This window comes from Bradyrhizobium diazoefficiens (assembly GCF_016612535.1).
Classification (GTDB): Bacteria; Pseudomonadota; Alphaproteobacteria; order Rhizobiales; family Xanthobacteraceae; genus Bradyrhizobium; species Bradyrhizobium diazoefficiens_C.
In genome coordinates this window covers 2,657,731-2,773,073 of the sequence record NZ_JAENXS010000002.1, presented here as the reverse complement: position 1 = coordinate 2,773,073, position 115,343 = coordinate 2,657,731, and the positions used below count along the sequence as shown (strand labels likewise).

Sequence of the window (115,343 nt, the reverse complement as noted above, 5' to 3'; positions counted from 1 at the left end):
TCCGTTCGCCAGCTCTATGGATTAGCTGAGACCTATCTCGACTTCTTCGCCGAGCACGCCAATCTGCTGCGCTCGCTGTTCGAGCATCGGATGGAGGATGACCGTCCTTATCCGGACGACATCCTTCAGATGGTGATGGACGCCTTCGCGCTGATGCATCCACCCCTGGTGCGGGTGCTGCCGGATGCGGATGACGTGAAGATCGCGCTGCTGTCGCGCACGCTGTTTTCCGCAGTGCATGGGATCATCTCGCTCGGCCTCGAGGAGCGCATGATCGCCGTGCCGCCGCAGATGCTGCGCCAGCAGGTGACGCAGTTCCTGGATGCGCATCTCGTCGGTCTCGGGATCCTGCCGGCACGATAGGGACGACGATCGCTGTCACGCTCTGGCGGCTCCGCGGGACCTCGCGGTGACGAGAACGACATCCGGCTTCCCGTTGTCGACCTGAACCCGGTTGCGCCCCTTCTCCTTGGCGCGATAGCAGGCCGCATCGGCCCGACGCATCGCCTCTTCGAGCGTGGTGCTGCCGTCGGCGATGCAGGCAACGCCGATGCTGGCGGTCACCGCAAAGCAGCGATCGTCCCAGGCGAAGTTGAATAGTTCGAGCCTCCGGCGCAGCCGTTCGGCGATGTCGACGGCGTCGTATGGCGGACATTGCGGCAGGATCAGGCAGAACTCATCACCGCCAAGCCGGGCCACCAGATCATGCGGCCGCCGGTCCTGCTGTAACAATTGTGCGATCTGGCACAGCAGCAAATCACCAGCGAGATGGCCGCAGCTGTCGTTGACGCTCTTAAACTGGTCGAGGTCGAGCACGATCAGGCTAAGCGCCCCATCACTGCGACCATCCAGCTCGCTCTGCAGGCGCGCCTCGAAGGCCCGCCGGTTGGCGATACCGGTCAGCCAGTCATGCGAGGCCTGAAAGGCGAGGCGCTCCTTCTCGTCGTGCAGTGCATCCTCGAACGCCTGCCGCTGGAGCACCAGTCGCCGCGTGTGCCAGATCAGGAGCAGGATCAGGCTCGCAGCGGTGGCGATGTTCAAGGACGTCAGCGTGAACTTGATGGCGCGGGAACCTTCGCCGAGCACGGTCGAGAACCGCTCGGCATGCGCCGTGAACTGCCTGTTCAACTCGGATAGCCGCGACGACAGCAATTGCACGCGGTCGCTGTCCCGAATGGGGCCGTTTTTCAGCTCACCCTTGATGACTTCACCGAAGACGCTGAGCTCCAGCAGCATCGGATCGGTAGCAGCCCACTCCCGGATCGCTTCGCGCAGGAAGCTGACCTGATTGAAATAGCGGAACAGCCAGATCAGGCCGGGAACATCATCGGGATGATTACCGCCTTGCAGGAAGCCGATGCGGGCGGCTTCGACGTCGACCGGATCGCGCTCGAGCGCCCATCTTGCATATTCGTCGCCGATGGGGACGGCGAGCGAGGTCTGGTATTGCGCGAACTCGCTCGCTTGGCCCGAATGCATATAGAGATTGAGGAAATAGACGGCGTTCTTCTGGGAGCGCGACCACATCGCTTCGCCCGCGACATAGGCGCGAACCGACGACATCACCTCAAGGCTGAATCCCGCGATCGCCGCCTGAAACACGACGACCATGACGAATGGCGAGACGAGCTTGATCACGTGAAGGAAGCTGCGTTCCTTCCCCGGCGCTGCTGTTCTGCGAAACACTCTGCGTTCCCCAAATCACCCAACGATCCCGACGGAGCGTTTCGCTAATAACGCGAACTGGACGGGAACGCTGCTTAACTCGACCGGAAGAAGTCGCGAGACCGTCTCGCAGGGTGAAAGCGCCGTGAAACGGATGCGCGCAGATCGCTGCAAATGCCACCGAGCCGGAACCAGCGCACCGATGTGGCGAATCCGGCCTTAGCAATTTACTCGATCGAGAGAACTTGGCCCGGCGCTAGACCAGCACCGGCTTGCGCACGCGGCCGGCATCGCCGAACACGCGCAGATAACGCTCGATCTCCGAGGGCAGACCGGTCGCTTTTTCCGGATTGTCGGAGAGCTTGACGGCCGGATGTCCGTCGACCGACGACACCTTGCAGACGATCGAGATCGGATCGAGGTTGATCGAAGCGTCCGGCGGGCAGCCGACGAAATCATTGGTGAGGTTGGTGCCCCAGCCGAACGAGAGCCGCACGCGACCCGCGAAATGGTGATAGGTCTCCTCGATCGAGCCGACATCCATCGCGTCGGAAAATACCAGCAGCTTGTCCCTGGGATTGCGACCCTTCTTCTCCCACCAGGCGACGATCTCCTCGCCGGCCTGGATCGGCGGGGCGCTGTCGGGGCGGAAGCCGGTCCAGTCCGCGACCCATTCCGGCGCATCGCGCAGGAAGGCCTTGGTGCCGAAGGCGTCGGGCAACGCGATCAGCAAATTGCCGCCATAGGTCTGGCGCCACTGGTCGAGGACGCGATAGGGCGCCCAACGCAATTCCTCGTCGTCCCTGGCAAGCGCGGCGGCGACCATCGGCAACTCGTGTGCATTGGTGCCGATCGCCTCGAGATCGTTGTCCATCGCGAGCAGCACGTTGGAGGTGCCGATGAACGACGGGCCCAGGCCCTCCTTCACCGCCTCCACGCACCAGCGCTGCCAGAGGAAGCCGTGGCGGCGGCGGGTGCCGAAGTCGGACAACCGCAAATTCTCGAGCTTGCGCAGCCGCTCCACCTTGGTCCACAGCTTGGCCTTGGCGCGGGCGTAGAGCACGTCGAGCTCGAAGCGGCCGCGCCCCTTCATCGCCGCGCGGGAGCGCAATTCGTTGAGGATGGCGAGCGCCGGAATCTCCCACATTGTGGTGTGGGTCCAGGGACCGTGGAAATGTAGTTCGTACTGGCCCTCGACCTTGCGCAGCTCGTATTCGGGAAGCCGGAATTCGGCGAGCCAGCGGATGAAGTCCGCCGAGAACATGTGGGTCTTGCCGTAGAAGGTGTTACCGGCAAGCCAGATCAGCTCCTTCTTGGAGAAGCGGATGGTGCGGGCATGGTCGAGCTGGGCGCGCAGCTCGCCCTCGTCGATGATCTCGGCAAGCCTGACATGGCGCGAGCGGTTGATGACCGAAAAGGTCACCCGCTGATCCGGGTAGGAATCCCGAATCATCTGTAACATCAATAGTTTATAGAAGTCGGTATCAAGCAGGCTGCGGATGGTGGGATCCAGCCGCCAGCTGTGATTGTAGGTTCGGCTCGCAATATCGGTCACTGTCATGGCCGAATTCTAGCGTGGCCGCCCGCGCGCAACCAGTGGGTTTGGCGAGGGGCAGGCCACCGCGGCGGCAGCCAACAAGCGCTATCGTTACCGGCGCTGAAACAACTGCTTGGTCCAGCGCAGCGGCGCGGTCACCCGCCAGGAGGTGGAGCTTTGGACCGCCGCCAATTGCGCCCGCGCCTGATCCCGCTCCGACAGGACCTCGTACCGTTCGGCGAGGGCGGAATCCCGCTCTCCGGTGACCCAGTCGCGGATGACTGCATCCTCGCGCCAAAGGCCGAATTGACGGGCGATCGCCTGACGCAAATCGGCGTTGAGCCGTTCCCGCATCGGCGCCGTCAGGGCGTCCGCCTCGACCATCTTGAGCCGCGTCGATGGATTGCTGATCCCGGCGTAGTGATGAACGATCGGATCTTGCGCGGTGGCGAGGCCGGGAATCGAATTCCAGGCGGTGTCGAGGCGCGCGAGATGGGATCGGTTCGGCTCGTCCGGGCGATCCGGGCCAAGCCCCAGGCAGCCATCGTAGCCGAGAGCGTGAAGGATGGTCGCCTGGTCGAACCAGGCGTGCTGCAATTGGCCGATTTCCCAGACCTGTTCGAAAAACCCGCGCGACCAGTCGGTCACGCGGATCAACATCACGCCTGAATTGAAGTGCGGCGCGAAATCGGCGGTCATGATCTCGGACGTCTCGGGACCGTGCCAGACCATCTGCAGGTCGGCAGCATCCGCTACCGCGGTCCTGACATCGATGTCGTTGCGAAGCACGACGGCGTCGACGTCGATCCAGAGCACGAAGTCGAAATTGTCTTCGAGAGCGGCGCGGATCACCTCGATCTTCAGCCATCCGCGCGGACGTCTCCAATTGTCGCCGTGAACGAAGCGCTGCTGGTAGCCGTGCGCTGAAGCGAAGGCTTTCATGCGGGGAATCGTGAAATCCGCAAGCGGCTTCTGAGCGCAATCACAGGCTGTCAGAAGGCACACGCTGGACTTCATAAGGCTTCTCCGAACGCCCTCGGCTGGCGTTGCCTTCGCATGTCCTTGTGGTGCAGCCAATGAACCGCCGTTCGCAATCGGCGCGCCAAATTCAGCTGCCGGCCATCGCAGCCACGGATTCCAGTTGCGTGCGGATCCAGCGATGCGCCGGGTCCTTCTGATACCGCTGGTGCCAGACCATGAATATCGGCAGCTCGGCCAGCGTCCGCGTGCGTGAAGCGAGCGGAATCCGCGCTTGCGCGAAGCCGCGCATCACGCTCGATGCGAGCAGGCTCGGCATGCTCGCCAGCATCTGCGTCCCGCGCAGGAACGATGGCACGCCGGAGAAGCTCGGTACCGAAATGGCGATGTCGCGGTGGAGGCCGTTGGCGGCGAGCCGACGGTCGAAGTCGAGCCGTTCGTTGTCGGTATAGACCACGGTGATGTGGCGTGCGGCGAGATAGGCGCTGCGGCCGACCGGCGCGGTGCGTGCCTTGGGATCGTAGTAGCAGACGTAGTGATCCCGCAGCAGCAGCTTCTGCACGATGTCGATGCCGGACGGCGGCAGCGGGGTGATCAGGAGGTCGCACCGGTTCTCGCGCAACATTGCGGGCGAGGGCGATTGCGACGGGATGACGCGCAGGTTCAGGCTGTTCACCTGCGCGGCGACATGTCCGAAGAAGCGCGGCAGCAGCAGGTCGCGCTGAAAGTCATTGGCCGCGATCGTCAGCGAAAGCTGTGCGATCGCCGGTTCGAACGTCACGCCGCCGGCGAAGCTGCGCATATCGTCGATCAGCGCACGCGCTTTCGCAGCCAGCGCCTGGGCATGGGCGGTTGCGACAATGCCGCGGCCGGATTTTGCGAACAGCGGATCGCCGGCGATCCGCCGCAGCTTGTTGAGCCCGTGGCTGACGGCGGATTGCGTCAGGCCGAGACGCGTTGCAGCGGCTGTCACCGAACCTTCCTCCAGTACGGCGAGGAACAATTCGAGGGCGTGGCCGTCGAGGGCCAAATGATCGATTTTATTCATGCAATGTATTATAATCGATCTATTTATCTGTGGAATAGAGGGGCCCATGATCTCCCGATAAGCAAGGCCCGGACCCCCGGTTGCCCAAGGGAGAGACAACGCCGATGAATGCCCAGGCGCCAGCCTTGAGGGATCCCCGCCTCAACCGCCCCGAGCCGTTCACGCCGCGCGACGGCGGCTTCTTCCAGCGCGACCGCTCAATCCATCCTCCGGCATATGCGCCCGGCTACAAATCCTCGGTGCTGCGCTCGCCGCGCCAGGCAATGTTGTCGCTGGACAGCTCGGTCTCGGAGATCACGGGGCCGGTATTCGGCCACAACGATCTCGGTCCGCTCGACAACGATTTGATCCGCAACTACGCCAAGGACGGCGATCCCGTCGGCGAGCGCATCGTCGTCCACGGCCAGGTGCTGGACGAGACCGGCCGCGGCGTACCGAACACGCTGGTCGAGTTCTGGCAGGCCAATGCCGGCGGCCGCTACCGGCACAAGAAGGACACGTATCTGGCGCCGATCGATCCCAATTTCGGCGGCTGCGGCCGGGCGCTGACCGACGATACCGGCTACTATTATTTCCGCACGGTGAAGCCCGGGCCCTATCCCTGGCGCAACTTCGTCAACAGCTGGCGTCCCGCCCACATCCACTTCTCGGTGTTCGGCTCGGGCTTCGCGCAGCGGCTGATCACGCAAATGTATTTCGAGGGCGATCCGCTGATCCCGGTCTGCCCGATCCTGACGACGATCCCGGACGAGGACGCGCTCGACCGCCTGGTCGCGCCGCTCGACCTCAACGCCTCGACACCGTTCGACTCGCTCGCCTACCGCTTCGACATCGTGCTGCGCGGCCAGCGCTCCACCCATTTCGAAAATCGTCCCGAAGGGAACTGAGCCCAGGAAATCGAATTATGCCGCAGCCGCTCAACTATCTCAAGGAAACCGCCTCGCAGACCGCCGGGCCCTATGTCCATATCGGCCTGATTCCGGCCATGGCCGGCTTCGACATCTTCGAGAAGAATTTTTCCAACGTGCTGGTGACGCCGAACACGCAAGGCCAGCGCATCACACTGGAAGGCAAGGTGCTCGACGGCAGCGGTTCGCCGCTGCGCGACGTGCTGCTCGAAATCTGGCAAGCCAATGCGGCCGGCCGCTACAACCATCCGGCCGACCGTTCCACCGGAGCGCTGGACGAGGACTTTCGCGGCTGGGGCCGCGCCGGCTCCGACTTCGAAAGCGGGCTGGTGACGTTCGAGACCGTCAAGCCTGGCGCCATCATCGACGGCGCGGGGCGCAAATGCGCGCCGCACGTCAACATCTGGATCGTCGCGCGCGGCATCAACATCGGCCTCAACACGCGGCTCTATTTCTCCGACGAGGAAGCCGCCAACGCGGCCGATCCCGTGCTCAATCTGGTCGAACCTCCGGTGCGCCGCAGGACGCTGATCGCGACTCGCACTGAGCGCGCCGGCAAGGCCGTGTATTCCTTCACGATCAATTTGCAGGGCCCGGACGAGACAGTTTTCTTCGACGTCTGATTGACGCGCTCCGGAATGGATCGGCCCCATCCGAGGACATGGCCGATTCTGTTGTCGTTAGAAACCCGTCGGTCCCACTGCACCGATCCAGTGCTTGACCTTGGTCGGATCATTTTCGTCCATATAGAAGAAATGGACCATCGTCGGTCTCACGGCCGCGATGTTGGGATCGTCGAAGCGCATCGCAACCTTGCCGTGGAAGATCTTGAGCTGGGGAATGTCCCAGAACTCGACGACGTCGTGGAGCGCCGTGAAGCCGCGGTCGATGAACTGCCGCAGATTGTTGCGGATCGTCTCGCAGCCGTGCCAGTCGGCGACGCCGAGATTGCAGATGGCGTCTTCGGCGAAGCAGTCAAAGCCCTTGCCAAAGGTCTTGTCGTCGATTTCCTTCCACATCGCGAGGAGCCAGTCCGGCGGCGCAGTCTTGGTGAAGGTCTTCGAAGTCATGGTCTCTCCTTGGGGCTGGACAGCAGCAACCTAACCGGGCAGGCTCTGGCGCAAATGCCAAAGACCCCTCGTTTTTCGCCAAGTTCCGTTTCGCACACCGCGCGGGGTGGTACCGCGCGCGTCATTGAAGTGCTGGCCTATCCGGCGGTGCAGTTGCTCGACGTCACGGGCCCGCTCCAGGTGTTCGCAACCGCCAACGAGCAGATCGTGGAGGCCGGTGGAACGCCGCCTTATGCGCTTCGCGTGGTGGCGAAAGATCGCGCGCGTGTGACGTCTTCGTCTGGGCTCGAGATCGCAACGGATCCGCTTCCACGCGGCGGCAGTGGGCTGGATACGCTGGTGGTCGCAGGCGGCCCGGGTGTCGATCTCGCGGCCTCCGATCCGGCGCTGCTGGATTGGCTGCGGCGGCGCGTGAAGAAGGCGCGGCGCGTTGCGTCGGTCTGCACTGGCGCATTCCTGCTCGGTGCATCGGGCGCGCTCGACGGACGGCGCGCGGTAACCCATTGGTCGTACTGCGTTGAGCTGGCGCGCCGCTTCCCGGCCGTGCGCGTCGAGGCCGATCCGATCTTCGTGCGTGATGGCACGATCTGGACGTCGGCCGGGGTGACGGCCGGCATCGACCTGGCGCTGGCGCTGGTGGAAGAGGATCTGGGCCGCACCGTGGCGTTGGCGGTCGCGCGCTATCTCGTCGTCTTCCTCAAGCGGCCGGGAGGGCAAGCGCAGTTCAGCGAGGCGCTGTCGCTGCAATCGGCCGAGGACGAATTCGGCGCGCTGCACCAATGGATCAACAAGCACCTTGCCGGCGACCTGTCTTTGTCCAGATTGGCGCGTGAAGCGGGCATGAGCGAACGCAGTTTCAGTCGCCATTATGCGAAGGCCACCGGACTGACGCCGCTTCGGGCGGTCGAGCGGCTGCGCGTGGAGGCTGCGCGGCGGATGCTGTCGGAGACGCGCCTGCCCATGAAGCGGATATCCCAGCGCTGCGGCTTCGGCTCGGAGGAAACCATGCGCCGCAGCTTTTTGCGTGTGCTGGCCACGGCGCCGCAGGATTATCGCCGCCGCTTCGGTTCGTGACTGAGACCAAAGTCTAGGCGGAACACCGCCGCCGGTTTGGAACCAAATCGCTTCCCGATCTTTCTCTCGAGAGGTCCCTGCGGAGAGTGTGTCATGAGCAGGCTGCATGAGCGCGAAACCGTCCCTGATGTCTATAATTTACTTCTCGCCGCCGTCCTCTTCATATCGCCATGGCTGTTCAAGGTAACCAATAGCCAGGGCAAGATTGACCTCTGGGTCACGAGCGCAATCATCGTCGTGCTCTCCCTGGCGGCCATCATCGCTTACCGGGACTGGGAGGAATGGATCAACGTCTTGATGGGCGTCTGGCTCATCACTTCGCCTTGGCTGCTCGGATTTCCGCACACGCGGGCCATGCATCTGAGCATCGGCTTCGGCGTCGTCATCGTGCTCCTGGCGCTGCTCGATCTTTTCCTGCACTACGAGAAGCGGCATCCCGACGAAGCTCCGGCGGAGCCCGCGGAGAGAGCGCACCAATAAGGCACAAATCGCTTCGAGACGTCAGCCTTCATCGCCATGAGGCTGCGCGCGGAAGGCGCGCGGTGACAGCCCGGTGGCTGCGGCGTAGACCCGGCTGAAATAGGCGGGATCCTCGAAGCCGAGCGCGTAGGCGATCGCCGAGACCGGCAGATTGGTATAGACGAGGTTGCGGCGGGCCTCGCGGATCAGCCGGTTGAGGATCAGATGCGAGGCGGTGTCGCCAGTCGCCGCGCGCGTGACACGGTTGAGATGGGTCGGCGTGATGGCCAGTGCCTTCGCATAGTTCGCAACGGTCCAGCGCTCCAGATGATGCTGTTCGAGCAGGGCTTCGAAGCGGCGGAACAGATTTGATTCAGGGCTGTTGCTGGTGCCGCTCTCGCTTGTAAGCGCACGCGCCACGAGGCCGATCATGGCCGCCGACAGCGCGCGCAGCACATGCGCGCGACCGAAATCGCGCGCGGCGTGCTCGGCAAAGATCTGCTTCATCGTCGCGCGTATCTGCGGCGTGCCGCGAAGAACGGCCGATCGTGACAGCGCGCCGCGCAGGCCCTCGGCGGGGAGCAGCACCTCGTCCAGGATTTCCGCGGCGATGGTTAGCACCCAGCCCTGGGTCCCGGGCTCGAAGCGAAAGCCATGGACATCGCCGACCGGCACGTTGACGATCTGCATCGGTTTCAAGGGCACCACGCGCCCGTCCAGCGTCGCTTCGCCGCCGCCGCGCTCGATCAGGAGCACCTGGTGCAGCCGGGCATGCCGGTGCACGGCCAGCGTCCAGTCGTGCAGCACCGAGCGGGACGCAATCGTCTCGCAGTGAACGACGTCCGGCAGGTCGCCGGACTCGCCGAACAAATTGTAGACCCGGATGGCGGGGGCTGCGGTTCTCATGTTCGAATAGTACAAGACAATGGCGAAACCCTCCATCGGTCTGCGGCGTAGAATCTGCAAAAAAGTGCAGACGGGAGGACGGAAAAATGAAGGTTCAGGTCTGCATCATCGGCGGTGGACCGTCGGGGCTGCTGCTGTCGCAGCTCCTGCATCTGAAGGGCATCGACGCGGTCGTGCTGGAGAAATACAGCCGCGAGCACGTGCTGGCTCGCATTCGCGCCGGCGTGCTCGAGCATGGCTTTGCGAGATTGATGCGCGAAGCGCAATGCGGCGAGCGGATGGACCGCGAGGGCGAGATCCACAAAGGATTCGAGATTGCTCATGATGGGGTGCTCTCGCATATCGATCTGCACAAGCATTCCGGCGGCAATTCGGTGCTGGTCTACGGCCAGACCGAACTGACACGCGACCTCTATGAGGCGCGCGACCGCCTCGGCGGCAATATGGTGCACAATGCCGAGGACGTGACGCCGCATGATCTGACGTCGGATCGGCCATACGTGACCTATCGCTCGAACGGCGAGACTATCCGGGTCGATTGCGACTACATCGTCGGTGCCGACGGCTTTCACGGTGTCAGCCGCAAGTCGATCCCGAAGGACGTGCTGCGCGAATATGAGAAGGTCTATCCGTTCGGCTGGTTAGGGGTGCTGTCGCGCACCAAACCGGTATCGCCGGAGCTGATCTATGTGAAGCATGCGCGCGGCTTTGCGCTATGCTCGATGCGCTCGCAGGTGTTGAGCCGCTACTACGTTCAGGTGCCGCTGACCGACAAGGTCGAGGACTGGTCGGACGAGGCGTTCTGGGCCGAATTGAAGCGGCGCTTGCCAGAAGAAGTAGCGGACCGCCTGATTACCGGCCCTTCGATCGAGAAGAGCATCGCACCTTTGCGCAGTTTCGTCGCCGAGCCGATGAGCTATGGCCGCCTGTTCCTTGCAGGCGATGCGGCCCACATCGTGCCGCCGACTGGCGCGCGCGGGCTGAACAGCGCGGGCTCCGACATCTATTATCTCTACCACGCCATACTGACGCATTATCAGCACGGCGACGATTCCGGCCTCGATGGCTATTCCGCCAGGGCGCTCGCGCGAATCTGGAAGGCGCAGCGCTTCTCGTGGTGGATGACCATGATGCTGCACCGTTTCCCCGACCGTTCCGAATATGAGGATAGGCTTCAGCAGACGGAGATGGAGTACCTGTTCTCGTCCGAGACGGCCCAGCGGTTGCTCGCGGAGAATTATGTAGGGCTGCCGTTCTAGACTCTCCTCCAAGGAAGAGTGAGTTCGACCGCTACTTCCCTTCCAGCGTATTCACCGGTGTCCAGTCGGCCGGCGGCGGATTGTCCGCCAATGCGCGGGCGCGTCTGCCAAAGTATCTGGACGGCGGATCGTCGCCGGCGGCACCTTCGAACAGGTCGGCGGCTTGCGCGAAATCGCGTGCCCGCCAGCATGCCAGTCCTCGGGCGTAGGTCGCCGCGCGGATGCCTTGCTCCTGCGTCTCCTGGTTCTTGTCGGCGAGCGGCTCGTACACCCTGATCGGCTCGTCGCGTCCCTGCACCCTGACCATGTCCAGCTCGCGCCAGGTGTAGGCGCCACGGCTCTCGGCGACTGTCATTTCCGTGGCCATGACGGTTGTGCCAAAATATTTGTTGGCGCCTTCGAGCCGCGAGGCGAGGTTTACGGTGTCGCTCATCACGGTGTAGTTGAAGCGCCGGTGCGAGCCGATATTGCCGACCACGGCCTCGCCGCTGTTCAGCCCGATGCGATGGGCGAGGCCGCGGCCCTGGAACGCAGGATGGCGGTGGTTCAGCTCCTCCAGCCGATCGCGGCATTGCAGCGCGGCGGCGACCGCATTGCGTGCATGATCAGGATCGTCCGCCGGCGCACCGAACATCGCGACGATGGAATCGCCGATAAATTTGTCGACATAGCCGCCATGGCCTTCAATGATGTCGGTCATGGCGGACAGATAGTCGTTCATCAAAGCGACCAGCTCGCTTGGCCTCATCTTCTCGGCGATCGAGGAGAAGCCGGCCAGGTCCGAGAAGAACATGGTGATGTTGCGTATCTCGCCGCCGAGCACGGGCATCTTACCGGAGGCGACCATGCCTTCGATCACTTCGGGCGCGAGATAGAGCGCAAAGCTCTTGCGCAGGAAGCGCTCCTCACGGTCGGCCACGACGAAGCGATAGCCGATCATCAGCGCGAGTGCTGCGAGACCCGCGAGCACGGGCCCGGTCAGGGGCAGTGCGAGTGCGTGGACGAACACCGCGATGGCGACGGTCGCATAGACGGCCGTCAGGGCGAGATAGGCGAGCATCGCGCCGGTCGGCGCCAGCAGGCAGGCCGCGCATCCGACCGCAGCGGCGAACAGGATCGCGAGCAGGGTCCGCGCCGGAAAGCCGAGTTCGGTGACGCCATCCCGTTCCATCAGATTTCGAACGGTCGTTGCATGCACGAAGACGCCGGCGATTTCGCTGCGCGCCGACCGCACGGCTTGTGGCGGGGCAGGCAGCGCGCACCGCACGGCCGGCGTCCCGTCATAGCTGCCCGATATCCGCATCGACGTCAGCTTGCGGTCGTCTTTATCGAGGATGGTGCCGAGCAGCACGACTTTGCCTTCGAACGCGCGGCGGAAAAAATCGCGATCGCCCTTCTCGGAGCAGGCGTGCAGGTCGGCGAAGGAATACGTCGGGATGTCGCGGCCAAGCCCGCGAAAATTCAGCGTCATCGTGTTGAGCACTGCGCCTGGGATGAGATAGCCGGACAGCACCGTCGCACCGGAGGGCGCGGTCTCAAGCTGTGCGCCGAGTGCGCGCGCGGCGAGTTCGACTGCCATCGCGGGAACCGGTTTGGCATCGATAGCAAAGCTCAACGGCATCCGCCGGATCACCTCGTCGGAATCGGTATAGACGTTGAGGGCGCGAACGTTGTTTTTCACCGCCAGCCGCTGCGCGGGGTAGGGCACGTCCGGATGGTCGTTGCTCAGGCTCTCGCCGAGCACCAGCTTGCCGCTGTCGGAGATCTGCCGCAGCGCGATCAGATAATCGCGATCAAAGCCTTTTATTCTTGCGCCGAACGACGCGTCGCCAAAGGGAATTTGCGACTGCTCGATCGAGCTCGGAAAGATCACGTCGAAGCCGATCACCTTGGCGCCGCCCTCGGTGATGCTGCCGAGCACGCGAGCGATCTCGCGCGTCCAGGTCTGCGTCGGCGATCCCTTGAAGGGCGGGGTGTCGTAGGTCTCGCCATCGATCGCCACCACGACGACCGGCGACGTCGCGGGATTGCGGCGGTCGCCGATCAGCTTCCAGCGCAAAGCCGTGAGAATATCGAGCGAGAGGCCTTGCAGTCTCTGGAGCGGCGGAGATGTGAAAGCCGCGCCCGCAACGAGCGCGATGAGGATCGCCGCAACGAGGTCCCGCCTGCCGATCCGCCGCATCGCTGCCGTCGCGGACCGTCTATTCGAGCCGCAGCAGACGGCCGACAATCGGCGTCGGCGACGAAGTGGCGCTGGCGTCGACCTGGAAGGCGTAGCGCTTGGTGCCGAGCTTCGCGAGATAGGTGCCGCCCGGGGTCAGCGACTTTCCGGCTCTCGCAAAGTCATAGAACTTTCCGGCAATCATGGTGTCGCCCTTGAGCGGCACGCTGATCGTGGGCTCCTTATGGTCGGTACGTTCGATCACCAGCGTGCTGCCGCTCTTGGCCTGGACCAGCGGCGTTGTGCCGTAGATCGTCGGCAGCTTTGCCGGTGCGCCGCTCTTGACGTCGTTGCGCATGGTGCGGAAGGTGGTCGCCGCGCTCTGGTTCGCCTCGCGCTCGGAGAGCTGCGCCGCGTTGGCGTCGCAGGGCACCTTGACGCGCTGGACGTTGCCGAGCTGTACCGTGCTCTGCTCCGCGCCGACCAGCACGACGCCTTCGGTGATGGTCTCGCGCAGGCAGGATTTGAGATAGCTGAGTGTGATGCCGGCCTTGGGGCCGAGCTTGATGATCTTGCCGGGCGCCACATAGTCCATGAATTCGACACCGTCGACCTTGCCCTGCACGTCCTCGACGATTGCGGCTGGCATCTCCGCAACAGCGGGGGCCGCGAGGCAAAACGCGCCGACAATGGCGCCGATCAGGCTTCTCATGGGTTTTCTCATCCAGTTCGAACGATGCGCGACTGATCCATGTCCCAGTCCCAAGCTTAGCAGCGGATACTCCAGGCAAGTGTGATCAGAATCACTCTTGTTGTGGGTGCACCCTGGCGGGAACAGGTTCAAACCCGTGATGGCAGAAAACGGCGTTACCGCAAACCTTTATCCGGATGCGCGGTGTTGGACGGCCGCGGCGGCTTCGGGCGCGCGATCCTGGTCCGGATGGCTCCCGGTCATTCCCAATATAGAGGCTGCGAGGGCAGCCTTGGATTTCTGCAGGGGCATTGCGCGCTGCCCGGCGATTTCCACCACCTCGTCCCAGCGCGACAGAAAGGCCTCGACGCAGGCGGGGTCGAACTGCCGTCCCTGGTTTTCGATGAGATAGGCGCGCGCCAGGTCCAGCGGCATCGGCTCTTTATATGGCCGTCGCGTCGTCAGGGCGTCGAAGACGTCGGCGACCGCGACCACGCGCGCGGCGATCGGGATCTCGTCCGCCCTGAGGCCGTTCGGATAGCCGGCGCCGTCCCAGCGCTCGTGATGGCCCGCCGCAATTTGCGCACCGAGCTGGATCAGCTCGCAACTGGAGTCGGTCAGGATCTTCTCGCCGATCGTTGCATGGGTGCGGATCACTGCCATCTCGTCGTCGGTCAGCCGGCCGGGCTTGAGCAGGATATTGTCGGGAATGGCGACCTTGCCGACGTCGTGCAGCGGCGCGGCGAGATAGATGTCCCGGCAGAATCGGGCGGAGAGGCCGAGCTGCTCGGCGATGATGCGGCTGTAGCGGGCGACCCGCAGCGTGTGCTCGCCGGTATCGTTGTCGCGGTATTCGACCGCGAGCGCGAGCCGCAGGATGATCTCCTCCTCGCGCTCGCCGAGCTTGCGCGTTGCGGCGGCGACTTCGCTGGCCAGATGCGCGGCGCGGTCGTTGAGCTTGCGCACGGCTGCACCAAGCTGAATTAAATTCCGCAGCCGTACCGACATCTCGACGCTTTGCGGCGCTTTCGGCAGGAAATCGGTTGCACCCGCCTGCAGCGCTTCCATCTTGATGTCGTCGGTTTGCCGCGACGTGATCATCGCGATCGGGATATCGGCGCAGCCGGGCAGGGCGCGGAAAGTGCGGATGAAGCTGATGCCGTCCATGTGCGGCATCTCGTAGTCGACCAGCACGAGGTCGAAGACGCGCGCGCGTGCGCAAGCCAGCGCCTCGACGGGATCGAGGAAGGTGGTGGCCTCGACGAGGCCTTCCGCTTCGATATGACGTTTCAGGAAGTTGAGGACAGAGCGGCTGTCGTCAACCAGAAGCGCTTGGGTCAGCATCGGCGGCCGGACTCGTTCGGATGGCGAGGCACGACCTCAACGAATAGCCCGCGCGATTTAACGCGGAGCAAACGTCCCTGCAGCGGCAAACTGCCTCAAGGTTGCGCCCAACGCATGAGATTTGGGCGGGCTATGCGTGGATGCATGCATACGCGAAGTTTTTCGGTTTGTGACCCGTAGTTGTACGGGGAGTCCCATTAGGAGTTTGCATACTCTCCCACGCGAATAGTCGTCGCGCGGGATTCGCGCACTACGTGCAGCGAATCACGGGAAATTTGGGGGACGAATGTCGTCTGATGTAACTGAGCCGAAGTGGTCCCTACGGCTGCCCGCTGATTGCAGCATCGCTGCGATCCGCAGCGTCTATGATCTGATCCGCGAGGCCTTCGGCCGGCAGGATCGGCTCGAGATCGACTGCTCCAGCGTCGACAAGGCCGACGTGACCTCGATCCAGCTGCTGCTGTCGGCTGCCAAGACCGGTGATGCCCAAGGCCGCCCGGTGGTCCTGACCTCTTTTTCGCAATCTCTGCGCAACACCTTTCGCCGCGCCGGCTTCGCCAGCGACGCGATGATCGATCAGCACTTTCCGCAAAAGAAAGATGGCATCTAATGGCCACGATTCTCACGGTCGACGATTCCCCCAGCATCCGGCAGATGATCAAGGTCGTGCTCGAGCCGGCCGGTCACAGCGTGATCGAGGCCGGTGACGGCGCGCAAGGCCTCGCCAAGGCGCAGGCCGGCAAGCTCGACCTCGTCATCACCGACCTCAATATGCCCGTCATGAACGGGCTGGAGCTGATCAGGGCGCTGCGCAAGCTGCCGAGCGCGGTCGGCATGCCGATCGTATTCCTGACCACCGAATCCAATGACACGGTGAAGCAGGAGGCGAAGAGCGCCGGCGCCACGGGGTGGATCACCAAGCCGTTCAAGCCCGAGCAGTTGCTTGCCGTCGTCGCAAAACTGGTGCGCGCATGAACGTGATGGACCCGACCGAGGTCTTTCGCCAGGAGGCCAGCGAGCTGTTCGAGGTCCTGGAAGGGGCCCTGCTCGACCTCGGCCAGCGTCCCGACGACCGCGATCTGGTTGATTCCGCCTTCCGCGCCCTGCATACGATCAAGGGCTCGGGCGCGATGTTCGGCTTCGACAAGGTCGCCTCCTTCACCCACGAATTCGAGACCGCCTTCGACCGCGTTCGCAAGGGCGAGATCAAGCCGACCCAGGAACTGATCTCGGTCGCGCTTGCCGCCAAGGATTATATCCGGGCGCTGATCGAGGATCCCCAGTCGACCGACGATATTATCGGCGAAGCCATCCTCGACGACCTCAAGCGCTTCGTGTCGTCGGATCAGCCTGCCGCTCCGGTCGCCGAGACCATTGAAGCGCCGCCGCTCGCGCCCGTCGAGAGCAAGCAGGCCGGCTGGCATCTTTACCTGGAATTCGAATCCCACATCCTGCGCAACGGCTCGAACCCGCTCGATCTGCTCGAAGATCTCTGCAAGCTCGGTCCCTGCTTCGTCGTGCCTGTGACCGACGGTATCCCGTTCCTCGACGAGATGGACCCGGAAGACTGCTATCTGAAATGGGACGTCAAGCTGCACGCGGCCTGCGACAAGGACGCGATCGACGATGTCTTCATGTTCGTCTCGGACGAGATGAAGCTGACGCTCTCGCCGCTGGCGCATGTCGAAGCACCCGCGCCGGCGCCGCTGTTCCAGCTCCTCGACGAGGAGCCGGCTCCCGCCGCCGAAATGCCCGCGGTGGTCGCTGAGGCCGTTGCCGCGTCCGTCGCTGAGCAGTCCGTCGCAAAGGCGGAGCCGAAAGCCGAAGCGAAGCCGGAAGCCAAGCGCGACGATCGCGGCATCGCCACGGTCCGCGTCCAGGCCGAGCGCCTCGACGAACTGATGGACCGGGTCGGTGAGCTCGTCATTGCGCAGGCGCGGCTGACCCAGCTTGCCGCCACCGGCTCCGACCTCTCGATCAAGCTGATCGCAGAAGAAATCGAGCGCCTCGCTTCCAGTCTGCGTGACACCACGATGGGCGCCCGCATGGTGCCGATCGGATCGTTGTTCGGCCGCTTCCGCCGCCTCATTCATGATCTGTCGCGTGACCTGTCGAAGCCGGTCGAGTTCGTCACCACGGGCGAGGACACCGAGCTCGACAAGACCATGATCGAGTGCCTGGCCGATCCGCTGGTGCACCTGATCCGCAACGCCATCGACCACGGCATCGAGGACACTGCGACCCGTTCCGCCAACGGCAAGACCGAGCAGGGCCGGATCGAACTCGCGGCCGTGCATTCCGGCGCGCAGGTGCTCGTCACCGTGAAAGACAATGGTGGCGGCCTCAACACTGCCCGCATCCGCGCTAAAGCCGAAGAGCAGGGCCTGATCGCCGCCGGCGCCGTGCTCTCCGATCACGAGATCCACCAGTTCCTGTTCCATCCGGGCTTCTCGACCGCGCAGACCATCTCGGCACTGTCGGGCCGTGGCGTCGGCATGGACGTCGTCAAGCGCACCATCGAGAACATGCGTGGTTCGATCGATCTGTCGACGCGGCCGGGCCAGGGCACGACCGTGACGCTGCGCCTGCCGCTGACGCTTGCGATCATCGAAGGCCTCCTCATTCGTGTTGGCGAGGGCCGCTACATCATCCCGCTGTCGGCGGTGGAGGAATGCATCGAGCTGACCGCCGAGGACGAGCGCTCGCGCGGCCGCAATTTCCTCAACGTGCGCGGCAATCTCGTGCCGTTCCTTCGCCTGCGCGACATCATGACCGCATCGGGCGCGCCCGACCGCCACCAGAAAACGATCATCATCTCGACCGGCGAGACCCACGTCGGTCTCGTCGCCGACCAGATCATTGGCAACCATCAGACCGTGATCAAGTCGCTCTCCAAGCTGCATTCGGACGTGACGATCTTCTCCGGCGCGACCATCCTGGGTGACGGCACGGCGGCGCTGATCCTCGACGTCGCCCAACTCGTCACGATGGCGCAGTCGAAGGTCGAGAAACAGCACATCAGCGAGGCGGCGTGATGGACGAAGGTTTGGCGGGCGACCATCGTGCCGGCGCGATGCAGGTCGTCATGATCGGCCTCGGCGAGGAGAAATTTGCGCTCGATGCCGGCCTCGTGCGCGAGATCATCGATCCCGTGCCGGTCACCAAAGTCGCGGGCGCGCGCTCGTTCGTTCCGAGCGTGATCAACGTTCGCGGCAACGTGATCCCGCTTGCCGACCTGCGCATCCGTTTCGGCATGCCGCAGCCGGAAGAGTCCGCCGATACGCGCATCGTCGTGATCGAGATCGAGCTCGACAACGAGCCGGTGCTGGTCGGCGTCACTGCCGACAAGGTCTATGAGGTCACGGAAATCTCGCAGACCGACGTGCAGCAGACGCCGCGCGTCGGCATGCATTGGAAGCCGGAGTTCATTCGCTTCATCGCGAAATGGCGTGAGGAATTCGTCATCGTTCCCAATATGGAACGCGTTCTGAATTGAAACGGGGTCTCGGGCGAGACCGGGATAGGGGCTGGATATGAGATTTACGGTCAAGGCAAAGCTTGCCAGTGCATTCGGCCTGGTCATCGTCCTGTCAATGGTTGCCGGCGGCGTCGCCTACATGAAGCTCGGCGATATGATGGCGACCGCCGACAACATGGTCCTGCGCGCTAAGCGCATGGAGAAGGCGACCGAAGTCGAAAAGGACATTCTCCTCCAGCTTCGTGCGGAAAAGAACGCCATCATCGGCAACGAGAGCGAGGTCGAGCAGGCTGCGGCCAACGCTGCCAAGCGGCGCGAGTCCGCCCTCAAGACCAAGGACGAAGTTTACGCGTTGGCGAGCGAGGCCGGCAGGAAGCTGCTCGACGGTTTTGCCGTGGCCTACACCAAGATGAATGCCTACCAGGAAGAGACGATCCGTCTTGCGAAGACCGACAAGGCCAAGGCGACCGAGCGTTCGACCAACGAGGGTCGCAAGGTCGTGAACGAAGCGCTCGAGTCCATGGGCACTTATGTCGAGAACACCAAGAAGCAGATGGCCGAGCAGGCCGTCGAGTCGAAAGAAGAGGGACACCAGGCGCAGTTCCTGCTGATGACGCTGCTCGGGGTCTCGCTCGTGGTCGCGGTCGTCGCGGCCCTGTGGATTTCGATTTCGATCAGCCGTTCGCTCAGCCGCGCAGTCAATCTCGCTGGCGCGGTGGCCGCTGGCGATCTCAGCCAGACGATCAATATCTCCAGCAATGACGAGATCGGCGATCTCGTCAAATCGCTGAACTTGATGGTCCAGAAGCTCCAGCAGATCGTTCAGGAGGCATTGACCGCGGCGCAGAACGTCTCCGCCGGCAGTCAGGAGCTCTCGGCGAGCGCCGAGCAGCTCTCACAGGGCGCGACCGAGCAGGCCTCCTCGGCGGAAGAAGCATCTTCCTCGATGGAGGAGATGGCCTCGAACGTGAAGCAGAACGCCGATAACGCCAACCAGACCGAGAAGATCGCTGCGCAGTCTGCCAAGGACGCCGAAGCCAGCGGCGTTGCCGTCGGCCGCGCCGTCCAGGCGATGCAGACCATCGCGGAGAAGATCACCATCGTGCAGGAGATCGCGCGTCAGACCGATCTTCTCGCCCTGAACGCGGCGGTCGAAGCCGCGCGCGCCGGCGAGCACGGCAGGGGCTTTGCAGTGGTGGCCTCCGAAGTGCGCAAGCTTGCAGAGCGCAGCCAGGCTGCTGCGGCCGACATTGGCACACTATCGAGCGAGACCGTGAAGGTCGCGCAGGAAGCCGGCGACATGCTGTCGAAGCTCGTGCCCGACATTAAGAAGACCGCCGAACTGGTCCAGGAAATCACCGCGGCTTGCCGTGAGCAGGACGTCGGCTCGGCCCAGATCAACCAGGCAATCCAGCAGCTCGACAAGGTCGGCCAGCAGAATGCCAGTGCCTCCGAGCAAGTGTCCTCGACCTCGGAAGAGCTGGCCTCGCAAGCCGATCAGCTCCAGTCGACCATCTCGTTCTTCCGGATCGAGAATGCCGGTCGCGGCGAGCGGGCCGCACCGGTACAGATCGATCATGCCGTCGGTCAGCTCCGCGCCAAGGCCGCGCATATGGCGGCGGCCGACCGCGGTGCGAAGAAGCCCGCACCGGCACGCAAACCGGCGCGTGCGGTGAAGGCGGCCGGCGGCGGCGGCTTCGCCTTCGACATGAACGACGGCGAAGACGATCGCGACGCCGAATTCCAGCGCTGAACGCTGATTGAAATCATCTGACTCCTGGACTGCATCATGGCCGCAACCTCGCAATATCTGACGCTCGGGCTCGCCGGCGAGACGTTCGGCATTTCGATCCGCAATGTGCGGGAAATTCTCGACATGCGGCCGATCTCGCGCCTGCCGCATGCGCCGAACTTCTTGCTCGGCATGATCGACGTGCGCGGCGCGGGCTACCCGATCGTGGATCTCCGGACCAAGCTTGGCCTGCCGGCCGCGGCGGCGACCGAAGCGACGCGTATCATCATCCTCGACGTGCCGATGAAGGGCCGGTTGGCCGGCGTCGGCTTCGTCGCCGATTGCGTGTTCGAGGTCACCGACATCGACGAGAGTGCGATCGAGCCCATCCCCGAGGTCGGAGGCAAATGGCAGTCCGACTATGCCGCCGGCATCGGCCGCAAGGGCGAGAAATTCGTCGTTATCTTCGATCTCGCCAAGCTGATGGCGAATGACGAGCTACCGGGCGAAGCGCCTCGCGCCGCCTGATCTTAGTTTTTGTGCAGCAAGCGTAAGCAACATCAATCCAGAACTTTGAGAATACATCATGCGATTTACCGTCAAAGCCAAGCTTGCCAGCGCCTTCGGCGTCGTCATCCTGCTGTCCATGATCGCCGGTGCGGTCGGTTACCTGAAGCTCACCGATATGGTCGGAACGGCCGAACATCTGGTCGCGCGCGCGGGCCGTATGGAGAAGGCCGCTGAGCTCGAGAAGAGTATTCTGGCGCAGGTTCGGGCCGAAAAGAACGCGATCCTGGCGTCCGACGCCGAGTATGACCAATTTGCCGCTGACCTGGCGAAGGTCCGCGAGGCTCTCCTGAAATCCAAGGACGAGATTTATGCGGCCGCGAGCGACAGCGGCAAGAAGATGATGGATGGCTTTGCCACGGCCTATGCCAAGATGAATGCCTATGAGGACGAAACCGTCAGGCTGGCAAGGACGGACAAGGCCAAGGCGACGGACCGCTCGGTCCACGAGGGCCGCAAGGTGGTCGCCGATGCGATGGAGGCCGCCAATGCCTACGTCGTCTACGTCAAGAAGGCGATGGCGGACGAAGCCGAGCAGGCACGGCAGGATGGCAGTCGTGCGGAACTGATGCTGATCAGCCTGGTACTCGCGTCGCTGGTGATCGCGGCCGTTGCCGCCACGTGGATCGCGATCAACATCAGCCGCTCTCTTGCGAGCGCCGTCGGCCTTGCCGATGCGGTCGCGATTGGCGATCTCAGCCACAAGATCCATGCCTCCAGCAATGACGAGATCGGAGATCTCATCAAGTCGCTGAACGCGATGACGGTGAACCTGAATACCACCGCGGCGGTCGCCAACCAGATCGCGCAGGGCGACCTCACGGCGGAAGCCAAGCCGCTGTCGGACAAGGACACGCTCGGGCTCGCGCTCGAGCGCATGGTGGAGAAGCTCCGGCAGATCGTGTCGGAAGCCCTGACTGCTGCACAGAACGTCTCCGCCGGCAGCCAGGAGCTCTCGGCGAGCGCCGAGCAGCTCTCACAGGGCGCGACCGAGCAGGCCTCCTCGGCGGAAGAAGCATCTTCCTCGATGGAGGAGATGGCCTCGAACGTGAAGCAGAACGCCGACAACGCCAACCAGACCGAGAAGATCGCTGCGCAGTCTGCCAAGGACGCCGAGGCCAGCGGTGCGGCGGTCGGGCGTGCCGTCAATGCGATGCAGACCATCGCGGAGAAGATCACGATCGTGCAGGAGATCGCGCGCCAGACCGATCTTCTCGCCCTGAACGCGGCGGTCGAAGCCGCGCGCGCCGGCGAGCATGGCAAGGGCTTTGCGGTGGTTGCGTCCGAAGTACGTAAGCTCGCCGAGCGCAGCCAGGCGGCGGCCGCCGAGATCGGCACACTCTCGGTGGAGACCGTCAAGGTGGCGCAGGAGGCGGGCTCGATGCTGGCCAAGCTCGTTCCGGACATCAAGAAGACGGCAGAACTCGTCGAAGAGATCACTGCGGCCTGTCGCGAGCAGGACGTCGGCTCGGCTCAGATCAACCAGGCGATCCAGCAGCTCGACAAGGTCGGTCAGCAGAACGCCAGTGCCTCCGAAGAGGTGTCTTCGACCTCGGAGGAGCTCGCTTCGCAGGCCGAGCAGCTCCAGTCTACGATCGCCTATTTCCGCATCGAGCATGGCGCAAAGAGCCATGCGCCGACGCCGATCGACCGGGCCGTCAATCAGCTCCGCACCAAGGCAGCGACCATGGTGGCCGTCGAGCGTCCCGCCAAGAAGCCGCAGGCCAAGCCGGCGCGCGCCATCAGGGCCGCGGGTGGTGGCGGCTTCGCTTTCGACATGAACGACGGTGAGGACGATCGGGACGCCGACTTTCAGCGCTGAGACTTTCCAGGGATAGGTCCACCCGCCCATGAGGCGGACCTATCCTAGTTCTCTTGTCGTATAAACGCGTAGGATCCGAGAGATGGCCCGTTTGGCCCGACATTCATTGCATGCGGGCCTTCAGGGCCGGGGCTGGCGGCCATGATGCCCGCCTTGCAGGATACGGCCGTGCATCTGTCGGACCGTCATTTCCGGACCATTGCCGAATTGATCGAGGGCCAAGTCGGCATCAAGCTGCCGCAGGGCAAGCGGCTGATGCTGGAGGGGCGCTTGCACAAGCGCGTGCGTGCGCTGAAGTTTTCCGACTTGAACGAATATGTCGACAACCTGTTCGGGGCCGAACATTTCGACACCGAGCTCACCCATCTGATCGATGTGGTGACGACCAACAAGACCGACTTCTTTCGGGAGCCGCAGCATTTCACCTTCATGCGGGACGTCGCCGTTCCGGCCTTGCTCAAGTCGCATGGGCGCAGGAACGCGAACCTGAAGGTCTGGAGCTCGGCGAGCTCGACCGGCATGGAAGCCTACACCACCGCGATGGTGCTGGACGACATGACGCGGAGCGGATCACGGTTTCAGTACCGCATCCTTGGAACCGACATCTCGACTGCGGTGCTACGCCTCGCCAAGAGTGCGATCTACACACGTGACGTGCTCGCGCCTGTGCCGGAACATTTCGTCAAGCGATACTTCCTGTCGTCGCGGGACAGGTCGCGCGGTGAGGTACGGGTGGCGCCGGAATTGCGGCGCATGACGCATTTCATGCGGATGAATCTGATGGATTCGTCTTATCCCGTCGACCGCGACGTCGATATGATTTTCTGCCGTAATGTGTTGATTTACTTCGACAAGCCGACCCAGCGTAAAGTCGTCGAGCAACTTTGCAGGCATTTGCGGCCGGGCGGCTATCTGCTGGTCGGACATTCCGAGTCGATGATTCACAGTGCCGTGCCGGGTCTGAAGCAGGTTCAGCCCACCATTTTCCAGGTCTGATTGGAGCGCCGCCGAGATGCCGAAGGAGAAAGTTCGCGTACTGATCGTGGACGATTCGGCGTCGGTTCGCCAAATCCTGCAGACGATCCTCAACGACGATCCCGACATCGAGGTGATGGGAACGGCCTCCGATCCGTTTGCGGCCGCGCGCCGCCTCCAGAATGAAATCCCCGATGTCATGATCCTCGACCTGGAAATGCCGCGCATGGACGGCATGACGTTCCTGCGCAAGATCATGGCGCAGCGCCCCATCCCGGTGATTATCTGTTCCTCGCTGACCGAGGAAGGCTCGAACGTGATGTTCGAGGCGTTCGAGGCCGGCGCCGTCGATATCGTCCCCAAGCCGAAGATCGACACGCGGCAGGCGCTGCTCGAATGCTCCACACGGTTGCGTGAATCCGTGAAGTCGGCGGCACGTGCCCGGGTGCGTCCGCGCACGGAGCGGCGGGTCATCGAGAAGAAATTGACCGCTGACGCCATTATCCCGCCGCCGGTGCAGGGCAAGGTGCGGCCGACGACGGAGCGCATCGTGTGCATCGGTGCATCGACGGGAGGAACGGAAGCGCTCAACGACGTGCTCGAGATGCTGCCGGCGCACTGTCCTCCCATCCTGATCGTCCAGCACATGCCGGCAGGCTTCACCGCCGCCTTCGCCAAGCGTCTCGACAGCATCTGCCAGATCGGGGTGAAGGAGGCCGAGGATGGCGAGCCGGTGCTGCCCGGCTGCGCCTATATCGCGCCAGGCGCGCGGCACATGCTGCTCCAGCGCATCGGCTTGCGCTATCAGGTCGCGATCAAGGACGGCCCGCCGGTGTCGCGGCATCGGCCGTCCGTCGACGTGCTGTTTCGCTCGGCCGCCCAGCATGCCGGCGCCAACGCGCTCGGTGTCATCATGACCGGCATGGGCGATGACGGCGCGCGCGGCATGCTGGAGATGCGCAAACTCGGCGCCTCGACCCGCGCGCAGGACGAAGAGAGCTGCGTGGTGTTCGGCATGCCCAAGGAAGCCATCGCCCATGGTGGGGTCGAGAAGGTGGTCTCGTTGAACCACATCCCGCGCGAGATCATGCTCTGGTATCAGGCTGGACACGCAGCGGCGGTGGGCTGATTGCAATGTCGATTCTTCCGGCCAGCAATTTGACGGACGCGATCGCTGCGGTCGAGGACGTCTCGTCGCGCATCGAGGACGTGTTCGCGCGCGTTGGTCATGAGCTCGGTCGCGGCCACACCATCTTCAAGGAACTGAATCAGGGCCTCGCGACGCTATCCGGCGAACTCTCCGGTACGGAGATCGAGGGCGCCGCGACCGCGCTGCAGGAGATCGCCGCGCGGCTGAGCGATCTGGCGCGAGCGCTGCCGGCCGAGAGCGCCCTGCTGGCGACGATCGGCAACAGCACGACAGCGGCGTCCTCGCTGCTGAAGCCGCTGTTCAAGCACATCGGGATGATCACCATCATCGCGCGTAGCGCGCGGATCGAGGCAGCCTCGCTCGACGGCGATCGCGAGGGTTTTCTCGCCTTCACGCAGGAGGCTTACGACCTCGGCAAAGCCGTGCAGGGCTCGATCGAGGGGTGCGCGCGGGACCAGCAGCGCCTATCGGACGCGGTCGCCACCGCATCCGGCCGGCAGAAGGAGTTCGAGAGCCGCTATGGCGATCAGCTGCTCGCCGAGAGCGCCGAACTGGGAGGGGCCTATTCCGGCCTGCGCGACCAGCGCAGCAAGAGCAGCCATCTCGCCGATCTCGCCAGCGGCAGTACGCGGAAGATCGCCGAGGCGGTTGGCGTCGCGATCATTTCCTTGCAGGCCGGCGACAGCACGCGACAACGCCTCGAACATGTCTGTTGCGGCTTGCGCCTTTCATCCGGCCCGACGCCGAGTCTCGTCCCGGAGCAGGTCGTAAGCGAAGACGGCGCACATGCGATCCGCCAGTTGCAGGCGGCCCAGCTCAGGGACGCGCAGCGCGAGTTCGGCGGTGACATCGGCCAGATCATCCGGGCGCTGTCGGCGATCCTCAGTGATGCGGGTGGCATCGTCGGTCACGGCCGCGCGCTGTTCGGCGCCGAGAACGGCTCGTCGTCGTTCCTGACTCGCATCAAGCAGACACTGGCACAGGCCTCGACCCTGATCGCCACCTGCGAGAGCGCCGGTCGCTCGGTCGACGAGGCGCTGGCGGTCGTCGAGGATACGCTGGTGAAATTCCGTCAGGCCATCGCGGGCTTGGCCGAAGCGACGGTCGATATCACGCTGATCGGCATGAACGCGGGCCTCAAGGCGAGCCATCTCGGCAGTCGCGGCAGCGCCTTCGTCGTCATTGCCAACGAGCTCAAGGCGACCGCCGACCAGGTCTCGGCGGGCGCCGGGCGCCTCAGGCCGGTGCTCGACGGCATCGAGCGATCCGCCAACGAATTGAAGGAGCTCCGCGTCCAGGGCGATCCCAGGCAACTCGCCAAGCTCGAGCCGCAGATCCTCCAGGCGTTACGCGAGGTCGAAGCCGGCAATGAACGACTGGGCAAGCTGATGAGCCGGCTCGTCGATGAAGGCGCCGAGTTCGAAGGCCTGATGAATTCGGCGCAAGGCCTGATGAACTCGCTTGGCGAATCTTCTGCGGCACTGCCCACCGTCGCTGCGCGCCTGGAGACGGCCAACGCCGGCACGCATCGGCCACAGCCACAGGACGAGGTGCTGCTCGACGATATTTTCGCGCGCTATACGATGGAGCGCGAGCGCGACGTCCACCGGGAATTTTTGCGGACCCTCGGGCTTTCGTCGACCGCCGCCGCCCGCCGGGTCGAGGCGATCGAGCCTGCGGATGACGGCATAGAATTGTTTTGAGTTTGCTGCCGACGCCGCGTCTGCGGGGTTGGTAATTTGACCAATTGGCTTTGCAGGGCGTTAACCGTGGCGGAATACGCGCCGCATCGGCCATTGTCGCGCCCCAGAATTGGCCGCAAATACCAGTGAATTTTACGACGGATGTTTTTCATGCTGAGAGACGGCAAATACGCTGCCTGGTTTCGGACCCCGCGTGGCCAAGGCACTGGCCTCGTGGATTTGATCGAGGGACGGATCGCGGGTCGCGACAGCTTTTTCACCTATGGCGGCTCTTACCAGGTCGACCAGCAACGCTTCACGGCCGTGCTGACCGTGAAACGGCATGCCGAGGGCGGTGCGAGCGTGTTCGGTCCAGACGAGGTCGAGGTCAATCTCTCGGGCGTGTGCAGCGGCGCGGTGGCGACCTGCTCCGGAACGGCCAGGGAGGCGCCCGAGGTCAAGTTCGAGTGCACGCTGATCTACAGCCAGGAAGATGCGCCGGCAGTAGACCCCAAATGCGCGGTCGTGAAGCTCAATGCCGACAAATTGCCCAAGGGGCTCGACAACCGGTCGCGGCCGCGTCATCCGTTCGCGCCCTCCAGGCCTCCCGCGCCTTAGTCTGGCGTTGACGCTATTGCAGCGAAGGCGGGCCGCGCGAGCGGCGCACAACAAAGCTTTTAGAGATGAAAACCTAGTCTGCGGCCGGACAGCAATGGTGGGAAGAACATGCCTCAGATCTGGATGACCTATGACGAGCTCGGCGCGCTCTGTGACTGCAGCAGCAGCGAGGCGAGGTTGCGAGCCATTCACCTGTCACTTGACCGTCGCAAAAGCCGCGATGGTGCAACGCGGGTCAAGCTGGACCTGGCGTTGACGGCCAAATTCTTTGCCTCTGTCCGCGAGTCGGATTTTGATCTCGATAGCGCCATCGAGGCGCTTCAGGCCACGCATCGGCAGATGGCCGAACTCCTGACGCCGAACGAGGTCCATGGCAGGCGCGGGGTAGCCTGAGCCTACCGGCCGCGGCGCCCGATCAGGGGCGATCAAGAGGGCTGCGTGACAGGACGCGGAGATTCCCGCGATGGCTGTCCCGAATCAGGCATAAATCTGCATCCGGAATTTCCGGCTGGGGTCGGTGTTCCAACCGCGACGGGCCAAAGAGCCCGCAGGAGGGTGCGATGAGGAAAGCCAACTATCGGGTCTGCGTGACTCTGCTGGGGATGGCGATGCTGGGCGGGCTGGTCGTCCTGACCGCCGCAAAGGCAAACGCAGAGGTCGTGAAGCTGCAGGCCGACCTCAAAGGCAGTAGCGAGGTGCCGCCTAACAACTCGACCGGGTCGGGTAAGGCAGAAGCAACCTACGATTCCGAGACCAAAACCCTGACCTACACGGTCACCTATGCCGGCCTGACGGGCCCCGCGCTGGGGGCCCATTTCCACGGCCCCGTGGAGCCAGGCAAGAACGCCGGCATCGTGCTGCCGTTCAAGACCGTCCAAAGCCCGATCCAGGGCAGCGCGACCCTGACCGACAATCAGGCGACGGATCTGCTGGCCGGAAAGTGGTACGCGAACATTCACACGGCCATGAACCCGGGCGGCGAGCTGCGCGGACAGATGATGAAGTAGGCGCTGATATCCCCGGCTCGTTGACGTTCCCGGTCAGCCTGCAGCCGTCTCCGTTACGACGGTGGCCTGGGCAAGAAGGCCAGGATCGTCTGGGCAAGGATGACGCCTACGGTGCCTCCTGACGCCTTTTGCAGGACGTCCAGGACACCTGGGTCGCGATCGGGCGTCAGCGCCTGGAGCAATTCGAGCCCCATTGCGACGGCCAGCACAAGTGAGCACGCCAAAACGAGCCGTCCTGGGAGCAAGAACGACAGAAGAAAGCCTAACAGCCCATAGGCACTGAAGCGCTCGATGACAACGACCCAGTATGCCTCGGCATGGCCCATGAGCGCGGGCCTCCCCGCCAGCCTCGCCAAAGTGGCATAGGCGATGAGGGCGAGGCAAATTCCCACGGCTGCGATCAGATGATTTCGGCGCATGGCCCAACATAGCCGTTTGAGGGGCGTCCTGCTTCGAAAGGCGAGAACATCGTTAAAGCAACCTCGTTACTTCCACGGGCGGCGCGCCACTGCGTAAACCGTAGCCGATTGTGTGACTCGGACGCTCGGGAGGGGCGCTCGCTAAGCGGGTGGCTGGAGCCCGACGAGAAAGTCAGGCCACCAATGCGTCGGCCGGCGCTGCGGGTGCGGTGCGGCGGCGGGTGTCGACCAGCTCACTGAATTTTGGAAACGGCAGAGGCGCGGCGACGAGATAGCCCTGGCCCTCTTCAACGCCGGAGGCAACCAAGGCGCGGCGCTGTTCTTCTGTTTCGATTCCTTCAGCAACGACCGTCATTTGGAGGTCTTTGGCGAGCGCGACCAACATCTCGACAATCGTCGTGGTCGATGCATCCACGGTGATTGTGTCGACGAAGAATTTATCGATCTTGATCGTGTTGGCACCCAGGCCCTTTAGTCGCGATAGTCCGCTGTGGCCGACGCCGACGTCATCGATGGCAACGCGGAAACCATGGTCGCGCAGCTCGGTCACGACAGCAGCGGCGCGTGCGAGATCGTCGAGCTCGTCGCGTTCGGTCACTTCGATCACGATTTGCCGCGCCGCAATCTTTGCCGTCAGGACGGTGCGCCGAAGCGTTTCAACGAAGCCCGGGCTGAGGAGGTGCTTGGGCACGACATTGAAAGAGAGCTTGAAATCCTTGTCCGCCTTCAACAACGGCCGAAGGTCGGACAGTGCCGATTTCAGGATCTGCCAGGTCATGACCTCAATGCGGCCGCTGGACTCGGCAAGCGGAATGAAATTCATCGGCGGGATGACGGAGCCGTCGTCGCGCAGCCAGCGAGCCAAGACCTCACAGCCTTTGATCTGTCCCGTCCTGAGATTGAAGATGGGCTGATAATAAGGCTTGAATTCGCCCGCGGTCAGAGCTCGATCGAGATCGGCGACCGGTCCTTCCGTGCGGCGACTCCGTGCCAGCAAGATGCCGAAGAGAGCGCCAAGGATAACAGCTACCGCGAGCGCCGGCCAATATGCTTCGTTATTTCGTATCGAGAGAACGGCGCCTTCGACTTCGATCGTCGCCTTGAGCGGATAGCGGGCGGAAGTTCTGTCGAAACGTCTCGTGTTCTGCAACGCCCTGTCGGTATCAGGCAAGAACTCGCCAAGCTTCTCTCCATTGCTCAGGGCGAGGACCACCTCGCTGTGCCCGCGCAACTCGGATGGCATGATGTCGAACAGGCTGGCGTTGATGCCGAGGATAGCGACCAGCGCGGCGTTGCTGCTGATATCCTTGAGGACGCCAAGTGCATCGCCGCCGAACTGCTGAACGCGAAACAATGAGAGATCCTTGTCGCGTGACGGAAGCATATCCCGGCGGTCGATCCACCCCTTATCGAACTCCAGCGTCTCGGAATAGGCCGAGCAGATCACCGAGCCGTCGGGATTTACGAGGCGGACATCCTTGATCGCAGAGCGTTGGTAGACATGGAGACGAATGGTCTGCAGCGTCGCAGGCTCGCAGTTCACAACATCGCGCTTTCCGAGCTCGGTCAGACTAGCGGCCGCGAAATCGACCGCAAATTCGGAGCGACGCAGCACGACCTCGGTCAACTCCTCGAGCTGGCGGGCCTGCTGGTGGCGAATGACGCGTTCCGCCGCAAAATGCCCCGCCAGGCCGAACGTGACCATGCTCAAGAGCACGAGCGCGGCAAACTTGAAGGTCGGTCGCTGTAATCCCATCGTGCCCGGGCGCAGATTGAGGACGTTTCCTGCTGATCCTAGTCAGGAGGCGCTAAGATAGAGTTTAATGCGCAAATGAGGCGTGGAGCGAAGGCTGGATCCAGTCTGCCCATTTGGTGGGCGGTGTGCTCTGGACCGAACAGCTGTCCGCCGGAGCGGTCCGCATGACGTGATCATGCGCCGAATGACCGAATGAGAGGACTGATTGATGATCTGGCCAATTGGCACGAACCGGGCTTTTGGGGTGGTTTTGGTGGCCATGATGGCTGGAAACACTGGAGCTTCAGCGCAGGGAACCAAGGATCGGGTCTCCGGCACACAGACAAGTTCCACGATCCGGAGCGGGGTCAGCACGGGTTCTAGCCGAGATAGCATGGGGGGCGCCTTCAAAGGCACGGGAATGCCGACCTACGGAACCAGTCCGGGAATGGGATCCGCCAAGAAAGCGCGGCCTTAGGGCCTGAGATTGCAGGCTTCAGGACAGGGAATCCACGACCACACTTATAGGCGGGACGCTCCGAAACGCCTTTCCCAGCAAATCCTATCGCCACATGCGACGATGAAGCGAAATGGCCTCGGGCTGATAAGGAGGGATGGGCCTGCTCAAGCTGGTGCCCCCATTTGAGGATCGCCTGATCCGCAATCGCAAAACCACAAAGGCGATGTTGATAGCCAACCAAATCAGTAGAGCGGAAACGGCAAGATGCGCCACGGCCTGATCTCGCTAAGAAGTCTGGGGCAAACGCCAAAGCTCTGTTTATGTTCCCCTTCGGCTGCGGTCGGAGCAAGCTACCCGTTCAAGGCTGCCGGCTCTTCCTCTCAACGTCGCCGGCCTAAGCCTGAACCGTCATATTCTCTGCTAGAGGCGCCCAGCAAAGGAGACTTGTCCGGATGGTCCGGGAACTGCCGAAAATCCTGAAGGTCGAGCGCACGACGATCTCGCCCTGGCTCGAGGTCATCGCTCGGGATGTGAGCTTCTCGAGCGAGTCTGCCGTGGAGACCTATTACTCAATCGCGCAGCCCGACTATGTGGCGGTCCTGGCCGTTACGCCCGACTCGCGTATTCTCCTGGTGCGCCAATATCGTCCGGCGATCGAGCGCTTCTCACTGGAATTGCCTGCGGGGATGGTTGACCCGAACGAAGATGCGCTCGATACGGCCAAGCGCGAGCTGCTGGAAGAGACCGGCTACCCCACGATGAGCATCGAGCCCATCGGTCAATGCGCGACGTGCTCGAGCCGGATCAGCAATGCGACTCATTCGTTCTTCGTCAGGACAGGCGATCGCGTGGCGGGCTTCATCGAGGAGCCGCGTGTCCAAGTTAGCTCGGTCTTGCCGAGTGAGCTTCGTCGGCTCGTTCTCTCGGGGGAGTTTGGCGAGCAGACCCATTTGGGCGTGCTGGCCCAGGCGTCAGCGAAAGGGCTTGTGGCTCTTTAGCCTGCATGTCGAGTCCGGGTGATGATCTGTTCGGTCTCATCACGGGTTTCGCCGCAGATTGATGCGGCGCGGAATCTCGCGTTGCGGCCGAGAAGTCGAGAAAGCGGAACGACGCCGTCCCGACGCTCTGCGTCCAAGGCTAACTCTTCTTGCCCGTCTTCTGCTTCAACGACAGGCCCAGGCGCAAGGCCATGCGTTTGATCGCATCGGACGAGCGCCCGAGCTGCTTTGCTGCCTCTTCCAAAGAAATCGAAGACTTGGCCAATTCCATGAGCCGGCGGTCTTCCTTGAATGACCAGGGCTTGCGCGCCATAACCGAAAAGATCCTCTTCGCATCAACACAACCACAAAGCCGCCAAGCGGACCCATGTTCGCTCAGCGGCTTTGCTTGGGTGGGGCCGGGCTTGGGGAGCCCGGTGCGGAGATGGATATGCGATCGGGAGATGCGTGCAACAAACAACCCGAATTAAGCTAACTGCTCAACCTTACCGGGATAAAATCAGAGCATATCGCTCCGTATAACCACGGGGTTTCGTCAATCGAGACCGATCCGCGTGTGCCGGTAACCGCGATCGAGAATGTTTTGCCACCATGTCCGGTTGTCGCAGAACCAGCGGACGGTCTTTGCAAGCCCGCTCTCGAAATTCTCGCGCGGCCGCCAGCCGAGCTCGCGCTCGATCTTGCCGGGGTCCATGGCGTAGCGGAAGTCGTGGCCGGGACGATCGGCCACGAAGCTGATGAGGTCGCGGCGTGACGCTGCGGCGCTGGGCGCGAACTCGTCGAGCAGATCGCAGACATGCTTCACCACGTCGAGATTGGTCCGCTCGCAGCGCGCCCCGATGTTGTAGGTCTCGCCGATCGTACCGCGCTCAAGCACGAGTGTCAGTGCCTCCGCGTGGTCGGCCACATAGAGCCAGTCGCGTACGTTGCTGCCGTCGCCATAGACCGGCAACGGTTCGTTCGCCAATCCGCGAATGATCATGTGCGGGATCAGCTTCTCGGGAAAATGATAAGCCCCGTAATTGTTCGAGCAGTTCGTCACCATGGTGGGAAGGCCGTAGGTCTCCCGCCAGGCGCGAACGAGATGATCGGACGAGGCCTTGCTCGCCGCATAGGGCGAACTCGGCGCGTAAGCCGTATCCTCGCTGAACGTGCCGTTGCTGCCGAGTGATCCGAACACCTCGTCGGTCGAGACATGGAGAAAGCGGAAGCGCGCTTGCGTCTCCGGTGTCAGCCCCCGCCAGTGGCGCAATGCCTCCTGAAGCAATGTGAAGGTGCCGACCACGTTGGTCTGGATGAACTCCGCCGGGCCGTCGATTGAACGATCGACGTGGCTCTCCGCCGCGAGATTCATCACGGCATCGGGTTGGTACTTCTCGAACAGCGCCCGCAGGCCGAGGCTCTCGCCGATGCATTGCTGCGCGAAGACGTAGCGCGGATGGCCGGCCGCTCCCGGCAGTGAGTCGAGATTGGCCGCGTAAGTCAGCTTGTCGATGTTGACGACGTGCGCGCCGGTATCCGCGAGCAGATGCCGGATCGCGGCGGAGCCGATGAAGCCCGCGCCGCCGGTCACGAAGATGGTGATGCCTTCAAAGCGCATTCGGTCTCCGCCTCAGGAGCCGTCGCCTTGCGCCCGAACGAGCGGTAGACCGACAGCAGATATTCGCCGTAGCTGCTCTTGGCGTTTTTTTGCGCCAGCTTCTCGAAGGCTTCAAGGGAGATGTAACCCTGTCGCAGCGCAATTTCCTCGGGGCAGCCGATGCGCAGCCCCTGCCGCTGCTCGAGGATCTGGACGAAATGGCTGGCCTCAACCAGCGAGGAATGCGTGCCAGTGTCGAGCCATGCCATGCCACGGCCCATCAGCCGCACGAACAGCTTTCCGCGCTCCAGATAGACCCGGTTGACGTCGGTGATTTCGAGCTCGCCGCGCGCGGATGGCGAAATGCCGGCGGCGATGTCGAGAACGTCATTGTCGTAGAAATAGAGCCCGGTCACCGCGATGTTGGAGCGCGGCTGGGCTGGCTTCTCCTCGATCGACAGTGCCCGTCCGCCGGCGTCGAGCTCGACTACGCCATATTGCTCCGGCGTGTTGACGGGGTAATCCGAAGATCGTGGCCCCATGCCCTTGCGCAGCGGCTTGGTTCAGCATCTCGGGCAGGCGGTTGCCATAGAAGATGTTGTCGCCGAGCACGAGGGCTACGGGGTCGTTGCCGACGATGAAAGCGTCCGCCAGTCCGCGCGGGCTGTCCTGATGGGCGTAGGAGAAGTGCAGACCGATCTCGGAGCCGTCGCCCAGCAGTCGCTGGAACAGCGGCTGGTCCTGCGGCGTCGTGATGATGAGGATGTCCCGGATACCTGTGAACATCAGGGTCGACAGCGGATAATGGATCATGGGCTTGTCGAAGACAGGAAGGAGCTGCTTCGACACGACCGCGGTCACCGGATAAAGCCGGGAACCCGTTCCCCCTGCCAGGATAATACCCTTCATGAACCGCTCATCCCCTAGGCCTCTGATACTCCATGGGACGGGAGGCGCAAAGCGGTTCTGGCAGGCGCGCTTGAGCCGGACCCGGCAATTCGGAGGGAACGCCTACCCAAGGCGGGCAGAAAATTCGCAAAAAGAGAATCTTTCTGTCTCTGAAGCTTCATGATTGTCTCTGGATCCTGTCACCCGGTGCGGGCGATCAATCTTCAAGCAGCGTGTCGCACAAACTTCATCGTCCTCTGACAAAATTTTCAGCGGTGTCGATCTTGAAGTCGTCACAACTGCACGATGAAATGCGATGGGAGGAGCGTTCCGAGAACGTAGGAACATTCCAATGATACCAATTCTGGTTTTGTTATCGATCTTTGCCGCCGGCTTTTGCTGTGGTTACGGCATCCGGGCGTGGCGCTCGCGCAGGCGATCGGCGCGGTATCGTCTCTATGCGCCTTATACTCCCGCCTCTATTGGAGCTGGCCGAAGCCAGCCCCGCCCGTGATCGATGGGCTGCGCACCCATTGGCTACGCGCTCGAGGTCCCGCTGTGACGGATCTCATTTGGCATCGATCGCGGCACCGAGACAAAATAACCATGCGCGGTTAGGTTAATTTGCGGCCGCTCTTGAGAGCCAGGGAGGCAGGGCTTAGAAACTCACTGGTCTACTGCGAGTGTTCAGACCGCCCGGAATTGCGGGGCGCGAGCGTGAGGAAACGTAGATGGCGTATCAGGTTGCGTTGTTGGGCGTGACTGTTGGCTTGGTCGCTTTGATTGCTTTTGTGTGTATTTATGGTCGACGGCTTGAAGGTCTCTCTGGCCCCTGGATCCTCAGTGAGGGCCATCGCAATGATTGAGCAAGAACGCCATGCGCCCCGGAGATATTTCGTCGATGCGCAGGGGCATCGTGTGCTGATCGGCTTGTCGCTGGACGAGACCACGGAATTCGAGGCCCTGGATCTGTCGTCGATCGAAGCATCGGCGTGCGGTGGCCTCGGCGGAGGCGCCGTCGGAGAGGCCGAGGTTCGATGGCTCGAACTTTACGCCAAGCATGAGGGAGCTTGGCGGACCTGGATCACGCAAAGTCGAGCCGAGCAGGCGCAAGCTTCAAACTTTATTAACTATATCTGACCGATGGTGTCGGCCTCGAATTCGAACGTGGGATGGCCCAAATGTTTCAGCTGTTCCTGAGGGCGCGCGCACACAATCTTCTAAATCCCCGGCGCGAGGACAAGGGCTTCAAAGCCCGTTCAGTCGAGCGCGACGCCGAAACCGACCGGGTACGGATCGATGCGATCATGACGGCGCTTGAGACCGCCCTGCTGGAGGCGGAGAGAGAGCAGGCCGGCCTCAATCGGCGTGTTGATGACGCGATTGCGCGGGCGTCCGTCACCTTCGGTAACGGCACCGACGAATATCTGGAGCGGGAGCCGCTCGACAATCATCACCAAGACCTCTTTGCAGCCGATATTTCGAACGGCCAGCGGCGGCTCAAGGAGCTGACGAGCACGATTGCGCACCTGAAATTCGTCAAAGCAGCAATGCTTACGCGCTTCCCGGATTTCAAGCCGCCGCAGCTCAACAGCTAGTCCCAGGAGCATTCGCGAGGCATTCAGCGGCCCCCTTCCGGATACGGCCGGATTTCCCGACCGCAGATCTGCGACGTCCCGGGAAGCTGGATCATTTGTCGTTGGGCGGTTCGATCCCTTTTGATATGGTCTCGCGCAAGCATTCATGGGATCGAAGGAGCAAAACAGGTGCCCGTCAGAAATATGTCAAAATTGCTCGGACTCGCGTGTCTGTTGACGTTGGCTGCCCCCGTGACAGCTTCTGCCATTACCGCCGAAGTGGCGCGTACATGCGACGCGGCGGCTTCCAAGGCCTTTCCGCCAAAGCAAGTTGGTAACCCGGCCGCCGGCAGCGCCAAGGGATCGGCCAAGGAGCGGCGTGACTATTTCAGCAAATGCGTCGCCAATAACGGCAAGGTTGACGATGCGCCTGGCGATGCGCCGAAAGACACCAAAGCCGACAAATAAGCGAGACACGCCGCAAATAGGCTGACGTGCGCCGGGGCTAACGAGGCGGTGGGCAAGGCGAGTAGAATGCACCGTTGGTCGCGTTGATGCGCTCCACGCATTGATTGGGGTCGGTGACAGTCCCGGCCACCGTGAAATCGTAGCCCATGCCCTTGACCACCACGATGTAGTCGAGCGTGAAGAACCCTAACTTCAAGCTGGATTGGCGATCGGCTCGGTGAAGAGCGCGGCCAGGATTTGGCACAGCAAAAGGCTGAGCCATCGGATGAGGCGGCGGAAGTTGTAGCCAGCGGCGGCGAGGACGGCGTTGTTGGCGTCGCCGTGCTTGAACCAGAGATAATTGCGGCCCATGCGGTGCTCGGCCTTGAGATACCCGATGACGGGTTCGACGGCGGACCTGCGGCGCAGTTGACGCTTGATCTTCGGCGTCACTCCTCGCTTCTGGCCGGATAGGAAGATCCTGAACTTGTAGTCGGGTGGCGCATTGTGGCCGCGGTATCCCTTGTCGAGGAAGGCGCGCTCGATGGTATTGCCGACCAGTGCCTCCATCTCCGGAATGACCGTCGCCAGCGTATGGCCGTCATAGGGATTGCCGGGCAGCGCCTTGACATGGGTGACGAACTGACCGCCCGCGGTGTGCTTGAGCGTGGTGGCGACGGATAAGGGGCTCGACAGCCGCTCCCGGTCGCGTCATCCCCTTCGCGCCGCCCAAACCGCCGGCGCCTTAGTCTAGCGTTGACGCTATTGCAGCGAAGGCGCGCCGTGTGGGTGGCGCACAACAAAGCTTTTAGACATGAAAACTATGCTGAGGCTGAACAACCGTGGTGGAAGAACATGCCTCAGATCTGGATGACATATGACGAACTCGCCGCGCTCTATGGTTGTACGGGCCCCGAAGCCCGGCTGCAGGCGTTGAACCTGTCGCTCGATCGCCGCAAGAGCCGCGATGGAAACACCCGTGTAAAGCTGAATATGGCACTGATGGCTCGGTTCTTCGAGACGATCCGCAAAACCGAATTCGATCTCGATGACGCGATCGCGGCGTTGCGCGATGCGTATCGTTGCATGTCCGGAGATCTCGCGATTGAGCGGGCGAGCCTCAAGCGCGAAGGGGCGTAGGTCTGCCGCTCGAAGAGCAGTGCACTAGGGAAGCAGGCATCGGCCAGGACCGCATCTCGAGCCTCGAGGCAAATCTGCCGAGACTGTCTAACCCTTCTTGCCGCTCTTCGACTTGAGCGACAAACCAAGCCGCAAAGCCATGCGCTTGATCGCGTCGGGCGACCGTCCCAGCTGCTTGGCGGCGTCTTCCAACGAAGAAGACTTCGCCAGCTCCATGAGCCTGCGGTCCTCCTTGAAAGACCAGGGCTTGCGCGCCATAACCGAAATGATCCTCTCGCCGACGGAACGACAAAGCCGCCAAGCGGACCGATTTTCGCTCGACGGCTTTGCTTGGTGGGGCCGGCCTTGGGGAAGGCCGGTGACGAGAGGAATAAGCGATCCTGGAAACTGCGCAACAAAGACTGCGGATTAAGCTAACTACTCAACCTTACTTACAACTCCGCACCATCACTCCGTAGTAATACGGTTTGCGAGAGTTGCGCCCCATCATCGTTGGTCGACTGCACAATTCGTTTTTCGAACAGCGACACCGCTTGCGTTCGCGCCAGGCGCGGCAGCGAGGTCTTCTCCAGCCCGGAAGCTCAGGACGATGAGTGCGCTCGCTTTCGCGATTCCGGCTCGCCGATCCGCGAGGAGCGCGGGGTAACCACGTATGGTTACGTTGAATTGAGCTGATTGTTGTTCGGGTGCCCTATCGCAGCTACGCGGCGAGCGATTGTAGCTGAAGTGGTTGCGTTCGGTGTCGCCGCGAGTGGAAGTCCCATTTCGTTGTCTGCTTGATTGCATTCGTGCCGCCGGTGAGCGCAGTTTCTTGATCGGGCCACACTCCGCAGCGAACGAACTACCGAAGGCAGGAGAGGAGCGCCGCTTGAAAAGCAACGCACCGCGCCGATATGTCGTCGATGAAATGGGGCGCCATGTCCTGATCGGCCTGACTTATGAGGAGATGCTCGAGTTGCAGCGCGTGGACAGTCGGCAGACGGGGCAGCCCCGGGGCCGGCCAGATGCAGCTAATCGGAACGATCCCGGGATGGCTCACGACGAGCTGAGTTGGCAGGAACTCTATTCCAAGCACGATAGAAGTTGGAAACTTTGGGTGGCGGCGAGCCGGATTGAGCGGTGTAACAGGTTCGATCTTCTCGACTACGACGAAATGTCTGAATCGAATCGCAGAGCCTGTTCAGTTCCTTTTGCGAACTCGTGCCACGACGTGAAAGATTCCCCCTAGGAGTGAAGCGCTTTGAGTTCCGCCGGCCGCGGCGGCATACCAACCAAGTGCTCGCGGATACGTGCCATCCGGCCTCTCTTGAATGTCCCCAGCTTCTAATACACTTGAGTACTGGCGATGGCGTGGCGGATCGAAGCTGTACTCGCAGCGGTGACGTCGACGTAAAGGCCGGGAGTTCCGCGGGCGCCGCGCTGCTTGAGGCTATCGCGACGGAAGCAATAGCTTAAGATAAATTGCTGGGATTTTTCACCGTAAAGCCCCATTTTATTTTTTTGCGAAATATACAGCAAATTCAATATGTTGCGGCGACATCCATTTTTATTTCTATTTTCTAACTTCTTTTTGCCGCTTGACTTGGATTTAAGACCGCTGGCAGAAATTAAAAGGGGTGGGCGAATCGCGCCGTAAAATGCGGTCGGTTCATTAGCGATAGGTTGCGATGTACAAGAAGATCAACCTGGAGGCGATGCCGCTCGATGAGATGTGGGCGCTTCACGAGGAGATTGGGCAGATACTGTCGGTGCGCCTGACCTCCGAAAAGCGCGAGCTTGAAAAGCGCCTGGCCCAGCTTCGCGGCGAGAAGGAGACCGCCCTGGGAGAGCCCGGGGAAGGTGCTTCAAGGGAGCGCCGCAAATATCCTCGTGTCTACCCGAAATATCGTAATCCCAGCGAACCGTCTCAAACCTGGTCCGGTCGAGGAAAGCAGCCGCGGTGGCTGGCTGCCGCACTGAGAACTGGCCGCTCGATCGACGAGTTCGTCATTGCGAATCAAGAGACGGGAGAAGGTACGTCTCGACGACGCCGGGCCTAAACCAGATCCAAGTTGGCGCTTGCTGGCCTGACCAAGACCTTGCAGCCTGTTTGGCTGAGGTCAGTCGGGCTCTCTTGGGGTAAAGACCCGAAGACCAACGGATTGGACGATCCGTATGCGTTCAATTCGTGGGCCCTATCGCCGGTAGCACCGGATTGGCGCCGAATCGCATGGTGCATGCTTGTCATGCAGCGTGGTGGAGCGGGAGATCGGCGGTCGAGGCTGCGGCAACCCGACTTTCACGGTGAAGACAAGCGAGTTGCGATCCTCAAGCGCCAAAGCGCGATTGAGTCAGGCTTGATCGCTGAAACAATAGAAGTGCGCTCCCTCTCCCGCTTGCAAGCAGGAGGGGTGAACGAGCCTCGGTCATTGATTCCTGAAGCCATTCCGCTTTAGCTCGCGCGATTACGGATTTCCGTAAAGCTTGCATTCGGCGAGTTCGGCCGGTTGCCTCCGAACGCGCAGTCGATGGGTGGCGCCTCGCAAGCATGGACAGCGAAGCCCAGATGAGGCGGCCGCAATTTGCGGCGACCGCAAATTTACGTTTGCTTAACCATAATGTTTTACCGATTGTTTACGCGCGAATTAGCGCCCATTGATGTTGGAGCTTGTTCTTTGCCGGCTAGACGCAGCCTAACTTTGAGTATGGCCGCCTGCGCAATGGCGGCCATAGCTGTTTCTGGCTGTACCTCGCCGGGTGCTGTGGGTCTCACAGTCGACGCGCAGCCGAAATTATCGTCTCAGCCGGTGTCGCTGGAATCTTACGCCCAAGCAACTGATCCCTCAACGACAGGTGCGGTCCCGCTGCCATCACGATCATCGCGGGCGGTTGCAACGTCCGAGGGCGGCAACGGGCAGATGATTGGTGCCTCGTCGGAGAAGCCGACAGCGGGGGCGGCCAATGGTACCGTTGTGCTCGATCTCGCAGGCGTGCCTTTGCAGCAGGCGGCAAAAACTGTCCTCGGAGATCTAATCGGCGTGAACTACGTCCTGGATCCGCGCGTCGACGGCGTGATCTCGGTCGAAACGACGAAGCCGGTCACGAAGGCGGAAGCCCTGGAATTGTTTCAAGCGGCGCTAGCACCCGCGGGAGCAACACTAGTCCAAAGCCGGGGCGTCTACCGAATTGTTCCGAGCGACCAAGCCGCTACTGGAATCGTGGCCACCGTCCGTGCAGGAGGCGAAGGAGCAAGTTCGGGCAGTGGAATTCGAGTCGTTCAGCTGAAATATGTGGCCGCTACGGAGGTCGCTCGTGTGCTTGAGCCGATGGTGCCCAAGGGAGCAATAGTTCAGGCCGACGACGCACGCAACATTTTGGCCCTCAAGGGGACACCTTCCGAAATCGACAACATGCTCGACTCCATCGCGGTCTTCGATGTCGACGTGATGAAGGGAATGTCCTTTGCCGTTGTCCCGGTAAAGGCCTCACAGCCCGAAAAAATGGTGGACGAACTTAAGGCGGTCTTCTCCTCGGACAAGGAGGGGCCGCTGAAAGGGCGCGTGAAGTTTGTCGCGAACAATCGCCTTGGCGCAATTCTGGTCATAACGTCTCATCCAAGTTATCTTCCTCGCGCGCAGTCGTGGATCCGTCGGCTGGATTCCCGTGCAAGCGGAACTGAACCCCAATTGCACATTTACCAAGTGCAGAATCGAACAGCCGCAGAGCTTGCGGCGGTTCTGCAATCCATGTTCTCCAGCGAGATGAAGATCGTGCGCCCGCCGAGCAGAAGTGTATCTCCACGTTCAAAGCAGGCCACTCTGCTAGGCGACATGAAAAGGCCGAGCGGTGTCGCAAGTGCGGCGGATTCGGCCGGTCCTGGGGCATTTGGACGAGCGGGTGATCAGCAGTCCAACTCTCGCCAAGTGGATGTTGATCCCGACAGCGTTGCCGCCGAGCCATCCGAAGACAACGGCGGAGCGGATTCGAAGGCCGAGCCCGTCCTCAAGATCGTGGCTGACGAAGCGAAGAATTCGTTGCTGATCATGGCCAACGACCGGGACTATCAACGCGTTCTGCGCGTCGTTCAGGGCCTTGATGTCGTTGCGAGCCAGGTGCTCATCGAAGCGGTGATCGCCGAAGTGACCTTGAACGACAATCTGCAATTCGGATTGCAATGGCAGCTCGCGAAGCAGGGGACGCCAACGGCCACATTCTCCAGCGCCCTTGCGGGAGGAGTCGCGGCGGCGTTCCCGGGATTCAATTACGCCGTGAACACCGCGGGTATTGCGGCCACCCTTAGTGCGCTGAACGCTCTGACCCATGTCAACGTGATCTCAACGCCTTCGCTGATGGTGCTCGACAACAAGACTGCTCGACTGCAAATTGGCGATCAGGTACCGATCACCACCCAGACGGCGACGAGTACGGTCACTGCCAACACGGCGATCGTGAATTCGATCACGATGCAGGATACCGGCGTGATTCTGGCGGTGACACCCAGAATTAATGAAAGCGGTCGAGTTCAGTTGGACATCGAACAGGAAGTCAGTAGCGTCGTGAAGACGACCACTTCCAACATTGATTCGCCGACGATCCAGCAACGGCGCGTGAAGACGACCGTCGTTGTGAACGACGGTGAGGTCCTCGCGCTTGGCGGCATGATCCAAGATCAATCCAACAAGACGAGCACACAGATCCCTATTGTTGGCGACATTCCTGGCCTGGGAGCTCTCTTTTCAAACAGAGGTAACTCGGTCCAGAAGACCGAGCTTGTTATCCTCATCACACCGAAGGTCGTACGGGATCCGACGGAAAGCCGGCTCGTTACGGAAGAATACCGGAGGAAGATGCATGTCTATATGCCGCATACGTCGACCCGAGAGCGGACCTTCGCCAATACCGCGCGGCGGCTGGTGGTCCCGTGAGCTCCACGTCGCGCCTGGTCCTCTCCACCGTCTTGGCGTGCGCCCTGGGCGGCTGCGCGACGGGTTACTACACCCTCGCCCCGCCTTCTCCGTATATGGTGCTGCCGGTCGACGAATCGATGTCATGCAGTGCGGTTTCCGCATCGTTCCGGTATTCAGTGAGGCGCGCAGCACGTCTCGAATATTGGCTCGCTGCCGGTCAGCTCGCGGGCTATGATTCGGAACGCTTTCCCCTCGATGCGCCTAAGCAACTGGTCGATGAACGAAGACGCTTAGATGCGTTGACTGACCTTCAGCGCAATAAGGGTTGCACGGTTGTTGAACCCGGTCCTGCTGTTGCGGCAGAGCGCGAACGCCTAGAGGATTCGGCACGTGCGGCTCGCCCACCGATCGTACTGAACTCGAAGGGCTAAACCTTGTGTTAGATTCTCACACAGGGCGGCAGCCGTCGCTGTTGCGGCGGCGGTAAGATTGAAGTGCCAAGGCGCCATTCCCGTATCACATAGGGTTGCCCGGTTCCGCCGTCGAAATCGATCAACGCTTCGCGGACTAGTCTGGATCCATCACCTGACGTGACATCCACGCGTACGGTGACGTTGCCTGACGCCAAGATCCGGCGAGGTTGGGCGGGCGGAGAGTTCAGCCCAAGCACCTCAACGAGGGCGGGAGAGGCCGCTTCGCCCGCAGGTGCGGTACGGCCGGATGAGATGGTAATGAAAGGCACTGCCTTCCGAAACAGCCTGAGCGACATTCCGGCCATCTGATCCAGTTCCATAATGCTGGTGAAGCCGAGCCGAGGACCCTGCTTGCCGCTCGTGACGGACGCTGATGGGCTACCCGCCTCTCCGGCAGACCTTGGAGTGGTGCTCCTAGCTCTTAGGATTTCTCCGGCTATTCTCTCGCCGACGGCCTTGTCATTGGCGAGCGCAGCGAATAACCGTTCCAGAATGGGTTTGGACGCAGTGTTCAGATCGACCTTGCCGATCTCCTCCTCCACTGTGACGAAGGCCCGCTCGCCGCCGGGCATCCGGCATTGCAATGGAAACTTTGTCTTTCCCTCCGGGATCAATGTTGCCGCAATCGCCAAATTGATTGCGCTCTCGGCCGCCGCTGAGGCTCTGGCGATCGAAGTATCCGCGCTCGCGATCCTGCTGCGATATTTCGCGCCGACGACCAGCGTTCCCCCCAGCAGGAGAATCAATCCCAGGCCCCAAATGACGGTCACCAGGGCAAAGCCGCGCTGGTGGCCACTCAGCGCCGATCCAAGGCGGGGCTTGCGGGGGATGTCGTTCATTTCCAGCGGTTTGCCATGCTTTGCAGATCGGGTCCTGCCAAATTAGACGCAAATGGCAAACGATCCGTCAAACAGCATGTGTTAACCAAACGGTTCTAGGATTTCCCAGTATATCTCACACGTCAGGTCCACGAGCACGAGATGCCATCCAGTGTTCAGGAATTGCTTCGGCATCTGCCCGAGGAACGCGGGGCGGGGCCGCCCCCGCAGGACCCGAACTTCGCGGAGGCGTTTACCGGTCACCTCGTCGCCGAAGGAATTCTCGACAGGGGCGCGGTGGCGCGAGCAAGGCGAGCGGCGGAGGCGGCTTCCGAACGTATCGACGCCGTTCTGGTGAAACTCGGCTTGGTGTCCGAGGTCGACCTATGCAGCGCTTATGCATCCTATTGCGCGCTGCCCGTAGTTGGGCCCGGTGACATTCCGGCGCGGCCGATCCTGGCCGAACAACTAGGGTTGACGTTTCTCAAGACGAGCCGCTCCCTTCCCTTGGCGCTCGGCAGAGGGTCCTTGTTGCTGGCTGTGGTGGATCCATTCGACGACGAGGCGCGTCGTTCCATTTCCTACATGTTGGGCATTCGCGTTGACCTCGCGGTGATTGCTCCTGCCGACATCGAACGCGCCTTCCGAAACGTCTACCAGGACCAGGAGTCTGCATCTCAGGCTGACGACGAACAGGTAACTGCAATCGGCGGTAATGAAGGAAATGAGCCGGACGTTGAACGGCTGCGCGATATCGCGAATGAAGCGCCAATTATACGATTAGTGAACCAAATCATATCGCGCGCTGTCGAGCGGGGAGCTTCGGACGTTCACGTCGAGCCTGGGCGCGACGAAGTTGCAGTTCGCATCCGTCTAGATGGCTTCCTGCGGCCCGAGCGATCCGTGCCGGCAACACTTCGAGCTGCTTTGACGACGCGTATCAAGATCATGGCTAAGCTCGATATTGCGGAGCGTCGATTGCCGCAGGATGGCCGGATAAAAACGGCGGTTCGAGGAAGCGAGGTCGATATTCGTGTATCGACGATACCGACCGCGTTCGGAGAGAGCCTCGTATTGCGAATTCTCGACCGCACTCGCGTCGAACTCGAGTTCGAGAAGCTCGGCTTGGATAAGACGACGGAAGAGAATCTTCATCGTCTGATGGCGCTTCCAAATGGCCTTCTCCTGGTGACGGGGCCGACCGGCAGCGGCAAAACAACGACCCTGTACACGGCACTGAAACACCTCAATCGTCCGGAGCTAAAGGTCTTCACAGTTGAAGATCCTATCGAGTACCAGCTTGCCGGCATCAATCAAATTCACGTTCAGCCACAGATCGGACTGGATTTTCCTTCTGCCCTACGCGCAATCCTTCGCCAGGACCCCGACGTTATCATGGTTGGCGAGATCCGGGATATCGAGACCGCGCGTATCGCCGTTCAGGCGGCCCTGACTGGTCACCTCGTGTTTTCCACCCTACATACCAACGGAGCCCTCGCAGCGATTACGCGCCTCATAGACATTGGACTGGAGCGTTATCTGCTCGCTTCTACAGTGTCGGGAGTGATGGCACAGCGCTTGGTGCGCCGCTTGTGTCGACATTGCTCGCGCCGGTACGTCGATTTCGGCGGTATCCCGGCCAGGCTGACCCTCGCTGCCTCTGATGGCATGGTGGTGGATTGGTCCGATAGCCGCGAGGCGGTCGGATGCGAAGCCTGTGGCGGCATCGGCTACAGTGGCCGGACGACCGTCTCTGAGTTGCTTGTCGTCAACGACGATGTACGGCAGGCGATCGGTCGAAGAAGCGGCGATCAGCTTACGCTCGAAAACCTGGCGAGGACCGCGGGATTCGTGAGCCTCTACGAGAACGGACTGATGAAGGTCGCCGCCGGAGAAACAACCTTGGATGAAGTGCTTCGCGTTACCCGGACGACATGAAGGAGTACTGCGATGGCGACGTATCGATATCGAGCTTATACGGCCCAAGGAGTCGTTACGGCTGGGACAATTGCGGCTGAGGGAATCAATGCGGCCATCGACGCCCTTTATGCTTCCGGGCTGACTCCATTCGAGACTTTGCTGTCTGAGGCTGGTGATGGGGCGCGACCGTCGGTATCCCAGCAAGGCCGGCCGGTCTGGCGCCGGAAATTCGGGCGATCGAACAAGTTCGGCCTGAGCGAGTTGACGGCCTTCACCGTTGAAATGGCGGCGCTGGTCAATTCGGGATTGCCGCTCGATGTATCGTTTCGGGTGTTGGCCGGGCCAGGTACATCGCCAAAGCGCGCCCTCTTGGCCAGGGATTTGCTGCGGGAGATCCTGGGCGGTGCTCAGCTGTCTGAGGCCATGCGGCACCGTCCGACGATCTTCCCGCAGGATTACTTGGCGATCGTGGCCGCAGGGGAGGCCAGCGGACAGACCGGCGAAGTACTGGGGCAGATTGGCGACATGCTCACGAAACGCTTGGAGATTCGCAACAAGATCAGATCTTCGTTGATCTATCCCGTTATCCTCCTTTTCATGTCACTCGCCTCAGTCGCGGTGATCGTCTTTGTGCTCATCCCCAACCTGTCGCCGATCTTTGCAGATGCCGGTTTGCCGCTGCCGGGAATTCTCGGTGTCCTCGCCAGCATTCCGGACTACTGGCTGCCATTGACGGTGTACCTCTTGGGAGGAGCGGCAGTCTGCACAATGCTCTGGTACAGGATCACAAAAAGCCCGAGTTTGGCTTTGAAACTTGATCGCATAAAGTCCAGCGTTCCCGTTCTCGGTCGACTGCTTCGGATGCGGGAGGCCGGCCTCTTTGCCCGCTCGCTTGGGACGTTACTTGATGCGCGAGTGCCGCTCATGTCTGCGCTGCAGACGGCGAGGTCGCTGATCGTCAATCGCTACATGAACGCAGGTTATGCCGATGCGATCAGTCGGGTGCCAGAAGGCGCGTCACTAAACCAAGCGTTCGCCGGCACAGATCTTCTGCCACCGGCAGCGCTGCAGCTCATTGCGGTGGGAGAGCAGTCCGGGCAACTCGCGCGCATGCTGATCCGGATTGCGGCCACTCTCGACGGTGAACTGCAGCGTCATCTTGAGCAAATGGTCAATCTACTGACTCCAGTTCTTACCCTTGTCATTGGCGGCGCCGTGGGCGCGCTCATCATGCAGGTGATGAGTGCCGTCCTGTCAATCAATAATCTGGCGATCCAATGAAGCTTCGGTCAAGCTCGTCGGCAGGGTTCACGTTGATTGAGCTCCTCGTGGTTCTTGGAATCATGGGGCTCATCCTCGCGTCGGCGGTATTGGCGCGACCGAAGAATGCCGTGGCTCGCGTCGAAAGGACGGCTCGCTCCATGGCTGCCACTTTCCAGCTCGCTCGGTCTCGAGCGATGGCCGCCAATACGGACGTCGTCGTTGCGATAGATCCGGTGAATGGGGAGTTCGGCTACAGGAATGCGATGCATAAATTGCCGAAAGGGATGAGCATGGCAGTGACGATTGCGGAAACCGAACGCCTCGGCGACACGGGCGCGCTTCGCTTCTTTCCGGACGGTCAGTCCAGCGGTGCAGACATTCTGCTTAGCTATCAGGGTCATACCAGGCGGATTGCTGTGAACTGGTTTACTGGCGAGCCGGTCCTAGGTCGATGATGGGCCGATCTGTTGACGCTCGGATCGGTCCGGTGAGGAGCAGCGGCCGCGACGGATTTGCGTTGATCGAGATCGTCATTGCCTTTGCAATTCTCGCGCTGGGGATAGGAACAATATTGGTCGGGATCGCTGTCGCCTTGCGTTCCGACACGCAGGCCGGCAATAGCCGAGTGATGAATCGTATTGCGCAGTCGCGTCTGGAAGCGGCCGGGATCGTGTCCAAGCTCGTGATAGGCCACAAACAGGGCCGCGTCGGCCCGTTCATCTGGCGAGAGACTGTGACGCCCGCGACATTCGAAGGCGCACAAAAGAAAGGCAAGGCGGCTAGGGAAGCTGATAGTACCATTATTCCCGTTTGGGTCGAAATCAGGGTCAGTTCACCTGACGGACACGAGGAGAGGCTATCTGCTCTGAAGCTTGCACCTCGGATCGCGCCATGATCGGACTCGTCGGGAAGGACAGACCGCGGCGCCCAATGCGCTTTCGCGCGGCCGAGCAAGGACTGACCTTGGTCGAGCTCCTCGTATCGATGGCGATTCTTGCTCTTCTTGCCGGCTGTATCGTCGGGGGACTGTCGATGGGGCGCCGTGCATTCGATGCCGATCAAGCCAATGGCAATGACGCAAGGGCGGACGCGGCAATCCAGAGCCTGCTGAATCTGGTGGCTTCGGCGCTCCCTTATCCTATCGACGACAAGAATTCCGCTGTATTCGAAGGTAGTGAAGAGAAGATCCGCTTTGTCGTGCTGAGCGAAGGGCGAGCGCTTCGCGGCGGTGCTTACGGCGTGGATCTACGGCACGTTGGAGGTGAGCTTGTGCTTACGATTGCCCGCCGCCCGCAAGGACCGAAACAGAGCAAGCCGCCGATTTCGACGGTGGTGGTTCTTCGCGGCGTTCGCGCCGTTCACTTCGAGTATTTCGGTGCGTCGGGGCAGGCGGTCTGGCAGACTGAGTGGCATTCGCAAGCCTTGCCGAATTTGGTCTCCATCCTGGTCGACTTTGAAGATGGGCGAAGAAGTGGCCCCCGAGCCGTGATCGCACTTCGGCAAGGCTGAACACCCGGCAAGTCGGAACCGTTCGTTACTCTTCGTAAAGATTTAGTAAATATGCTTGTTGCGCTGATCTGGGCTCCTACGAGGAACATTACGCACGATGGTCGGTGTTTCGGAAATCCGTCCTTTTGATCGGGAGACGCTCTCGCTCGGATGGCGTCAGTTTACGCATTGGTGGATGGCCGAATTACGGGAGGCAGTCCCGCCCAGCTGGCGGCCTTTGCTCGACCGTAGGGCTCGGCCGACATGCTTTGTCTCGGGTACTAACGATGCCGTCACCTGCGAATTGGTCCAGGACGGACGGACGGTCCAGCAGCAGTTCCCCGCGGCTGCTTTTGGCGGCCCCGCGCTGCTCGAATGGCTCGACCAGGTCGGCCTCCGACGAGATCAAGTTCTGTTCGGTGTTGTTCTCGCTGAAGATCTGTTCTTGCGGCGAGATCTGAACATTCCCAGCGAGGCTCTCGCTTCGCTACCACAAATACTTGATCAGGAAGTTGTCCGCCGAACGCCCTTTCGGCTCACGGACGTCTGGCACGCAGCCCGCCCGGTCGCCAATGCGTCTCGCGACGGGGCTGTCCCGCACTGCCACTGGATCATCGCGCGAGAGCGGGCGACAGCGGCGGTCGCTCCCATGGCCATTGCGATGGACGAGATCGATTTCCTGGCTGTCAGGACTGGTGCTGACCACCTCGTTTCTGTGGTTCAGATCCGACCTGATGCGGCTGCGGGCATGCCGGAGGCTTCTCGGGCCATCAAGTCTCTTTGGCTGACCCTGCTCGCGGCCGCGGCTTTGGGCCTTATGATCTTCGAGTGGTACCAAGCGGGTGTGGCAGCTGAGCTAGAAGCCGAACTCCTGGAAGCCAAAGCCAGCGTGCACGAAGGAAAGAGCCAGTCCAGCCAACGGATCCGGCTTTACGCGCTGAAGGCCGATAGTGGCTTCTTGGCCGTCTGGGATGAACTATCCCGCATTCTGCCAGACGATACGTTCCTGATCGAGCTCAGAACCAACCAGGGCCAGATTACCATATCCGGCTACTCGTCGCACGCCGCGCATCTTGTCAGAATTCTTGATCAGTCGCCGATGTTTGCGGGCGCGACCCTGATCGCTGCCATCGTTCCTGATGCAAATGAGGGTAAGGATCGATTTAGCCTCAAGTTTCGCTTGCGCAACAGCCTACTGGCACGGCCGGTCGATCCCGTATGGAAAGCAGACCAATGATGGAGTGGTTTGGCAAGCAGCTGCGTAGCAGGGGGTTCTTGGCCTTAAACGCGGTCGGTCTAGTGCTCTTTGTTCTCCTGTTCGTCGGGCCGGTGCTCTCGCATTTCTTGAATAGAAGCGATGAAATCGAGCAGAACGCGGCGCAGTTGGCGTATCTCCGGCGCATCGTCCGCGAAGCACAGGAGATGGAGCAGCATGGCCTGAAGAGCATTCAACCCTTTATGGCAGGTGATGAGGAGCGCGTCATCAGTGCCGATCTGCAAGCGGGCCTGCAAACGATGGCGACCGCCAAGGGCGCACATGTGCTCGGGCTTCGCGGATTGCAGGGCGGTCGTGTTGCACAATCGAGAACGGTTGCAGTTGGATTGCAATTGGAGGGACCGCTCGGGATCGTGCGGGACGTAATAGCCGAGATAGAAGATCAGTCTCCATTTCTATTCATCACTGACGCTTCTCTAAGACCAGCGACCGACGGCGATGGAAGTATGCTTCGGGCGGAGTTCAAAGTCGAAGGGATAATGCAGGATCTTCGTGGCAGGTCGCCCGGGGCGAAGGAGGATCAACGCGCTGCCGACTTCGCCGGAACGAGGACGAGATGATGATCAGGGGAATCTCGCGAAGCAGTCGCTCCCAGCTAGCGATGATCTGGTCGCGGAGCTTTCCGCGAGCCCGGAGCCTTGCCGCGTTCATCGAGGCGATCCTGCCATCGCGAGAAGCGTTTGCGGAACTCCCACCTGCGTCGCGCTATCTCATGACCGGATTGCGAATGTCGATCGCCCTGACCGGGATCGCAACCGTTGCCGCGATGCTAGCGGTGAAAGTGTCGGTGATGGCACCGTCAGCCTCGTTGGGGGCCGGCGCCTCCACCATTCCGACTGGCGAAGCACATCAGAAGAAGCTCTACGATCATGTCACCGCGCGTCCTGTCTTCGCGCGGATGCGGCAGACACCGATTGGGGTTGCAGACACGTCGGCGGATGCTGCGCCTCTCACCGGTAGCCCGCCCGTTGCAGCACTCGATTCGAACATCGTTCTCAGAGGAGTGCTGATCAGCGGATCGCTGCAGAAAGCATTCATCACTTCAGCGCAAAATCCGGTTGGCCGTTGGATTCAGGTCAATGGTGAAATCGATGGCTGGCGACTTACTGAAGTCAAGCCCGAACAGGTCACACTCGAAGGACAAGGCCAGACGCTTGCGCTGAAGCGGAGCGTGGCAGGAAAGTGAACCGCGCCTTACCCAAGATCGCCAGGCGCATTGGCCGTTTCCTTGCGGATGGGCTGACATTCCGTCGAGCACGGCGGCAGGACGCTCTCGTCGCATGGTCTCTGGTGGGCGGTTCGATTTGGCTCGGTGCGAGTCTAGCTTCGGGGGCGGTTGAACCGGAAGCACTGTGTTCCGGACTTTATTTGCTTGCGATCTTGATGGCGGTCTGTGCGATCGACGCGCGTTTCGGGATCATTCCGGACAGCGTCAACCTGGCTCTCGCCGCCGGCGGAGTGGCGGATTATGCGTTCGTGCATGGCGCCGCAGTGTATATCGGTGTCTTCGAAGCGGCTGCCGTCTTTGTTGCAGTTGCCGCATTTCGAAGCACCTTCCGCCTGTTGCGCGGATACGACGGGTTTGGGTTTGGTGACGTGAAATTCATCAGTGCCGCGAGCCTTTGGATTGGTTTCGCAGCCTTACCTGAAGCAGTTCTGATTGCGGTTGGGTCGGCGCTTGCGGCCATCCTGCTCTTCAATGCCGAACGATACGAGGTGGGCGGACGGCCGGCCATTCCGTTTGGCCCACATCTCGCGGCCGGCATCTGGCTGACCTGGAATTTCGACAAGCTTTGGAGCTTCGGAAGCGTCTAGCCGCGCTCATTCTTCCAATTTACGTTTGGATGACCAGTTACAATTAACCAGCGGCACCAACTCTGCTGTATGGCGGCAAGCCGGCGAGGTAGAACGAGCGATCTCCCTTGGCCCAAGCGCTGTCTATTGGACAGGATTTTCACCATGCGATTGGCTTCCTCGCTAGCGATTGTCGCGGCTGGCCTGTTCTGCTCCTTCCCCGCAAGGGCGCAGCTGCCGCTCTACTATGGCCCGGGCGCTGTTGCAGTCGGTTCGGCGTTCCGCCATCCTTGGCCCGCTGCTGCCGTGCACGATGCATTCACGGCCAATCCTTTGGATGATGGATATGACTACCCGTTCGGATACGGCGAATATGCGATTTACGGCCGATGGGCCATTGGCTGGACGTGCTATGACTTACGAAGGCCGGCGCGGGCCAGCCTTGGTGTACGATGGCGCACAATCCGCCGATGCGATTGAGCTATCAGGCGAACGCTTACTTTGCTGTACGTCGGCCGGCTTCGGTCATTCGGACGAGCTTTGCCTGGGTCCGATCAATCGCTTCCCGCAACCTCAGGACTTCGGCGTAGCGCGCTTCTAAAGACTTTCGCGTGGATTGACGGCAGCAACGAGCAGAATTCTGTCGCCGAAGTTTCACCTCTAGTTCTCCTGAAAATTTGTATTGGTCAACAAGGATCGTGGAAATCGAGAGCTAGCCTAAGTGCTCTCGATGAAGTTTACAATTCAGTTGCGCTCGGGTGAGGGAAAATGCCGATATGGAACTCTTGTTCCCTTATTGAAACCCGCCTTACGCGTTCACTTGCGGTCGCCAAGCGCGGGGGTACGGCGGAGCTTGTCAATTCGTTCGGGAGCTAATCTTCGGCCGGCGGGCGGCTGCTGCCTCTGTGGACATAGCTTTCTGTGTCTTGCGATTGAGAGCTATGAGTTCGGCCTTTGCGACCCTTTCGCGGAGCGAAATCACCTCCGCGATCAGAGCCTGCAGCGAACTGTTATGCTGCGTGAGACCGCTTGGCTTTCTCTTCGGCCGTTTCTTTGCCGCTGCCATTTGAAAACATCCTTTTTACGTGCGGCCGGGTATGGGTCTAATTCCATAAAGAGACGCGTGCGACCACGCTCGTTTCCGCGTTGCTGTTCATGGCAATGTCGGAAGACTCGGGTGGTCGGCGCTGGGCCGCGTATTATCATCGGGGAACTTATTGAAGGGCCCGCCAACTACAACACAAACGTGCGGTTAAGCTTGACATCGACATTGAGGTTAACTGCCGCGCGTTGCATCTATTTGAAGAGGATGTGCGAGGGCGCGACTGTACTCTGGCACAACTGCGACCAAGATATCGCGGATTGAGCAAGGTCGCGAAGGCGACGATCCTGTTTGGCAACACGCAGCACGAGGGTCGCGCCAGCGCCGTCGTGAGGATGATCGAGCGCGTATCAACGTTGAAAGCCACATCCAGAGGACAGCACTCTCGGCTAGAGCTTGAATAGGACTACCGGCCCTAAACAAACGTTTGGAAGCCGAGCCTTGAATGGGATTTTAGCTGATAGAGTTACGCGAAATTGACTCCGATTTTTCGTCTGCTTGAGGACGTCAAGTCTTTGGAGACAACTTCGCATCAGGATCGGTCCGAAATGAACAGCAGACAAATTCCGGAGGTGGGACCGTGTTGGAGATCGTGTGGAGTGGGCAGGCGCTGACTGGAAGGGCGGCGATCAGGCGGGGCCGCGCAGATGCGGGATACACCCTGCTCGAACTCTTGGTGGTTATGGGGGTCATCGCCATCCTCACGGCCGTCGCGACGCCGCAGTTGATGGGCTATTTCGGAAAGGCGAAAGTTCAGTCTGCTCAATTGCAGATCGAGAATATCAACACCGCCCTCGAAATGTACTACATGGAAAATGGCACATATCCGAGCGTTAGCGTCGGCTTGAGGGCATTGGTCGAGGCACCTCCGGAAGCGCCCCGTTGGAATGGTCCGTATTTGAAGAATGCCAAGACCCTGCTGGACCCTTGGGGGCGGCCGTATCAATACGCGGTCACTGACCAAGGCGAGTACAATGTCTATTCGTTGGGGCCGAGTGGGAAAAACGTAAAGAAGGCAAGTTCGGACGCACGCTCCACGCGGGCATCATGGGCCAACGGGTCAGGCTAATATTTGCGGCCCCCGATAGGGAAGACTTCGCATTGACTTCGTGCTCGGCGCCTAGAAAAGAAGCCTCTGCGCGCCGCTGCTTCAGGTCCGGAGTTCTTTCGGTGCGGATTGGCTGATCGCCTCCGGTTTCAATACAGCTTGGGCTTCGACGATCTCCTGCCGCAGCCTCATGACCTGAGCGTAAGCAACATCTAGACTTTCCCGTGTGAAGTCGGGAGAGGGCCCAAGACTCGTCTTGACTGGCTTTGAGCACTGCATGGATCTGTCCTCGCCGTCTATGATAGTTGGTGCCGAGAAAGCTTCCCCAGGTTCGCTCACAGTCGAGTGAATGCAATTGTATAGCTTCCTGCAATGAATGTGCCGGGCTTTTCGTGGCCCTGCCTCTGGCGGGGAGATCGCGTAGTGGCCGCTGATATCTTTCGGAGGTGTGGTTTTACCGCTCTCGATCGGGGCCGCTCAAAACGCCAGGAGGCAGAAAGGCCGCGATTTGCGGTGCAGGAACGAAATATTTCGCAATGTCCCTGCTCTTCCTGCCGGTAAGCCCTTCCCGTTGAACTTCAGAGATCTTACGGCTCATGACCCCGACCAAGCAGTGACGCCGGAGATCGAACACCCCTGCGCCGGAATTCCCGGTTTGAGCGACGTCCGCAATGGCCGTGCTGAAGCGGCGCGCCGAGTTGGGGATCATCCGCGGAGGAAAAATGCGCGAATGTTCGATTTTCCCCGGGACGAGTGTCACGACGTCTTCCCCTGGCGCCGGAACGGCCCCGCACAACCGCATTCTGCGCAGGGACAATCGCATCGGCAGGAAAACTTCATCGACAGAAAGAAGGCTAAGATCCGTCCCCTCGAACGTGCCTTCCTTGACCATCGTAGTTGGGTATTCCCGACCTTCGATCACGACGCGCGGCTTCGTCAACCGTGCTTCGCCCGCAACGTGTGCGGCAGTCAAGAAATAACCTCCGCCAAGATAGATGCCGTAGCCCGGCCAATCCTGCTTCGGCGTGCGGTAGATGTTGATCGCAAACGGAGGAAGCGTATCTTCCGCCATTTGCGCCGTTGCAGAGCCATAGCCCGCTGTAAGGCTTAATAGGACTGCAAAGAGCTCTGTTATCCTGGACGACCGCATGCGCCGGCTAGTTTCGCGACTGGAGCGTCATGGTGGGCCATCCTGGCTAATGATATTCAAAACGATGATCGTGCCGCGTGGTCAAGGGCTCGGAGGAGCGGCCGGCGCGCGGAGCGTCGCCAGCAGCTCAACTCGCCCTGGCCGCTGTCTCCTCCTGGAACGCATGATACGCCAGGCGAATGCCATGCGTCAGCGAAGTTCGAGCACGCCAACCGAGCTTCTCCAAGCGCGTGACGTCCAGAAGTTTGCGCGGAGTGCCATCTGGACGCGTCGCATCGAAGATGATCTGCCCACGATAGCCCACCACCTTCGCGGTCAGCCGGGCAAACTCGTCGATCGTGATATCTTGCCCGGTGCCGATGTTGATCAGATCCGGACCAGAATATATCTTCATGATGTGGATGCATGCATCTGCAAGGTCGTCAACATAGAGGAACTCCCGCCGCGGCCTCCCAGTGCCCCACACCACGACCTCGTCAGCGCCCGAGAGCTTGGCCTCATGAAAACGGCGGATCAGGGCCGCCACGACATGGCTGTATTCGGGATGGTAGTTGTCTCCAGGTCCGTAAAGGTTGGTCGGCATCACGTTGATGAAGTCGGAGCCGTACTGATGGCGATAAGCCTCGACCATCTTGATGCCCGCGATCTTTGCGATCGCATAAGGTTCATTTGTGGGCTCCAGGGGGCCTGTCAGGATCGCGCTTTCCTGGATCGGTTGAGGAGCCAACCTCGGGTAAATGCAGGAGGACCCTAAAAACATCAGCTTCTCAACACCATTCACGTGAGCGGCGTGGACGACGTTGCTCATGATCACCAAATTATCGTACAGAAATTCTGCCCGGAGCGTATTGTTGGCTACGATCCCGCCCACTTTCGCCGCGGCCAAGAAGACGACATGCGGACGATTGGCAGAAAACCATGCGAGTACGTCAGCTTGGTTGCGGAGGTCTAGTTCGCTTCGTGTTGGCGTCAGGAGTTGAATTCCTTCGGGCGCCAAGCGGCGGACGAGTGCAGACCCGACCATACCGCGATGGCCGGCGACAAAAACCGACTTGCCCGTTAGTTCAAACGAGGTTCCGGCCATTGGCGGCCTCCCGCTTCGCCGCGACGAGATCGCTGGCGACCATTTCGGAGACCAATTCGGTAAATTTTCTCCTCGGATTCCATCCAAGGATCTGCCGTGCTTTGGAAGGATCGCCAATGAGGAGCTCTACTTCCGTCGGTCGGAAATAAGTCGGATCGACCTTCACGAGGACCTTGCCCGTTTTCCCGTCGATGCCGACCTCGTCGATTCCCTTTCCTTGCCATTCGATCCGGCGTTCCACTTCCGCAAACGAAGCAGCGACGAATTCTCGTACGGAGTGCATTTCGCCGGTCGCAAGAACAAAGTCGTCAGGTCGGTCTCCTTGCAGAATGAGGTGCATGCCCTCCACGTAATCCTTCGCGTGCCCCCAATCGCGCTGTGCATCGAGGTTTCCGAGATAGAGCGTATCTTCCAAGCCGACCTCGATCCTCGCTACAGCGCGAGTGATCTTGCGCGTGACGAACGTCTCTCCGCGAAGGGGGCTTTCATGATTGAACAGAATGCCATTGCAGGCGAACATACCGTAAGCTTCGCGGTAATTCACCGTGATCCAATAACCGTAAAGTTTGGCGACCCCGTAGGGGGAACGCGGATAGAACGGAGTAGTCTCTCTTTGAGGAATTTCCTGCACGAGTCCAAATAGCTCGGATGTCGACGCTTGATAGAAGCGCGTCGCTTTTTCCATTCCGAGAATGCGGATAGCCTCCAAGATACGGAGCACTCCCACCGCGTCGGAATTGGCCGTGTATTCCGGGCTCTCGAAACTCACGCCGACATGGCTCTGAGCAGCGAGGTTATAGATCTCCGTCGGTCGGATCTGTTGCATAAGGCGGATCAGGTTCGTCGAATCCGTCATATCCCCATAGTGCATCAGGAACGGCACGTCTTTGTCGTGCGGATCCCGATACAGATGGTCGACTCTTGCCGTATTGAACGACGACGAGCGCCGCTTCACTCCATGGACCGTATAACCAAGCCCTAGGAGATACTCAGCCAGATAGGCGCCGTCCTGTCCCGTAACTCCGGTGATCAGCGCAACACGTTTAGAAGCCGTATGCATGTTTAATACACATCCGATAGAGAATTGGTCTTGTATGGTGCATAACGTGAAAGGTCGACCCTCTCACTCATACTTCATCTCAAAGCAATATTGAAATAGATTGGAATGGTCTCCTTGGGAGGAGATCGGAACTCTCGATCGGTTGGGTTAATCTCGCGCCCCTCCCAATATGCCACAGCTGTTCAGAAATTAATATTCGGCTTGGAATTTGATCTCCTCGGCTGGACTAGGTCTGTTACCCCGCAAGCGGATGTTATAGGCCTTTGATTGGTGGTCCTCGTGGAACTGCGATCGAGCGCCTTGTTCGGTCTGCTGCGGTTCGGGCCACGTTTGATCAGGTGCGGTGCTGCAGTGGCTGGTGTTGAACTTACATACGCGATCCCGGATATCCACGGCCGCGCAGATCTGCTCAAACTGGCCGTGGGTCGTATCATCGACCATTCGAGGGGGCGGCAAGCAAAAATTGTCACGCTAGGGGACTACGTCGACCGCGGTCCACAGAGCGCAGAAGTACTTGAGTTCATCATGAACTGGCTGGATCGCCATCCCCGCCTGATTGTCCTGAAGGGCAATCACGAGGTGATGATGCTGGCAGCCTGTCTCGGCCAAGCGAAGCATCAATGGTGGATGCAGAACGGCGGCGCTCAGACGCTCACTTCGTATGGCCTCGACCCGGCAAACCCGACAGACCTGAGACGGTTGCCTCCGGTTCACTTGCAGTTCATTGCGCAACTGCTTCGGATCCACGTGGATCAGTATCGAGTCTTCGTGCACGCCGGAGTGGACCCCGATCAACCGCTGGAAGCGCAGTCAGAGCGCACTCTACTGTGGAAACGCTACCAGCCCCATTTCGAGCAAGGCCATGGCCAGCGTCACGTTGTGCACGGACATGACGCGCAACCCTCAGGACCCGTTCTGACCGCTGGCCGGACCAACCTCGACTGCATGGCCTGGAAAACCGGACGTCTGGCTATTGGCGTTTTCGATGACGCACAGCCCGGCGGCCCCCGCGAGATTCTGGAGATCGAAACCTCCCGGTAAGGCGCACCCTGGTGCGCGCAGATCCTTTTGTAATCATGGTTCAGCCGCTCGCCTGGGAGCTCTGAAGGAAGCAAGCGACCGAACATGCACCGCGAAGACCGCGCTATTGTGACGGCTCCGTGCAATCGGCAAGCCCGGATTTTGCGGATTCTACGAATTGTGCCTCGACGTTGAGAGCAATGGATCGCTCGAGAGCAGATTTGCATTGCGGCCGGTCTTTGAGCTCGTGGTAGCTCTTCCCGAGGAAATAATACGCAGTTGCGTCATCAGGGCGCTTGCTGACGACTTCCTTCAAGAGCTCGACCGCGCGAGGATAGTTTTCGGACCTGAATTGAAGGATGGCAACCGCCCGTGCGACCTCGGGATCACTCGGGAAACTCTGCCTTGCTCTCAAGGCCACTTCCAAGGCCTTCGGATTGTTACCTGTCTTGCGAGCATACAGCAGAGTCAGCTCTCGCGTAGCGGGTGCGAACTCAGGATAAATTGAAAGAAGTTTCTCGTATCCCTGGATGGCGCCGTCAACGTCGGACCGCTTCACAGCAATTTCGCTCAGTCGCTGAAGCGCAACGGGGTCGTCGGGATAATCGTTGAGGAAGTCCTTGACCTTAGATTCATCCGGTCCGGCTCCGCCGCTCCCCTGTGCCAAGAAGTCGACGCGACGCTGACTTTCTGATTTGGAAGGTGTGACGGCGGAGGATTGCGCGACTTTCCCGAGAGCTGATGCGGCTGCGCTCTCGTCGCCGGTGACGTAGGCCGCCATTCCGTAGTGGAACTGGATATCTGCGTCGTTCGGGTTCTTGGACGCGCTGTCCCGCAGGAGCGCAAGCGCCTCCCGATACTGATGCTTCTTGAACAAGATCCAGCCCAGCGTATCAGCGATCCTTGAATCGCTCGGCACGGTCTCTTGAGCCTTCTTCGCTAGTTCAGATGCCTTCTCGATATTACCTTGATCAGAATAGATGACGGCGAGATTGTTCAGCGCCATCGGGTTGTTCGGCGCTAACGCGAGCGCAGCCTCATAGGCGTTTCGTGCGGCTTGAATATTGTTTTGCTGCTCCTGCAGGTTGGCCAGGAGGAGGAGCGGCGCCACTGTCTTTTTTCGGTTGGTGATTTCGGTGAGCTTCTTAATCGCCATCTCCGGCTTCTTTGCCGCGACATAAGCCCGCCCAAGAAGAAGTTGCGCCAATTCCAGATCAGGATTGATTTCGAGAGCCTTGGTGAGATCCTGTTCAGCGCCGTCGTAGTCACGCTTTTCGAGTTTTATTTTCCCGGATAGCCCCCACCACTGCGCCTCAGTTGAGTGCTTCTCGAGTTGCTGCTTTACGCGAGCCAAAGCTGCATCGAAATTGCCGGATTGTGCGTCTAGGTTGACCAGCGCTTCCGTTGCCGGCCCAAAATCTGGCGAGAGAGACAGACTTTTCTCAAAGTTTTGGCGAGCCTCGTCTGGCTTTCCTTTGCTGAGATAGACGGTCCCCATCGCCTGATAGGGAAGAGGGTCTTTCGGAAAGAGCCCGGCCATGCGTTGATAGACCTCCAGCGCGCCATCGGCGTTTTGCTGCGACAAGTACGCTGCGGCCAGCAAATTGTACGCCTCTTCGGTTTCAGGATGCCGAGCGACGACGGGGTTGAGGAGATCGACGGCGGAGGCACCGCTGCCCTTGCGAATTTTCAAATCCGCCAGAAGCAAGGCGGCCTGATCGAAGGTTGGGGCAAGCTGAAGAGCCGAGGTCAGGAAGCCTTCAGCGCTGTCAATGTACTTGCGAGCATTCACCGGATCCAGGGTGCGCGCCACCATCAGGTAAGCACGCGAGAGGCTGTACAAAAGCTGGGGGCTTTGGCCGCTGAGCTTGAGGGCCTGGTCGAAGGAGCGGATCGCGGCGGTCGGATCGTTCTTATCCAGGCTGATATTTCCGCTGATCAACAATGCGTCGAAATTGATGGGATCCTGAGACAGGACGTTTTGGACCCGGCTGACACAGGCCTCGTCCTGCTTGGCCGAGCACGCGATCTTCATAAGCATCACGCGCGGTGGCAGATAGGACGGGAACTTTTCATTGAGCTTTTGCAGGACTTCGCGCGCACGATCCACATTGTCCGTTGCAATCAGGAAGTCAGCATAGCGGATTGTTGCTGCAAGCCGGGGAGGCTCGAGTTCAGCTGCTGTCCGGTAGGCGGTATCGGCGGCCTTGAGGTCCTTCCGCTTCCAGTGAAGCGTTGCCATGGCAGTGAGCGCGCCGGCGGATTTCGGATCAAGGCGGAGCGCTTCCTGGAATTTCTGCTCGGCGGCGGTATCGTTATTTTGGCGAGCCTCAAGCACGCCTTGGGCTATATGGTAGCCCGCCTGATCTCCATTCTTCTTAACCAGCTCGTCCAAGATGCCACGTATCTCGTCAACGGCATTGGTTGTGTCACCGCTATCGGCAAGAAGGATTGCGGCCTCCTCCTGCTGCGGTGCCAGGTCGAGTGCCTTTACAGCTATCTCTCGCGCCAATTTGAAGTCCCGGGTCAGGAGGTCGGCCAAACCCAGCTTGATTTGAATCTCGGCATCGTCCGGCTTCAGTTCGGCGGCTTGCTTCAGGAAGGGGATCGCGACTGGCCACTGGCCCTGTTCACTGTAGAGCAACGCCAAGCCGCGGATGGCCTCCGGCTGAGAGGGGTTCTGGCGGAGCGCCGTCCGGAAGTTCTTTTCAGCAACGTCAAACTGGTTGTGCTGACGCGCTTCTTCGCCTGTGGTAACGAGGTCCTTTGGCGTTTCGGCCTTGGATTCCGGACGTCCACAGCCCGTCGTCATCAGTGGGAGCAAGACGGCAATCAGGAGAGTGGAAGCGCGCCGCATGGGTAGCCCTCGAGATCTCGCCGCCACAGAAACAACATATTTAGAGTTCCTGGCAGCCGAATTAATCGTTTTACATAATAGTGTTTGGCAGGTGCTGCCTATTTCGTGCTAGTGGCAAACCAGAGAAGCCATTGCTCTACATGTCTTTTAAAGCGGATTTATAAAGAGGGCGGGGAGCCTGCGGTGTCAATAGAAGTTGTCCAATCTTCGTTAACCGCAGGGGGGCGAGCCAAAGGTAAGTCTACCTGGTTCAATCTCCAACGGGATGAGTTGTTTTGCACGCTCTATGTCGTGGGTTGTGCGAATGGACTGCTGGGCCGCTTTATCCAGGCGATTCATGCGGATAGCGCACTGGCGTCAGCACTGAGCATCGACATCAACGCTATCGTATTCTTTGCCTGCTTTGCGGGTCTGTCGATGATGTTCTCGAGCCTCGGACAAAGTGCGGGGGGGCAACAGATCCAAAAGATGGACATCGCTGTCGCTGCGATTTTCTTGGTCCTGGTTGCGCTTCCGATCTATCCTTTGAGCTGGGTCGCGGTTACTGGTCTTAGTGTCTACGTCGTGCTGCGGGCTCGTGACAATTCCGACCGGGCCCGCGCCGCAATTATTCTGTTCGCGCTGGCGGTCCCGATGTTCTGGAGTCGCCTGCTTTTTCAGATGTTTGCCAAAACGATCTTGGATATCGATGCATTGTTGGTTGCAACGGTGCTCGATTCATCGCGGGTTGGAAACATGGTCCGGTTCGTCGACGGCTCGGGCTATATGATCGTGTTGGCGCCATGCTCTTCACTTGCCAATATGTCGCTCGCTTTCCTCTGCTGGATTAGCATTTCGCAATGGGTCCGGCATCGGTGGTCGAAGATTGACCTGCTGTGGTCAGGTCTCGCTTGCTTGTCGGTGGTCGCCGTGAACGTCACGCGCATCAGCCTGATGGGGCTAGGACAATCCTACTACAGCGCCATCCATAACCAGTGGGGCGATCTTGTTACCAATACTATCATGTTGATGTTGATGGTTATGTTCAGCGTTGTCGGAGCAAGACGTGAAATCTTCGCGCGGGTTTAAATTTCTGCTGAGCGCGACACTCATATTCACTCTGGGCTGCAAATTGCTGCTCCGGCCGGCTGCTTCCGGCGAGGGAGCGATGTCGCCGCAATCGCAGCTTGCCGAATTTCTGACCAGGCAGCATTTCAGCGTCTCTGTCGTAGAGCACCCTGCGGACGGTCAGCCGTCGGTTGTGGCGTCCACAGGAGTGTGCCGGATCTCGGCTTTCCGCTCACCGGCGATGGGTTCGGATCGTGACTTGGTGCGTCGGCTTGCCTTGCCCACAGATGAGGTATTCGTGGTTTATCGCGGCAAAATCTATAATGAGCAGCCGACTTGGCTTACGGTTTCGGACTTCCTGTGGGCTAGAGCGCTACGCGAACTTGGAATCAGTTCCACCGAACGCGCTGTTTACGCTATCATTTCTCCCAAGAATTGCAGCGTGTCCCGGTTGCCTTGGGAGGAGTTCACGGCCCGAGCGGCCACTGCTCCCGTTTAATTAACCTGGTCTTGAGATTAATGTCGCTTTCCTTGACGCAGCGCGATATTATTAAAGAAATATTAGGTGTTGCAAAAATGCAACAGCTCTCCATTTCACCTTAGCATTGGGAACTCGCTGTGAACGAAATTGTGCCGATGCGTTCGTCGTCAGGCTCGCCCGTCCCCTCGGCTGCCCCGGCGCCAAGCTTTGCGCAGAAGGTCGATAGTGTTGTCGGATTCCTGCGACGGCGATGGTTCATCATCTCTGTTTGTCTTGCTGCGGCTCTTCCCTTCGGTCTTATCAATCACTTCTTCGCCAAGCCTACGTACACCTCCTCGTCGACCATCATGGTCGATCCCCGGGTGACCCAGCTGTTCCCCAACTCCATGGTTCCGGATGCCTCGCGAGATCCGTCCTGGGTGGAGAACCAAATCGGCGTGCTGAAATCGCAGGGCGTCGCCGCCTATGTGGTCAAACAGCTCCGCCTTGCCGACGACCCTGAATTCCTGAGAGAGGATCCCGGCGTCTTCGCCTCGATGTTTGAGCATCTTGGTTTGGCGGCCGGTTTTAAGAAGCTTGGGCTGGGAGGAGCTTTGATTGCGGTTGGCCTCGCAGAACCTGACCGGCAGCGGAGCGAGGCGGAGCGCATTGGCGAGGCGCAGGGCGCCTTCACGCGCCGGATCGAGGTGAAACGGGTCGGCCTGAGCAACATGCTGCGGGTGGAGTTTCGTTCGCGCAATCCGGATCAAGCGGTGAAGATCGCGAACACGATGGTGGACGCGTACATCTACGACCAATTGACTGCAAAGTATCAAGCCAATCGCCGCGCAAGCGATTGGCTTTTGGAGCGATTGCAGGTTCTGCGTGAAGATGCGGCCAATGCCGAGCGCGCGGTGCTTGAGTTCAAATCGAAGAACAACATTGTGGCGGCCGGCGGAAAGTTGGTCAACGACCAGGAAATGATGGATGCAACGAACAAGGTTGCACAAACCAAGGCTGCTGCGTCCGACATCCAGGCCCGCCTGAACCGTATCGATGCGGTTGTCAAATCCGGTCAATCCAGCGCGGATGCCGGTTTCGACGAGACCATTGCGGCAGCCGACGAGACCACAAGCGATGCGATGCAGAACTCCATTATCGGACAGCTGCGAAAGCAGTACCTTGATCTTGTGAACCGCGAAATGACGTGGTCGGCCCAATACGGGAAGAACCATGTCGCGGTTCTTAATCTGCAAAAGCAGATCAGGGACCTTCGCCGCTCGATGATGAGCGAACTGGTCCGCATCCGGGAGTCGCTGAGGAGCGAGTACGACATCGCCAGCCAGCGGCAGGCGACGGCGGAGAAGACGCTTGCGGATGTCGTCGCGCGATCAAAGGGCGTGAACCAGGCGCAAATTACATTGTTCAATCTGGAAGCCACTGCGCAAAGCTATCGCCGCCTGTATGATAACTTCCTGCAACGTCACACGGAGGCGGTTCAGCAACAGACGTTGCCTGTCACGGAAGCACGGGCCATTTCCCCGGCAGCCGTGTATCAAACCGGTCCGAAGCGGGGCATGATCTGGTTGACCACCCTGTTGGCTGGTGCGGGGCTCGGCGTGGGCTTTGGTGCGCTCCGCGAATTGATGGATCGAGGCTTCCGTACCAAGGAGCAGGTGCAGAGTGCACTCTCGCTGCAATGTCTCAGTCTTGTCCCGGTTCTGACCGACCGTGCCATGCTCGGAATCTTGAATGATCCGAGGACGCTCGCTATGCAAGCTCGCACCACCTCGACTGTTGCGGCGGTGCTCCGAAACACGATGGTGCAGCGGATCCACAAGACCTCTCGTCTGATGCGGACGGTTCAGCAGGCTCCGGATTCGATCCTTGCTGAATCAGTCCGGATGATCAAGCTGAACCTGGAACTGGAGGCGCCATCTGAGTCGCGCCGGGTGCTCGGCATAACGTCCGCCTTTCCGGGCGAAGGCAAATCATCCTTAGCAGCTGCCTTGGCGGCCGTGATCGCTCAAGGAGGGCAGCAGGTCATCCTGGTCGATTGCGATCTTCGGAATCCATCCCTCTCGCGAGCTCTGTCACCTGATGCGAAACTGGGAGTAGTTGATGCGATCCACGGACATTCCAATTTCCAGGAGCTGATTTGGACGGACCCGGCGACAAATCTGTCGTTTTTGCCTGGTGCCGCTAGGTCGGCGATCTCTCCGAGCGAGTTTCTGGCATCCTCCGAGGCTTTGACGCTTTTCTCTGCGCTTAGAAAAGTTTTCGACTACGTCATCGTTGATCTTCCGCCGCTTCTGGCCGCGACCGACGTTCGCGCCGCGTCGCAACTTCTGGACTCCTATCTTTTGGTCGTGGAGTGGGGACAAACCAAGATCGATGCGGTCCAATACGCCCTGCGACATGCGCCCGCTGTGTACGACCGGACGGCTGGTATCGTTCTGAATAAAGTCGATGTGGAAGCGATGGGGCGGTACGATACGTATGGCGGGATGTACTATGGCTACTCTTACGGGAGTATGCCGGGCGGTGCGCAGAAGAGCGGACGAGCCGAGCTTTCGGCGTGATCGCTCCGAGCAAGCAAAGCACGTTCGGATGCAAGCTCATGACCTCCTGCTGACGCGGCCGTCAATGGCGCAATGACAGGGGCGTTGTTAACGCTACGCAACAGACTTCGTGTAATAGGTTCCACCACGAACCGCCGTGGCGGCGGCTGAACAACCTTAATTTGCGCTGAACGGGCCCAATGAGTTCATGGCACTGGTAGACAACGTCCCCGACGGGCATCGCCCGATCAACGCCCGGCAGGATAGAAATAGCATAACGATTGAGCCGGGCGGAATCGACCGACGGTACTGGCAGCACCTGTGGAGCTACCGGGAACTGTTCATCGTCCTTGCACGCCGTGACATATCAGTGCGGTACAAACAGACGGTCATCGGAGTGGCCTGGGCAGTGATCCGGCCATTGATTACGATGCTGATCTTCACGATCGTGTTCAGCCGTATTGCTCAACTCCCGGCGGGGGTTGCAGTGCCATATCCGCTGATGGTTTTTGTGGGAATGCTACCATGGACGTTCTTCGCCTCATCGGTGGTCGAGGCATCGAACAGCGTGGTGCAAAATTCCGCACTGGTGAGTAAGGTCTATTTTCCCCGCGTCATCATCCCGTTCGCCAGCGTCGTGACTGCGTTTGCCGACTTCATGATCGGAATCGTCCTGCTTTCGATGTTGATGCTGTTCTATCGCGTGGCTCCAGGCTGGCACATCGTCTTTTTGCCCCTGTTCTTCATGCTCGCTTTTGCGTTGAGCTTGGGTTCGGGTTTGTTTTTTGCGGCACTTAACGTTAAATACAGGGACTTCCGGCATGTGATCCCATTTCTGGTACAGCTCGGCCTGTACATATCGCCGGTTGGGTTCAGCACGGCCGTCGTCCCAAGTGACTGGCGTATGCTGTACGCGCTGAACCCGATGGTTGCCGTCATCGACGGATTTAGATGGTGCTTGATCGAGGGAGCGCCGAAGCCAGAAGCATCCACGCTCGCCATTGGTGTTGCCGCTGCCTTGGGTTTGGTCGTCCTGGGCGTTTGGAAATTCCGCTCTACCGAGCGCGAGTTTGCTGACCAGATTTGAGATTGGTAGATGCGCGACGTTGCCATATCGGTAGAAGGACTGTCGAAGCGCTACTGGCTCGGCCATCGACGGAGCTCGTCCAACTATCTCTTGCGCGATGCGATCGTTGCTCAATTTCGATCAGTAGCGCGAAATACGGCCGACTTGTTCTCCGGACGCCAAATCATACAGGGCGATACTCTTGAGGAGTATTGGGCGCTTCGTGACGTCAAGTTCGACGTCGGGGCAGGCGAAGTGCTCGGCCTCATCGGACGGAATGGCGCGGGAAAATCCACTCTGCTGAAGATACTGAGCCGGATCACCGAGCCGGATGCCGGGAGAGCCAGCATACGAGGCAGGGTGGCGAGTCTGCTTGAGGTCGGTACTGGGTTTCATCCCGAGCTCAGTGGCCGCGAGAATATCTTTCTAAACGGCGCCATCCTTGGCATGAGCCGGGCTGAAATTCGTGCTCGTTTCGACGAAATTGTTGCGTTTGCGGGCGTGGAACGGTTCTTGGATACGCCGGTCAAGCGATATAGCAGCGGCATGTATGTCCGGCTGGCGTTCTCGATCGCGGCACATCTGGAGCCCGAAATCCTGATCGTCGACGAAGTGCTGGCAGTCGGCGATGCCGAATTCCAAAAGAAGTGCCTCGGCAAGATGCAGTCGGTCGCGACGAAAGACCACCGAACGGTGCTTTTCGTCAGCCACAACATGCAGGCTGTGCAGTCCCTTTGCGATCGGGTCTTGCTGCTGGAGGGCGGCCGTGTGGCTCGACAAGGTCCCGCGAGGGATGTGGTAGCAAGCTATCTCTCGGACAGCCAAACCGAAACAGGCATAAGAGAGTGGACCCTCGAACAAGCACCGCAACGAGATGGGGTGGCGCTGGTCGCTGTTCGTCTGTTCAGAGGCGACGGTGTTCCTTCGAGCCTTTTCGAGAGTGATGGGGATATTAACATCGAGCTCGAGTTCACCGTCTCAGACGTTCCTACCGGAACGTTTTGCGTCGGGTTCGATCTTTTCGACTCTGAAGGCGGTACGATTTTTCGCAGCTATCAGACCGACGCGCAACGGCGGGAATGGCTCGAGCCGCACGTAGGGCAAAACGTCTGGCGATGCAGGATTCCGGGGGGGCTGCTGAATGAGGGGACCTTCTACGTCAGCCCTCGGCTTAGCATTCACAACGTGGTTTGGCTGGTCAAAGAAGATGCTGTGATTCAGTTTCAGGTTCGGTTGCGCCATGGAAAATCCCCGCTGTGGGACACCATCGAAGGCAACAGGCCCGGCCAGATTGCTCCTATCTTGGAGTGGTCACGGCGAACCGGTATGATCTCCTGAGAGGAATTGGGCATGCTTCCAAAAATCTCAGTCATTACGCCGTCGTTCAACCAGGGCTCGTTCATTGAACAAACAATCAGCTCGGTGCTCAAGCAGGACTACCCCAACCTTGAGTACATCGTAATCGACGGGGGTAGCACGGACGAAACTGTTTCTGTTATCAAACGCTATAGCAGCCGAATTGCGTACTGGGTGAGCGAGTCCGATCGCGGGCAAACGCATGCCATCAACAAAGGTCTTTCGAGGGCTACCGGCGACATTATCGCCTACATCAACAGCGATGATTATTATTTGCCTGGGGCGCTCGAGAAGGTCGCACGTTACTGGGTCGAGCATCCCGATTGTGATCTCGTCCACGGCCAATGTGAGATCGTTGATCATGTCGGGGCGCTTGTTAGATTGCAGCAAGGCGACATCAGAAGCCTCGAACAATGCCTAGACTTATGGGGGGTCTGGTGGGGCGGACGGAATTTCGTTCAGCCAGAAGTCTTCTGGACGCGTCGCATGACCGAGAAGATCGGCCCTTTCCGCGAGGATCTCCACTGGGTGATGGACTACGATTATTGGGCCCGGATCTTTGCTGTCGGGGGGCGGGCTGGGTTCATAGACGATCGCCTGGCGGCCTTCCGCCTGCATCCCTTACAAAAGTCTACCCAGCCCGAACGTACAGCGAATGAACTGCTCAGCGTCGTGCGGCCCTATCTGTTCTCGAAGAGCACTCCCATAGGAAGAAAAGAGCAGATCCGCCTTCGCGCTGAATGGATGTATCACGCGGAATTCCTTCCGCGCGTGCGTGAATCGATTGCTTGCAACGAGCCCCCGGCGCGCAGAAGGGCAAAGTTGGCTGGCTACGCATTGTCGCATCCGAGTGTTCTGCTCGCAGGGCCGTTCAGAACTCGATTGACAGCCTCGGTCAAGCCATTGTTTTCGAACACAGTCCTTGGAGGCAAGTTGTGAGCATCGGAGCCGTTCTTTTGCGCCTTCGTCAAAAGTACAGTCGCGGATTTCGCGTCGCCTATGCTCGCGATCGCGTACGGCCCCGGATCCTGAATACGGCGCCGATTACCGACACGAACGATTCGCGTTGTGAGATCCATGTCCTGACATCGGCCCAGGATTGGCTTAACCTCATTTGGACTTTGAAGTCGTTCTACCTCATGAGCGGCCGCCACTACGCGCTCTGCGTGCACGAAGATGGCTCGGTTCCGCCCGAAGGCCTCGAGGCGATCAGGAAGCATTTCCCAGCCGCCCGCATCTTGCTTCGCGCTGATGCCGATCGCCAGGCGCGAGACTTCCTCCGCGGGTATCCGAGATGCGAGGCGTTTCGGCAAGCTAATGCATTGGCACTCAAGCTCTTCGATTTCAAGATGAGCCTGCGATCGCCGAGGATGCTACTTTTCGACAGCGATCTCTTGTTCTTTCGCGAGCCCTCGGCCTTTTTGAACCGCGCTGAAGATCCGGCCTATCTCCGCAATACGTTCAATCGGGACGTCGAAACTTCATATTCGTTCGACTGGAGGATCGTGGAGGAGCGCCTCGGTTTCGAGGTCACGGAAGAGGTCAATTCGGGATTTGGTGTCATCCAACCCGACTCGATGCGGGTGGATTGGATTGAGGAGTGTCTTGGACTGGATGGTATTCTGGATGGCCATCCATGGCGGATCGAGCAGACGCTGTTTGCCTTGTTGAGCTCGCGTTACGGTGTGGAGTTGTTGCCGCAAGACTATCAAGTCTATCTTACGCCGGGCCTCGGCGAGCGGCCGTTCCGCCACTACGTGGGCGCCGTGCGACATCTGATGTACAGCGAAGGAATGCTTCGCCTGGTCAAGCAAGGCCTCCTGGATATGAAGCCGGCGCCGTCGACGGACAAGGCGATGGTCAGCATGGCAACGGCATTGTCCCAGAGGAGCAGTGTCTGATGCTCGTTTCGATCCTAATACCCTGCTACAACGCGCGGCAATGGGTCGGTCAGGCAATCGACAGCGCGCTGGCGCAAACCTGGCCGAATGTCGAGGTCATCGTTGTCGATGACGGCTCTACAGACGGCAGCTTCGATGTCATTCAGTCCTATGGTGATCGCATTCGATACGTGGGGGGACCAAATCGAGGCGGGAATCAAACGCGGAATCGGCTGCTCGAGCTCGCTCGAGGTGAGTGGGTCCAGTATCTTGACGCCGACGATTATCTCCTGCCCGACAAGATAGAAAACCAAGCCAAGCTTATCCAGTCTCTGGCGGATGTCGATCTCGTTATCGGGCCGGCGATTTGGGAGTACTATTCGTCTGACGGCGCTCGCCGAGAGGTCATGGAGATACCCGAGCCGTTGGACTATTGGTCTCTTCTGGCCAGTTGGAAGTTGCCGCAGACCGGTGCACCGCTTTGGCGAAAAGCTGCGATCCTGGATGTCGGCGGATGGGATCCGAAGCAGCCGTGTTGTCAGGAGCATGAACTGTATCTGCGCTTGCTCATGGGGGGCAAGCGATTTGGTTTCAGCGCGAAGAACGGCGCAGTGTATCGCCAGTGGAGCGACCAAACGCTCTGCAAGCGCGACATCAGACTGGTCCACACCCGCCGGCTCATGATCGAGCAGCAGCTCGAGGATTTTCTCAGGAGCCGGGGCGAGCTAACTTCCAGCCGCTTGTTCACTATCAATCTGGCGCGCTTTGAGATTGCGCGGAGCGCCTGGGCATATGACAGAGCGCGCTCGATCGGCCTAATTCGCCAGATATTTGCAACCGACTGGTGGTTCTCGCCGCGCGGCCGAGCCGCGCCGCTCGGATATCGATTTGTCTTTCACGCATTTGGATTTCGGGCTGCCGAAGCCGTTGGCCATATGCTCAGGAACGGTATTTGGAGCCGAACCATCTGATGTCGGGGCGAGCAGCACCTGATAGAGATAGGCACAAGAACTATCCGTATTTGCTCCTCGCAACTGACAGCGATGTTCAAGGAGCTTATTCCGGCTATACGCAGCTCGCAAAACATGTGCCGCATGCAGCTTTGCTCAGAAACCGCAGGCGGGAGCCGCGGACTGTCGTCGAGCGCGCGGCTCAGCGGTGGATCAATCAATTCACGGGTTCAAGCTGGTATCGCTTCAGTTCGATGCAGCCGGAGCTTCGTGCGTGGCTTCAATGTCAAACAGGATTTGAGGGACTCGTGCACTTCCTGTGGGGGGAGCGTGACTGGGGGATTATCGACTGCCTGCCCTCCAGGCGTCGGCCGAAGGTGTGCGCCACCTTTCATGCATGTACAGATACGTTGCCTGCCACGCTTCGCGCGAGCCGGCTAAGAAGCCTTGATGGCATCATCTTGATGAGTGAAACGCAACGCGAATTCTTTCTGAACCGTGGCGTCGACGGCGAGAAGATTGAGGTCATTCCGCACGGCATCGACCTGAGCCATTTTCATCGTTCCGAAGCCGCGACCAGCGAGCGCTTCACGGTCCTTTCCGTGGGAAGCTATCGTCGCCGCTTCGATCTGTTGAGAGCCGTCGTAGAGATCATCGGCAGCGTTCGTCCAGAAATTTCGTTCGTCGTGGTTGCCTCTCCTGATAAGACGCGAGAACTTGAGGGGCTCGCGAATGTCAGACTTCTAACCGGTGTGTCCGACTTGGATCTTCGCCGGCTGTACAGCTCGTCATCGTGTCTCCTAATGACTTTGCAGGCGGCAACGGCCAACAACGCGATCCTGGAAGCAATGGCTTGCGAGCTGCCGATCGTCAGCGAAGATGTCGGCGGCATCAGAGAATATGTCGGTGAGGCCGGGGTCCTGGTTCCTCCGGGTTCGGTGGATGCGTTGGTCGAAGCTATCCTGTCGTTGCACGAGGACCGCGACTCGGCGGCGCGCATCGGACGCATCGGCGGGATTCGGGCGAAGAGCTTTGATTGGCCGATCATCGCGGCGCGAACAACAGCCTTTTACAAGCGCGTTTTGGCAGCCTGAGATGCAAGGCGTATCTGGATGGTCCAAGCCGTGAGCATCAGGGAGGAGTTCGCCAATAGGATCATGCGCTATCCTGGTGCGATCGCGATGCGCCTGCGCATTGCTCGGCTCCGGTTGCTGGGGGCACGAATTGGAAATCGCTGCTGGATACGGCGGGTCAGCGTACCTCGAAATCCCTGGGACCTCGACCTTTCCGACGGTGTTGCGCTGGACGATGGCGTGATCCTGCTCAGCAGTGGCGATAGAGGAAGCAGACCCAAAATTCATATTGGCCCGAGGACCTACGTCAATCGTTATACGATGCTTGATGCGTCCGATCGGATCGAAATTGGCAAGGACAGCATGATAGGTCCGTTTTGCTACATTACCGACCATGATCATGCTGCCGGCGTGGAGGGGCGTCGCGCAGATCAACCGTTGCTGAGTGTACCGGTCACGATTGGTGAGAACGTCTGGATTGGCGCTGGTGCGATCATCCTGAAGGGAGTGCTGATCGGCGCAAACGCGATCATTGGAGCGGGCGCTGTCGTAACGCATTCTGTGGACGAGAGTGAGGTGGTCGCCGGTGTTCCTGCCAAGTCCATTCAGCAGCGGGGGCGGTGAGCCGTGGTCGGCGGGCATGAGGGGAGGGCACCCGTATCCGTCATCATCCCGACCTATGGCCGGGGGGCCGCAATTATCAAGGTGCTCGAACGCATCGTACTTTGCCGACCTTTGCCAGCCAAAATCATCGTTCATCTCGATGCCCCTGCCGATAATGCGCTCGCAGATATCAGCAGGCTGTTCCCGGACATTGTCGTGTTGAGTTCGAGCACAAGACTCGGGCCGGGAGGCGGGCGACATCGCGCGCTGATGGTTTGCGACACGCCTATCGCGGTGAGCTTTGATGACGATTCCTATCCGATCGATGAACAGTTCTTCTCCGAAATCGCGCGGCTGTTCGCACAGAACGAGGATGTCGCGCTGCTGGCTGCTCAGATCTGGCATCGAAACGAAGTGATGCCCGAACTGGCGGATTGGATGTTCGAGCGCCCAAATTTTGTGGGTTGTGGGTTCGCAATCCGAGTTGAGGCCTATCGAAAGATCCGGGGGTATCTGCCACGACCGGTAGCATACGGCGTCGAAGAGACTGACGTCAGCTTACAGCTTTTCGCTGCACGACAGCGCATCTGCCAGGTGGGGGCGCTGCGCGTATTTCACGACACCGATTTGAAGCACCACAGCTCTCCGGTGATCACGGCTGCCAGCATCACCAATCTCGGGCTCTACGCGTTCCTGCATTATCCCGTATCGCGCTTTGGTTGGGGCGTCCTGCAAGTTGCGAACAGAGTAAGGTTTCTGGCAAGTCGCCGCCGCTTCCGAGGGATCATCGCCGGTTTCCTGGCTATTCCGCTAGACTGCTATCGGTTTCGGCAATATAGAGACCCGGTTGATCCTGATGTTCTATCTCGCTTTTTCAGATTAATCTCCCGCGATCCAAAGCCCACGGTGCAGGGTTCGGTTAACGGATCATAGCTGGGCCTGTAGGATATTGGATGTGAGCAGCGCGAAATGGGTCTGCTGCCAACTCGGCGGACGCGAGCATTACGCAATTCCACGTCTGCATCACCGAGGGGGGCATCTCGCCCGCCTCATAACCGACCTGTGGATCCCGCCGGGATCCCTTCTGCGCCCGCTTGTTGGTACGGGTGCGGCATCCCGCTTCAATTCCGAGCTAGCCGACGCACCAGTCAGCGCCTCCAACTGGGCGAGCCTGGTATTCGAACTCTCCGCCAAAGCTCGGCGCCGGGGCGGCTGGAACCTGATGATCGCTCGGAACGAGAGATTTCAAGCCTACGCCGTCCGGGTCTTGTCTGGTCTTCGGAACCCGCGCGAGGGCTCTGGAGTGGTCATGGCGTATAGCTATGCCGCGAGAGACATTTTCCGTTGGGCACGCCGTCACGGTTGGCGGACGGTGCTGGCGCAGATCGACCCCGGTCCGCCGGAGCAGCGCATTCTTCAAAAGCTTCATCAAGCGCCTGGCCTCTCTCATGGTTGGCAGCCGCCACCCGAGGCATACTGGCAGCGCTGGCGCGAAGAATGCGAGCTTGCCGAGCACATCGTCGTCAATTCGAAATGGTCCGAGCAGGCGCTACTGGAAGAGGGGATCGAAGCCTCGAAGATCTCCTGCATTCCGCTCGCCTACGAAGCCTCCGCGGCGCCGTCTCCTCGTTCCTATCCGGAGCAGTTCTCGCAAGCGCGTCCCATGCGCGTCCTCTTTCTCGGCCAGGTGAACTTGAGGAAAGGGATTGGGCCCCTTCTGGAGGCGATCAAGAAGCTGAAGGACGAACCAATCGAGTTCACATTCGTCGGTCCAATCCAGCTTGAGGTCCCCCGTGACATTCTCCTCCAACCACGGGTCAAATGGATCGGCCACGTGCCTCACGGCGAAACGGCAGGGCACTACAGATATGCCGACCTGATGATCTTCCCGACCTTTTCGGATGGATTTGGCCTGACCCAACTCGAGGCTCAAGGCTGGCATCTGCCCATCATTGCTTCGAGGTTCTGCGGCGATGTGGTTCAGGATGGGCGGAACGGGCTGCTTCTGCCGGAGGTGTCGGCTGCCGCCATTGCGTCGGCGTTGGCGAAATTGCTCAGGCAGCCGGCAGAATTGAGAAGGATGTCGAACGCCTCCTCGGTCGATGCTCAGTTTTCCTTGGATAGTGTCGGGAAGAGATGGAATGAGCTCATCGATTGAACCCGCAGTGAGCGATTGCCACGAACCGAGCGCGCCGGAGCGTGCGAACGGCGTTCCGCACAAGGTGGCCTTCGTTACGATCGTTCCATCACCGTATCAGCGAGATCTTTTTGCTGCATTGGCAAAGCGGCGCGAAATCGATCTGAACGTGTATTACATGGAGGCCGGTTCTCCCGATTCCCCGTGGCCGGCCGTCGACCTCGAGCGCTACGAGCACATCTTGCCTGGGTCGTGGTATCCGATCGGGCCGGTGCGCGCTCATGTCAACTGGCGGCTCCCTAATCTTGCGAATGCTGACTTCGTCATTCTCAGCAGTTACACCTCTCTGACCGGTCAGTTGCTGATGCACGCGCGACTGAGGCGCTCTCGCTGGATTTTCTGGGGGGAACGCCCTCGTACTCACACGGGGGCGAAGGGGCTGGTCCAGCGCGGCTTGATGAGTCCGATGTCCGCGGCGGCGGCGATCGTCGGAATAGGCGGCGTTGCGAGGCGCATCTATCAGGACCATTTTCCTCGTCAGCAGACTTTCAACATTCCCTACCATTGCGACATCGAGGCATTTCACCGCATCGAGCGGCCCAAGCGGTCGGAAGGCCCGCTGACATTTCTGTTCTGTGGTCAGATGATCGCGCGAAAAGGTCTCGATATCCTTCTCGCAGCTTTCGATCGCCTGGTTCTGGCCGGACATGATGCGACGTTACGTCTTGTCGGCCGGGAAGCCGAGCTTTCCGATATGCTGCGCCAGGTCGATCCGAAGACCAAAGCCCGAATTGATTATCTCGGTTTTCAGCCTCCCGAGCGGCTGCCTGAGTTTTTTGCGGGCAACGACGTATTCGTGTTGCCGAGCCGCCATGATGGCTGGGGCGTCGTCGTCAATCAGGCGCTGGCGGCAGGCATCCCGGTCATTTGTTCGGACAACGTGGGCGCGGCGATGGATCTGGTGAGGCCAGGCTTCAACGGGCTGTTGGTCAAGGCAGGAGACGTCGACAGCCTCGCCGCTGCGCTGCAGCAGTTGGTGGAAGCGCCCGCCGTGCTCGATGAATGGAGCAGGAACGCGCGTGAAACATCTCGTGACCTGACCCCTGAAGCCGGTGCCGAGAAGTGGGTCCGCGTGTTCGACAGCTTGGCGCGAAGCAATCCATCTTAGAAGGCTGCTCTGGCAAACTCATGAAAATACTTTTGGTGAGCAGCGGGTCCGGTTCGCGCGGCGGCGGCGAGATATTTCTCCTCTATCTCGGTCGTGCTTTGGCGGCCCGCGGCCACTCGGTCATGACATGGATGCCGACGCATCGCCGGATGGATGAGCTCGCGTCGCAATGCGCCGAGTTCTCCGAGGTGATCCGGGCGGATTACGTCAATACCTATGACCACCGGTCAAGGTCGCTCGCGACCCTGTTCAATGCGGGGCAGACCAACGCGCTCGCCAGCCAATGGCGCGCGCTCAAGCCGGATGTCGTTCACATCAACAAGCAAAACCTGGAGGATGGGCTCGATCTGCTGCGTGCAGCGCGCATCAGCGGATTGCCTTCCGTGTGTACAGTCCATCTCACCCAGACCGCCCGGTATTTGCGGGCGCGTGGCGCTCTGCTGCGGGACATAGTGGCTGCGTTCGAATTGCGGAAGTTCAAAGGCGCGTTCGCCGCCGTGCAGGAGGTCCGCCGCAAGGAGCTGTCCTCCTTTCTCGGGCCTGATGCCAGGACGGAGACGATCTTCAACGGCGTGCCGCAGGTCGACCTGAGCGGCCAGCAAACGATGAGGCAGGCGGCACGCGTAGAACTCGGCATCGCGGACAACCAGTTTCTCGTCGTCGGCCTCGGCCGCCTGGTCGCGCAGAAAAACCCGTTCACGTTCCTGGAGGTTGCGCGCAGGCTCTGCCGGCAGCACGACCATCTCCGCTTCGTGTGGGTCGGGGACGGCGAGTTGGCTGGGGAATGGAAAGCGGCGGTCGATCGCGAGGGCCTTGGACTGGCGATCCGGTGCGCCGGCTGGAAGTCGGAGGTGCGTCCTTATCTGGCGGCCGCCGACCTCTTCCTCCATACCGCGGAGTATGAGGGGCTGCCATTTGCCTTGATCGAGGCCATGAGCATGGGGCTGCCCTCTGCCGTCTCGGCCACGGTCGCGGCGGAACTGCCGTTTCTGAACGCCGGCAATGCCATATTCTACGACCGTGACGGGCGTCTGGAACATTTGATCGCCCGTTCGCAGGAGCTTGGAGCCATCGGCGAAGCCGGGCGTGTTATGGTTACCCAGCAATTCGCGGATACGGCGATGGCGGCGGGGTATGAAAAGCTCTATGCCGGCGAAGTGGCGAGGTGTTCATGACGTCAGTACCGATCACGGCTGGTGCGGTCCAGGCAGTCCAAAAGAATTCAAATGCGCCGACGTTGATCTTGGTCGCTGGGCTCGCGGTGACCTGGCTCGTGCTGCCGTCGGAGGACGCGGAGTCACTGTTCAAGACGGCGGCAATCGGGGTCGGAATTGCGCTCCTGCTGAGCACGGCCATGGAAGCGGCCCAGGGCGTGCGCGGCCTGATCCGCACCGACAATCTGATGCTCTGGGTGCTGTACGGGCTGACCTTGTTGGAATTTCTTTTCCCGCAACCCGATGTCAATGGAATTGTCAGTGTCGAGGCCGCCACGCGCGGCACCATAGCTGTTCTGCTGGGCTTCTTTGGCCTCGCTGTGGGCCGCCATCTCGTCCCGCAACAGGCGAGCTCCAGCGCGCCAATCGATCTGAATCCAATCTACCTGTTTGGGCTGTTCATCTTTGCTTTTGTCATTGGCTATTTGCATATCTTTCTGGCGGTCAATTTCAACCCAATTGAGATGATCGAGCAGATGTCGCGGCCCAGATTTACCCAGCCGTGGGGACGCGGAAAGTATGGAAACGTTTATAGTCTGCTCTATGAGCTTAGCCTCCTGATCTATCTGCTGCCGCCGATTGCGGGAATGATGTTCGCGCGCGCGGAACGTTTTTCAATCGCGCAGAAGTCGATCGTAATCGCCGTGCTTGCGCTCACGTTCTATTATGCATTTGCTTCGGGCACGAGGAACGTGCTCGGTACCTACGTCATCGCCATGTTTGGCGCGTATGCCCTGAGCAAGCCGGATCTCAAGCTCAAGCAGGTGCTGATGGCGGGGCTGCCCGTGGCCGCACTCCTGCTGTTTGCAAGTACCTTGATGCTCGAGTTTCGATCGGCGGGCGGCGTAACGGCTATTACATCTGAGGAGCGACACTACGATACGCTCTACATCGACCATAACATCGTCAACCTGTCGAACCTGACCAACGTCTTCCCGGACGCCGTTCCCTATCTCGGTCTTGAAATTCCGTATCAAGCCATCATCAAGCCGATACCCCGTGCGCTTTGGCCAGGAAAGCCGGAAGGGCTGAGCACCAGCATCGAGGCGGCGCTCGGCATGAACGATGGCGTTACGACGCTCTCCTGCACGTTTGTGGGAGAGGCCTACATGGCCTTCGGCTTCATCGGCATCCTTATTGCGGGCCTGTCGTTCGGAGCCGCTGCGGGATGGTGGAACCGTACTGGTCAGCAGGTTGGCTCATCATTTTCCCAAATCCTATATGCCTCGGGTTTTCTTGCCGCGGCCATGGCGATGCGCAGCTTGCTGACGATGGTTCCGTTCATGCTGCCGACACTCGCGTTGTGGCTCCTGGGGAAATATTGGCTTCCGAAATCCAGCAGTGTTCAGACCGACTAGTTTATTCCTCCATCAGTTCCGATGCCGTACAACATCCTTCATGTCATTCCCTACATGCATCCAAGCGCCGGCGGGCCGCCGGTCGTGGTCGAGAATTTCGTGCGGGAGGCGAACGAGTTGGGGCATCGCTCGTGCATCCTCTCGACGCCGGGCTACTGCAATGGTGACGGGGGCGAGCTGCTGAAGCGGCTCGAGCAGATCGCTCCGACGACTTTCCTCAATCCGCTCGAGATACTCCCCGTGATCGGCCGCGTGGGATCGGGAACGATCGAGGCGCAGGTCCGCGAGGCCGATATCGTCCATGTGCACACGCTCTGGAGCCCACTGAACGTGTCGGCCCGTCATGCCTGCGCCCGGCTTGGTCGGCCCTACGTCCTCATGCCGCACGGAATGCTCGATCCCTATTCGTTGTCGGTTAGGGCGCTGAAGAAGTCGGCCTATCTGCACATGTTCGAGAAGCACAACATCGCGCGTGCTGCGCGGATGATCTACACCACCCCCGAAGAGGAACGCCTGGCAAAGCTGGCTGGCGTGCCGCTGCCGGAAGGCGCGCTGGTCCCGCTCGGCGCAAATGCAAGCTCAGCGCCCGAGGGCCTGTTGCGAGCACAATTCCTTCAGCGATTTCCCCATGCCGCAGGAAAGCGAGTTCTGCTGTTCCTGGGCAGGCTCCACCCAAAGAAGGGTTTGGATCGCATCCTCCGCTGCATTCATTCGCTCAAGCCGACCGTTCCGAATTTGCTGCTCGTGATCGCCGGTGATGGGGACGTCCGCTACACCGACGAGCTCAGGCGAACCGTTGGGGAACTGTTCCTGCAGGATAACGTGCTGTTTGCAGGTCGCCTGGATGGCGATCTGAAGTGGGCTTCTTTCGCCACCGCAGAACTCTTTCTGCTGCCTTCGCGACAGGAGAATTTCGCAATCACCGTCGCAGAGGCGATGCAGATGGGCGTCCCGGTCATCGTGACGGACAAGGTGAACACGTGGCCATATGTGGAAGAGGCGGGAGCCGGACTCGTTCTGGATGAACGCCGGGTCGATGCGCTACTTCCGAGGGCAGTCGCGGAAATCCTGAGCGACGATGCAGCGCGCGCCAGAATGGGAGAGCAGGGCACCCGCTACGCACGCGAGCGATTGACTTGGCACAGGGCCGGACGCGAACTGCTCGCTTGTTATGATCAGGTTGTATTGAATAATAGATGAGGAGGCGATTGCAATGGGGACGAATCGATTTCAAGACCTGTCACGCTTTGCAGGAACGGCGCGTGGCCGCGAGGCTTGGAGGGCCCAGCTCTGGTGGCTGTTTCAATCGCTTTTTGTGCTTCCGACCCCGCAATATCTGTTCGCCTGGCGGCGTTTCGCGCTGATCCTGTTCGGCGCGAAGATCGGAGAGCGGGTTCTCATTCGTCCAAGTGTCAGGGTGACCTACCCCTGGAATCTGACGATCGGCGATTATGTCTGGATCGGCGACAATGTCACCCTCTATTCGGTTGCCGAAATATCGATCGGATCGCATTCCGTGATCTCGCAAGAAGCCTATCTGTGTGCTGGCACCCATGACCATCGCGACATCACATTTCCGTTCAAGGCCGCGCCGATACGCATCGCAGACGAATGTTGGGTGGCGGCCCGCGCGTTCATCGGCCCGGGCGTGGACCTGGGCGAAGGAGCCGTGGTTGCCGCAGGATCGGTAGTCACCGAGAGCGTTCCGGCGGCCGCCATCATGGCGGGCGTGCCGGCGAAGAAGGTCGGCGATCGCGTTTCCAGGGTATGAGCTTATTAGGTTGTACGCCGAATGGCATAGTTGATTGCATTGCACTAATAGATACGGCGGAGAGTTCTTTTGGGTGTTTTGGAGAAACAGCGCTACTACTCCACGAAGCTGGTGGAAAGGTTCGATGGCGGGGAGGCATACTGGCCCGAGATAGACGGGTTGAGAGCGATCGCCGTCGCGTCGGTTTTTCTGTTTCACCTGGATGCTCGATTGCTTCGGGGGGATTCGTTGGCGTCGATATCTTCTTCGTTATTTCAGGATACTTGATCACGGGTCTCTTACTAAGGGACCTTGAAGGAGGAAGGCTTTCGATTTTTCGATTCTATCAAAGGCGTATCGCACGCATCGCGCCGGCTGCACTATTTGTCGTCGTTGCCACTATCGCAGCTGGCTTCTTTCTCTATTCGGCACAAGACTTCGCTTCGATCGGCGCGACGGCGCTTGCTGCAACACTTTCCTTCATCAATATTAAGTTGCTATTCCAAGGCAGCTATTTCGAGATTTCGCCGGATGCGCAGCCGTTGATCCATTATTGGTCCCTGGCTGTCGAGGAACAGTTCTATCTCGTATTTCCAGTGCTGATCTATTTCTTGATGCGAATGCGGCGCTATGCGCTGGCGGCAATGATCACATGTCTGCTGTTGAGTCTACTTGCGTGCGTCTTCATAACGCCCCTTGCCCCGGCCGCTTCCTTCTATTTGCTACCGACTCGCGCATGGGAACTACTTGCTGGATCAAGTTTGGCTCTCACAAAGCGGCAATATCCGAAGCTCGCCGCTGAATACTCCTCTCTTTACCTGACGATAGGACTCGTCATCATTTCGTTGTCATTCTTCATCGTCCGCAGCGAAGGCTTCCCAGGATGGATCGCCACGATTCCGGTGGCTGGGTCAGTGCTCGTGTTGATCGCGATAGGTTCTGGCAGTAGGGCAGGCCTTCATCGAGCGCTGGCTCATCCCACCATGGTGTTTGTTGGCAAACGATCGTATTCGCTGTATCTATGGCACTGGCCAACTTTCTCTTTCGTTGACTACCATTTTTACAAGAATAGCCCCTTGGTTGGTCTTGGGTTGAAAGTTGTCGTTTCGATTCTTGCGACAATTCTTACTTACCGGCTGGTTGAGCGGCCGATGCGGTCCTGGCTTAATTTGCCTCATCATCGACTCGCTACATTTGGTCTATTCGCAATCGTCGCAACTGTTATCGGCTTTGCGGGTTACACAATCCGATCGAACTACTATCTGTCAGCCGAAGCTCGCAATGTCGCTGCGGGCGGCATCTCGGTTAATCCGAGTGGAAAGCGCTGGCTTGTCGTAATCGGGGATAGCCAAGGGGCAATGTACGGATACGAGCTAGCTTCGCTGGCTCGGGTGCTCGGCTTCCGGTTGAATGTCCTTAGCGCGGCGGCGGGAAACGAACTCCCGGGAGATCGAGATACACTTTGGCCGAGAGTCTCGGAGTTTCTGGGTGATGCTAAGCCCGATGTGATAGTGCTTGCGCAGGCTTGGTCGGAAAAGCTCGGCGCCGACGCCGAGGCCCGTTTCGGCGACGCGATTGCGACGATGAAGGATCGAGCGAAGCAAATTATCGTGGTAACTCAGCCGCCGCTATCGCCGCCAAATGCGACGCGTCATGCCATGCTCGAAGGTGCGCGCCCACCCTTCTTCGAGGATTTAGAAAACAGGAAAGGCCGGCTGCAGGCTAACACTATAATCCGGAAATTTGAGGATGAGCGAGTGCGCGTCATCGATGTTGCCGACATTTTCATCGAGAACGGCGATTCTCTTCGTGTGGTGGCTCCCGATGGGCGTCTGGTCTATCAGGACAGGACTCACCTATCGAGCTCGGGAACAGCACTCGTGCGCCCGAGGCTCGAAGAGACGTTGCAAAGCATGATTAACTCGACCGCAGGTCGGTAATATCCCGTGATCGAGAATAGCTGATCTGTAGCGCACAATCTGCGAAGCCAAACGGTCTGAGATTTACGTAGAAGAGAGAAGATTATTCATCGCCGCCCGAACCTTGTGAGGGGTTCGGTGGTACTGGTAGATGTGATCCATCAATTTTACAGTCTTCGAAAGGTAGCGACCGGGTCGATGGAACTTGTTCTTACCTCCTGCTTGCTTGTCAGGTGATGCTGTACGAATGACGCCTTCCCAGTCGTGGTACCAAATCGGATCCATGAAGAACCGCTTCCTTGCGCGATAGTGATTTAAAGAAATATACTGGATCAATATTGCAGGCTTTTGAATGGATTCCGAGAAGCTTTCATTTGTTGATGCATTGCGCGGAATTGCCATTCTCATGGTGATTTGCATCCACCATGGTCAGAATTTCCGGGATCTTCCTACGCTCCTATTTGTCTCAGGCTTTGGCCGAATGGGAGTTCAGCTCTTCTTCGTCGCTTCGGCATACACGCTTTGCCGCTCGATGGACTCTCGGCCGGGTGAACCTGTCAGGAATTTCTATGTCCGCCGCTACTTCAGAATTGCTCCTCTGTACTATGTAGGGATCGCGCTTTACGTCGGCGTCGCCTACGTGCAAGCTCATTTCGGTGGGACCAATCGGCTTGCTGATTATTCGGCGGTCAATGTCGCCGCCAACATTGCCTTCGTGCACGGGTTTGTTCCTGCCGCAAACGACAGCGTTGTGCATGGCGGTTGGTCGATTGCGACCGAGATGCTCTTTTATGCAGCCTTTCCGCTGCTTTTTATGATGTTCAGACGATTCGAGGATTGGCCGAAGTTTCCTTGGCTCGCCGTAGGCGCCGCCGTCTTGGTCAACTGTCTAATCCAATTGACGATCATCTATGTGCTTAAGCGGAGCGGAATCGCGAACAATAGTTTTCTTTACTACTCAATTCTGAACCAGGCGCCCGTCTTCCTCATTGGTATGCTGCTTTATTTCTCGAAACCGCGCGCAGCGTCGCTGGCTCGCGACGTCATTCTGATGGTGCTGTTCGGCGTCGCATCCTTCGCCTGCATGAATTGGCCGGGCCACATTGGTGCAATGCTGTCGCCGACATTGGCCGGTCTAAGCTTTGCTTTCTTGTTTATGATTGCCAAGCACTTCATCAGAGATAGAGGAGCGTTCGCCAGGATTGGAGAGGTCTCATATTCGATGTACATCTTCCACTTCGTATTTGCCTGGTGGATGACTGGATTCCTTATTGAGTTTTGTTCCCGGCTGTCGGCGCCTCCACTCTTAGTTTATGCTGGCTCGCTTTTTCTTACGGTTGGCCTGACTTATTGGATAGCCAGGTTCACGAAGTGGGCGGTCGAAGACCGGTTTATCGCCATCGGGCGTAACATTATTCGCAGCGTGACTCTGATGAAGCCAGCCCCCGCATCGGTAGCTGTTCCGAAGTAGATTTCTGCTGTTTCCCTTGCTGGTCTCTGTCGTTTGCAGCAGATGTGCGGACTGGAATCATGATCTTGAAGAATGTTGTGAAGCGAAGCCTGAGAAAAGTTGGTTTTGATATGTCGAATGTTGCCTTCTGACGTCGGCTATCAAGGCGAGATAGTCGGCTTCGAACCCATTTCGAAATCGTTCGCCAAACTCTCGGAAGGAAATGGGGCAAGGTCGGGCCTGGCGGGGATTCCATTTTGGCCTGAGTGTCGAAAATAGAACGGTGAGCCTTAGACACCTTCGGAGATCGCGGCGACTTCAACAGCTTGCTCAAGTTGAAACAAGAAGCGCTTAATGCGTATCAGGTCGGGCATTCAACCGTCACCGAGTTTGTTCAGCTAAAGACGCTCGATAGTATCTGGGATCAAAACTGAATGGATTCTGAGGCGGAGCAAGGCAATCCGGCGCGCTAGACTAGACAGGCTCCCCGCGTGGGCCGAGTTCGCGGGAGCGCATGAGCTTGAAAGATCACTTCCGGGATACCGCCGCAGTAAGGACGTCAGTTAACCTGATAGGGTGTCTCTGCCGGCTCCGTTGGTCATTGTCCCAAATAAGGGGCTAAGAGGGAGGGGCAAAGTGTCTCACAAACAGAGCGTCTGCCTGTAACGGGAGACCATCCCTGGGGCTCTTGAGCTGATGCATCTCCCCGCCGTAGGCAAATCCAAGTTGCTTTAATTGGTCGTATATCATGCCGAAAAGCGGCTGCCCCTCATACAGTGGAGTAAAGCTCACCTCAGTAATGATAAATTTGGCTCTTTTAATCGTGTTCTCGCCGCCCCTGATGACGCGATCCTCAAAGCCCTGAACGTCGATCTTTATCAAGATATCGTCTTCGAGCTCGATACCTAGGTCATCGAGCCTGCGTACTGCCACTGACCTCGCTTCCGATTTTGCCGTGAAGGGAAACTCGCTCTTGTGCCGTTCGGCCATTGGCAGAAGGGATGACGACTGTGTGAAATCACTCTCCCGCATTTCGATCTGCTCATTGCAATCCCCGACGGCGATTTGGAAGCCGACAAAGTTCGGGTCCCCGCCCATTGATGAAACGAGCTTGGAGTACGGAGTTGGCAGCGGCTCAAATGCGAATATCCGGGCGTCAGGGAGAATGGAGCGCAAATGCTGCGAGGACTCTCCAGCGTGCGCCCCTATGTCGAGGACGGTTTTGATATTGGCATCGCTCAGCCATTTGAATTCGTCCTCCTTCTCGGGCCGGAACTTCCTGTTCGGAGGCTGAGGAGAAGGGCCGATGAATGATCTAATAAATTGCCTGATACTCATGTGAGGTATTATGCACGACGATACGCTTTGGCACAAATGCCGATCATCGTTCAGGCCCATTGTGAACCACGCCAAAACGATAAAGCCGAGCGCCTGATCCGACGCGTCAGTGGTCCCTAGTCTGTTGGTGTAAAGCAGGTACCAGCAGATTCTCACGGAAAAGGTCGGCAGATACCAGAACAGAAGGCTCGACCCATACACATTCAGATGTCAACCTGAGCCGCTACTTGAAGAATGTTCGAACTAATTTTCGAATGGGAGCAGGAGTCGACCGCCTGAAGGCGTGCGCAGACCGCCGCGCATAACCGGACATTGAATGGTCTACTACACGCTTCTTCTTGTTGTAGTCCTGAAGCGCCCACCATCCGGAAATTGGGTCTAACAAAGGAGCCTCCGTTCTCTCCAAAAAGGCCGCCTTCCCGATCATTGCAATCTCGCGATACATTCGGTCGACCCGGAGGATTTGGTACATATTGTTGATCGTTGGGATGTCAATGTCGTCGATTATCAGCACCGCACCAGGATCTAAGTGCGGATAAATGAAGTAGTATTCCAATTCTGGAAAGGGATAAGCGTGTGGACCGTCAATCAGAGCAAGCTGTAATCGTTTGAACTGATGCTTTGGCAATGTGTCCTGGCTCGGTCCCTCGACCACCGTCACTACCTCTTTGCGGAGGAGCGGGGAGCTAAGAGGCATTGTTAGGCTCTCGCCCTCATTGAGAGCAAACACCGTATGATGTCGCGACAAATGAGAGAACAGAAGAGTAGATTTGCCTGCGCCCGTCTCAACCGATTCGGAAATGTCGCGGTCGGCGCAAATTCGCACGATTGCTTCGGCAGTTCGTTGATCGAATCCACCGAGCGGATGCCAATTGATCGGGAGCCTGACGATTTCACTGATGACATCATTCATGAAAGCTTCCCCAAAAATTCCTATTAAGTCTGCCGGAAACGCTCTCCGACTGCGGACGAAACACTCCTGCGGTGGCGTGAAGCCGGTAACAGCACTCGCCTAACGACTGGCGAAAGCCAATCCCCATTGAAAGCCTTCGTCGCGGATATCTATTTGCTGAAACCCGATCGCGGAAAGGATCTCACGAAGCGTCGCCACAGTTGCGCCCTCTCTTGCCCAGAGGTGATACTCCATTGCAAGACGATGGACGGACTTCCACGTCGTCACATCGTCGAAGATCTCCCATTCAGCTCCTTCGCAGTCTAGCTTGAGAAGATCGACCGTCCCAAGTTTTTCAATCGCGCTGGCGAAAGAGACTTGAGGTATTCCACCTGATGGGTTCGGTACGGTCGTGGAGAAGAGCGTTCCTTCATCGTCAGCACGAAGCGAAACTCGCCCTTCACTCAAGCCAACTGCCGCTGGAAAGAGCTGACATCGGGTCTGGGTACAGTGAGACTGAAGATAGGGAATGACAGCAGGATTTGGTTCATAGCAATGGATGGTGGCCCTTGGAAATCTCCGTCGTGCTGCAATGGCAAACAGACCAATATTTGATCCTATATCGAGGATCGTTTGAGCGTGCCTGACTTCCTTCAGCCGGTAGCAATCGTCGATAAGGATTTTGCTGAATTCGTGTTCTTGCCTCGGCCTTTCGGTATTTGGGAAGTCGAGGGAAAGGCGTTTGCCGCCAAGCTTGATATGCTCAAGCCTGAATGACCTCCCATATATGACGCCAAGTTGCGCCCATTTGGCGCGGTAGCTCAGGGATGAGATTACACGCTGCAACACGGATGCTTCTCGGCAATTATGGCTAGAACCCAGCAGCAGGATAGAGCAAGAATTGAATGGGGCAAGTGGGAAGCGCGCGCCAGAAAGACCGAGGGAGCGGTGGAGCCTCTCGTCAAAAGCAAAATTGGCTCCCCATGAAGCTCTCCTGAAGAGAGATTGATGGGGAGCCGGGAAAGGGAAGGATCGTCGGCCTGCCGAACCTATTGGCTGATGCGCTGATCAGTCATCAGCTCTACCGTGATCTGGGCTGAACTTTGTGTCGCTGCGCTGAAGGTCGGCCCGCTATTTGAGGGCCCCAGCAGCGTGCCCGGATTTGGCGCAACCCCAATCTTGTCCAGGGACTGCATGCCGGTGACGCCGGTCAGGGTCACCGTGCGTTCTCCCGCAACAGCCATGTTAATGCCAGGGCCGAAGTTCGCGATAGTGGTTTGACTGCTCATCATCGGCCAGTTGTTGAACTGCGAGAGCTGAAATTGAAGAGACCCAGTCCCAGAGTAAGGCGTTGTCACGTTGAATTTGGCGGACTTCAATGGACCCCACAAAGGTACCCTCGGCGCCGGGGTTGTCCCTGTCAGGGCCGAATACGTACGTTTGGAGTAGGAGTAGAGCGGGGCGCCGGCGGGCGCATTGCTCAGATCGAGTGCATCAGTGCTACCCGAACAGTTGCTGCACGTAAACTTCGGAGCGGGATGTACGCGGATCGCGAGCTTCGCGCCTGCATAGGCAGGGAAGCTCCCAGGGAAGTCGGTTTTGATATAGGTGAAGTTCTGATCCTGCGTAACATCCAACACCTTGAAAATTGGGCCGGTACCATGCGCGCCAACCCAGAGGAGGTTCGTGCCCGGGACGGCCCAGCGCGGGGCGTAGAGACCGATAACGCCACCTGATCTATAGGCATTCACGAACGAGACCTCTGGAAGGTCGATATGGGTCGAGTCGATCACGAGGATGAGCTTGTTGCCGCCGTTTGCCTCATAGGTGCCACCTATGCTGGAGACGTTTACGCGATCGTTCGAGGCAAATCCCGCTGTCGATACTACTGTCAGCCGTACCTTGCCTACTCCATTGTTCGTTGCCCCTAGGACCGCCGTTCCGTTGGGAAACGTGATGACGCCGTTGGACATGGCATAGCTGATTTGCACCGGGTTGCTTCCGAAGCCCGATTCAAATACTCCCGCAGGGCTAAAGCTCGAAATCACGCAATTCGTGCAGATGACTTCATCGGTTCGTCCATACGCAAAAGCGCCCGGTCGGAAATCCGCAATCTTCGTGTCGGAGATCACCGCTTTCTTCGGAGTTCCCGTCATCTGAGTTTTGATTATGGAGCTGGATATGGTCACGAGGTCGGTTGAGGAACTCTGAAATTTGAGCTGATTGATGGTCACGCCGTTCAGCACCATCGAAGTGATCAGCTTGTCCACTTCCATGTTGCAGGTGGACATGTCCGTGTTGATGGCCTGCCACAAATAGTTCTGGGTCGGCACACCGCAATTGTAGCCGGTGAATTTTACGTCGCGATAGGTAACACTGCGTCCGACGGCATAAGTCTGAAACTTCTCCTGCGAAATGGTCAGGCCACGGTACTCTACCTGAGTGTCCCAGGACGGATCGAGCGCATACAAGGTTGCCGGTCCGCCAGCATCCACCTCGAACTGGCTTCCCGAATTGTAGTTGGGCCAAGTCGACTTGTACGTATTCTTGAGGGGCGCTGCAAAGGTCACGGTGCCAGCACTGGCGTCGACCGACGTCACCTTGACGTATTCGAACCAATGCGGGTTCGAGGGATAACCATAGGGCGCTTGCCAAATGCCCTGCAGATCGAATCCCGTGATCAGCGCATAGCTACCGACAGTAAACGCCGAAGCTTGTTTAGGCGTCAGCAGCTGGACCTTGGAAGATCCTGCCGCGACAGTGGCAAGGCGCGCGCTATGAAGATTATCTGCGATCTGGCCTCTGCCGCCAAGAAAGAAGGCAGGATTGCTAGCTCCGTTATTGGTGATGGTGGCGCCATAGCCGACGACCAAAAGATTTTTGATCCCCTTCGCCCACCACAGGCCGGCATTGGTCGTGAACGCACAAACGCTTCCGCTCGGGATCGTGAGCTGAACGAGCGCCGTCTGGGTCACGGCCCACTTGTTGAAGGCGGCGAAGGCGGGGGCGGCATCGGTCTTGCCGTCGCAGATCGCGTGGAAATCCTTCACGATGTCCTTGCTGACCACGAGCTGGGTGGTCGTGCTCGGCGAGGTCGTGCTGGTCGTGGTGCTGGTCGACGTGCTTGTCGCGGCCGTGGTGGTGGTCGTCGTGGCCAGGGGCGCGGTCGACGGGCTCAGGATCTGGGCCTGTGCCGCAGACACCATGAGCGCGCTCAGCACCATCATTCCGTTGCGGACTTGAACCAAAGTTCTTCGCATGGCTGCCTCTATCGTCCTTTTCCTTGCAGGAAGGATTGCGGTTGCGTGGCTTTCCGGAACGCAACCTAGGAACAGCGCCCTCGTTTCAGGTTAATTCGGCAAACGCAGTTTGAGGCAAAGTTCCTTTGGCAAGAACTAGGTTGATGATCCGCAAATCAGGACCGCTGGCCTGACGAGTTCTCAATCAGTCAGGATGCTCGTCAAGCCTGCCGCTGGCCCGTGCTAGCTCCCCTTTACCTTAACAGAGACTGACAGGGCCTCACGATAGCCTTGCAGCGGATCCAGCCGCGGCTGGATGCGCTTAAGCCGTCTTTTTGAGCAGGTCGTCGAAATAATTGATTGTCTTGCGAATGCCCTCGCGGAGCTGAATGCGCGGCTCCCAGTGCAGGATCTCCTTCGCCTTCGCAATATTCGGCTTGCGCTGCTTCGGGTCGTCCTGCGGAAGCGGGCGCTTGTCGATCCTCGATCGGGAATTGGTCAGCTCGATGACGATTTTCGCGAGCTCGAGAATGCTGAACTCGACGGGGTTGCCGAGATTAATCGGGCCGGTGATGTCGTCTGGGCTGTTCATCAATTTCATCAGGCCGTCGACGAGGTCGTCGACATAGCAGAACGATCTCGTCTGATCGCCTTCGCCGTAAATGGTGATGTCCTGGCCTTGCAGGGCCTGAACGATGAAATTGGAGACCACGCGACCATCGTTCGGATGCATTCCGGGCCCGTAGGTGTTGAAGATACGGGCGACCTTGATCCGCAGATTGTGTTGCCGGCGATAATCGAAGAACAGGGTCTCGGCGCAGCGCTTGCCTTCGTCATAACAGGACCGGATGCCGATCGGGTTGACGTTGCCCCAATATTCCTCGGGCTGAGGATGCACGGTCGGATCACCATAGACTTCGGAGGTCGAGGCCTGAAGGATCTTTGCCTTCACTCGCTTGGCGAGCCCGAGCATGTTGATGGCGCCGTTGACGCTCACCTTGGTCGTCTGCACCGGATCGAACTGATAGTGAATGGGCGAGGCCGGGCAGGCCAGATTGTAAATGTCGTCCACCTCGACGTAGAGCGGGAAGCAGATGTCATGCCGCATCAGCTCGAACCGCGGATTGTCGAGCAAGGGAATGATGTTGTGCTTCGACCCGGTATAGAAATTGTCGACGCACAGCACTTCGTGACCGCGCTCGAGCAGGCGGTTGCAGAGGTGCGAGCCAATGAACCCGGCTCCGCCGGTCACGAGAATACGGGGCTTCATGCAGAAATGCCTTCCAAGCGTAGCAGGGTGGTTGTCATCGGAGCGAGGACTTAGGACGCGATCTTCCGTTGAGCTGCGGTCAGAATGTCGACGCCTTTCTGGCGAACCTGCTCGGTGTCGGCCTTTGCCTCCCGCCCGGCATATTGGTTGGTCATGACGATTTTCAGGGTGAGCAGCGCGATGTAGATGTCAACGCGGAGGCTTGCGTTGCGCACGTACCAGGTGTCGAACGCTTCTTTTTCCTCCTTGCTGACGAGTTTGCCGCCATTGACTTGCGCCCAGCCGGTCAGTCCGGGGCGAACCGAAAGACGATCGGCGAGATTCCCAGGCTGATCCTCCGGCAGCAGAGGCCGCGGACCGACCAAGGACATGTCTCCGAGCAGCACATTCAACAATTGCGGCAGCTCGTCGAGCCGCGTGGCGCGCAGGAAGCGCCCGATAACCGATGGCTCGCGGCTCGTCTCAACGCGCTCCCCATCAGCATCAAAGGGAGCGTGCAATGTCCTGAACTTGTAGATCAGGAACGGGCGGCCCTTCCAGCCAAGTCGCTCCTGCCAGAACAGAATTGGAGAGCCCACGTCTAGGAGGACCAAAATACCCGCCACCAGAGCGACCGGTGATAGAATAACCACGAGTGCGAGCGCGCCCAGCACGTCGATCCATCGCTTCAACCAAAAATAGGCGGAGAGCGGATGTTGCGCGGCCTGCTCGCTGGCGCTTACGAGCTCTGGCTCTTTCCATTGGGTGATGCCGACCAGGCGAGGCAGATACTGCAGCTGAATCTGCCGCTCCAGACAGACGCGCTCGATCTCCTGGCTGGTGGCTTCACCGAGCTGACTTCCCTCGCCAGCCACCACGACCCGGTCGACATGGATGCCATGAATTGCGAACTCCGTAATGATCGCGTCGAGTTCGTGCGGCGCCCCCATGACCTGGACGTCTGCCACTGCACGTCCCACCATCTTGGGATTCTGATCCAGCACGGCGATGACAGGATGGCTGGGCGGTGCATAGGCGCGCAGCATTTGGATAAAGTGGAAAGCGAAGCGGGACGCGCCGATGACGATGACGCGCTCTCGCTTGGTTTGGTGTTCATGTGCGCTGTCTGGCAATACGACGCGAAAGAAGAGCCGGCCACCGATGAGCCCTGCACCCAGCAACGCGGCATGAATCAGAGGCATCGAGCGCGGAATGCCGTCCATGCGCGTCAGCGAGAACAGGACGCCGCAAGTCATCAGTTCCGTAAACAGCACCGCCTCAAGGATGGACAGGAATTCCTGTACGGAAAAATTGCGAAGCAGCCCGTCCTGAATCCGGAGAGCGAAGAAGCTAAGCAGCGCAAAAGCAGAGGCGAACAGACAGTAATAGACGGCTACCGCCCAGTCGCCGTGGAATGGCGCCGATCCGTCCCGAACAAACAGGGCAAGGGGTGGTGAGGCAGTCGCCCACACCAGGTCCCAAGAGGAAACGATGATCTTGTTGCGCGATCTCGAACTCGGGGAGGGAATGATCATGTTAAATTCTCGACATTATCACGCGATTTAATCGCCGGTTAGACAAAACTCTAAATCGTTGCTGCTCTGTGGCGCATCTGCAACAGTTTTTTGCAAACCTCGGGTAACGAACTATTAAGGTCCAGGCCCGGCGGGAGCAACTTAAATCTCTACGATCATTTGTTAACTCTAACGTGACGCTGGGTTTACGGCGTTCAGCAAATTCGCAGTGCCGGCTGCCAAGCAAATCTTGCGCCAAGAGGCGCGTCGCGGAGATTCGCATTCATATTGAAATTTAATAAAGCCTGAATCCAATAAATATCCATTGACCGCTGCTGGCGTTCAGGGTTCCGTAACTATGTATTTGAACGCTTGGAAGACTTGAATGTGGACTGATCGCATTTTTGCAGTTTTGGCTTTGGTCGTATTAAGTGGTCCTGCAGCCGCGGGATCTTATGGCGATAATTATTGGGGCGGAATTGACACCCAGAACGTCTCCAACAAGGACGTGATCGGTTCGAGCAGCGTCTTCAACGTTTCCTATGTTGATGTCTCGCGGACCAATGGCGGCAATACGCTGAAGATCGTCCTGCATACCGGGTACGCTGGAGAGCCCGGGACCTCCGCAGCCCAGGGAACGACTTACGGCTCACTGTTCTTCACAACGGTGGCGAACTACTCGCCAATAGGAACCGCGGCCACTCATTACTCAAATGATTACTACCAACCCAATGACTGGACCTGGGCCTTCGTGACGTCGTCCACACCGGGTACGGGTGGGCTGTATCAGATCGGCGCCGTTCAACAGGAGGTCGACTATAAGACCACGCACGTGGCGCAGTACTACAAGACGCTGGACGGCAAGATCATCATGTCCAACGTGAATGGCGATCCGGTGACTGCGCCGTACTCTGGCAACAACGGTTTTTATTTCCGCCAAGGCCAAGCCGTGCAGTTTGCGCCCGATGCCGGACAAAAAGCCCTGTACGGTGGAAGCTGGTCGGTCGTGAGCGGATCCACGATCACTTACTACATCAATGATCAACACACGCTCGGCGACACATTTGCCATGTCTTGGGCAATGACATGTGCGAATGATGTCTTCCAGCGTGTCGTCAGCGTGCCTGGGCCAATGGTCGGCGCCGGCTTGCCGGGCGTCCTCTTTGTGATCGCGGGATGCTGCGGAGCCCTTCTGCGTCGTCGTCGCTTGCAGATGGCGGTCTCAGGCGCTCATTGATCATTGCCGCGGCTCTGTTCCACTAACGCAGAGCCGTGGGGCATTTGAGGCTGCAGATAATCGCGCAATGGTCCGCAGTTGAATTCGCGGGGGAGCGCTGGGCCGAAACCAGCCTGAAATCGCAAGGGCATCAGCTCAGGCTATGCGATCAGCCATCGGACAGAGGTCGGAGATCATCGCAAGGCTGCATTGACCAATCGCTCGTTGGTTGGCGAGTGCCGCTCCGAGCTTCCGCCTACCGGACCTAACGGATCCACTGAAATGCATGGCGCCGCGAGGGCGTCACCCGATACCCAGAGACAGCGGAGGGCACGCCCAGAATTGCTCCTAGAAGAGCGTTTCCGTCAGGCAAACCGGCGGCTGCGCCGGTTCATGAGCCATCCCAACAGACAGGCTGCAAAAGCAAAACTGGCGGCGCCTGCGCCGACCGTCGGGCCTGGAACTGCGCTGACGGCGACCTGCTCGATGCCCCAGCCCTCGTCGCGGAGTCCTTGAAATCCAGCATGGCCGGTGCCAAGGCTCGTGTAGCCAAAGGTGATCGTATTCAGTCCTGCAATCAAGGGAAGACCTGCGAAGCTCAGCGCCTCCTGGCCCCCGTGCCAGCCGATGCCGGTGCCGTTCCCGGTCAGATTGGTGAAAGTCGCGCCGAATGGATTGGAGTAGATATTAAACTGCGAGCCGCTATTGCTGCCGCCACCGAGATTGAAGGTGCCGGAAAAGATCAGAACGTTGTTCAACTTCAGCGAGAAGTCGTCTTCATAGAAATTCTGTCCATCCAGGCTGCCATAACCATCAATAACAAACGACAAGCCGGCAGCGACGGGTGACGAGCTGAAGGACAACGAATCAGTCTGGTTAGTTGCGATAGGTCCCGTTGACGCCGGGGCTGAATATATAAGGCCTGCTTCCGCAGTGTGGGCGAATAACGCGGAAAGTGCCACGCCGCCAATAAGGGCCTTAAAGTTCATTGTATTTCACCGTTTGTTTTATATTCAGTTTAATTTTATTTAATCCGAAAGGTATGTCAATAGGTGATTTCAGGACGGCGACACTCCGGTGCCGGTGCTGATCTGGCGGCGACGCTCAGTCGTTTCAAGCGAAGGCTGATTCTTCGCCACGGGATACGCCGACGACAGGCTTGTGTAAGGAGCAAGTGGCAAGATGAGCGTCCGCCCCGGGCTGCTCCATTGCGATTCGGCCAGACTGCATTTGGCTCCTATCGTCTTCCGCTCATTAGAAGTGAGGCTCACGCAGCCCGAGGATGACCCATTCGATGAGAATGCCTGTTTGGTCAACGGCGGCAGTTACTGGCATACGATGCCAGGCTAGCAAGCCGAACAATTCAGCGCTGGCGACGAAAAAGCCTGCTGCTAACAGGCCCATACCGTGAAAGCTAGTTCTAGTTAATGTGTGGAATCGCCGGACTAGTCGATAGGTCGGGTTTGGCCGCGCCTGAATTGCTGAGCGCGATGCTGGATCAGATCTATCATCGCGGGCCGGACGGTGAGGGCTCTTTCGTATGTCCCGAGCAGTCCTTTGCAGTTGGCATGCGCAGATTGTCGATCGTCGATCTTCAGAGTGGGGATCAGCCGATCTGGAACGAGACCTATGACGTTGGAATAGTCTTCAATGGGGAGATCTACAATTACAAGGAATTGACCTGCCGCCTGGAGGAGCGCGGCCACGTCTTTCGCACCCGCTCGGACACCGAGGTGCTCGTCCATCTATATGAGGAGTATGGACGGTACATGGTGCAGCACCTGCGCGGCATGTTCGCGTTCTGCGTCTTTGATCTCAGAAGCAGAACCCTCTTTCTTGCGAGGGATCATTTTGGCCAAAAGCCGCTCTACTATACGAAGCAGGAGGGAAAATTCGCGTTTGCTAGCGAGATAAGCGCGTTGCGTGCGGTTCCTTGGGTTGACTTCACAATCGATCACGAGGCTTTCCTAGACTATACATGCTGGTTGTCCCTGCCTCCGCCAAGGACTCACTACCGCAAGATCCTGAAACTATCGCCTGGATGCTGGGCGCAGCTTTCGCTGGATAGCTGCGAGCTGAAGATCTCGCGCTACTGGCAATTCGGGCAAGGATTAGCGGTTGATTTGCTGGACGAGCGCGCCGCCATCTCGCAGCTGGACACGGTGCTTGGCCAAAGCATTTCGATGCATCTGCGCGCAGATGTTCCCGTTGGCGTCCTGCTGAGCAGCGGCTTGGACAGCTTCGCGATCCTCAACTACGCACAGGAGATCGTCCGAGGAAGCATCAGCACCTTTTCGGTGGGATTTGACAGCAGCGATAGCGAGTTGAACGGTGCGGCACTGGTTGCCGGGCAGTCGAAGTCCCAGCACCATGCATTGAAGTTGAACGAGCGGCAATTTGCCGACAATTTGGATAGGGTGCTGCGCCATCTCGGCGAGCCGATCGGCGACCCCGCGTGCTTTGCTGTTTTGCTTCTTTGCGAGCTTGCCCGCAATCATGTCAAGGTTTTGTTGTCCGGCGAGGGGAGTGACGAACTCTTTGCAGGGTATGAAGGCCGATATCTTGGAGCGATGTCGACCCTAGATCGTTCTGAGACACTGCGGGTGCTTGCGCGCGTCCTGCCCAGCGCCAGCTCGCCTTGGGAGAGCTCGCGCTGGCAGAGGCTTTTGGCACGAGTGCATTCGAGCAGCGGCCAGGAATTCGTCAATCTGCGCTCAGAAGGCTTCCCGGGTGATGTTCGACAGCCGCGGGGGCACAGCAAAGATCAGCGCAGCATGCTGTTCAGCCGCTCGGCTGAAATATCTGAGCAGATGTTCCGTCATTATCCGGATCGTCTCAGTAGCCTTCTCGCATTCGACATGGAATGGCAGTTGCCGGAGTCGTTACTCCAAAAGGCCGATAAGATGAGCATGGGCGCGAGCGTCGAGTTGCGTGCCCCTTTTCTCGACGTCGAAGTCGCGGGAATTGCGGCGCGGATTCCTTCCGAATTGAAATTGCCGCGTTCCGGGCCGGGTAAGAGAGTATTGAGACATTTGCTGAAGCAGAGATTTCCGGACCGGTATGTTCCGCAGGTCAAAAAGGGCTTTCCCATTCCGCTGCGGGAATGGATGACTGGACCGCTTCGCGAACAAGTGGAGGACGAGCTCTTTTCCTCTCGTTCGGCTGTGTTGGACCACCTCGATTCAAAGCTGCTCCGGAAAGCTTGGCACGACCTCCTGAATGGATGGGGAGGGGTAGGGGTATTTTACTCGTTGTGGCTCTACGAGAAATGGATCAAGGAGCAGCAACGGAGAGCCTCGGCTGATGCGCCAAAGAGTGCAGTCGCGACGGCGAGGTGATTCAGGTGTTTGCCGAGGGACGATGCGCGCAGGAGCGGCTCATTGCTTCTACGGAAACCGTGGTCGTGCACTGCGCGTAAATCCCGGGACGGCAAAACCGCGCGCAACAATCATAGCCAGACCGGCGCGCTGATCGACATTATTCGGCGAACAACCGCGCCGCTACACCCTGGGTTCAAAGCTGCGGCATTGAGCGGCCACAGCTTTGATTGATGCGCCCGTTACGGTGTTGAAGTCGATGGCGTGGCTATGATCGTGCTCGAACCGGACCCGTTGATCAGATTCCTCAGAGCATAGCCTTGCGTAACAGTCGACATCGGGTCCTGGACAGCCGTGTTGAGTGTATGGAGGAAGGCCACGAACTTTCCGACTTCGACCGATGCCGAATTGGTGACGTACAGGACATCCTTGTTACGCATTTCGAACTTTGTCGCCAAGAAGAAGCTGGATGGATCGCGGAAGTTCATATTGTAAATGACCGGCACGATTGGCCCGGGATATTTCGAGCAATCGATCCCCATCGCGCTAGCAACTTCGCAGGGCTCGCCGCGATAGAGGAACACCGAGGCCGGATTGGCTTGACCGTCCAGTAGACCACCAGCTTTCGACACGGCTTCTGCCAAAGAGAGACGCCACGCGCCGAAGGGATATTGCTGCTGCCGACCTAGAGCGCCGAAGGCGAGGAACGTCTGGGGCTCCCGATACAGGAAAACCGTATCGTTGGCATGCACAAAAACATTATTGGCCGGTTCGTAGATCAGGGAGCCCAGCGGAGCAGTCGCACGGCTGCCGTGACGCTCGAGCATGATCCACATCTCGGACGCGGGACCCTGGGTACCCCCAGCGCGAGCGATGTAGTCCAAAACACGCTCCGGAGTGGCAGTGATCGGCACGCGGCCCGGACGTCCGACCTCACCCACCATCGTCACCAGTGAGGTTTGTTGGTCGACCGTCGAGACGACCACTTGCGGGTCGATCGCGCGATTCTTGAGCGCCTCGACGATGGCCTGCTGCACCTCGTCCTTGGTTCTTCCCAATGCCCTGATGTTGCCGGCGTAGGGGATGGAGATATTTCCGTGCGTGTCGACCGCTTGGGTCGGGATCGTGATGAAATTGCCTGGCCGCACGCCCGCTTCTGCCGGGATGAAGAGCCCGCCGGTGCTGGCCTCGAAGATGGTTACGGAGATTGTATCGCCAATACCGAAGCGAAGATCCTTCGGACGCTGCTGCGTGGCGAATCGAGTCAGTCGCGGGGCGGATGAAGCCAAAACCGAGACCACTTGTGGTGTGACTTTGACGAAGGCATGCGGGAGGCTGTCGGGGTTGACGTAAGAGGCATCCCTTACGGCAATTTCGGATGGACCGGTTGCCGGCAAAAGCGCGCAGCCGCCAAGAGTTGGAACGAGCAACATGGTTGCCACAAATGCCGCTGGTCTCAACTCAAATATCCCTAAACACGGTCCAATCCGTAGGGATGAATAGCATGCAAAGATTGGAATAAACGGTTAACCTAACTTCCTGACGGGCATGTTTTGCTGACTGTGGCATATCTGCCACGTCAGTCTGGCCATAGGCAAACCTCGCACCGATGGCTTTTCGACGGCTCCTGGCAATTGCGACGATCTGCCTGTTTGGCGGGGGTCCTGGCTCGCCGCAGATATTCACCCCTGTCGGTGAATGGATCGAAATTTGCTCAGGTGTTCGTTACGTCACGGAGAGAGTTGCGGCCGGAACGGAAGGGGGAGGGCTGCTCCACATCGTTCAAGTCGACCTTTCGACGCCTGGAATCGAAGTGTTCGTGACCCCGCTGGACCTGCAGGCCGTCCAATCGGGGTGGGAGTACCGGCTGGCTTACGTCTCGAGCGTCGTCCGAGAACAGCACCTTGTTGTTGCTGTCAACGCCAGCCTCTTCACATCGCGGTCTCTTGGTTACGTGCAACTGCCTGGCGATATGGCGCGAAGTGTCGAGACGGTAGTCGCGGAGCATGTCGTCAACCACCTATGGGAACACTCCTATCTCTTGGCGTTCGACGACAGGCTAACCCCATGGTTTACGCTGTCGAAACCCCCGCCGGCCGTCGACCTTGCGCGTGCCCGGTGGGCGATCGGTGGACAGGCAATCGACCTGCGCGAAGGACGCGTGAGGATCGGGAGCGCCATGCCGGACGCCCGGACGGCGGTCGCGCTGGATCAGGTTGGCCGGCGCCTGTTCCTTGCTGTGGCCGAGAATATATCGCCGCATTTGTTGCTGGCCAAACTGGCCGAACGGGGCGGTTGGACTGGAATGATGCTAGATGGCGGCCATTCCAGCACGCTTGTCGTCGGTCCGGAGGCCCGAGGCCTTAGATCAGGCACTCTAGTGGGAGGCTGGCGTCCGGTTGCGACGATTTTTGGAATCCGCGCAAGGCCGTTGCATCCTAAACTCCACGACGAATGACGCCGCGGCGACAGTGTGACTGCCGGGGCACACTCCGCCCGCAAAGACATTGCACGCTCGGTATAGTGGCAGCTTGTGCTATCCAAAGGAGCGGCCAGTCGGCCATTCGATTCTGCATCCGCGAAGTCAGGAGGCTCACGTGAGAAGCGCCATTTATCTGCTAACAATGCTTGCGGTTCCGGCCCTGCTTGTCCCCGCGGGGCCGATCGCTGCTGCGGACGCTCCGGTCCCGGCCCAATCGGTGGTCCGGGAATGCACTGACCTTGGCTGCCGCCCACACGAGCGCATCTATACTAGGCGTGAATATATCCGGGTTCGCTACCCCAAATGCCGGATACGCGATGCCTGCTCGCTTTATGGAGCCTACGGGCCGTATGGTGGGGCTCCGTACTGGGGTGCATATACCGGATGGGGTAATTATCAGGTTTGGTAGCGTCAATGTGATGGATACACGCTAGGAAGAAAATGGGTGAATTCCCAGTCGATTGCATGAAAGATGTTTTACCCATTTTCATCCAGGCCGGGTCGGCGCCTTTAACGCCGGTCCCACCTCGCAAGAATGCGCATGTTGACGCCCCGGCCGAACGCTTTTTGGGAAGGTTTCTAAGGCTGGAGTCTCGCCAAGCGTTCCTTGAACTGTTCGACTCTGATCGGGTTGTCGCCGTAAAGCCCCTGCGCCTTCTCCTCTACATATTCCAGAAGCTTCTTGCGAACCAGCTTCGGAACTTGCTCATTGCTCAGGATGCGGGTGATCGTGCTGGTCGACAGGCCTGAATTCTTGTGCTGGCCGCTTAGGATCGACCATGTCGTGCTCCGACTGAGGCCGAGTGCTCCAGCCTGCTGATCAAGACTTTCAAATCCCGCCGTCCGCAGAGCTTCCGTGATTTCGCGAATCTTGGCCCATTGGCGATCGCGCCCCGCGTTGCACAGCGAGGTGGCCTGCGCCGTTGATGAAGTATCCGTCGTTGCTGATAGCGGCGAATAATCGTGCGAGTTCGACATCTTTAAAATATTAAATTAATTGTTGCTGCCTGCAACTCGGATACGATTTTTCCGTTAGCAGGTAACGTTACTGCAGGTTTTGAAAGCGGCTTTCTTGGTTCCATCCGCCGGGTTCTCTTCAGGTCAGACCAAGTATCAGCAGTTCCAAGTGTAGGCTTGTGACACGTCGTTTGTGTGAACCAAACGCTATCAGGTTCGAAGGATATTCTGTGAGCAGCCGAATTGCTGCTGGGTTCCCGGACTCTACACCGCTTCGTGACTTGGCGCTGAGGCGAAGGAGAATGCAATCTGGGATTGGCGCGCCGATGAGGGCTCATTGAAACCCAATTCGGCCACCTTGTGAGTATACTTTGCGAGGCAAAGCATAGATTGCAAGTAGCGCGATAAACCTCGGTGCTGTCGACTGACGAGTCTGGAATCTCATGATTGAACTTACTTTAGGCGCGATTTTGGGCGGGGTGTCAGGCTACGTGCTGCGGGCTTGGTTATCTGCGCGTCGTCGTCGCGCTGCGCGTGCCGCGCGAATTGCGAGGAGTGGCAGCGTTGCGGGAAGCGGGGAGCGTCGTTTTGTCCCCTTCAGACCTGAAGGCAACTCCAGCGAGACCGGTGAGGAAGCAAGTTCGATGGTTGTCAGGTTGCAGCCGGGCGCGAGCGAACCAGGGCAAGCTCAAGCTAAGGAATCTCGTGCTCATGCCGAGTCAGCGGCTCGAATGGGGCGCATTTAGACTTCCCGGTTGACCCATCACCTGCGCAAAGATACGGTGTATCGGAGCCTAGGAATTCTGGCTGATAACTCTCGTTAACCGCTGCGGGGCGAGCGGACGTCCCATTCATTGATCAATGAAGGTTTTAATTGCTCCTGACTGGAGGGCGGGCAATCCCTATCAGGATTTGCTGGCCCAAGCCTTGAAGCGGCAATCCGTTTCTGCAGATTTCCTACAAAATTACAAGCGTGCATTTCCTCTCGCTCGATCCGTCAGAAGCAGCTCGGCCGATATATTCCATCTGCATTGGCCAGAAGCCTATTATTCCCGCGCAAATGCCGGGCTCGAATGGTATCGGCACGCGCGCTTCCCCGTGGACTTGGGACTGGCGTGTCAGAACAAGCTTCTTGCCTATACGGCACACAACCTGCTTCCCCACAGCCGGCGCACCCGACTTTTCCAGCTGTCCGCGAAAGTCAACGCGCGATATGTCGTCAAAAGAGCAGACGTCATATTTGCTCATTCGGCGGCTGCAGGGTCCCGATTGGTTTCCGAACTCGGTGCGCAGGAGTCGAAAATTCGCGTCATTCCGCACGGAGATTTATCCGGAATGCTGGGTGCGCCGATCCCGAGGGATGAGGCTGTCCGGTCTCTCGGCATTGGCTCGGGTCCCTTTGCGCTGATGTTTGGCGCGGTGGACGAGTATAAATCCTATGAAGAAATCATCCGATGGTGGAAACGGAGCAATCCCTCACTGCGCCTCGCAATCGCCGGAAAACCGAGAACTGACGAATATGGGCGTCATCTCATGAAATTGGTGGGCGGCGCTCCGAACATTCTGCCCGCATTCGAGTGGCTGTCCGAAGAGCAGCTTCGACTTTGGCTCAGCGCAGCTTCTCTCGTCATCTTTAACTATCGCGAAATCCTAACCTCAGGGGCGGCGTGCTTGGCCCGTTCATATGGAATTCCAATTGTATTGCCGAAGCGATTGACGTCTGTAGATCTAGGGGAGGGCACCCCTTACGTATTGCGGTTCTCAACGCCCGAAACCGATCTTGGTAAACAGCTCGAGTTGGCGCTTGCAGTGAAGCCGGATTTCAATGCTGCGGCCGACTGGCGGGAGGCTTGTAGCTGGGATCGAGTAGCCCGGCTCACGGCCGAAGCCTACGCTGACGCTCGGCGTGGCTGAACGTTACCTTGCCCACGCAAGCCGTCAGGCAAAGAGTCTGTCGTCATGGCGCGATGCGGACGCGTTAGTGTTAAGGAAAGCCAACGCGATACGCAGGTGGCCTTTGCGACGTACAGTCCGTGAAGTCTATCGCGGCGCATGACATGAGCAGAATATTTTTCATCAACCGATTCTTCTACCCCGACCACTCCGCCACCAGCCAAATTCTCAGCGATCTGGCATGGCACCTGACGGGCATGGGGCGTGTCGTCCACGTCATTACTAGTGGCCAGACCTACGACAATCCCGCGGCTCAACTCCGCTCCGAAGAGGTCATCCAAGGCGTACGCGTTCATCGCGTCTCTTCCACCGGCTTTGGCAGGGCAGGTCTGTTCGGCCGTTTGTTCGATTATCTCTCGTTCTATTGGTCGGCACTGATCTTGTTGTGGAGGCTGGTCGAAGCGGGGGATATCGTTGTGGTAAAGACCGACCCTCCGCTGCTTTCAGTCCCCGCTGCGCTTGTCGCGCGAGCCAAGCGTGCGCTCCTCGTCAATTGGCTGCAGGATGTCTATCCGGAAATCGCGATCGAGCTCGGTGTGCCGTTTCTGCGCGGCCCGATAGGTTGGCTGATCGCGAAATTGCGCGACCTTTCATTGCGTTCCGCCGCGGCGAACGTGGTGGTCGGGGAGCGGATGCGGGCGCTGCTCGTATCGAAAAACATTCAGCCCGATAAAGTCTACTGCATTCCGAACTGGTGCGACGATTCCGAGATATTCGAGGTGGCGCATTCGGACAATCCTTTGCGATCGGAATGGAAGCTGCAAGATAAGTTCGTGGTCGGCTATTCCGGTAATCTTGGTCGCGCCCATGATTACCAGACCATGCTCGCAGCTGCCGAGCTGCTGCGTGGGCACCCCGAAATTGTCTTCCTCATGATCGGAGGGGGACATCAGGTCAAGGATCTCGCACGGGAGGTTGAGGCGCGGGGGCTGGCTGGCGCCTTCTGTTTCAAACCCTACCAGCCGCGGGCCCAATTAAAGCAATCGCTGTGCCTGCCGGATGTGCATTGGCTGTCGCTTGAGCCGCGACTGGAAGGGTTAATCGTCCCGAGCAAGTTCTACGGGATCGCCGCGGCGGCGCGGCCCACCATCGCAGTGGGTGATTTGGACGGAGAGATTGCAAGGCTTGTTCAGCATCACGCCTGTGGAATCGGCATCACCAGAGGGGACGGGCGGGGCATGGCGGACGCTATTCTCTCGCTCTACAATGACGCCGAACGGCGCCGCTTGATGGGCCAGAATGCACGCAAGATGATCGATGAGCACGCGGGGCGAGGACGATCGCTGCAGGCTTGGGAATCGTTGCTGGTCCGGCTCTGTCTCCCGCGTTGACGCATTCTCCTCTGCGAATGTCGCGCCGGACAGATCTTCCGAACTGACGATTGGAGTTTGCCCTTGGTTCAGATTTAAATAACTTATTGAAAATTCGATTGTTTTGTTAAATTTTCAATTTGGAGTCGAGTTTGTCCAAAAAATGGGAGTTGACGCGGCGCCACATTAATAGTTTGTTAGCCATGGAAGTAGTAATTTTACGGAGGGCTTTCCAAATGATTAAGAAGTTTTTGTGTTCGGTCGCGGCCATTGGAGCACTTGCGCTCGTTGCGCAGGGTGAAGCAAAGGCTGCCACTATTTCGGGTTTTTATAGCTACGATGGCGGCGCCATCCTCGGCTTAGCTGATACTGTTGCCGCCCCGGACGTTTTCGCTTTCAACGGTGCGATCGGCAACTTCGTTGTTGATATCCTTGGCGGCGTTGTTCAGCCAAGTGCAGGTGGCGATCTAATGGACGTCTCCGCGACGGATGTTCATCAAAATGCCGTCCCAAGAGTAGACGCCACAGATACTTTGAAGCTTTATTTCTATGGAACCGGGTTCACTCCCGGCGGAGTTCAGTCCTTTCTTAGCCAGTTCACCTCGAACGCGACGGCCGGTAACGGTCTTCTCGTTAAAGAACTGACCTATCTGGGAAGTCCGTTCGCTCCCGGAACGCTTCTGGGATCGGCGCTCTTCCCGCCCCTGCTTAGCACGGGTAGCTCGACCACTGTCGCTGGTGTTCCGAATCTCTTTGATCTCACGGCAGAGATCGACATCACGGCGACCGGCAATCGGTCGAGCAATGCGACGATCAACGTCTCGGCCGTTCCTGGCCCGATCGTTGGTGCCGGTCTGCCCGGCCTGATGGCGGCATGCGGTGGTCTTCTCGCTCTTGCGCGCCGTCGGCGGAAGCAAGCAGTCTAAAGACTGACTTTTGTAAAGTCTGGAAATCCCTCAAGGCCGCGGAGCGACAGCTCCGCGGCCTTTGTTTTGCGCGCGACATGCTTCGTCGGTTCGTCGTGGTGGGGGCTGCTTCGGACAAGACCGCGGCTATCGGCAGCAAGCGCTGTCAGCTCTGGTCAACGAATTGCGGAAGGGCACCGGAATGTTGCCCGTGGCTCAATCATCACGCGTGCTCTAACGTAAGCGTAGCTCTGCGGCCCTTTTGAATCGCGCTTGACGTCTATTTTGTTCGCGTGGCGTGTCGCCGCGGTTTCCATGTGTCGGACAACGCGTTGACGGCGGCCTCGAGGGCCTTCCGGTCGATCACGTTGGGATCGAACCGCTCCGGGCCCCAGCGGCGCATATTTTCGCGCTCCGGATGAGCAGGGTCGCTGATGGCGTCGAGGTATTCGGCATAGCCTGGCGCACCACCGACGTCTTCCGGAGGACAACGACCGGCGGCCTCGAGCAGGAAGGGCATGCCCTCCGTCGTGGTGTTGTCGAACCATTTTTCGAGCTTGATCACGTGATCCCAGCTGTCGCCGAAGTCATAGAGATAGTGGATCGTCTTGGCGCCGGTCTCTCGAACGATATCGCAAAGCCGCGCTTTACGGGCATCCATGGGCTGGTGGCCGTAATCATTGTCGGGGTCGGGAATCCCCCAATGTGCCTCACCAGCGAAGAACTCGAAGAGGTGACTGTTCGTCCAGCCGAATGCCTCCTGAAGCGTCAGATGCAGCCGATCAAGGCGCAGCGTGAGCGGCACGACAAGGCGACGCATCACCTCCGGTTTTACGTCCTTGAGGGTCACCTTGATCCGGACCGCGGTCGTGTTCAGGCTCATGCCGCCAGCCTCGGATCGTGTGCATGCATCGTGTAGATCGATGCCCAAGGGAGCAGTTCGTCCAGTCGCGCCGCAGGCCAACCATTGACGAGCTTCGCGAGAACATCAGCGAGCCAGTGCTCGGCATTGACGCCATTGAGCTTACAGGTCTCGATTAACGAAGCCAGCACTGCCCAATTCTCGGCGCCCTCGTCGCAACCGGCAAAAAGGGAGTTCTTGGCGTTGAGCTTGATCGGCCGCATCGCACGCTCGACAGCATTCGTGTCCATCTCGATGCGCCCGTCATCAAGATAGAGCGTCAAGCCGTCCCAATGACGCAGCGCGTAACGCAAGGCCTTCGCCGTGTCGCTCTTCTGTGCAAGGTGATCAAGCTTGGCCTCAAACCACTGCTTCAAGGCTGTAGCCAGAGGTCGGGCATGCGCCTGCCTGCCAGCACGGCGCTCGACATCTGATCGGCCGCGGAGCGCTTTTTCGACCGCGTAAAGTTCGGCGATGCGCTCAAGAGCCTCGCGGGCAACCGGCGCTGGCGCAGGCGAAGCCTCGCGCTCGATCTTCACAAATTGGCGCCTCAGATGCGACCAGCAGAAGGCGAGCGTCCCGGACAAGGCGTCCGCACGCGTCTCTCGGGTCATAGTCTTGTAAGCCTGATAACCGTCGCAGTGGATGATGCCGCGAAAGCCCTCAAGTAGCTGCAAGCCATGAACGGCCCCACGGCCCGGCGCATAGGCGTAAACCACAACAGGTGGGTCAGGTCCGGCCCAGGGCCTGTCATCGCGTGACAGCGCCCAGAAGTAGCCGGTTTTGGTCCTGCCGCGCCCCGGATCCAATACCGGTGCGGGGGTCTCGTCGACACAGAGCTTCGAAGAGGCGAGCAGAAGCTGGCGCAGACGATGCCACAAGGGCTTCAATTCCTGGGCGGCGTAGCCGACCCAGAAGGCGAGCGTGGAACGGTCGATGGCGATACCGTGCGTCGCCAGCATCTGCGCCTGGCGGTAAAGCGGCAAATGCCAATGATACTTGGCGTCGATCACATGCGCGACGAGCCGCTCGGTCGGCAGTCCTCCCCTGATCAATCGCTCGGGAGCAGCACGCTGGAGGACGACGCCGTGACAGGCGCGGCAGGCCAGTTTGGGGCGGCGGGTGACGATGACGCGATACTGCGCCGGTACGACGTCCAGCCTCTGGCTCTCATCGTGACCGATCTCAAAAAGGTCGCCTGCGCAGCACGGGCAGCAGGTTGCAGCGGGCATCAGGGTCTCGATGATGCGCGGCAAATGCTCCGGCAGCTTGCCACGATTGGCCCTCCGCTCGGCAGCTCTCTTCTCGCGTGCTTTGGGATTGGCGCGGTCCTCGGCTGCTTCGAGAGCCGCGACAGCCTGATCGATATCCTCCAGAACAAGCTGGAGCTGATCAGCGTCAAGCTTTTCCGAGGATCGACCGAACTGCGCGTCTTTTGCAAGCTTGAGCAACCGCTCGAGCCTGGCGCAGCGATCCAGCAGAGCCGCGGCAAAGGCACGCAACTCGGCTGGATCGCTCGGCAGCTCATCAGGCAAATCACTCATTGGCCCGAGTCTGTCATGCTTCGCGCCCCGATGCAGCGAAGATTTTATGTCCTACGCAAGCGCTTTCGGCTGCAGGATTCGAGGCGCATGCATGCGTGTCCAATCCATGCCGGCCAGAAGCGCGGACAACTGCGCGGCGTTCATTCGCATGACGCCGTCAACGATCGGCGGCCACTTGAAGGCGCTGCCCTCAAGCCGCTTCCAATACAGCACGAGGCCACTACCATCCCAGACAACTATCTTCACCCGATCAGCGCGCTTCGCACGGAAGACCACCGCCACGCCCTTCATCGGATCGTGGCCCAGCGTCTCCTTCGCCAACAGCGCCAGGCCATCTGCGCCCTTCCTGAAGTCTACAGGTCGGGTCGCAACATAAATCATGAAGCCAGCGGGAGCCGTCAGCATGAACGTGTCCGGCGCAACGCAACAAACACATCACTCAACACGGCAAGGCCAGGCGTCCCTCGCACCTCAACTCGTGCCCCATGGAGCTCAACCGTCACAACGGCTGCTTCCGGCGACCCGGAGGGAGCTGCAGCCACCGATGGCGACGATTCCGACACCAACGGCACAAACGACAGTGCTCCCCCCGCAGCTGGCAGCACCAGTTGACCTGAACGCGCCCGGCGCCGCCAGTCATGCACCTGCTGGGGCCGGCAGCCATGGCGACGTGCGACATCTGTTACGATCGCGCCCGGCTCGAGACTGTCCGCGACGATCTGCGCCTTCAAATCATCTGGCCACTGTTTCCGGCCGCCGCCGGCGTACACTTCTATGCGCGGTGACAACGGTCGTCTTATGTCGTCCGAATGGTCGTCCATTGTGAGCACCCTTGCAGAAGATGACTCTTCTAACGGCGCTCATAGGTCTACGCACAAACAATCTGATGGGCCTCGCAGCCCCGCTTACGCTCTAACGCTCAACGGCCGCGGTGAACCTCCGCGGCCGGGCGACGCCATCTTGGGAATAGGGTGAGCTTTGGATCGCTGGCTTACAACATCAAGCCGGCTGCCGCCCAAACGAGTTTGGACGGGATAAGGGAGGATCGAAGATCTATGCCGATCGGGCTAGGGACTGGGTTTTCTGCGCACGCCGACGAACCGCAATCCAGCCCATCATCAGGCCGCCCAGGACAACCGAAGGGAGAGTCGGGTTGCCGAGCGGTACGGCAGAAATGTTCTCGGTCGAGATGGTCGCTTCGGGAAGGTAGTTGTTGTTGTTGGCCGGCAGCCAATTGCCGTTCGGATCTCCTGCTGTGAACGCAAACGAGCCGATCTGCTGGGTATTGAATTGCCAGCTGTTCAATGTTGCGAAATCAGCAATGGCAACCAGAAAATAACTGCCGGCGTCAATCGACCAGTTGAGGTTGTTCAGCAGAACCGGGTGGGCGCTGTCTGCGTCCAGGCTCGTCTGGTATAGGAATGTCCCTGTTGGAATCCCAGATCCATTGTCGGCCATGATACCCAGGGTAAAGGTTGTAAGTAGCGAACCCGGCTGGGGGCCGATAAAGGCCTCGATGCCATTGACCTGGGTCGAGGTCGCCGTGAGAAACCCTAGCCCAATTGACTGTGTGTCCGGGGCAGACCCAACATTTTGAACACCCCATCCTGAGCTGGCACCATAGGCATCTCCACCTATCGTGTCGCGAAGGACGGTCGCGTAGCTCGAGCCGGTCCCGACCAGAAGAATCGCAGTTGCCGCCGCCAGGATCGTCTTCATTTGCAATGCGCCTTGATGAATGAATTCCACGATGAAGCTTCTTTCATCATGATTCATGCGGGACTGATTCGCTATGATTTCTTCGAATTTGGATCAAATGCGTCGTTCGATCACGGCGCTTTGGCCGCTTCTAGATCGCACGCCGAAGCCTTGGCAAACGCATTTCTCGCCTGAGGCTTGTGAGGAGGTGGGCCGCACACTTGTTCGGCAGGTCCGACTTCGCCTTGTTCGCCGGCCAAAATGTCAGATCTTACAAAGCTGCCTCTCGCGGACGTGCCGAGTTGTGCCCGCAGCTGGATAGACGCCTAGGAATGGGGAATATAAGCTATTCAACCACCACGAATGAGCGTAGTTGGCGTAGGAGTACGTGTTTCCTTTGAGCAAGTTCAAGCGCAGAGACGGCAGCGAGTATGCGGCTGTTGTGGAAGTTGGTCTTGACGCTCGGAGCAGCCGATCGAAATCGCCTGATCTGCATAGGCTCCTGCGGCAGAAGAGGCGTCAGTTTGCCTCTGCATATCACCGGCCCGGCCCGGTGATGAGAGACCGCAAAACCATTTTCTGGCGTTCAATGGGCGGAATGAGAGGCTGGCAAATCGGGGAGGAATGGCTGCTCATCAGCGCGGCCGTCAGTGTCGTGGCCGTTCTTGTCGGCTTCCTTGTCTCGGTCCACTATTTCGCAGGAGGGCCGCCGTGGCCGACTCAACTGGTCATCTCGGTCCAAGCACCTCCATCCGTCTCGCCGTTCGAAAGTATATTTCTGGCCCGCAATCAAAGCGGGTTGTTCGGAATCAGCAATCTCTCTGTGGGCTGCAGGATCATCTCGGTGCGCACAAAGCGCCTGAGCATGTCGAAAGGCTCAAAGATATCACTGATGTTTCCTTCTCGCGGCCCGGCAGCTCTGGTGCGGCCAGCGTCGGCCAATCCTTTCACCTGCCCGTTTCGTGAGTACATCGAGTCTGTTTCCGGCGCAGTCGCCCTGGATGATCCAACCGAGGCTCAGATCATGTTGGTCGCCAAGTATGATGCGCCCTGGTGGTGGCCGATCAATCCAGAGGTCTCGGCGCTATTTGCACTCGACACGCGGAGTTCATCTCCACGATGGACCATGAAGTGATTTTGTCGATTGCAAGCCGCGTCTGGCGGTTTTGTTTTGCCTAGCGGACAGATAGGGCAGGCGGCTCATCTGTCAGTGGGTTAAGTAAGTAGAGTAGGCGCTGTTTGCTTGACGCTCAGCGAAGGCGGTGAACGCTGATTTCAGCGGCGAGAACAGGTGTGTAAGCCCCAATTTTAGCTATTTTTCTTAAGGTTAAAGTAATAAAGCTGTTTTACTCGACTTAATTCATTGTTAATAAAGTCCAGTATTTCGGTAGGAGCTATGAATGAAGAAATTGATTATATCGGCCGTTGGTGTGAGCGTTGCGTTGTTGGCCGCTGTACCTGCTCACGCCGTCACTCTGGATCTCACCCAGGCGACTCTGACGGGCGACGTCAAGTTGAAGCAGAGTAAGCTCATTTTCGGAAACAATGATGGGCAAGCCGACTTCAACAACTTGTCCTCCGTTGTGAACCAACAATATGCGATCACCGTTACCGGCCACAGCGACAGTTCCACGTCATTCTTCAACTTCTTCATTGATCGCGACGGTGCTGGCCCAGGCGGTTTCGAGCAACTCGGCGGAGACTATAGCTTTTCGCCCGGATTTATCTCGATCACGTTGCCATGGTTCATCGACCTTGCGAGCACGGACTATTTCCGCATCGTCAACGGCGGCACGCGCAACAATCAGGCCGGCCAGATCGATATCGTGGACGTTAGCGTTCAAGCTGTGCCTGGTCCGGTCGTCGGTGCAGGTTTGCCGGGCATCTTGATGGCCGTCGCCGGCCTGTTCGGCTGGCTTCGTCGTCGCCGAACTGTAACCGCTTAGGTTTACCTCGAGAACTCTCACTACTTCCGAAGAGAGAGGGCTGCCGCGCTAGCCGCGGCGGCCCTCTTTTGTAATGATCGGGTCAGTGTCGGCAACTACCGGCCTGGTGTCCACTAATTCAGCGGGCAGCCATCTTCTTCTTCGACGGCAGCGCTAGCTCGCAGACCAGCACGTCCATCGCGGAAACCCGACAGATAAGCGAGCTCGGTCAGCTGGAGGTGGACCTGCAGAAAGCGCCTGGCTGTTTGATCCGCGATCAAGCCAAATCACCCGAAATGTGGGATTGCCGCGCACGTCAGCGGCTTCCAATTCAGCGCGGATGTTTCCTTCTCTCGGCCCGGCAGCTCTGGTGCGGCCAGCGTCGGCCAATCCCTTCACGTGCCCGTTTCGTGAGTATCTAGAGTCCGTTTCAGGCGCAGTGTCGTTGGATGATCCAACCGAGGCTCGGATGATGCTCGTCGCAAAATATGACGCGCCGTGGTGGTGGCCATTCAACCGAGATGTCTGGGCGCTGTTTGCGCTTGACACCCGGAGTTCGCCTCCGCGATGGATCATGAAGTGATTTCCGTCAGGCATCCTAGCTCAGCCTCGCATGCTTGCTTGGTAGTGGACGGGCTCGAGATCTCAGGCGCAAAAAGCGGCGCAAGATTGGCCGGGCAGAGCCGGGGAGGGGCCCCGATTCGTCCCGGTTTATCGCTCCATGCAAAGCCGACGGGCTGCTGAAGGCGTTTCGGGCGAGGCTTCTTTGGAAGGGGACCGTCCAGGGAGCGCTATTCTGTTGATATCGACCGCTTGCAGGGCCGGATTTGCGGCCAGCGGCGAGGTTTATGATATCGAGGCCGAATTAAATCCGTGATATCGCGCGCTGCTTCGCGGACCGCTCTTTTGAGGGCATTGCGAATTGGGCTGAAGCGGTCTAGGTACGGGGACTATGAACCCACTCGATCACGCCTCTCACTTGGATCATCACTTCACGATCCAGCAACGGACGCGGCGAACCCGCTCGGTTGTCGTGTCGGTGGCCGGCTTGTTCGTCGCCGGAGCGATTGGCACTTGTGTGGCAAGTAGTTACGACGAGCCGCTTCAACCAGCTCTGCCGGCTAAGCCGCCACTTATGGGGGCGACAGATGACAAAGCACCCCTGAGCCTCATGAGTCTCCAGGTCAAGGGGACTAGCGAAATTGACGAGCTCAAGGAGCTGCTTGCCGCCGAGCGAGCAGAACTGAAAAGGCTGTCGGAGCAGTTGTCTGCACTGGTCTCGCGAATGGGGGTTCTGGAGGCATCGGTCGAACTGCGCGCTCGGCAAACGTCGAATACGTTCGCCTCCATGGCAACAGCGGGTTCGCCCGCCCCAACTTCCACCGGCGCGTCAGCAGCTGCAAGACCGCTCAAGAAGCGAGCGCAAGATCTCAGACCGATTGGTCCGACATCGGTCGGAGGAGCCCAATTGACGACCGCATCAGCCGTTGCGCGGTAATGACCATCTTCGGTGCCCGCTTCGCCTAGCGGGATTCGACTGGATTTCACTCGTTACAGGCCCCATTCTGGCTGAGTCTATTTCGACGGAGAAGCCTATGAAGAGGGCGGGCGCTGCCTGGCCGAAGCCATCGCTTGCTGGCATTCCGCATTGTTGCCTGTCGATTAGGAGCTAAGGGGGCCCGAATCGGACGATGCAAATCATGAGTCCGGCAGAGCTACGTCCGAGCGATCAGAGTCCGAGCGACTCGACGTCCACGGAAGTCCAGTTTGCGCTTGTGATCGCGCGCATCCTCGAAATGGCGAAAAACGACCCCGAATACATGCGGCAGGTCGTTTACGATCTCGCCCGCCATAAGCTTCAGGAGCAGTTTACCCACGCAGATGCGGCCGACGTCCGCCGCTTGCAGAGTGCCTTGGAAGCGGCGATCAACGGTGTAGAGCAATTCTCACGGCAAGATCTCGGTCCCCCAAGTTTACCTCCTCCGCAGCTGACGAAAGCGTCCGATCTGGGCGAATCTTCCAGCTCGGAGTGTGTTTCTCTGACGCGGTCTACCCAGATAGTACTTCATGACGAGAGCACTCAGGTACGATATCCGCTCAGGTGGGTGACGAAGCGCGGGCTGATGGTGCTGCTCGCCCTGATGACTGTCGGGCTGTTCTTCCTTGAACAACGGCACTTGGCCGATCTGATCTCCGGTCCCGAGAAATCAATCGAGTCGGCTTTGCCAGAAACCAGTCCTTCCGCCGCGATTTCAATCCCGATACCGCCTGCACCCCCGACGATAGCTCCTGCGCAGGACACGACGGCGCCGAATGTAGGAACGACGCCCGCACGCGCTCTTCCCACCGAATATGGCGTATATGCCCTCGACGAGGATCGTCCGATAGTCAAACTGCACCCGCTACCGGGAAAGGCGCCTGACATAAGGATCGCCTTCTCTCCGGCGTTCAAGGTCCCCAATCAGCCGGCCCTGCCCAGTGGCCGCGTGAAGTTCCTGGTGTTTCGGCGCGAAGCCATGAACAGCATTCCGGACAGTGCCGAGGTTCGAGTAGTCGCCAAAATCGCGCGTGAGTTTTCACCTGCGGCCGCTGGCAAGAAGTTGAACGAGGAGGACGATGTCTGGGTGATCCGCAACTTCTCCTACGCATTTCAGGTAAGTCCGGTCGCCGGCTCTCCGGAAATGTATGAGCTTCGGAGCGAGAATCCCCTGATGGACCTTCCCGCAGGAAACTATGTGCTAGTCTTGAAGACGCAGACCTACTTCTTCCGGATTGGCGGAGAGATTGTGGATTCGAGGCAATGCATTGAGCGGGTGGTGGCTAGCAACGGCACATTCTATTCCCCATGCAAGTTGCCGCGCAGCACGGATAGGTGAATTCAACTGACCGTACATGTAGGCGGTTTTTTCCAACAAATCACCTTGACGGGGCTGGAACTGGAATTGACGAGAGCTATTCCAAGACTGCGCGACAAGTGGAGGTAAACGACCATGATGCGGTCGATGATATTGTGCGGCGCTATCTTGCTCTTCGGGTCTACCGCGAGGGCCGAAAATTGTCAGTACGTGGCTGGCGGTAAATTCATCTGCGACAACGGTATCGCGGCACAGCGCTACGGGGAAACGACGTACTGGAACGATGGAACGATATCCGAGCGATACGGTACAACGACGTACAACAGCGACGGGAGCAGTGCTCGGCAATACGGAGACACCACGATTTTCAGCGACGGGGGCTCGGCGCGGACCTACGGGAACCGAACCTATTTCAGCGATGGTCACTCCTGTTATCGGTATGGGCGCCAGCTTCGATGCGATTGAAGGACGGGGCAGACCCGGATGGGAGCGGTGCCCGGTAAAGGTTAGCTGCGTGGAGCGAAGCCGCCCGCACCGTCCCCAAAATAGCACCGCTGTTTCGGCGCGAAGCCGTGAACAGCATCCTGGATCCGAAGTGCATGTTACCGCAAAGACCGAGCGCAGAATTATCGAGCACAGCCGCTGGCAGGAAATTAAGCGGATGACGAACGTTTACGTCATCAGACCTCGCTTAGGCAGGTAAGCCCGTTCCGGTCCCCCCAATGCAAGTCGGCGTGCAGCGCTTGCGGGTGATCTTGAGCGACCGAATGCCCAGCGGTGTTCACGCCTCTCCCCATCTTCGTTTTTTGGGCTACGATCGGGTGCGCAATGTCAATTGGACGCTGAGCCGTCGATCGGGCATGGGTTGGAGGTCATCACTTGTACTTCATTGTGTCGAAAAGTCTTGGATGGCTGCTAGTGCCGTCAAATCTCCTCCTTCTTGGTGGTGTCGCTGGCTTCGCACTGACATTTTCCCGGTTCGCCAATGCCGGGCGGCGACTGATGCACTCCGTATTCATCCTTGTTATTCTATGCGGCGTATCCCCAATCGGAAAATGGCTGCTTACACCGTTGGAGAGCCGTTTCCCGGCATGGAGGGCGACTCCCGAAGAGCCAACTGGCGTCATCGTCCTCGGTGGCGACATCAATCTTGACGTTGCAGCGGCTCGCGGTGTCGTTTCGCCCGCCAATCCCCATCGCATTGTGATGGCGGCAACACTGTTGCACCGGTATCCTCAGCTAAGAGCGCTATATAGTGGTGGCAATCCGAGTTTCTGGAAAAGCAATGCCCGGGAAGCCGATTTTGCGGTCGAGCTGCTAGGGCAGTTGGGAATACCTCGCTCGCGAATCGAGGTCGAGCGAAGCTCCAGAAATACGGCCGAGAACGCGCGTTTCAGCAGGGAGCTGATCTCTCCAAATCCCACCGAACGATGGTTGCTGGTAACCTCAGCCTTTCATATGCCGAGAGCCGTAGGAATTTTCTGCAAGGCCGGCTTCATGGTTGAACCCGTCCCAAGCGGCTGGCAGACCGACGGAAGATTGACGCTCGAGGTTCAAGATCCTGTGGCCGGGCTTGCGACGATGGATATTGCTGTCCATGAGTGGCTTGCCTTGTTGATAGCCCGATTGACCGGGAAAACGGATTCCATTTTCCCGACGGGGTGCCTGGCGTCTCGTCGAGAGGCTTACAACCACGCCAGTTGATCTGCCCACAGCGTTGAATGTGTCGGTTAAAAGCTTGGCGCCCGCGTTCGCTCGTTTTCCAACTTTGAACGTTAAGGTTTATCGCGTCGATGGGCAGGTTGCACTGACGTTATGCGTGCAAGTCGTCGCAGAAGTGCGATAGACTTTTTCGCGACAGGTCTATGGTTATTCAGGGAGAGCGCCATCCATGCGCATCGCCATGATCGGAACGGGCTATGTGGGACTGGTGTCCGGGGCCTGCTTTGCGGATTTCGGTCACGACGTCATCTGCGTCGACAAGGACGAGAAGAAGATCGCTAGCCTGCATCGCGGTGAGATCCCGATCTACGAGCCCGGGCTGGACGAGCTGGTCGCGACCAACGTTAAGGCCAAGCGGCTCGAATTCACCACCGACCTGTCCAAGCCGGTCGCGGATGCGGACGCGGTCTTCATCGCGGTCGGCACGCCGTCGCGCCGCGGCGACGGGCACGCCGATCTCTCCTATGTCTACGCCGCCGCGAAAGAGATCGCGCAGTCGCTGTCCGGCTTCACCGTCGTGGTGACGAAATCGACCGTGCCGGTCGGCACCGGCGACGAGGTCGAGCGCATCATCCGCGAGGTCAATCCCAAGGCCGACGTCGTCGTCGCCTCCAACCCCGAATTTCTGCGTGAGGGTGCCGCGATCCGCGACTTCAAATTCCCCGATCGCGTCGTGGTCGGCACCTCCGATGAGCGCGGCCGCAAGGTGATGGGCGACATCTACCGTCCGCTATCGCTGAACCAGGCGCCGCTGATGTTCACGGCACGCCGTACCGCCGAGATGATCAAATACGCCGCGAATGCGTTCCTGGCGACCAAGATCACCTTCATCAACGAGATCGCCGATCTCTCCGAAAAGGTCGGCGCCAACGTCCAGGAAGTCGCGCGCGGCATCGGCCTGGACAACCGCATCGGCACAAAATTCCTGCACGCGGGTCCCGGTTTCGGCGGCTCCTGTTTCCCGAAGGACACCAAGGCGCTGATCAAGATCGCGCAGGATTACGACGTGTCCCTGCACATCGTCGAATCCGTGTTGGCGGTCAACGAGAACCGCAAGCGCGCGATGGCGCGAAAAGTGAGCCAGGCGCTCGGCGGCTCGCTGCGTGGCAAGACCATCGCGGTGCTCGGCCTCACCTTCAAGCCCGACACCGACGACATGCGCGACGCGCCATCGATCCCGCTCGTGACCGGCCTGATCGACATGGGCGCGAAGGTGAAAGCCTTCGATCCCGTCGGCATGGAGCAGGCCAAGAGCGAGTTGCCCAGCATCATTTATTGCGAGGATGCTTATTCCTGCGCTGAGGGAGCCGATGCGGTTGTCGTCGTCACTGAATGGACGCAGTTCCGCGGCCTCGATCTCGATCGGCTGAAGGCGACCATGGCGCAGCCCGTTGTCGTCGACCTCCGCAATATCTTCAGCCCAGAGGACATGGCCGCCGCCGGCTTCACCTACGAGAGCGTCGGGCAATCAGGAGGCGGCCAAGCGAGCTCGGTCCCTTGATGCGCGGAAGGGCTTCGGGTCGGCTGCATCTCCTGCCTCTGACTGAGATAATCACATCGATTGTGCCTTGATGTAAATGCACTAACAAAAGGTGGTTTGACCAGATGTGAGAGCGTCGTGCAGATGACTCACATCGTAAGTGTCTCAATCAAGGATCGGAAGTCTAACCTCTAAGACGCAGCCAGCGTCACCTCTAGTGCATTCACGCCCCGCACAGCCT

The 115,343-nt window shown here is 59.3% G+C and carries 105 protein-coding genes and 2 pseudogenes (1 of these 107 running past the window's edge); 71 read left to right on the top strand and 36 right to left on the bottom strand.

Annotation, left to right across the window (positions count from 1 at the left end; genetic code table 11):
* Positions 1-363 carry the 3' portion of a WHG domain-containing protein gene (locus JJE66_RS29830; RefSeq protein ID WP_200518924.1) on the top strand. Its footprint begins 129 nt before the window's first position, so 363 of the gene's 492 nt are visible here — the last part of the coding sequence; its start codon lies beyond the left edge, outside the window; the stop codon is at positions 361-363.
* A 15-nt stretch (positions 364-378) separates the two neighbouring features.
* Here the strand turns inward: JJE66_RS29830 and JJE66_RS29825 are convergent, their stop codons facing one another.
* The 4 genes from JJE66_RS29825 to JJE66_RS29810 form a co-directional block, all read right to left on the bottom strand.
* The gene (locus tag JJE66_RS29825) at positions 379-1,686 is read right to left on the bottom strand and encodes a GGDEF domain-containing protein (RefSeq protein ID WP_200518056.1); all 1,308 of its coding nucleotides are present in this window, start codon (positions 1,684-1,686) and stop codon (positions 379-381) included.
* 235 nt (positions 1,687-1,921) lie between these two features.
* On the bottom strand, positions 1,922-3,226 hold the full coding sequence (gene pncB / locus JJE66_RS29820; RefSeq protein WP_200518054.1) for a nicotinate phosphoribosyltransferase: 1,305 nt from the start codon (positions 3,224-3,226) through the stop codon (positions 1,922-1,924).
* A gap of 87 nt (positions 3,227-3,313) precedes the next feature.
* A complete protein-coding gene (locus JJE66_RS29815; RefSeq protein ID WP_200518052.1) occupies positions 3,314-4,144 on the bottom strand; it encodes a putative nucleotide-diphospho-sugar transferase in 831 nt (276 codons plus the stop codon).
* 166 nt (positions 4,145-4,310) lie between these two features.
* On the bottom strand, positions 4,311-5,228 hold the full coding sequence (locus JJE66_RS29810; RefSeq protein ID WP_200518051.1) for a LysR family transcriptional regulator: 918 nt from the start codon (positions 5,226-5,228) through the stop codon (positions 4,311-4,313).
* Positions 5,229-5,332: 104 nt separating this feature from the next.
* On the opposite strand from JJE66_RS29810, the gene pcaH reads away from it, so the two are divergent.
* Both pcaH and pcaG read left to right on the top strand, forming a co-directional pair.
* On the top strand, positions 5,333-6,115 hold the full coding sequence (gene pcaH / locus JJE66_RS29805; protein WP_200518049.1) for a protocatechuate 3,4-dioxygenase subunit beta: 783 nt from the start codon (positions 5,333-5,335) through the stop codon (positions 6,113-6,115).
* Between the two features lie 17 nt (positions 6,116-6,132).
* Positions 6,133-6,759: a protocatechuate 3,4-dioxygenase subunit alpha gene (pcaG, locus tag JJE66_RS29800; RefSeq protein WP_200518047.1), complete on the top strand. Its 627-nt coding sequence runs from the start codon at positions 6,133-6,135 to the stop codon at positions 6,757-6,759.
* A 57-nt stretch (positions 6,760-6,816) separates the two neighbouring features.
* Here pcaG and JJE66_RS29795 read toward each other — a convergent pair whose 3' ends face one another.
* The gene (locus JJE66_RS29795; RefSeq protein WP_200518045.1) at positions 6,817-7,206 is read right to left on the bottom strand and encodes a nuclear transport factor 2 family protein; all 390 of its coding nucleotides are present in this window, start codon (positions 7,204-7,206) and stop codon (positions 6,817-6,819) included.
* Between the two features lie 123 nt (positions 7,207-7,329).
* Here JJE66_RS29795 and JJE66_RS29790 point away from each other — a divergent pair, with 123 nt between their 5' ends.
* Entirely contained in the window at positions 7,330-8,280 is a 951-nt protein-coding gene (locus JJE66_RS29790; protein WP_409362853.1) for a GlxA family transcriptional regulator, read from the top strand.
* 93 nt (positions 8,281-8,373) lie between these two features.
* Positions 8,374-8,760, top strand: coding sequence for an SPW repeat protein (locus JJE66_RS29785; protein WP_200518044.1), 387 nt, complete (start codon positions 8,374-8,376; stop codon positions 8,758-8,760).
* 21 nt (positions 8,761-8,781) lie between these two features.
* Here JJE66_RS29785 and JJE66_RS29780 read toward each other — a convergent pair whose 3' ends face one another.
* On the bottom strand, positions 8,782-9,681 hold the full coding sequence (locus tag JJE66_RS29780) for a helix-turn-helix domain-containing protein (RefSeq protein ID WP_200518043.1): 900 nt from the start codon (positions 9,679-9,681) through the stop codon (positions 8,782-8,784).
* Positions 9,682-9,731: 50 nt separating this feature from the next.
* Between JJE66_RS29780 and pobA the strand changes: the two genes are divergently transcribed.
* Entirely contained in the window at positions 9,732-10,904 is a 1,173-nt protein-coding gene (gene pobA / locus JJE66_RS29775) for a 4-hydroxybenzoate 3-monooxygenase (protein WP_200518042.1), read from the top strand.
* A gap of 31 nt (positions 10,905-10,935) precedes the next feature.
* Here pobA and JJE66_RS29770 read toward each other — a convergent pair whose 3' ends face one another.
* The 3 genes from JJE66_RS29770 to JJE66_RS29760 all read right to left on the bottom strand — a co-directional run bounded on the left by JJE66_RS29770 (position 10,936) and on the right by JJE66_RS29760 (position 15,100).
* A complete protein-coding gene (locus tag JJE66_RS29770; protein WP_200518041.1) occupies positions 10,936-13,086 on the bottom strand; it encodes an adenylate/guanylate cyclase domain-containing protein in 2,151 nt (716 codons plus the stop codon).
* Positions 13,087-13,105: 19 nt separating this feature from the next.
* Complete coding sequence (locus JJE66_RS29765) at positions 13,106-13,777, bottom strand: hypothetical protein (protein ID WP_200518040.1); 672 nt, start codon at positions 13,775-13,777, stop codon at positions 13,106-13,108.
* Between the two features lie 168 nt (positions 13,778-13,945).
* On the bottom strand, positions 13,946-15,100 hold the full coding sequence (locus JJE66_RS29760; protein ID WP_200518038.1) for an HD domain-containing phosphohydrolase: 1,155 nt from the start codon (positions 15,098-15,100) through the stop codon (positions 13,946-13,948).
* Between the two features lie 286 nt (positions 15,101-15,386).
* Between JJE66_RS29760 and JJE66_RS29755 the strand changes: the two genes are divergently transcribed.
* From JJE66_RS29755 to JJE66_RS29695, 13 genes are all read left to right on the top strand, one after another.
* Entirely contained in the window at positions 15,387-15,710 is a 324-nt protein-coding gene (locus tag JJE66_RS29755) for an STAS domain-containing protein (RefSeq protein ID WP_200518037.1), read from the top strand.
* Entirely contained in the window at positions 15,710-16,075 is a 366-nt protein-coding gene (locus JJE66_RS29750) for a response regulator (RefSeq protein ID WP_044999604.1), read from the top strand. Before JJE66_RS29755 ends, JJE66_RS29750 begins: the two co-directional genes overlap by 1 nt.
* On the top strand, positions 16,072-18,135 hold the full coding sequence (locus tag JJE66_RS29745; RefSeq protein ID WP_200518035.1) for a chemotaxis protein CheA: 2,064 nt from the start codon (positions 16,072-16,074) through the stop codon (positions 18,133-18,135). Before JJE66_RS29750 ends, JJE66_RS29745 begins: the two co-directional genes overlap by 4 nt.
* A complete protein-coding gene (locus tag JJE66_RS29740; RefSeq protein WP_200518033.1) occupies positions 18,135-18,596 on the top strand; it encodes a chemotaxis protein CheW in 462 nt (153 codons plus the stop codon). Before JJE66_RS29745 ends, JJE66_RS29740 begins: the two co-directional genes overlap by 1 nt.
* A gap of 37 nt (positions 18,597-18,633) precedes the next feature.
* Positions 18,634-20,331 (top strand): methyl-accepting chemotaxis protein, encoded by a 1,698-nt coding sequence (locus tag JJE66_RS29735; RefSeq protein WP_200518032.1) that lies wholly within the window; start codon positions 18,634-18,636, stop codon positions 20,329-20,331.
* 36 nt (positions 20,332-20,367) lie between these two features.
* On the top strand, positions 20,368-20,838 hold the full coding sequence (locus JJE66_RS29730; protein ID WP_200518030.1) for a chemotaxis protein CheW: 471 nt from the start codon (positions 20,368-20,370) through the stop codon (positions 20,836-20,838).
* 58 nt (positions 20,839-20,896) lie between these two features.
* Positions 20,897-22,699, top strand: coding sequence for a methyl-accepting chemotaxis protein (locus JJE66_RS29725; protein WP_200518028.1), 1,803 nt, complete (start codon positions 20,897-20,899; stop codon positions 22,697-22,699).
* A 141-nt stretch (positions 22,700-22,840) separates the two neighbouring features.
* A complete protein-coding gene (locus JJE66_RS29720; RefSeq protein WP_200518026.1) occupies positions 22,841-23,695 on the top strand; it encodes a protein-glutamate O-methyltransferase CheR in 855 nt (284 codons plus the stop codon).
* A 16-nt stretch (positions 23,696-23,711) separates the two neighbouring features.
* On the top strand, positions 23,712-24,803 hold the full coding sequence (locus tag JJE66_RS29715; protein WP_200518024.1) for a chemotaxis response regulator protein-glutamate methylesterase: 1,092 nt from the start codon (positions 23,712-23,714) through the stop codon (positions 24,801-24,803).
* A gap of 5 nt (positions 24,804-24,808) precedes the next feature.
* Positions 24,809-26,527: a chemotaxis protein gene (locus tag JJE66_RS29710; RefSeq protein ID WP_200518023.1), complete on the top strand. Its 1,719-nt coding sequence runs from the start codon at positions 24,809-24,811 to the stop codon at positions 26,525-26,527.
* 150 nt (positions 26,528-26,677) lie between these two features.
* Positions 26,678-27,124 (top strand): hypothetical protein, encoded by a 447-nt coding sequence (locus JJE66_RS29705; RefSeq protein ID WP_200518021.1) that lies wholly within the window; start codon positions 26,678-26,680, stop codon positions 27,122-27,124.
* A gap of 108 nt (positions 27,125-27,232) precedes the next feature.
* Positions 27,233-27,517 carry a hypothetical protein gene (locus JJE66_RS29700; protein ID WP_200518019.1) on the top strand — a complete coding sequence of 95 codons (285 nt, stop codon included), beginning with the start codon at positions 27,233-27,235 and terminating at the stop codon, positions 27,515-27,517.
* A 167-nt stretch (positions 27,518-27,684) separates the two neighbouring features.
* Positions 27,685-28,131, top strand: a complete 447-nt coding sequence (locus JJE66_RS29695; RefSeq protein ID WP_200518018.1) for a CHRD domain-containing protein — start codon at positions 27,685-27,687, stop codon at positions 28,129-28,131.
* 53 nt (positions 28,132-28,184) lie between these two features.
* Here JJE66_RS29695 and JJE66_RS29690 read toward each other — a convergent pair whose 3' ends face one another.
* Both JJE66_RS29690 and JJE66_RS29685 read right to left on the bottom strand, forming a co-directional pair.
* Positions 28,185-28,550 (bottom strand): VanZ family protein, encoded by a 366-nt coding sequence (locus tag JJE66_RS29690; protein ID WP_200518016.1) that lies wholly within the window; start codon positions 28,548-28,550, stop codon positions 28,185-28,187.
* A 172-nt stretch (positions 28,551-28,722) separates the two neighbouring features.
* Positions 28,723-30,306 (bottom strand): EAL domain-containing protein, encoded by a 1,584-nt coding sequence (locus JJE66_RS29685; protein WP_200518014.1) that lies wholly within the window; start codon positions 30,304-30,306, stop codon positions 28,723-28,725.
* 891 nt (positions 30,307-31,197) lie between these two features.
* Here JJE66_RS29685 and JJE66_RS29680 point away from each other — a divergent pair.
* Complete coding sequence (locus tag JJE66_RS29680) at positions 31,198-31,743, top strand: NUDIX hydrolase (protein ID WP_200518013.1); 546 nt, start codon at positions 31,198-31,200, stop codon at positions 31,741-31,743.
* A gap of 139 nt (positions 31,744-31,882) precedes the next feature.
* Here the strand turns inward: JJE66_RS29680 and JJE66_RS29675 are convergent, their stop codons facing one another.
* The 3 genes and pseudogenes from JJE66_RS29675 to rfbA form a co-directional block, all read right to left on the bottom strand.
* The gene (locus JJE66_RS29675) at positions 31,883-32,056 is read right to left on the bottom strand and encodes a hypothetical protein (RefSeq protein ID WP_200518011.1); all 174 of its coding nucleotides are present in this window, start codon (positions 32,054-32,056) and stop codon (positions 31,883-31,885) included.
* Positions 32,057-32,278: 222 nt separating this feature from the next.
* Positions 32,279-33,343 (bottom strand): dTDP-glucose 4,6-dehydratase, encoded by a 1,065-nt coding sequence (rfbB, locus tag JJE66_RS29670; RefSeq protein WP_200518010.1) that lies wholly within the window; start codon positions 33,341-33,343, stop codon positions 32,279-32,281.
* Positions 33,313-34,231: pseudogene (gene rfbA / locus JJE66_RS29665) on the bottom strand (glucose-1-phosphate thymidylyltransferase RfbA). The gene rfbB and the pseudogene rfbA overlap by 31 nt, the downstream one beginning before the upstream one ends.
* A gap of 822 nt (positions 34,232-35,053) precedes the next feature.
* Here rfbA and JJE66_RS29660 point away from each other — a divergent pair.
* The 3 genes from JJE66_RS29660 to JJE66_RS29650 all read left to right on the top strand — a co-directional run bounded on the left by JJE66_RS29660 (position 35,054) and on the right by JJE66_RS29650 (position 36,255).
* Positions 35,054-35,350: a hypothetical protein gene (locus JJE66_RS29660; protein ID WP_311979973.1), complete on the top strand. Its 297-nt coding sequence runs from the start codon at positions 35,054-35,056 to the stop codon at positions 35,348-35,350.
* Between the two features lie 41 nt (positions 35,351-35,391).
* Complete coding sequence (locus tag JJE66_RS29655) at positions 35,392-35,808, top strand: hypothetical protein (RefSeq protein ID WP_200518008.1); 417 nt, start codon at positions 35,392-35,394, stop codon at positions 35,806-35,808.
* Positions 35,809-35,991: 183 nt separating this feature from the next.
* Positions 35,992-36,255 (top strand): hypothetical protein, encoded by a 264-nt coding sequence (locus tag JJE66_RS29650; RefSeq protein ID WP_200518007.1) that lies wholly within the window; start codon positions 35,992-35,994, stop codon positions 36,253-36,255.
* A 37-nt stretch (positions 36,256-36,292) separates the two neighbouring features.
* Here JJE66_RS29650 and JJE66_RS29645 read toward each other — a convergent pair whose 3' ends face one another.
* Positions 36,293-36,451 carry a hypothetical protein gene (locus JJE66_RS29645; RefSeq protein ID WP_200518962.1) on the bottom strand — a complete coding sequence of 53 codons (159 nt, stop codon included), beginning with the start codon at positions 36,449-36,451 and terminating at the stop codon, positions 36,293-36,295.
* Positions 36,448-36,918 (bottom strand): annotated as a pseudogene (locus JJE66_RS29640) (IS5/IS1182 family transposase); the annotation flags it as partial. The pseudogene JJE66_RS29640 and the gene JJE66_RS29645, both read right to left, overlap by 4 nt.
* A 171-nt stretch (positions 36,919-37,089) precedes the next feature.
* On the opposite strand from JJE66_RS29640, the gene JJE66_RS29635 reads away from it, so the two are divergent.
* The gene (locus JJE66_RS29635) at positions 37,090-37,374 is read left to right on the top strand and encodes a hypothetical protein (RefSeq protein WP_200518000.1); all 285 of its coding nucleotides are present in this window, start codon (positions 37,090-37,092) and stop codon (positions 37,372-37,374) included.
* Between the two features lie 87 nt (positions 37,375-37,461).
* Here JJE66_RS29635 and JJE66_RS29630 read toward each other — a convergent pair whose 3' ends face one another.
* The gene (locus tag JJE66_RS29630; protein WP_200517999.1) at positions 37,462-37,632 is read right to left on the bottom strand and encodes a hypothetical protein; all 171 of its coding nucleotides are present in this window, start codon (positions 37,630-37,632) and stop codon (positions 37,462-37,464) included.
* Between the two features lie 610 nt (positions 37,633-38,242).
* Here JJE66_RS29630 and JJE66_RS29625 point away from each other — a divergent pair.
* From JJE66_RS29625 to gspD, 3 genes are all read left to right on the top strand, one after another.
* The gene (locus JJE66_RS29625; protein ID WP_200517997.1) at positions 38,243-38,602 is read left to right on the top strand and encodes a hypothetical protein; all 360 of its coding nucleotides are present in this window, start codon (positions 38,243-38,245) and stop codon (positions 38,600-38,602) included.
* Positions 38,603-39,041: 439 nt separating this feature from the next.
* The gene (locus tag JJE66_RS29620) at positions 39,042-39,413 is read left to right on the top strand and encodes an H-NS family nucleoid-associated regulatory protein (RefSeq protein ID WP_200517995.1); all 372 of its coding nucleotides are present in this window, start codon (positions 39,042-39,044) and stop codon (positions 39,411-39,413) included.
* 858 nt (positions 39,414-40,271) lie between these two features.
* The gene (gene gspD, locus JJE66_RS29615) at positions 40,272-42,278 is read left to right on the top strand and encodes a type II secretion system secretin GspD (protein WP_200517993.1); all 2,007 of its coding nucleotides are present in this window, start codon (positions 40,272-40,274) and stop codon (positions 42,276-42,278) included.
* A gap of 421 nt (positions 42,279-42,699) precedes the next feature.
* On the opposite strand, the gene JJE66_RS29610 is transcribed toward gspD, so the two are convergent.
* Positions 42,700-43,572, bottom strand: coding sequence for a type II secretion system protein GspK (locus JJE66_RS29610; RefSeq protein ID WP_200517987.1), 873 nt, complete (start codon positions 43,570-43,572; stop codon positions 42,700-42,702).
* Between the two features lie 141 nt (positions 43,573-43,713).
* On the opposite strand from JJE66_RS29610, the gene JJE66_RS29605 reads away from it, so the two are divergent.
* The 10 genes from JJE66_RS29605 (at position 43,714) to gspG (ending at position 53,463) form a co-directional block, all read left to right on the top strand.
* Entirely contained in the window at positions 43,714-45,489 is a 1,776-nt protein-coding gene (locus JJE66_RS29605; protein WP_200517983.1) for a GspE/PulE family protein, read from the top strand.
* Positions 45,490-45,501: 12 nt separating this feature from the next.
* A complete protein-coding gene (locus JJE66_RS29600; protein WP_200517979.1) occupies positions 45,502-46,752 on the top strand; it encodes a type II secretion system F family protein in 1,251 nt (416 codons plus the stop codon).
* Positions 46,749-47,189, top strand: coding sequence for a GspH/FimT family pseudopilin (locus JJE66_RS29595; protein WP_200518918.1), 441 nt, complete (start codon positions 46,749-46,751; stop codon positions 47,187-47,189). The genes JJE66_RS29600 and JJE66_RS29595 overlap by 4 nt, the downstream gene beginning before the upstream one ends.
* A 62-nt stretch (positions 47,190-47,251) precedes the next feature.
* Complete coding sequence (locus tag JJE66_RS29590) at positions 47,252-47,629, top strand: hypothetical protein (protein WP_200517975.1); 378 nt, start codon at positions 47,252-47,254, stop codon at positions 47,627-47,629.
* Entirely contained in the window at positions 47,626-48,243 is a 618-nt protein-coding gene (locus tag JJE66_RS29585) for a type II secretion system protein GspJ (protein ID WP_200517974.1), read from the top strand. Before JJE66_RS29590 ends, JJE66_RS29585 begins: the two co-directional genes overlap by 4 nt.
* A 97-nt stretch (positions 48,244-48,340) precedes the next feature.
* The gene (locus JJE66_RS29580; RefSeq protein WP_200517973.1) at positions 48,341-49,459 is read left to right on the top strand and encodes a PilN domain-containing protein; all 1,119 of its coding nucleotides are present in this window, start codon (positions 48,341-48,343) and stop codon (positions 49,457-49,459) included.
* Positions 49,456-50,058, top strand: coding sequence for a type II secretion system protein GspM (gene gspM, locus JJE66_RS29575; protein ID WP_200517972.1), 603 nt, complete (start codon positions 49,456-49,458; stop codon positions 50,056-50,058). The genes JJE66_RS29580 and gspM overlap by 4 nt, the downstream gene beginning before the upstream one ends.
* Before the next feature lie 167 nt (positions 50,059-50,225).
* Positions 50,226-50,684 (top strand): hypothetical protein, encoded by a 459-nt coding sequence (locus JJE66_RS29570; protein WP_200517971.1) that lies wholly within the window; start codon positions 50,226-50,228, stop codon positions 50,682-50,684.
* Positions 50,681-51,313, top strand: coding sequence for an A24 family peptidase (locus JJE66_RS29565; protein WP_200517970.1), 633 nt, complete (start codon positions 50,681-50,683; stop codon positions 51,311-51,313). Before JJE66_RS29570 ends, JJE66_RS29565 begins: the two co-directional genes overlap by 4 nt.
* A 1,661-nt stretch (positions 51,314-52,974) precedes the next feature.
* Entirely contained in the window at positions 52,975-53,463 is a 489-nt protein-coding gene (gene gspG, locus JJE66_RS29560) for a type II secretion system major pseudopilin GspG (RefSeq protein WP_200517969.1), read from the top strand.
* Positions 53,464-53,896: 433 nt separating this feature from the next.
* Here the strand turns inward: gspG and JJE66_RS29555 are convergent, their stop codons facing one another.
* The 3 genes from JJE66_RS29555 to gmd all read right to left on the bottom strand — a co-directional run bounded on the left by JJE66_RS29555 (position 53,897) and on the right by gmd (position 56,736).
* Complete coding sequence (locus JJE66_RS29555; protein ID WP_200517967.1) at positions 53,897-54,514, bottom strand: serine protease; 618 nt, start codon at positions 54,512-54,514, stop codon at positions 53,897-53,899.
* A 205-nt stretch (positions 54,515-54,719) separates the two neighbouring features.
* On the bottom strand, positions 54,720-55,676 hold the full coding sequence (locus JJE66_RS29550) for a GDP-L-fucose synthase (RefSeq protein WP_200517966.1): 957 nt from the start codon (positions 55,674-55,676) through the stop codon (positions 54,720-54,722).
* On the bottom strand, positions 55,657-56,736 hold the full coding sequence (gene gmd, locus JJE66_RS29545; RefSeq protein ID WP_200517964.1) for a GDP-mannose 4,6-dehydratase: 1,080 nt from the start codon (positions 56,734-56,736) through the stop codon (positions 55,657-55,659). Before gmd ends, JJE66_RS29550 begins: the two co-directional genes overlap by 20 nt.
* 279 nt (positions 56,737-57,015) lie before the next feature.
* On the opposite strand from gmd, the gene JJE66_RS29540 reads away from it, so the two are divergent.
* Positions 57,016-57,777, top strand: coding sequence for a metallophosphoesterase family protein (locus JJE66_RS29540; RefSeq protein WP_200517960.1), 762 nt, complete (start codon positions 57,016-57,018; stop codon positions 57,775-57,777).
* A 103-nt stretch (positions 57,778-57,880) separates the two neighbouring features.
* Here JJE66_RS29540 and JJE66_RS29535 read toward each other — a convergent pair whose 3' ends face one another.
* The gene (locus JJE66_RS29535) at positions 57,881-60,613 is read right to left on the bottom strand and encodes a tetratricopeptide repeat protein (protein ID WP_200517958.1); all 2,733 of its coding nucleotides are present in this window, start codon (positions 60,611-60,613) and stop codon (positions 57,881-57,883) included.
* A gap of 183 nt (positions 60,614-60,796) precedes the next feature.
* On the opposite strand from JJE66_RS29535, the gene JJE66_RS38735 reads away from it, so the two are divergent.
* The 19 genes from JJE66_RS38735 to JJE66_RS29440 all read left to right on the top strand — a co-directional run bounded on the left by JJE66_RS38735 (position 60,797) and on the right by JJE66_RS29440 (position 82,626).
* Positions 60,797-61,681, top strand: a complete 885-nt coding sequence (locus JJE66_RS38735) for a hypothetical protein (protein ID WP_200517956.1) — start codon at positions 60,797-60,799, stop codon at positions 61,679-61,681.
* Positions 61,659-62,159, top strand: coding sequence for a hypothetical protein (locus JJE66_RS29525; protein ID WP_200517955.1), 501 nt, complete (start codon positions 61,659-61,661; stop codon positions 62,157-62,159). The genes JJE66_RS38735 and JJE66_RS29525 overlap by 23 nt, the downstream gene beginning before the upstream one ends.
* A 119-nt stretch (positions 62,160-62,278) precedes the next feature.
* Positions 62,279-64,702: an AAA family ATPase gene (locus tag JJE66_RS29520; RefSeq protein ID WP_200517953.1), complete on the top strand. Its 2,424-nt coding sequence runs from the start codon at positions 62,279-62,281 to the stop codon at positions 64,700-64,702.
* 187 nt (positions 64,703-64,889) lie between these two features.
* The gene (locus tag JJE66_RS29515; RefSeq protein WP_200517952.1) at positions 64,890-65,768 is read left to right on the top strand and encodes an ABC transporter permease; all 879 of its coding nucleotides are present in this window, start codon (positions 64,890-64,892) and stop codon (positions 65,766-65,768) included.
* Between the two features lie 9 nt (positions 65,769-65,777).
* On the top strand, positions 65,778-67,085 hold the full coding sequence (locus JJE66_RS29510) for an ABC transporter ATP-binding protein (protein WP_200517950.1): 1,308 nt from the start codon (positions 65,778-65,780) through the stop codon (positions 67,083-67,085).
* A 12-nt stretch (positions 67,086-67,097) separates the two neighbouring features.
* Positions 67,098-68,042: a glycosyltransferase family 2 protein gene (locus JJE66_RS29505; RefSeq protein WP_200517949.1), complete on the top strand. Its 945-nt coding sequence runs from the start codon at positions 67,098-67,100 to the stop codon at positions 68,040-68,042.
* Positions 68,039-69,004, top strand: a complete 966-nt coding sequence (locus JJE66_RS29500; protein WP_200517947.1) for a hypothetical protein — start codon at positions 68,039-68,041, stop codon at positions 69,002-69,004. Before JJE66_RS29505 ends, JJE66_RS29500 begins: the two co-directional genes overlap by 4 nt.
* Positions 69,004-69,954, top strand: a complete 951-nt coding sequence (locus JJE66_RS29495) for a glycosyltransferase (protein WP_200517945.1) — start codon at positions 69,004-69,006, stop codon at positions 69,952-69,954. The genes JJE66_RS29500 and JJE66_RS29495 overlap by 1 nt, the downstream gene beginning before the upstream one ends.
* A complete protein-coding gene (locus JJE66_RS29490; protein ID WP_200517944.1) occupies positions 69,936-71,027 on the top strand; it encodes a glycosyltransferase family 4 protein in 1,092 nt (363 codons plus the stop codon). The genes JJE66_RS29495 and JJE66_RS29490 overlap by 19 nt, the downstream gene beginning before the upstream one ends.
* An 18-nt stretch (positions 71,028-71,045) precedes the next feature.
* Positions 71,046-71,630: an acyltransferase gene (locus JJE66_RS38530; protein ID WP_283818526.1), complete on the top strand. Its 585-nt coding sequence runs from the start codon at positions 71,046-71,048 to the stop codon at positions 71,628-71,630.
* A gap of 3 nt (positions 71,631-71,633) precedes the next feature.
* Positions 71,634-72,542 (top strand): glycosyltransferase, encoded by a 909-nt coding sequence (locus JJE66_RS29480; RefSeq protein ID WP_200517942.1) that lies wholly within the window; start codon positions 71,634-71,636, stop codon positions 72,540-72,542.
* Between the two features lie 376 nt (positions 72,543-72,918).
* A complete protein-coding gene (locus JJE66_RS29475) occupies positions 72,919-73,767 on the top strand; it encodes a glycosyltransferase family 4 protein (RefSeq protein WP_200517940.1) in 849 nt (282 codons plus the stop codon).
* Positions 73,751-74,914: a glycosyltransferase family 4 protein gene (locus JJE66_RS29470; RefSeq protein ID WP_200517938.1), complete on the top strand. Its 1,164-nt coding sequence runs from the start codon at positions 73,751-73,753 to the stop codon at positions 74,912-74,914. Before JJE66_RS29475 ends, JJE66_RS29470 begins: the two co-directional genes overlap by 17 nt.
* Before the next feature lie 20 nt (positions 74,915-74,934).
* A complete protein-coding gene (locus JJE66_RS29465) occupies positions 74,935-76,089 on the top strand; it encodes a glycosyltransferase family 4 protein (protein WP_200517936.1) in 1,155 nt (384 codons plus the stop codon).
* A complete protein-coding gene (locus tag JJE66_RS29460) occupies positions 76,086-77,486 on the top strand; it encodes an O-antigen polymerase (protein ID WP_200517934.1) in 1,401 nt (466 codons plus the stop codon). Before JJE66_RS29465 ends, JJE66_RS29460 begins: the two co-directional genes overlap by 4 nt.
* A 21-nt stretch (positions 77,487-77,507) precedes the next feature.
* Positions 77,508-78,686 carry a glycosyltransferase gene (locus JJE66_RS29455; protein WP_311979972.1) on the top strand — a complete coding sequence of 393 codons (1,179 nt, stop codon included), beginning with the start codon at positions 77,508-77,510 and terminating at the stop codon, positions 78,684-78,686.
* Positions 78,687-78,699: 13 nt separating this feature from the next.
* The gene (locus tag JJE66_RS29450) at positions 78,700-79,257 is read left to right on the top strand and encodes a WcaF family extracellular polysaccharide biosynthesis acetyltransferase (RefSeq protein ID WP_200517932.1); all 558 of its coding nucleotides are present in this window, start codon (positions 78,700-78,702) and stop codon (positions 79,255-79,257) included.
* Positions 79,254-81,176, top strand: a complete 1,923-nt coding sequence (locus tag JJE66_RS29445; protein WP_200517931.1) for an acyltransferase family protein — start codon at positions 79,254-79,256, stop codon at positions 81,174-81,176. The genes JJE66_RS29450 and JJE66_RS29445 overlap by 4 nt, the downstream gene beginning before the upstream one ends.
* Before the next feature lie 331 nt (positions 81,177-81,507).
* Positions 81,508-82,626: an acyltransferase gene (locus JJE66_RS29440; RefSeq protein ID WP_200517930.1), complete on the top strand. Its 1,119-nt coding sequence runs from the start codon at positions 81,508-81,510 to the stop codon at positions 82,624-82,626.
* Positions 82,627-83,223: 597 nt separating this feature from the next.
* Here JJE66_RS29440 and JJE66_RS29435 read toward each other — a convergent pair.
* The 4 genes from JJE66_RS29435 to JJE66_RS29420 all read right to left on the bottom strand — a co-directional run bounded on the left by JJE66_RS29435 (position 83,224) and on the right by JJE66_RS29420 (position 87,885).
* Entirely contained in the window at positions 83,224-83,943 is a 720-nt protein-coding gene (locus tag JJE66_RS29435; RefSeq protein ID WP_200517929.1) for an FkbM family methyltransferase, read from the bottom strand.
* Between the two features lie 223 nt (positions 83,944-84,166).
* Positions 84,167-84,856 (bottom strand): class I SAM-dependent methyltransferase, encoded by a 690-nt coding sequence (locus JJE66_RS29430; protein WP_200517928.1) that lies wholly within the window; start codon positions 84,854-84,856, stop codon positions 84,167-84,169.
* Between the two features lie 99 nt (positions 84,857-84,955).
* Positions 84,956-85,681, bottom strand: a complete 726-nt coding sequence (locus JJE66_RS29425; RefSeq protein WP_200517927.1) for an FkbM family methyltransferase — start codon at positions 85,679-85,681, stop codon at positions 84,956-84,958.
* A 203-nt stretch (positions 85,682-85,884) separates the two neighbouring features.
* Entirely contained in the window at positions 85,885-87,885 is a 2,001-nt protein-coding gene (locus JJE66_RS29420) for a hypothetical protein (protein WP_200517926.1), read from the bottom strand.
* A gap of 1 nt (position 87,886) precedes the next feature.
* On the opposite strand from JJE66_RS29420, the gene JJE66_RS29415 reads away from it, so the two are divergent.
* Complete coding sequence (locus JJE66_RS29415; RefSeq protein ID WP_200517925.1) at positions 87,887-88,078, top strand: hypothetical protein; 192 nt, start codon at positions 87,887-87,889, stop codon at positions 88,076-88,078.
* 318 nt (positions 88,079-88,396) lie between these two features.
* On the opposite strand, the gene JJE66_RS29410 is transcribed toward JJE66_RS29415, so the two are convergent.
* Positions 88,397-89,344 (bottom strand): UDP-glucuronic acid decarboxylase family protein, encoded by a 948-nt coding sequence (locus JJE66_RS29410; protein ID WP_200517924.1) that lies wholly within the window; start codon positions 89,342-89,344, stop codon positions 88,397-88,399.
* A 50-nt stretch (positions 89,345-89,394) separates the two neighbouring features.
* On the bottom strand, positions 89,395-90,858 hold the full coding sequence (locus JJE66_RS29405; RefSeq protein WP_200517923.1) for a sugar transferase: 1,464 nt from the start codon (positions 90,856-90,858) through the stop codon (positions 89,395-89,397).
* Positions 90,859-91,222: 364 nt separating this feature from the next.
* Between JJE66_RS29405 and JJE66_RS29400 the strand changes: the two genes are divergently transcribed.
* Entirely contained in the window at positions 91,223-92,074 is an 852-nt protein-coding gene (locus JJE66_RS29400; protein WP_200517922.1) for a hypothetical protein, read from the top strand.
* Positions 92,075-92,418: 344 nt separating this feature from the next.
* Here JJE66_RS29400 and JJE66_RS29395 read toward each other — a convergent pair whose 3' ends face one another.
* Complete coding sequence (locus JJE66_RS29395; protein ID WP_200517921.1) at positions 92,419-93,042, bottom strand: hypothetical protein; 624 nt, start codon at positions 93,040-93,042, stop codon at positions 92,419-92,421.
* A 438-nt stretch (positions 93,043-93,480) separates the two neighbouring features.
* Between JJE66_RS29395 and asnB the strand changes: the two genes are divergently transcribed.
* Positions 93,481-95,391 carry an asparagine synthase (glutamine-hydrolyzing) gene (asnB, locus tag JJE66_RS29390; RefSeq protein ID WP_283818525.1) on the top strand — a complete coding sequence of 637 codons (1,911 nt, stop codon included), beginning with the start codon at positions 93,481-93,483 and terminating at the stop codon, positions 95,389-95,391.
* 221 nt (positions 95,392-95,612) lie between these two features.
* Here the strand turns inward: asnB and JJE66_RS29385 are convergent, their stop codons facing one another.
* On the bottom strand, positions 95,613-96,830 hold the full coding sequence (locus JJE66_RS29385; RefSeq protein ID WP_246756583.1) for a polysaccharide biosynthesis/export family protein: 1,218 nt from the start codon (positions 96,828-96,830) through the stop codon (positions 95,613-95,615).
* Between the two features lie 149 nt (positions 96,831-96,979).
* Here JJE66_RS29385 and JJE66_RS29380 point away from each other — a divergent pair, with 149 nt between their 5' ends.
* A complete protein-coding gene (locus tag JJE66_RS29380; RefSeq protein WP_200517919.1) occupies positions 96,980-97,828 on the top strand; it encodes a phosphodiester glycosidase family protein in 849 nt (282 codons plus the stop codon).
* Positions 97,829-98,431: 603 nt separating this feature from the next.
* Here JJE66_RS29380 and JJE66_RS29375 read toward each other — a convergent pair.
* Positions 98,432-98,830 carry a hypothetical protein gene (locus JJE66_RS29375; protein WP_200517918.1) on the bottom strand — a complete coding sequence of 133 codons (399 nt, stop codon included), beginning with the start codon at positions 98,828-98,830 and terminating at the stop codon, positions 98,432-98,434.
* Positions 98,831-99,670: 840 nt separating this feature from the next.
* Between JJE66_RS29375 and JJE66_RS29370 the strand changes: the two genes are divergently transcribed.
* The 3 genes from JJE66_RS29370 to JJE66_RS29360 all read left to right on the top strand — a co-directional run bounded on the left by JJE66_RS29370 (position 99,671) and on the right by JJE66_RS29360 (position 102,998).
* The gene (locus JJE66_RS29370; RefSeq protein WP_200517917.1) at positions 99,671-100,723 is read left to right on the top strand and encodes a glycosyltransferase; all 1,053 of its coding nucleotides are present in this window, start codon (positions 99,671-99,673) and stop codon (positions 100,721-100,723) included.
* A 143-nt stretch (positions 100,724-100,866) separates the two neighbouring features.
* On the top strand, positions 100,867-102,093 hold the full coding sequence (locus tag JJE66_RS29365; RefSeq protein WP_200517916.1) for a glycosyltransferase family 4 protein: 1,227 nt from the start codon (positions 100,867-100,869) through the stop codon (positions 102,091-102,093).
* A 131-nt stretch (positions 102,094-102,224) separates the two neighbouring features.
* Positions 102,225-102,998: a hypothetical protein gene (locus JJE66_RS29360; RefSeq protein ID WP_200517915.1), complete on the top strand. Its 774-nt coding sequence runs from the start codon at positions 102,225-102,227 to the stop codon at positions 102,996-102,998.
* Between the two features lie 259 nt (positions 102,999-103,257).
* Here JJE66_RS29360 and JJE66_RS29355 read toward each other — a convergent pair whose 3' ends face one another.
* Genes JJE66_RS29355 through JJE66_RS29340 form a run of 4 tightly spaced genes read right to left on the bottom strand, consistent with a single transcriptional unit; the run spans position 103,258 to position 106,141 of the window.
* Positions 103,258-103,860, bottom strand: coding sequence for a plasmid pRiA4b ORF-3 family protein (locus tag JJE66_RS29355; RefSeq protein WP_200515192.1), 603 nt, complete (start codon positions 103,858-103,860; stop codon positions 103,258-103,260).
* A complete protein-coding gene (gene tnpC / locus JJE66_RS29350; protein WP_200515193.1) occupies positions 103,857-105,422 on the bottom strand; it encodes an IS66 family transposase in 1,566 nt (521 codons plus the stop codon). Before tnpC ends, JJE66_RS29355 begins: the two co-directional genes overlap by 4 nt.
* Positions 105,423-105,473: 51 nt before the next feature.
* Complete coding sequence (tnpB, locus tag JJE66_RS29345; protein WP_200515194.1) at positions 105,474-105,827, bottom strand: IS66 family insertion sequence element accessory protein TnpB; 354 nt, start codon at positions 105,825-105,827, stop codon at positions 105,474-105,476.
* Positions 105,821-106,141, bottom strand: coding sequence for a transposase (locus tag JJE66_RS29340; RefSeq protein WP_311979912.1), 321 nt, complete (start codon positions 106,139-106,141; stop codon positions 105,821-105,823). The genes tnpB and JJE66_RS29340 overlap by 7 nt, the downstream gene beginning before the upstream one ends.
* On the opposite strand from JJE66_RS29340, the gene JJE66_RS38730 reads away from it, so the two are divergent.
* Entirely contained in the window at positions 106,085-106,207 is a 123-nt protein-coding gene (locus JJE66_RS38730) for a hypothetical protein (protein WP_311979915.1), read from the top strand. The genes JJE66_RS29340 and JJE66_RS38730 overlap by 57 nt on opposite strands.
* 268 nt (positions 106,208-106,475) lie before the next feature.
* Here the strand turns inward: JJE66_RS38730 and JJE66_RS29335 are convergent, their stop codons facing one another.
* On the bottom strand, positions 106,476-107,198 hold the full coding sequence (locus JJE66_RS29335; protein WP_200517914.1) for a hypothetical protein: 723 nt from the start codon (positions 107,196-107,198) through the stop codon (positions 106,476-106,478).
* Between the two features lie 319 nt (positions 107,199-107,517).
* Here JJE66_RS29335 and JJE66_RS29330 point away from each other — a divergent pair, with 319 nt between their 5' ends.
* The 6 genes from JJE66_RS29330 (at position 107,518) to JJE66_RS29305 (ending at position 115,123) form a co-directional block, all read left to right on the top strand.
* Positions 107,518-108,255: a hypothetical protein gene (locus JJE66_RS29330; RefSeq protein ID WP_200517913.1), complete on the top strand. Its 738-nt coding sequence runs from the start codon at positions 107,518-107,520 to the stop codon at positions 108,253-108,255.
* Between the two features lie 265 nt (positions 108,256-108,520).
* Positions 108,521-109,066, top strand: a complete 546-nt coding sequence (locus JJE66_RS29325) for a hypothetical protein (RefSeq protein WP_200517912.1) — start codon at positions 108,521-108,523, stop codon at positions 109,064-109,066.
* A gap of 931 nt (positions 109,067-109,997) precedes the next feature.
* On the top strand, positions 109,998-110,543 hold the full coding sequence (locus JJE66_RS29320; protein ID WP_200517911.1) for a hypothetical protein: 546 nt from the start codon (positions 109,998-110,000) through the stop codon (positions 110,541-110,543).
* Between the two features lie 202 nt (positions 110,544-110,745).
* Positions 110,746-111,921, top strand: a complete 1,176-nt coding sequence (locus JJE66_RS29315; RefSeq protein ID WP_200517910.1) for a hypothetical protein — start codon at positions 110,746-110,748, stop codon at positions 111,919-111,921.
* An 858-nt stretch (positions 111,922-112,779) separates the two neighbouring features.
* Positions 112,780-113,604: a YdcF family protein gene (locus JJE66_RS29310; RefSeq protein ID WP_200517909.1), complete on the top strand. Its 825-nt coding sequence runs from the start codon at positions 112,780-112,782 to the stop codon at positions 113,602-113,604.
* A gap of 187 nt (positions 113,605-113,791) precedes the next feature.
* Positions 113,792-115,123 carry a UDP-glucose/GDP-mannose dehydrogenase family protein gene (locus JJE66_RS29305; protein ID WP_200517908.1) on the top strand — a complete coding sequence of 444 codons (1,332 nt, stop codon included), beginning with the start codon at positions 113,792-113,794 and terminating at the stop codon, positions 115,121-115,123.
* The last annotated feature ends 220 nt before the right edge of the window (positions 115,124-115,343 follow it).

Coding starts and splice junctions, on each gene's coding strand:
- JJE66_RS29470 (WP_200517938.1), top strand. CDS start 73,751: ATGAGCTCATCGATTGAACCCGCAGTGAGCGATTGCCACGAACCGAGC.
- JJE66_RS29370 (WP_200517917.1), top strand. CDS start 99,671: ATGAAGGTTTTAATTGCTCCTGACTGGAGGGCGGGCAATCCCTATCAG.
- JJE66_RS29510 (WP_200517950.1), top strand. CDS start 65,778: ATGCGCGACGTTGCCATATCGGTAGAAGGACTGTCGAAGCGCTACTGG.
- JJE66_RS29600 (WP_200517979.1), top strand. CDS start 45,502: ATGGCGACGTATCGATATCGAGCTTATACGGCCCAAGGAGTCGTTACG.
- JJE66_RS29495 (WP_200517945.1), top strand. CDS start 69,004: ATGCTCGTTTCGATCCTAATACCCTGCTACAACGCGCGGCAATGGGTC.
- JJE66_RS29400 (WP_200517922.1), top strand. CDS start 91,223: ATGTGGACTGATCGCATTTTTGCAGTTTTGGCTTTGGTCGTATTAAGT.
- JJE66_RS29785 (WP_200518044.1), top strand. CDS start 8,374: ATGAGCAGGCTGCATGAGCGCGAAACCGTCCCTGATGTCTATAATTTA.
- gspM (WP_200517972.1), top strand. CDS start 49,456: ATGATGGAGTGGTTTGGCAAGCAGCTGCGTAGCAGGGGGTTCTTGGCC.
- pcaG (WP_200518047.1), top strand. CDS start 6,133: ATGCCGCAGCCGCTCAACTATCTCAAGGAAACCGCCTCGCAGACCGCC.
- JJE66_RS29735 (WP_200518032.1), top strand. CDS start 18,634: ATGAGATTTACGGTCAAGGCAAAGCTTGCCAGTGCATTCGGCCTGGTC.
- JJE66_RS29335 (WP_200517914.1), bottom strand. CDS start 107,198: ATGAATCATGATGAAAGAAGCTTCATCGTGGAATTCATTCATCAAGGC.
- JJE66_RS29620 (WP_200517995.1), top strand. CDS start 39,042: ATGTACAAGAAGATCAACCTGGAGGCGATGCCGCTCGATGAGATGTGG.
- JJE66_RS29595 (WP_200518918.1), top strand. CDS start 46,749: ATGAAGCTTCGGTCAAGCTCGTCGGCAGGGTTCACGTTGATTGAGCTC.
- pncB (WP_200518054.1), bottom strand. CDS start 3,226: ATGACAGTGACCGATATTGCGAGCCGAACCTACAATCACAGCTGGCGG.
- JJE66_RS29695 (WP_200518018.1), top strand. CDS start 27,685: ATGAGGAAAGCCAACTATCGGGTCTGCGTGACTCTGCTGGGGATGGCG.
- JJE66_RS29475 (WP_200517940.1), top strand. CDS start 72,919: ATGGCGTATAGCTATGCCGCGAGAGACATTTTCCGTTGGGCACGCCGT.
- JJE66_RS29580 (WP_200517973.1), top strand. CDS start 48,341: ATGGTCGGTGTTTCGGAAATCCGTCCTTTTGATCGGGAGACGCTCTCG.
- JJE66_RS29550 (WP_200517966.1), bottom strand. CDS start 55,676: ATGGCCGGAACCTCGTTTGAACTAACGGGCAAGTCGGTTTTTGTCGCC.
- JJE66_RS29415 (WP_200517925.1), top strand. CDS start 87,887: ATGTCCTTGCTGACCACGAGCTGGGTGGTCGTGCTCGGCGAGGTCGTG.
- gspD (WP_200517993.1), top strand. CDS start 40,272: ATGATTGGTGCCTCGTCGGAGAAGCCGACAGCGGGGGCGGCCAATGGT.
- JJE66_RS29325 (WP_200517912.1), top strand. CDS start 108,521: ATGAAGAAATTGATTATATCGGCCGTTGGTGTGAGCGTTGCGTTGTTG.
- gmd (WP_200517964.1), bottom strand. CDS start 56,736: ATGCATACGGCTTCTAAACGTGTTGCGCTGATCACCGGAGTTACGGGA.
- JJE66_RS29725 (WP_200518028.1), top strand. CDS start 20,897: ATGCGATTTACCGTCAAAGCCAAGCTTGCCAGCGCCTTCGGCGTCGTC.
- JJE66_RS29365 (WP_200517916.1), top strand. CDS start 100,867: ATGAGCAGAATATTTTTCATCAACCGATTCTTCTACCCCGACCACTCC.
- JJE66_RS29750 (WP_044999604.1), top strand. CDS start 15,710: ATGGCCACGATTCTCACGGTCGACGATTCCCCCAGCATCCGGCAGATG.
- JJE66_RS29570 (WP_200517971.1), top strand. CDS start 50,226: ATGTCGATCGCCCTGACCGGGATCGCAACCGTTGCCGCGATGCTAGCG.
- JJE66_RS29450 (WP_200517932.1), top strand. CDS start 78,700: ATGGGGACGAATCGATTTCAAGACCTGTCACGCTTTGCAGGAACGGCG.
- JJE66_RS29770 (WP_200518041.1), bottom strand. CDS start 13,086: ATGCGGCGGATCGGCAGGCGGGACCTCGTTGCGGCGATCCTCATCGCG.
- JJE66_RS29780 (WP_200518043.1), bottom strand. CDS start 9,681: ATGGAGGGTTTCGCCATTGTCTTGTACTATTCGAACATGAGAACCGCA.
- JJE66_RS29755 (WP_200518037.1), top strand. CDS start 15,387: ATGTCGTCTGATGTAACTGAGCCGAAGTGGTCCCTACGGCTGCCCGCT.
- JJE66_RS29690 (WP_200518016.1), bottom strand. CDS start 28,550: ATGCGCCGAAATCATCTGATCGCAGCCGTGGGAATTTGCCTCGCCCTC.
- JJE66_RS29305 (WP_200517908.1), top strand. CDS start 113,792: ATGCGCATCGCCATGATCGGAACGGGCTATGTGGGACTGGTGTCCGGG.
- JJE66_RS29685 (WP_200518014.1), bottom strand. CDS start 30,306: ATGGGATTACAGCGACCGACCTTCAAGTTTGCCGCGCTCGTGCTCTTG.
- JJE66_RS29810 (WP_200518051.1), bottom strand. CDS start 5,228: ATGAATAAAATCGATCATTTGGCCCTCGACGGCCACGCCCTCGAATTG.
- JJE66_RS29705 (WP_200518021.1), top strand. CDS start 26,678: ATGCTGAGAGACGGCAAATACGCTGCCTGGTTTCGGACCCCGCGTGGC.
- pcaH (WP_200518049.1), top strand. CDS start 5,333: ATGAATGCCCAGGCGCCAGCCTTGAGGGATCCCCGCCTCAACCGCCCC.
- JJE66_RS29655 (WP_200518008.1), top strand. CDS start 35,392: ATGTTTCAGCTGTTCCTGAGGGCGCGCGCACACAATCTTCTAAATCCC.
- JJE66_RS29715 (WP_200518024.1), top strand. CDS start 23,712: ATGCCGAAGGAGAAAGTTCGCGTACTGATCGTGGACGATTCGGCGTCG.
- JJE66_RS29555 (WP_200517967.1), bottom strand. CDS start 54,514: ATGGCGGAAGATACGCTTCCTCCGTTTGCGATCAACATCTACCGCACG.
- JJE66_RS29465 (WP_200517936.1), top strand. CDS start 74,935: ATGAAAATACTTTTGGTGAGCAGCGGGTCCGGTTCGCGCGGCGGCGGC.
- JJE66_RS29610 (WP_200517987.1), bottom strand. CDS start 43,572: ATGAACGACATCCCCCGCAAGCCCCGCCTTGGATCGGCGCTGAGTGGC.
- rfbB (WP_200518010.1), bottom strand. CDS start 33,343: ATGCGCTTTGAAGGCATCACCATCTTCGTGACCGGCGGCGCGGGCTTC.
- JJE66_RS29435 (WP_200517929.1), bottom strand. CDS start 83,943: ATGAGTATCAGGCAATTTATTAGATCATTCATCGGCCCTTCTCCTCAG.
- JJE66_RS29405 (WP_200517923.1), bottom strand. CDS start 90,858: ATGATCATTCCCTCCCCGAGTTCGAGATCGCGCAACAAGATCATCGTT.
- JJE66_RS29380 (WP_200517919.1), top strand. CDS start 96,980: ATGGCTTTTCGACGGCTCCTGGCAATTGCGACGATCTGCCTGTTTGGC.
- JJE66_RS29430 (WP_200517928.1), bottom strand. CDS start 84,856: ATGAATGATGTCATCAGTGAAATCGTCAGGCTCCCGATCAATTGGCAT.
- JJE66_RS29700 (WP_200518019.1), top strand. CDS start 27,233: ATGCCTCAGATCTGGATGACCTATGACGAGCTCGGCGCGCTCTGTGAC.
- JJE66_RS29320 (WP_200517911.1), top strand. CDS start 109,998: ATGAACCCACTCGATCACGCCTCTCACTTGGATCATCACTTCACGATC.
- JJE66_RS29815 (WP_200518052.1), bottom strand. CDS start 4,144: ATGAAAGCCTTCGCTTCAGCGCACGGCTACCAGCAGCGCTTCGTTCAC.
- JJE66_RS29460 (WP_200517934.1), top strand. CDS start 76,086: ATGACGTCAGTACCGATCACGGCTGGTGCGGTCCAGGCAGTCCAAAAG.
- pobA (WP_200518042.1), top strand. CDS start 9,732: ATGAAGGTTCAGGTCTGCATCATCGGCGGTGGACCGTCGGGGCTGCTG.
- JJE66_RS29535 (WP_200517958.1), bottom strand. CDS start 60,613: ATGCGGCGCGCTTCCACTCTCCTGATTGCCGTCTTGCTCCCACTGATG.
- JJE66_RS29760 (WP_200518038.1), bottom strand. CDS start 15,100: ATGCTGACCCAAGCGCTTCTGGTTGACGACAGCCGCTCTGTCCTCAAC.
- JJE66_RS29605 (WP_200517983.1), top strand. CDS start 43,714: ATGCCATCCAGTGTTCAGGAATTGCTTCGGCATCTGCCCGAGGAACGC.
- JJE66_RS29630 (WP_200517999.1), bottom strand. CDS start 37,632: ATGGCGCGCAAGCCCTGGTCTTTCAAGGAGGACCGCAGGCTCATGGAG.
- tnpB (WP_200515194.1), bottom strand. CDS start 105,827: ATGCTGACGGCTCCCGCTGGCTTCATGATTTATGTTGCGACCCGACCT.
- JJE66_RS29585 (WP_200517974.1), top strand. CDS start 47,626: ATGATCGGACTCGTCGGGAAGGACAGACCGCGGCGCCCAATGCGCTTT.
- JJE66_RS29765 (WP_200518040.1), bottom strand. CDS start 13,777: ATGAGAAGCCTGATCGGCGCCATTGTCGGCGCGTTTTGCCTCGCGGCC.
- JJE66_RS38530 (WP_283818526.1), top strand. CDS start 71,046: ATGGTCCAAGCCGTGAGCATCAGGGAGGAGTTCGCCAATAGGATCATG.
- JJE66_RS29410 (WP_200517924.1), bottom strand. CDS start 89,344: ATGAAGCCCCGTATTCTCGTGACCGGCGGAGCCGGGTTCATTGGCTCG.
- JJE66_RS29375 (WP_200517918.1), bottom strand. CDS start 98,830: ATGTCGAACTCGCACGATTATTCGCCGCTATCAGCAACGACGGATACT.
- JJE66_RS29710 (WP_200518023.1), top strand. CDS start 24,809: ATGTCGATTCTTCCGGCCAGCAATTTGACGGACGCGATCGCTGCGGTC.
- JJE66_RS29445 (WP_200517931.1), top strand. CDS start 79,254: ATGAGCTTATTAGGTTGTACGCCGAATGGCATAGTTGATTGCATTGCA.
- JJE66_RS29740 (WP_200518033.1), top strand. CDS start 18,135: ATGGACGAAGGTTTGGCGGGCGACCATCGTGCCGGCGCGATGCAGGTC.
- JJE66_RS29675 (WP_200518011.1), bottom strand. CDS start 32,056: ATGGCGCGCAAGCCCTGGTCATTCAAGGAAGACCGCCGGCTCATGGAA.
- JJE66_RS29745 (WP_200518035.1), top strand. CDS start 16,072: ATGAACGTGATGGACCCGACCGAGGTCTTTCGCCAGGAGGCCAGCGAG.
- JJE66_RS29515 (WP_200517952.1), top strand. CDS start 64,890: ATGGCACTGGTAGACAACGTCCCCGACGGGCATCGCCCGATCAACGCC.
- JJE66_RS29635 (WP_200518000.1), top strand. CDS start 37,090: ATGCCTCAGATCTGGATGACATATGACGAACTCGCCGCGCTCTATGGT.
- JJE66_RS29730 (WP_200518030.1), top strand. CDS start 20,368: ATGGCCGCAACCTCGCAATATCTGACGCTCGGGCTCGCCGGCGAGACG.
- JJE66_RS29440 (WP_200517930.1), top strand. CDS start 81,508: ATGGATTCCGAGAAGCTTTCATTTGTTGATGCATTGCGCGGAATTGCC.
- JJE66_RS29395 (WP_200517921.1), bottom strand. CDS start 93,042: ATGAACTTTAAGGCCCTTATTGGCGGCGTGGCACTTTCCGCGTTATTC.
- asnB (WP_283818525.1), top strand. CDS start 93,481: ATGTGTGGAATCGCCGGACTAGTCGATAGGTCGGGTTTGGCCGCGCCT.
- JJE66_RS29505 (WP_200517949.1), top strand. CDS start 67,098: ATGCTTCCAAAAATCTCAGTCATTACGCCGTCGTTCAACCAGGGCTCG.
- JJE66_RS29650 (WP_200518007.1), top strand. CDS start 35,992: ATGTCAAAATTGCTCGGACTCGCGTGTCTGTTGACGTTGGCTGCCCCC.
- tnpC (WP_200515193.1), bottom strand. CDS start 105,422: ATGAGTGATTTGCCTGATGAGCTGCCGAGCGATCCAGCCGAGTTGCGT.
- JJE66_RS38730 (WP_311979915.1), top strand. CDS start 106,085: ATGGCGACGTGCGACATCTGTTACGATCGCGCCCGGCTCGAGACTGTC.
- JJE66_RS29315 (WP_200517910.1), top strand. CDS start 110,746: ATGAGTCCGGCAGAGCTACGTCCGAGCGATCAGAGTCCGAGCGACTCG.
- JJE66_RS29680 (WP_200518013.1), top strand. CDS start 31,198: ATGGTCCGGGAACTGCCGAAAATCCTGAAGGTCGAGCGCACGACGATC.
- JJE66_RS29355 (WP_200515192.1), bottom strand. CDS start 103,860: ATGAGCCTGAACACGACCGCGGTCCGGATCAAGGTGACCCTCAAGGAC.
- JJE66_RS29720 (WP_200518026.1), top strand. CDS start 22,841: ATGATGCCCGCCTTGCAGGATACGGCCGTGCATCTGTCGGACCGTCAT.
- JJE66_RS29455 (WP_311979972.1), top strand. CDS start 77,508: ATGCCGTACAACATCCTTCATGTCATTCCCTACATGCATCCAAGCGCC.
- JJE66_RS29795 (WP_200518045.1), bottom strand. CDS start 7,206: ATGACTTCGAAGACCTTCACCAAGACTGCGCCGCCGGACTGGCTCCTC.